Here is a 101,991-nt window from a genome sequence, read left to right on the forward strand (position 1 = left end):
GCGTGCGCCGCGCCTCGCCCTTGGCGCGGACCTGGCCCGCCATCTGGATCGCGCCCCCGAACAGCAGGAACTTCTCGGTCAGCGTGGTCTTGCCGGCGTCCGGATGCGCGATGATCGCGAAGGTCCGGCGGCGGGCGATTTCGGGCGGCAGTTGGGGGCGATTGTCCAGCATGGGCGGCATGTAACCTTCAACGCCGCGCCCCGCAACGGACCGAACCGCCCGAAAGCCACATGACTCTTCGGACGGTTCTCAAATATCCCGGGCTTCCGAGCGCCCGGAGGACAGTCCAGTGGACTGTTTTCAGCAAGGAAGGCCATGGCAGTGGCGAGCGGGGCAGCGCCCCGGCCCAGCGGTCAGGCCCGCACCAGCGCCTCGTAGCTTTCGGCGATCTTCCGCGTCGTCGGCCCCACCTGGAAATGCCAGTTCTCGCCGATCTGGGCGACAGGCGTGACCTCTGCGGCCGAGCCGGTCAGAAAGCATTCCTGAAAGCTCTCCACTTCTTCGGGCAGGATGTGGCGCTCGTGCACGGCCATCCCCTGATCCTTGCACATCTGGATCACGGTCTGCCGCGTGATGCCGTTCAGAAAGGCGTCGGCCAGCGGCGTGTGGATCTCCCCATCACGCACGAAGAAGACGTTGGCCCCGGTCGCCTCGGCCACATAGCCGCGATAGTCCATGAACAGCGAATCCGAGCAGCCCTTCTTCTCGGCCGCGTGCTTGGACATGGTGCAGATCATGTAAAGCCCCGCCGCCTTGGCCGCCGCCGGGATCGTCTCGGGGCTCGGCCGCTTCCACTTCGAGATGTCGAGCTTCGCGCCCTGCCACTTGGCGTCGCCGTAATAGCTGCCCCATTCCCAGGTGCAGATGGCCAGCCGCACCGGGTTATGGCTGGCGGCCACCCCCATGTCGGGCCCGGCGCCGCGGAAGGCCAGCGCCCGGACATAGGCGTTGGTGAAGCCGTTGGCCTCAAGCACCGCGCGCTTGGCCTCGCAGATCTGCTCGGGCGTCCAGGGGATGTCCATGTCGATCAACTCGCCCGACTTCAGCAGGCGCTCGGAATGCTGTCGCGACTTGAAGATCTTGCCGTCATAGCAGCGCTCGCCCTCGAAGACGGCGCTGGCATAGTGCAGCGCATGGGTCAGGACATGGACCTTGGCATCGCGCCAGTCGACCAGTTCTCCGTCCATCCAGATCTTGCCGTCGCGGTCTTCGTAGCTGCCTGCCATGATCCCCATGAGCCTCGTGATTTGCGAATGTTTCGCGCGACCCTGCCGCGAAGGGCAAAAAGTTGCGTCAGATGCAAGGGGTAGAGATTGATTCTTGGAAAGTCAACAACACTGCCCTATCCTTGGCCCAACCCTCGGCAACAAGGATGCGGCAACCCGGAATGAGAAGCGACCCCCATCCCATTCCCGGCGGCGAAAGCCTGCTGTTCCTGACCGACGACCAGATCCGGCGTGGCATCGAGGCGATGTATTTCGCCTATCGCGCCTTCACCTCGGACCCCGACCTGATCCTTGAAGAAATCGGCTATGGCCGCGCCCACCATAGGGCGCTGCACTTCATTACCCGCGATCCGGGCCTGACCGTTACCTCGCTGCTGGCAGTGCTGGGCGTGACCAAGCAATCCCTGAACCGCGTGCTGCGGACGCTGATCGAGGACGGGCTGGTGGACAGCCGCATCGGCCGCCGCGACCGGCGCGAGCGCCAGCTTTACCTGACCGAGAAGGGCACGGCGCTGGAACGGCGGCTCTCCGAGGCGCAGCGCGCCCGCGTCCGCGCCGCCTATCGCGCCGCCGGGCCGCAGGCGGTCGCCGGTTTCCGGCAGGTGCTGGAGGCGATGATGGACGGCGAGATGCTGGGCCAGTTCCGCGCCTTGCGCGAAGCGCCGGAACAGCGCCTCGTTCCCCGCCGCACGGGGGCCACGGGATGAGCAATCCCGACGCTCACCTTCTGATCGTCGATGACGACGAACGCATCCGCACGCTGCTGCGCCGCTTCCTCGTGCGCAACGGCTATTACGTCACGACTGCCAAGGACGCCGCACAGGCCCGCCGCCTGCTGGCAGGGCTGGAGTTCGACCTGATCGTGCTGGACGTGATGATGCCGGGCGAGGACGGGATCACGCTCACCCGATCGCTGCGCCGCCACAGCCAGACCCCGGTCCTGCTGCTGACCGCCAAGGGCGACACCGACGACCGGATCGCGGGACTGGAATCCGGGGCGGACGACTACCTGCCCAAGCCCTTCGAGCCGCGCGAGCTTCTGCTGCGGATCGCCGCCATCCTGCGCCGGATGCCTGCGGTCGAGAACCGGGGTCCCAAGTTCCTGACGCTCGGCCCCATGCGCTTCGACACCGCCAAGGGCGAGTTGTGGAGCGGCGACACGCCCATCCACCTGACCGGCAGCGAGCAGACCCTGATGCGGCGTCTGGCCGAAACGCCGGGCGAGGCCGTGGACCGCCCCACGCTGATCGAGGAACTGGGCCGCGAGCCGGACGACGCGGGCGAGAACTCGGACCGCGCCATCGACGTGCAGATCACCCGCCTGCGCCGCAAGATCGAGCCTGACCCGCGCGAGCCGCGCTACCTGCAGACCGTGCGCGGCGCGGGCTACATGCTGGTGCCGGATTGAACCCGGATGCCTGCGTCGCCGTCGCAGCGGGGGGGGATTCCTTCCCCCGGGCTGTGCCCCCGGCTTGCTGAAAACAGTCCATCGGACCCATCAGGCGGAAAAACAGCCATGATGGCTGTTTTCTGATCCGCTGTTGTCCGGGCGCTGGCCAGCCCCGGATGATGTTCAGGCAAAGACGAAAGCCAAGCACAGGCCGTCACGCCAGCGGCACCTGGTCCAGCAGCCTTGCCAGATACATTCCGTAATCGGTCTTCCCGAACTTCTGCGCCTGGGTGCGCAGTTGCACGTCGCTGATCCAGCCCTGCTGGTAGGCGGCCTCGTCGGGGCTGCCCGACTGCATCCCCTGGCGCTCTTCCAGTGTGCGGACAAAGTTGCCGGCGTCCAGCAGGCTGCTGTGGGTGCCGGTGTCGAGCCAGGCGAAACCGCGGCCCATGCGCTCGACGGTCAGCCGGCCCTCGTGCAGGTAGGTTTCCAGCAGGGTGGCAATCTCCAGTTCGCCACGTTCCGAGGGCGTCACGTCGCGCGCCCGGCGCGAGGCATCGGCGTCGAGGAAGTAAAGCCCGGTGACCGCATAGTTCGAGGGCGGCACCGCGGGCTTCTCGATGATCTGCACGGCCCGGCCCCTGTCGTCGAAAGCCACGACGCCGTAGCGTTCGGGATCGGCCACGTGATAGCCGAAGACCGTCGCCTCCTGCCGTGCGTCGGCCTGCGCCAGCATCTCGGTCAGCCCGTGGCCGTGGAAGATGTTGTCGCCCAGCACCATCGCCGAGGGCGCCCCGGCAAGGAACTCCTCGGCCAGGACATAGGCTTGCGCCAGCCCCTCGGGCCGGGGCTGCACGATCCAGGTCAGTTCGATCCCCCACTGTCGGCCGTCGCCCAGCAGCCGCTGGAACTGCGCCTGGTCGTCGGGGGTGGTGATGATCGCAATCTCGCGGATGCCGGTCAGCATCAGCACCGACAGGGGATAATAGATCATCGGCTTGTCATAGACCGGCAGAAGCTGCTTCGAGACGCCCAGCGTGATCGGGTAAAGGCGGGTGCCCGAACCCCCGGCCAGGATGATGCCCTTGCGGCGGCTCATGCGGAAAGCTCCTGAATGACGCGATCGAGCCCTGCCCGCCAGTCCGGGCGCGCGATGCCGAAGGCGCGGGTGATGGCGCCGCAGTCAAGGCGCGAGTTCAACGGCCGCCGCGCCGGGGTGGGATAGGCGCTGGTCGGGATGTCCACGACCTGCGGCGCGAGACCCGAGCGGGCGAAGATCTCGCGGGCGAAATCAGCCCAGCTCACGTCGGGCGCGCCCGCGAAGTGATAGAGGCCGCCCTTGGCCGGATCGGCCACCATCGCCCGTGCCATCGTCAGAAGGGCACCCGCGATGTCACCCGCGGGCGTCGGCCCGCCGACCTGGTCGGATACGATGGTCAGCCGCTCGCGCTCGGCCCCCAGCCGCCGCATGGTCCTGACGAAATTCGTGCCATGCGCCGAGAAGACCCAGCTTGTCCGCAGCACCGCCCATTGCCCGCCGGCGGCAGCGATGGCGCGCTCGCCATCGAGCTTGGTCTGTCCATAGGCCCCAAGCGGGCCGGTTGGCGCCTCCTCGCGGCGCAGCGCCTCTCCCGAGCCGTCAAAGACATAATCCGTCGAGACATGAAGAAACGGGATGCCCGCCTCGGCACAGGCGGCGGCCATGGCACCCGGCGCCCGGGCATTGACCAGCCGGGCAAGCTCCGGCTCCGTCTCGGCCCGGTCCACCGCGGTATAGGCCGCAGCGTTGATGACACAGGCGGGGCGGACCTCTCGGATCAGCGCGGCGCAGGCGGCCGGATCGGCCAGGTCGGCCTCGTCGCGGCCGACGAAGCGCGCCTCGGGCGCAAGCCGCGCGAGTTCCCGCGCCACCTGCCCCGTGCGGCCGAAGATCATCAGACCGTCCATCGTGGATTCTCCCTCAGGGGCTTCATCCTGGCCCAAATACCCATGCGCTCGCGCAACCTCAGCCCGCCCCCAGCCGCCTGCCCACGCCCTGTCGGGCCAGCAGCGGGCGCCACCAGTCCTCGTTCTCGAGATACCAGGCGACGGTGCGCTTCAGCCCTTCCTCGACCGTGACCGAGGGGCGCCAGTCCAGTTCGGTGCGGATGCGAGTCGGGTCGATCGCATAGCGCCGGTCATGGCCCGGGCGGTCAGTCACGAAGCGGATCAGGCGGTCATGCGGGCCGCCTTCGGGCCGCATATCGTCCAGATGCGCGCAGATGGTGCGCACGAGGTCGATGTTGCGGGCCTCGTTCTCGCCGCCGATGTTGTAGCTGCGGCCGACCGCGCCCTGTTCGAGGCACAGCAGCAGCGCATCGGCGTGGTCCTCGACATACAGCCAGTCGCGCACATTGCCGCCATCGCCATAGACCGGGATCTCGCGCCCGTGCAGGGCATTGAGGATCACCACCGGCACCAGCTTCTCGGGGAAGTGGAAGGGGCCGTAGTTGTTGGAACAGTTCGTCAGCACCACCGGCAACCCGTAGGTCTCGTGCCAGGCGCGCACCAGATGGTCGGATGCCGCCTTGGACGCCGAATAGGGCGAGCGCGGGTCGTAGGGCGTAGCTTCCGTGAACTGCCCTGTCTCGCCGAGCGATCCGAAGACCTCGTCGGTTGAGATGTGATGAAAGCGGAAGCCCTCGGGCCTGCCCTCGCGCGTCCACCAAGCCCGCGCCGCTTCCAGCAGGTTACAGGTGCCGGTCACATTGGTCTCGATGAAGGCGCCGGGGCCGTCGATCGAGCGGTCCACGTGGCTTTCCGCGGCGAGATGCATCACCGCATCCGGCCGGTGCGTCGCGAAGACGCGATCCAGCGCCGTGCGGTCGCGGATGTCGGCCTGCTCGAAGGCGTAGCGCGGGCTTCCCGCCACCGAGGCCACGTTCTCAAGGTTCGCCGCATAGGTCAGCGCGTCGAGGTTCACGACCTCATGCCCGCGCCCGACCGCCAGCCGCACCACCGCCGAGCCGATGAAGCCCGCACCGCCCGTCACGAGGATCTTCATGCCGCCCCCTCGAAGGGTGATTGCCAGTCGACGAAGGGCACCGCGGCCCGGTCCTTCTCGGACAGGATCGGCCGGGCCACGCCCCAGTCGATGCCGAGGCTGTCCCAGCGCACCGCCCCATCCGCCGCACGGTCGTAATGGCCCGTGCACTTGTAGACGACCTCGGTGTCGTCCTCGCGCGTGACGAAGCCATGCAGGAAGCCCGGCGGCACCCAGAGCTGGCGGCCGTTCTGAAAGCTCAGCTCGACCCCCACCCATTGCCCATAGGTTTCGCTGCCGCGCCGCCCGTCCACCGCCACGTCGTAAAGGGCGCCCCGCCCGCAGCGCACCAGCTTGCCCTGCGCAGAGGGGGGCGCCTGGTAATGCAGCCCGCGCAGCGTGCCCGCCTTGGCCGAGAGCGAGTGGTTATCCTGCACGAACGGGGGCAGATGCACCCCCGCCTCCTCCAGCGTCCGTCGGTTCCAGCTTTCCGAAAAGAAGCCCCGGTGGTCGCCGAACCGCGCAGGCGTCAGCACCAGAACCCCCGACAGGGCCGTCTCCTCGATCCGCATCCCAACCTCTCGATCCCAGTCGAACGGCGCTTGCCATTTTTCCCGCAAAAGGGAAAGCCGCGTGCAACCAGGACGGTCATGCGGACCGCCGGATAGGGAGAGCTGTCCATGCGAATCGTCGGCGGCCGCCTGCGCGGGCTGAAACTGGCCGAAGTCGGCGCGGGCGATCCCGCCGCGCATCTGCGCCCCACCAGCGATCGGGTGCGCGAGGCGATCTTCAACCTCGTCCTCAACAGCCACGGCTTCCCGATCGAGGGCGCGCAGGTGCTGGACCTCTTCGCCGGAACCGGGGCGCTGGGCCTCGAGGCGCTGTCGCGCGGCGCGGCCCGGGTTGCCTTCGTGGACGAGGGCGCGAGCGCCCGCGCCCTCTTGCGGGCGAATGTGGAAAAAGCCCGGGCCATGGGCGCGACCGATATCTGGCGGCGCGATGCCACCAATCTCGGGCCGAACCGGGGCGCGGGCTATGACCTCGTCTTCCTCGACCCTCCCTATGGCCAGCGGCTGGGCGAGGCCGCGCTTTCCTCGGCGCTGGCGGGCAACTGGCTGGCCCCCGAGGCGCTGGTGGTGTGGGAGGAGGACACCGCCCCCCTGCCCCCCGAGGGCCTGACCCGGATCGACCAGCGCCGCTACGGCGACACGCTCGTCACCCTGTTGCGTGCGGCCTGACCCGCTTCGCTCACTTAGGGTCTTTCTCCATCGCACGAATATCCCGGTGGTGCGGGGGCTGTCCCACGGTCCGGCGCCCCGGTCCGCTCAGACCTTCGGCCGGAACGCCACGATCCGCGCCGGGTCTGTCTCGATCCGGGCGGCGCCGATCAGGTCCAGGCAGTAGGGCACGGCCGCGAAGACCGCGTCCAGGCAGGTGGCGATGGCGGCGGGCTTGCCGGGCAGAAGGATCATCAGGCAGGCGTCACGGATGCCTGCCGTCTGCCGCGACAGGATGGCGGTCGGCACCCCTTCGGCCAGGCTCGCGCGGCGCATCTCCTCGCCGAAGCCTGCCAGTTCCTTTTCGATCACCTCGGCCAGCGCCTCGGGCGTCTCGTCGCGGGGGGCGGGGCCGGTGCCGCCGGAAATCAGGATCAGGTCGGCGCCCTCGCCTTCCGACAGCCGCCGCAGGGTCGCCGCCACCCCCTCGCGTCCGTCAGGAATGACATGGCGGGCGATGTCGGCGGGCGAGGTCACGACCTCGCGCAGCCAGGCCTCGACGGCCGGGCCGCTGCGGTCCTCGTATTCGCCGCGGCTGGCACGGTCGGACACGGTCACGATGGCAATGCGGGCGGTCTGGCGCTGGGTCACGTCGGGGCTCCGGCAGGGTGGGGTGCGCGCATCCTGCCCCCTTCGCGCGCCGATTGAAACGGCGTTTCCGCGGCAGGGTGGCGATGGGGCGGCGTTGCCCCGGCCCCGCAATCGTGCCAGAGAATGGGGAAAAGCACAGCCGGATGGCCGCGATGACAGATTTCCAGGAACGCCGCACGACAATGGTGGACACCCAGGTGCGCACGAATGACGTGACCAAATACAACGTGATCGCGGCGATGCTCGAGGTCCCGAGAGAGCAGTTCGTCCCCGACAGCCGCCGCGACGTCGCCTATATCGGCGAGAACGTGGACCTGGTCCGCGGCCGCGTGCTGCTGGAACCCCGGACGATCGCCAAGATGATCGACGCGCTGGACATCCAGCCGACCCAGCTCGTGCTGGATGTGGGGGCGGGCTTCGGCTACTCGGCCGCGGTGGTGGGGCGGCTGGCGCAGGCCGTCGTGGCGCTCGAGGAAGACGCCGAGATGGCGGCCGAGGCGACGCGGCGGCTGGCCGCGGCGGGTGGCGACAACGTCGCGGTGGTTGCCGGGCCGCTGGCCGCGGGCCACCCGGCCGAGGCGCCCTATGACGCCATTTTCGTCGAAGGCGGCATCGAGGAGATGCCCGCCGATCTTGCCGCGCAACTTGCAGAAGGAGGTCGCATCATGGCGCTGTTCCGCGAAGGCGCGCTCGGGGTGGTGCGCCTCGGCATCAAGCTGGATGGCGTGATCACCTGGCGCTACGCCTTCAACGCCAGCGCTCCCGTCCTGCCGGGCTTCGCCCGCCGGGCGGAGTTCTCGCTGTGAGGGGGCGGCGTCTTCTGGCCGCGGCACTGGCGCTGGGCACCGCCTTGTCGTCGCTGCCGGCTTGGGCCGAATCGCTGGCCGATACCATGGTGGGGGCTTATCGCCACTCGGCCCTGCTGGAACAGAACCGCGCCCTGCTGCGGGCGGCGGACGAGGACGTGGCGCAAAGCATGGCCGCGCTGCGCCCGGTCGTGCAATGGGCCGCCTCGCATAATTTCCAGCAGGTGGACGGGATCGAGGCCGTCGCGACCACGCTGGAACTGGTGGGGCAGATGACGCTGTATGACTGGGGCCGCGGGCAACTGGCGATCGACATCGCCAAGGAACAGGTCCTCGCCACCCGCGAATCGCTGATCTCGGTGGAACAGGACATATTGCTGACCGCCGTGCAGGCCTATCTGGACATCCGCAGCGCCGAACAGCAGGTGGCGCTGCAGAACAACTCGGTCGGGCTGCTGACGCGCGAACGGCAGGCGGCGCAGGACCGCTTCGACGTGGGCGAGATCACCACCACCGACGTGGCCCTTGCCGAGGCGCAGCTTGCCGCAACCCGCGCGAGCCTTGCCTCCGCTCAGGGCCAGCTTCAGATCGCAGGCGAGAACTACCGCAACGCCGTGGGACGCGAGCCGGGCGATCTCGATCCGCCGCCGCCCCTGCCTGCGCGCCCCGCCTCGGTCGAGATCGCGCGGGATACCGCGCGCCGCACCCATCCGGCGATCCGGCAGGCGCAGCGCGCCGTCGCCGCCGCCGAACTGGGCGTCGCCGCGGCCGCGGCCGAACGCCGCCCGCAGCTCACGGGCTCGGTGGGGCTTGGCACGACGCGGGCACCGGGTCGGACGCTGCTCGGCACGGGCGACCAGGATAACACGACGACGCTCAGCGCCGGGGTGCAGGCCAGCCAGACCATCTACTCGGGCGGGCGGCTTCCCGCCGCGCATCGCCGGGCCATGGCGCAGCGTGATTCGGCCCGCTCGGCGCTGCTGGACACCGTGCGGCAGGTCGAGCTGGTGCTGGGTACCGCCTGGGCCAACATCGACGTCGCCCGCGCCCAGATCGGTTCCATCGAGGAACAGATCTCGGCCGCCGAACAGGCCTATGAAGGCGTGCGCGAGGAAGCCACCCTTGGCGCGCGCACCACGCTGGACGTGCTGGACGCCGAACAGGACCTGCTGGAAGCGCGGGCCGACCGGATCACGGCGGAAGCCAACCTGCAGTTAGCACATTATCAACTTCTGGCCGCTATGGGTCTGCTGACGGTAGAGCACCTTCAGCTTGGGATCCCCACCTATGACCCATCGGCCTATTACAACGCGGTGCGCGACGCCCCCTACACCAGCACGCAGGGCCAGAACCTCGACCGCGTGCTGCGCGCGATCGGCAAGCAGTAAGGCGGCGCGGGCGACCGACGCCACCCTTGCCGGGGGCGTCGTGGCATGAGCGTTCCTCGCCCCAGGATCGAACGTCCCGATGACATGGGCGACGTTCTGGCCGAGATCCGCCGGCTGGTCGCACGCGGCGGCCCCGCCTCCCAGCTTGACCAAGGGCCGATGGTGGTGACCGCCCGCGTCACCGCCGGCACCGGGGACGAGCGGCAGCGGAACCCGGCGCAGTCCCTTGCCCTGTCGGTGGAACTGCCGATGTCGGGATCGGCGCAACCGGCCTCGGCCAGCAGGACATTCCCGGCGGACTCGACCAGCGTCATTGTCAAGGATGGCAGGCAAGCGCCCGCCCCCGGTCCGGTTGCCGGCGACAAGGTTGCGCCCTTCCGACTTGACCCGGATGCGATGGTTCCTGCGGCCGGGCAGGGAGGCCCGCTGCGCCTGACCCCCAGACCGGCCGCAAAGGACGATGCCGGTGCTGACGCGGATGCGGATCATCCCCCCATGTCCGCGATTCCGGCACCGCCGGCCAGCCCCGTCCACAGCATCTTTCTGCCTCCCGCCGACACGCAACCGGCGCGGCCCGCCGTGGGACCCTTGATGCCGCCAGCCGCCGAAAGGCCGTGGCCTGCCGGCTCGGACATCGCGCCGGAACCGCAGCCGCCGCTACCCGCCCCGGATGGCACGGCGCCGACAACATCCGGTCCGCGCACAGGCGAGCCGGCCGACACCCTTCTTTCAAACGGAAAGCCTGACATGCAAGCCCATGCGAACAGCCCCGCCGCCTCGATGCACGCCGACCCTGTTTCCGGCCGCTTCCCCCAGGGCGTGGGCGAGGGCCTGCCCGGCGACGAGGAAAACCCCCTTCGCGCCCTGCTGCGCGAGGTCGTGCGCGAGGAGTTCGCGGGCGAGTTGACGCGCAGTCTCGACGACAACCTCCGCCGCATGGTCCGGGCCGAGATCGCAGCCGCCCTGACCGAGGCGCTGGTGCGCCCCCCGCGCGGCTGATCGTGCCGCGGCATCGCGCCTTGTCAGCATTTGCAAGGCGCTGACAACAAGACGCGGCGGGATCGACAACGGATTCCGCTGCCACCCAGCCGCCCAATTGCACAAAGCCATATCGGGCCGGCACCGGGCTACTGCATCCCATCGGCGTCTCCAACGGCGCTGGAGCCAGCGGGGAAAAAAGCCGCCGGTGCTTCAAAGGTAGTCCTCGGGGTCCACGCTGTCGAAGCCGTTGCGGACCTCGAAATGCAGAAGCCCGCTGCTGCGTGCCGCGCCGATGGTCTGGCCGCGGCTGACCGAATCGCCCTTGTTCACCGACAGCTTGTCCACGCCGGCATAGACCGTCATCAGCCCGTCGTCATGGCGGACCACCACGATCGGTATTCCGTCCGTGTCGCGGGTCACGGCCGCGACCGTGCCGCTGCCTGCCGCCTTGATGGGTGAACCGGGCGCGGCCGCGATGTCGATGCCCTCGTTCGTGCCCTTCCTGTAGGCGCGGGCGATCGAGCCGCTGGCCGGCATGGCGAACTTGCCGCTGCCCGAGGCCGCGGTGCGGGTGCTGCCCAGATCCGGGGCGGGCGCCCTGGGCGCCGGGGCGCTTGCGGGGCGGGTCTCCTCGCCCGGCAGGGGCTGCGCAGAGGACGGCGGGCGGGGTGTGGCCGAGCCGACGCCGGGGGCGGTCACGACATTGGCCGTGGTCACCGCGCCGCTGGCGGGGATGGCCAGGCGCTGGCCCACGCGCAGGCTCATCGTCTCGGGCAGCCCGTTGGCGCGGGCGAGGTCCTGGACCGGGACTCCGTAGCGCCGGGCGATGGACCATGCGGTTTCGCCCGCCACCACCGTATGCAACCGTGCGCTTGCCACGGCACCCCCGCCCGATGGGGCCGCGGATGTCGTGGGCGCGCCTGCGCCCTGAACCGCGGGCTGGCGGACGCCCTGACCGGCGAAGGGGTCCGAGACCTGCGCCGTTCCACTGCCCGCAGCCGCAGTCGTCCCCGCAGCCGCAGCGCCGCGCGGCCATTGGATCTGCGGCATCTGCAGCCGGCCGAGGCCGGCCACGGTCATGGAAGGGCCGGCGCCCGCCGCGCCGGGGGCGGAGGCCGCACCGGGAACGGGCGCCGCGCCGGGGGTCGCCCCCGGCGGCTGCGTGCATCCTGCCAGCGCCAGCGCCAGCGCCAGCGCACAGACCCCGGCGCGCCCGGCAAGGAAACCCAAACCCGCGCGGTCCTGCCCCCGCGCCGCGACTGAAATGGTCATCTGCCCGTCCTCATCGTCTTCTTGCGGGGGTCATGTCTGTCCCAACCCCTCGACCAGCGGCACGAACCGCACCTGCCGCAGCTCGTCATAGGCATAGCCCGTTTCCGTCCGCGTGACGCGGATCAGGGTCTGCACCGCGTCCGACTGCCCGACCGGCACCACCATGATACCGCCCACCTTCAGTTGCGACAACAGCGGGCCGGGGGGGTCCTCGGCCGCGGCCGTCACCATGATGCGGTCGAAGGGCGCCTGCTCGGGCAGCCCGAAGGAGCCGTCTGCGACCCGCGCCGTGATGTTGGTCAGCCCGACGCGGCGGAAGACCTCCTCGGCCTCGACCACCAGCCGGCGGTGGCGGTCCACCGTCATCACCCGGCGGCACAGGACCGACAGCACCGCCGCCTGGTAGCCCGAGCCTGTCCCGATCTCGAGCACCATGTCGCGCGGCCCCACGTTCAGCGCCTGCGTCATCAGCGCCACGACCGAGGGCTGGCTGATCGTCTGCCCGCAGGCGATGGGCAGGGGCGTGTCCTCGTAGGCGCGATCCTCGAAATGGCCGCGCACAAAGGCGCCGCGGTCGATCCGCTCCATCGCGGCCAGCACGCGGGGGTCGGTCACGCCGCGCGAGCGCAGGGCATACAGGAAGCGCATCTGCCGCTCGGCCGGGCCTTCTTCATCGCCGGGAGGGTCGGCCATCATGGCTCAGCCCTCGTCCAGCACTGCCGCAAGGCGGTCGAGCGTTCTGTGACAGGTCAGGTCGGGACGCATCGGCGTCACCGCGATATGGTCCGCCAGCAGCGCCTCGACATCGCTGCCCTTTCCTGCCCGCGCCATCTGCGGGCCGCCTGCGATCCACAGGAAGCGCCGCCCGTTCGGCGCGACCTGCGCCTCGACCCCGAAGCGGACATCGGCGCGGCGGCCCTGCGGCGTCACGCGGATGCCCTGAACCTCGGCGGCCGAACAGGGCGGGAAGTTGACGTTGTAGAACAGGGGGTAATCCTCGCCCTCGCCCCAGTCGGCCCGGTCCAGCAGCGCCCGGATCACGCGGGCGCCATGGGTGCGGGCGCCCTCGAAGGGATCGTCCAGCCGGGCCGTGCGAGGGCCGAGATACTGCGACAGGGCGATCGAGCGGACGCCCTGCAGAGCGCCTTCCATCGCCCCGCCGACCGTGCCCGAATACATCGCGTTCTCGCCCGCGTTGTTGCCGCGGTTCACGCCCGACAGCACGAGGTCCGGCCTGCGGTCCGACATGATGTCCCACAGGCCCGCCAGCACGCAGTCGGCCGGACTGCCCTCGGCCGCCCAGCGGCGGGGCGCGAGTTCCGCGATCAGGGTGGGGTGCGAATAGCTGATGCAGTGGCCGACGCCCGACTGCTCGAAGGCGGGGGCGACGGTCCAGACCTCGCCGTCGGGTCCGGCGAGTTCCGCCGCGATTTCGGCCAGCGCCTGCAGTCCCGGCGCGTTGATGCCGTCGTCGTTGGTGATCAGAATCCGCATCGCTGTCCCCGCTGCGGCACGCGGGCCGCGGTTCCGGCCCGCCCTTTCGCGCCGCACCCTGATTAGCCTTGTGCAGCCTTGGCGTGCAAGCCGCGCGAATCGCTGTTTGACGCCCACGCCGCAGGGTATCAGGATGGCCGAAAAGCCGGGCAGCCATGCAGATATTCCTTCCCATCGCCGATGTCTCGGTGAATGCCTTCACGCTGATCGCCCTTGGCGGCATCGTCGGGCTGATGAGCGGCCTGTTCGGCGTCGGCGGCGGCTTCCTGATCACGCCGCTGCTGTTCTTCATCGGCATCCCGCCCGCGATCGCGGTCGCGACCGGCGCGAACCAGGTTGTGGCCTCAAGCTTTTCCGGGGTGCTGGCGCATCTGCGGCGCAAGACGGTGGATATCCGCATGGGGGTGGTGCTGCTGGTGGGCGGCATCATCGGGTCTGCGCTGGGGGTCGGCGTCTTCAACCTGCTGCAGCGCCTGGGCCAGGTCGAGCTTGTGGTGCAGCTCAGCTATGTCGCGTTTCTGGGCGTCGTCGGCCTGACGATGCTGCGCGAAAGCCTGGGGGCGCTGTTCGCGTCGAAATCCCCCGGCGGCCCGGCCCGGCGTCGGCTGCACGAACACAGCTGGGTCCACCGCATGCCCTGGAAGATGAAGTTCCGCGCATCCGGGCTTTACATCAGCGTCATCCCGCCCCTGCTGGTCGGGCTGGCCGTGGGGGTGCTGGCGGCGATCATGGGGGTCGGCGGCGGGATCATCATGGTGCCCGCGATGATCTACCTGCTAGGGATGCCGACAAAGGTCGTGATCGGCACCTCGCTGTTCCAGATCGCGGCGGTCAGCGCCTTCACCACGCTGATGCACGCGGTCAGTTCCAACACCGTGGACATCATGCTGGCGGTGCTGCTGATCGTGGGCGGCGTCGTCGGCGCGCAGGTCGGGACGCATTGGGGCGCCAGGCTGAGGGCCGAGCAGTTGCGGGTGCTGCTGGCCCTGCTGGTGCTGGGGGTCTGCGGCCGGCTGGCCTATGACCTGGTGGTGCGGCCGGCGGACCTTTACTCCATCGCGGCGGGCTAGGGCGATGTGGCGGCGGGTCATGGCGGCGTTGCTGGTGGCGGCATGGCCCTTGGCGGTGGCGGCGCAGGAAGGCGCCCCTCCGGCGACCTTGCCGCTGGAACGCGCCCCCGCCGTGCCCGCGCCCGAGGCGCCCCCGTCCGAGCGGCTGGTCAGCGGGCTGTCGCAGGACGAGGTGGCGATCAACGCCACCTTCACCGGGTCCGAGATCCTGATCTACGGCGCGATCCGCCGGGACCTTCCCAAGGCGCGGGATGAATCGCCCGGCATCATCGTCACCGTGGAAGGCCCGTCGCAATCCGTCACCGTCCGGCGCAAGGAACGCGTCGGCCCGATCTGGGTCAACACCCAGGGCGTGCGGATAGGCGCCGCCCCCGACTTCTACGCCGTGGCCAGCAGCGGCCCGCTGGACCGGATGCTCGACCCCGCCGAGGACGTACGCTTCCGCATCTCGCCGCCGCTTGCCATGCGGGCCCTGTCGGCAGGGGTCGAGGTCGAGGACCCCACCCCCTTCACCGCGGCGCTGCTGCGCATCCGCGCCGAGTCGGGCCGCTATTTCGTCGACGAGGGCGCGGTGCAGATCGTGGACGACACGCTGTTCCGCGCCGACATCCGCCTGCCCGCGAACCTGATCGAGGGCGATTATCGCGCCCGCATCTTCCTGATCCGCGACGGGCAGGTGATCGACAGCGACACGGTGCCGATCCGGGTGCAGAAGGTGGGGCTGGAACGCTGGCTCTACCGGCTGTCGATCCATCAGCCCTTCTGGTACGGGCTGATGTCGCTGGCCATCGCCATGGCGGCGGGGCTGATCGCCTCGGCGGCCTTCCGGGCGCTGCGCCGGGGCTGATCCTTTCGGGCGCCCGCGCGTTGGGGTGCGACCTGACCAGAGGAACCCGCCATGACCCGCAACCTCCGCCTGACCCTGATCGGCAGCGCCGCCGCCCTGCTGGCCCTGCCCGCGCTGGCCCAGACCCCGGCGCCTGCGACCGAGGCCCCGGCCGCGCAGGGCACGCCCGCGAACGCCGCCGAGGCAAATCGCGCGGCGATGCAGAAGATGCATGCCGAGATGATGATCGAGCCTACCGGCGACGCCGACGTGGATTTCATCCGCGGCATGATCCCGCATCATCAGGGCGCGATCGACATGGCCCGGATCGAGCTTCAGTTCGGAGACGACCCCGAGGCCCGCCGGATGGCCCAGGAAATCATCGCCGCGCAAGAGGCCGAGATCGCTGCCATGCAGGACTGGCTGCAACGGAACGCCCCGGAACCCGCGGCGGCCGGTGCGGCTGCGCCCGAGGCGCCTGCGCCGAAGCCGGCCCTTGAGGCCGTCCCCGCCCCGCGGCCTGCCGCGGACGGCACGCCCGAGCCCAAGCCCGCGACCTGAGCCTCAGCCCGACGCGCCGCTGCGCTTGGCGATCTCGGCCGCGGCGGCCGCGGCCCCTCCGCCGGCATGAGGCAGGCCGAGGGCGACCAGCCCCGCCTCGATGGTCGCCAGCGTGCCGAGGTGCATCTGCGCGCTGACATGGCCCATATGCGCGATCCGCAGCGCGTCGGCGGGTTCCGGCGTGCCAAGGCCGATGCCCAGCGTCAGCCCGGCCACCTCCTCGGTCCATGCCCGCAGACGGTCCGCCCCCGGCAGGGTGGCGGCCGTGACGGACCGCGCCCGCGCCGCCGGGTCGCGCACCATGGCGCGCGGTCCCGCGCCGCCCGCGCCCCAGGCATCCAGCGCGGCCCAGGTCGCGGCAGCCAGCGCCTCGTGCCGGGACCAGGCGGCCTCAAGCCCTTCCTCGTCCAGCAGCATCGCCAGTGCCTCGGCCAGCCCGTAGATATGCTGGACCGGCGGCGTCCCGCCCCAATGGCGCCACAACTCCTCGGCACCGCTGCGAGGGCGCCAGTCCCAATAGGGGGTGGCCGCGCCCCGGCCCGCCGCGATCCGGTCCGAATACCAGACAAAGGCCAGCCCCGGCGGCACCATCAGCCCCTTCTGGCTGGCGGACACCAGCAGGTCCACGCCCCAGTCGTCCATCCGCATCGGCTCGCACCCCAAGGACGCGATCGCATCCACCGCCAGCGCCGCCGGATGATCCCCCATTGCGTCCCGGATCGCAGGGATGTCGAGGCGCACCGAACTGGCCGTGTCCACCTGGCAGGCCAGCACCGCCCGGATCTCGCCCGCCCTGTCGGCCGCCAGCCTGTCGCGCAGCCGCTGCGGGTCCACTGCGGCGAAAGGCTCGGCCTCGATCCGCTCGACCCGCACGCCCATCGCCTCGGCCGTCACCGCCCAGCCGCGGCCGAAATGCCCCGTCACCAGCACCAGCGCCAAGTCGCCGGGGGCCAGCAGGTTCATGTTCGCGGCCTCCCAGCCCGCATGGCCATTGCCGATATAGGCCGCGACGTTCTGCGCCGTCCCGGCCAGCCGCTTCAGTTCTCCCATCACTTTCAGGTTCAACTCGGTCAACTCGGGCCCGTAGATGTCGGGCGAGGGCCGGTGCATCGCCCGCAGCACCCGGTCTGGCACCGGCGAGGGACCGGGAATGGCAAGCATATGGCGGCCGGCGGCAAAGCTCATGGGAACACCTCGGGGGAAAGCAGCCGCATGACTAGAACCCCTGCTCTGCCGCGTCCATCCCGTCCCCTGGCCCCAGGTTGCTTCTTTCTGGCCCAACTGCCCAAGGGCAAAGCCCCTTTCCGCCGCTGCTTGTCCCCCCATCCTGTCCCCGCTATCCCCGGAACCGACCCGCAGGAGAGCCCGGATGCCGTCACGCGCCGAACGACAACGCGGCCTCTTCGGAAGGCTCTGGCAGGATTACCTGCGCCGCTACTGGCCGCGCATGGGTGTGGCCACGGTGCTGATGGTGATCGAGGGCTCGACACTGGCCTTTCTCAGCTGGATGCTGAAGCCGCTGTTCGACCGCGTCTTCGTGGGGCAGGACGAAAGCGCGATCTGGTGGGTCGGCGGCGTCATCTTCAGCCTTTTCCTGATCCGCGCCGCCACCTATGTCATCACCCGCGCCATCCTGACCTCGGTCCAGCAGGGCGTGGCCTCGCGAATGCAGACGGACCTGCTGGCGCATATCATGACGCTGGACGGGGACTTCTTCCAGACCAACCCACCCGGCGCCCTGATCGAAAGGGTGCAGGGCGACACGATGGCGATCCGGTCCATCTGGACCACCTTCATCACCGGGGCGGGGCGCGACGCGATCTCGCTGGTGGCGCTGTTCGGGGTGGCGGTGGCGACCGACCCGATGTGGACGGCCGCCGCGCTGGTGGGCGCGCCGCTGCTGATCCTGCCCACGGCCTATGCCCAGCGCTACATCCGCCGCAAGACGCGGCAGAACCGCGCCCGCGCCTCGGTCCGCGCCACAAGGCTGGACGAGGTGCTGCACGGCATCACCGCCGTCCGCCTTTACCGGATGGAGGATTACCAGGCCGAAAGCTTCCGCCGCATCGTCGGCGACATCCGCGAATCCGAAACCAAGATGAGCGCGGTCAACGCTGTGGTCCCCGCGATGATCGACATCGTGACGGGCCTGGGCTTCCTCGGCGTCCTGATCCTCGGCGGGGCGCAGGTCACCAGCGGCGAGCGGACGGTGGGCGACTTCATGTCCTTCTTCACCGCGCTGGCGCTGGCCTTCCAGCCGCTGCGCCGGCTTGGGGGGCTTGCCGGCGGATGGCAGACGGCGGCGGCCTCGCTGGAACGGATCTATGCGGTCTTCGACACCCGGCCGACGATCCGTTCCGGTCCCCGGACCGAGCCGCCCCCCGACACCACGATCCGGCTTGAGGAGGTGCATCTCGCCTACGGCGCCCACAAGGTGCTGCACGGGCTGTCCTTTACCGCCGAGGCGGGGCAAACGACGGCGCTGGTCGGCCCTTCCGGCGCGGGCAAGTCCACGGTCTTCAACCTGCTGACCCGGATGGTGGACGCCGATGCGGGCGCCGTCACGCTGGGCGGCGTGCCGGTCGCCGACTTCACCCTGCCCATCCTGCGCGACCAGTTCTCGACGGTCAGCCAGGACGCGGCGCTGTTCGACGAGACGCTGCGCGAGAACATCACCCTGGGGCATGGGGTCCCCGAGGACCGCCTGCGCGCCGCCGTGGTCGCCGCCCGCGTGGCCGATTTCGCCGACGCCCTGCCCATGGGACTGGACACCCGCGTCGGCCCCCGCGGTTCGGCCCTGTCGGGCGGCCAGCGCCAGCGCGTCGCCATCGCCCGCGCGCTGCTGCGCGACGCGCCCGTTCTGCTGCTGGACGAGGCCACCAGCGCGCTTGACGCCGCATCCGAGCGGCTGGTCCAGCAGGCGTTGGACGAACTGAGCCAGGGGCGCACGACGCTGGTGATCGCCCACCGCCTGTCCACCATCCGCGCCGCCCACCGCATCGTGGTGATCGAGGCGGGACGGGTTGTGGAACAGGGGACGCATGACCAGCTTATGGAAGCGAATGGCGCCTATGCGGCGCTGGTGAAACTGCAGTTCGGGGGCGAGTGATGCGGCAGATCCTGCGCGTCGGCGGAGCGGATCGGGTTGAGTTCCTGCAGGGGCTGGTAACGAATGACGTCACCCGCGCGCCTGTCTGGACGGCGCTGCTGACGGCGCAGGGCAAGTATCTGGCGGATTTCCTGATCGTGCCGGAGGGGGATTCGCTGCTGATCGACGTGGACGCGCGGCTTGCCGGTGACCTCGTACGGCGGCTGTCGATGTACAAGCTGCGCTCGGCGGTCGAATTGACCGAAACCGGCCTCAAGGTGTCGCGCGGCACCGGCGAGGCCCCTGCCGGAGCCATCGTCGACCCCCGCCATCCGGCGCTGGGCTGGCGGCTTTACGGCGAAACCGACAGCGACGACGGCATCGACTGGGACGCCATCCGCGTGACCCATACCATCCCCAAGTCGCTGGTCGAACTGATCCCGAACGAAACCTTCATCCTCGAAGCCGGGTTCGAGCGCCTGCACGGAGTCGATTTCCGCAAGGGCTGCTATGTCGGGCAGGAGGTCACCGCCCGCATGAAACACAAGACCGAATTGCGGAAAGGCCTTGTCACCGTCGCGGTGGACGGCGAGGTTCCGGTCGGCACGCCCATCCTGATGGCGGACGGGCGCGAGGCGGGAACCCTGTTCACCCAGTCAGGCGGACGCGGCATCGCCCATCTGCGCTTCGACCGCATCGGCGAGGGGCTGACCGCCGGGGGCATGGCGGTCCTTGCGGCCGATGGGCAGGTGCAAGCCGACCCGTAGGGTGCGTGGTTTCCACGCACCATGGTCTGCGGCCGGCGCAGGGAACCCACCCGTTCCGCGGACTTCACCGCCGGACGGGGGCTGTCTGCCCCCGCGAGGCCTGCGGCCTCTTCCCCTGAGGATATTTGAGAACCGTCCGAAAGCGAAAGGACGCGCCGGCTGGAGGGTGGGAACGCGCATCCTCAGGAGCCTGCCGCGCCGCAGGGTGCGTGCTCGGAACGCGCCATGTCCTGCGGGCGGTGCGTGGAAACCACGCATCCTGCGCCCGAAACGTCGTGGCTTCGCGCCATGATCCCTGACGCGCCCGGGCGCATCCGCCGCATCGTCCATATCGACATGGACGCCTTTTTTGCCAGCGTGGAACAGCGCGACAACCCGGACCTGCGCGGCAAGCCTGTGGCGGTCGGCGGCTCGTCCCTGCGTGGCGTCGTGGCGGCGGCCAGCTACGAGGCGCGGCCCTATGGCGTGCGCTCGGCCATGCCCTCGGTCCGGGCGAAGCGGCTCTGCCCCGAGCTCATCTTCGTCAAGGGCCGGTTCGAGGTCTATCGCGCCGTCAGCAACCAGATCCGCGAGATCTTCGCCCGCTTCACTCCTCTGATCGAACCCTTGTCGCTGGACGAGGCCTATCTGGACCTGACCGACTACCTTGAAGGCCGCACCGCCACCGCCATCGCGCAGGAGATCCGCGCGCTGATCCGGCTTGAGACCGGGCTGACCGCCTCGGCCGGGGTCAGCTACAACAAGTTTCTGGCCAAGCTCGCCTCGGACCAGCGCAAGCCCGATGGCCTTTACGTCATCCCGCCCGAGGCTGGGCCGGGCTTCGTCCTGACCCTGCCCATCGCCCGCTTTCACGGCATCGGTCCCGCCACGGCGGCCAGGATGGAACGCCACGGCATCCGCACCGGCGCCGACCTGCACCGCCAGAGCCTCGAGTTCCTGACGACACGCTTCGGCAAGGCGGGCCGCTATTACTGGAACATCGCCCGCGGCATCGACGACCGCGAGGTGCGCCCGAACCGCGAGCGCAAGTCCATCGGCGCAGAGACCACCTTCTTCACCGACATCCACGACCTCGCCGCCGCCGCCGGGGCGCTGGAGCCGCTGGCCGAGAAGGTCTGGCGCCATGCCGGCCCCCGCGAAGTCTCGGGACGAACGGTGACGCTCAAGGCGAAATACACCGATTTCCAGATCGTCACCCGCGCCCATAGCCAGCCTGCGCCCGTCATGTCGCAGGCGGAACTGCTGGCGCAGGCCACGGCCCTGCTGCCGCAGGTGCTGCCCGATCCGCGCGGGGTGCGGCTTCTGGGGATCACGCTGTCCAGCCTCTGCCCCCTGCCGCAGGGCCCGCAGCCCGAACAACTGGACCTGTTCGGCTGAGGCTTGCGGCGGCCGCATGGATCGGCTCCATTGCGGCGATTTTCACGAAAGGGCGGCGGATGCAGGGGGGCGATCGCGGGCTGGTCCTGCTGGTGCCGGTGCTGTGGGGACTGAACTTCCCGGCCACCGCGCTGATGCTGGACCATTACCCGCCGTTTCTGGCGGCCACCCTGCGCTTTGTCCTGATGGCGATCCCGGCGATCCTGTTCGTCCCCTTCCCGCAGGTCAGGCTTCGCTGGTTGATCGGCACGGGGCTGGGGCTGGGCGTCATGCAATTCTCGTTCCTTTACCTGGGAATGGCGACGGGGATGCCGGCTGGGCTTGCCTCGCTGGTGCTGCAGGCCTCGGCGCCCTTCACCATCCTTCTGGCGGCCGCTTTCCTGGGCGAGCGGCTGACGCCCTTGCGGCTGGCGGGCATCGGCCTTGCCGTGCTGGGGCTGGCGATCATCGGCGCCGCCCGCGCGCAATCGGCGGCGCTGCTACCGATGATGCTGACGCTGTTAGCCGCGCTGGGCTGGGCCGTCGGCAACATCTGCTCGCGGCTGGCGCGTGCGCCAAAGCCCCTGCACCTGACGATGTGGATGTCGATCGTCCCGCCCATTCCCCTGTACCTGTTGTCGCTGCTGATGGAAGGCCCGCGAATCGCCCCCGCGCTAGGCGGCGCCTTCACGGCCGCGGCCATGCCCGCCAACCTCGGGCTGCTTTACATCGTCGTCTTCGCCACGGTCCTGGGCTACGGCATCTGGAACACGCTGATGTCGCGCTATCCCGCCAGCGAGGTCGCGCCCTGGTCGATGCTGGTGCCCATCGTGGGCTTTTCGTCCGCCTGGGTGATGCTGGGCGAAAGGCCCCGCCTTCTGGAACTGGCGGCCGGGATGCTGGTCATCGCGGGGGTGGTTCTCGCCAGTCGGACGGCGGCACGGCAGTAAACCCTTTTTAGTCAAGCTGCAGGCAACTTTTGACAAGGCTGGGGGTTGTCAAGCGTCGTTGATGCCCCAAGTGCCATCAAATCGTCGCGAAAAATGCAGTATAGGTGGATCGCTGTGGGTTTGCGTGGGATGCATGGCGGGGTTGCGGGCAAGGGTATAACGAATCGGTGGTGCGACAGGGTAATCCTTCGCGACACCCTTCAGGGCAAAGAACACTCGGGGCGGGCGACCCCGCTCCTCGCGTTGGCGGGGTGAGAAAGACGGGAAACTTCATGCGTGATTTCGTGGACGGCTCGGCATTCAATTTCGAACAGGGGCAGCGGGCCCGCAAGCTTTTCGCCGCCGTTGTTCTGGCGGCGCTGGACGATGCCATTGCGGATGACAAGAAATACGGCAACGGGGCCGAACAGATCGCCCGGTGGGCGCGGTCGCGCGACGGGCGCGAGGTTCTCAGCTGCGCCGGCATCGACCCGAACGAGCGGGTGGTGAAGGGGCTGGTCGAGTTCGTGTCCAAGGGTGTGCGCACCTCGGTCGCGCTGTCGCGCGAGGAAAGCGAACGCCGCATGGCCGCCGAGGCCGAGGAAGCCGAGGCCGCGTAAGCTGCGGGTTCATCGCATCACAGGCCGCCCCATCCGGGCGGCCTTTTTCGTTTCAGCCGAAGAACCGCAGCGCCAGCGGCGCGATGATCGCGGTCAGCACGGCGTTCAGCCCCATGCCGATCCCGGCGAATGCCCCGGCCGTGGGGTTCACCTGGAACGCCCGCGCCGTCCCGATCCCATGCGCGGCGGTCCCGACCGCAAGCCCCCGCGCCCGCCAGTCGCGAAAGCCCAGCGCGTCGAACAGCGGCGTCACGATGATCGCACCGAGGATGCCCGTCAGCAGCACCAGCACCGCGGTCAGCGTGGGCTGCCCGCCCAGCCTCTCGGCGATGCCGATGGCGACGGGCGCCGTGGTAGACTTGGGGGCGAGCGAGGCCATGACCTCGGCCCCCAGCCCGAAGGCCCGCGCGATCGCAAGGGCCGAGACGACCGCCACTACCGAGGCCGCCACCAGCCCCGCGAGGATCGGCAGCGCCGCCGCCCGCATTTGCGGCAGGTTGTCGTGCATCGGCAGCGCAAGGCAGACCGTCGCGGGGCCAAGCATGAAATGGACGAACTGCGCGCCCTCGAAATAGGTGGCATAGGGTGTGCCGGTCACCGTCAGCAGCAGCCCAAGCAGGATGACGGCGATCAGCACCGGGTTGGCCCAGCTTTGGCGTCCTGCGGCGCGGAAAGCCGCCTCGCCCAGCGCATATCCCATCAGTGTCGCCGTCAGCCACAGCAGCGGCCCTTGGGAAAGATAGGCCCAGATCAAGGCGGGGTCGGCGTTCATCGCTCCTCCTGTCCGGTGAGGCGGGCGACGAAGATAAAGGCCCCGGACCCCGCGACCAGCGCCAGCACGGTTGAGACGACGATCGCCACCAGCAGCGCCAGCCCGTGTTCGCGCAAAAGTGGCAGATGCGCGACGATGCCGACGCCAGCGGGCACGAAGAACAGCGACAGATGCGCCAGCACCCCCTCCCCCACCGGCCGCAGCCAGCCGGCAAGGCCGGGCCGCAGCCGCATCGCGCCCAGCAGCAGCACCAGCCCCACGACCGGACCCGGCAGGGGCAGGTCCAGCCCGCGGGAGATGACCTCCCCGACAAGCTGGAAGCACAGGATGGTGACAAGCGCCGGGACCATGCCGCATGGTTAGCACGGGCCGGGCCGATTGGAAGCACCCGGCTTTTCGCCTTTCGGAAAACCGCGGCCCGCGTTGACTTGCCCGCGCGCACAGGTTGAATCGCCGCGGATCAAAGGAAACCCGCTTGCAGTTCGACCGCCTTCGCCTTTCCGGCTTCAAAAGCTTCGTGGACCCGACCGAACTGGTCATCCTCCAGGGGCTGACCGGCGTCGTCGGCCCCAATGGCTGCGGCAAGTCGAACCTGCTGGAAGCCCTGCGCTGGGTCATGGGCGAAAGCCGCCCGACCGCCATGCGCGGCGACGGGATGGAGGACGTGATCTTCGCCGGCACCACCCGCCGCCCCGCCAAGGGTCGGGCCGAGGTGACGCTGGCCCTCGACAACCGCGCCCGGCTTGCCCCCGTCGGCTTCAACGACGCCGACACGCTGGACGTGACGCGGCGGATCACCCGCGATGCCGGCTCGGCCTATCGCATCAACGGGCGCGAGGTGCGGGCGCGGGACGTGCAGATGCTGTTCGCGGATGCCTCGACCGGGGCGCAGTCGCCCGCGCTGGTGCGGCAGGGGCAGATTTCCGAGCTGATCAACGCCCGCCCCAAGGCGCGGCGCCGGGTGCTGGAGGAAGCGGCGGGCATCGGCGGGCTCTACCAGCGCCGGCACGAGGCCGAGTTGCGGCTGAACGGGGCCGAGCAGAACCTGACCCGCGTGGACGACACGCTGGAACAGTTGGCCGCGCAGGCGGCGGCGCTGGCGCGGCAGGCGCGGACGGCGGCGCGCTACCGCGAGATCGGCGCGGCCCTGCGCCGGGCTGAGGGCGCGCTGGTTTACCGACGCTGGTCCGAAGCGCAGGCCGCGCTGACGGCGGCACTCACGGCCTTCGCCGAAGCCCGCGCAACCGCCGCGCAGGCCGAGGCCGCTGCCCGCGCAGCCACCACCGCGCGAGCGCAGGCCGAGGCCGCCCTGCCCGCCCTCCGCGATGAGGACAGCATCGCCGCCGCGATCCAGGCCCGGGCCGCCGCCGAGGCCGAGGCGCTGGACGACGCCGAGGCCCGCGCCCGTGACACGCTTGCCACTCTGACCGCCCGCCTTGCCCAACTCGACCGCGACAGTGAGCGCGAGTCCGCGTTGAACCGCGACGCGGGCGAGGTTCTGGCACGGCTGACACACGAACGCGAGGAACTGGAGCAGGCCGATGCCGGCCATGAAGACCGGCTTGCTGCAGCCCAGATCGCCGCCGAGGATGCTGCCACTGCCCTGCGCGGGATCGAGGCGCGGCTTGGTGAACTCACCGACGAAGCGGCCCGCCTCGCCGCCCGCCACCAGTCCGCCGAGCGGCTGGTCGCGGACCTGCGCGTCATGCGCGAGCGAGCCGAGCGCGCCCAGACCGAGGCAGAAGCTGCTGTCACCCGCGCCGAAGCTGCAGGCCGCGAGGCCGAAGCCACCCTGGCGCAGGCGCAGGCCGCGCAGGAAGCCACCCGCGCCGCCGCAACGCAAGCCGAGGCCCGCCTTTCTGCCGCCGAGACCGACCGCGCCGCCGCAAGCGATGCCGAAACCGCCGCCCGCGCGACCCGCGCCCATGCCGAGGGCGAGGCCGCCGCGCTTGAGGCCGAGCGCAGCGCCCTATCCCGCCTCCTCGCCCGTGGCCGGGCCGAGGCGGGCGCGCTGCTGGACGCCCTCACCGTTGCGCCGGGCTTCGAGGTTGCGCTGGGCGCGGCGCTCGGCGACGACCTGCGGCTGCCCGTGACCGACGAAGGCCTCGGCTGGCGGACCCTGTCCATCCCCGACGACGACCCGGCCCTGCCCGAAGGCGCGGCCCCGCTTGGCGCGCAGGTTCAAGGCGCCCCTGCCCTTTCCCGCCGCTTGGCCCAGATCGGCCTTGTCGCGGATGCCGCAAGCGCCGCCCGGATGCAGCCGCACCTTCGCCCCGGCCAACGGCTTGTCACACGCGCGGGCGACCTCTTCCGCTGGGACGGGCTGGCGCTGCCGGCAGGAGAGGCGACATCCGCCGCCGCCCTGCATCTGCAGCAGGTGAACCGGCTGAAGGACACCATCGCGCAGGCTGAATCCGCGCGCACCCGCGCCGATGCCGCCATCGCCATCCATGAAACCGCCCGCGCCGCGTTGAAGGACGCAACGGGTGCCGAAACCTCGGCCCGCGAGGCCAGCCGGGCCGCCGAGCGGGCGCTTTCGGACAGCCTTCGCGCCGCCACCCGCGCCGATTCGGACCTGTCGCTTGCCCAGGGCCGCGCCGAGGCCGCGCGGGCCGAGCGCGCCCGTCATGCAGGCGATGCCGCCGACGCCGCCCGCAGGCTGGCCGAGGCGCGGGCCGCCCTGTCGGCCCTGCCCGACCGCAGCGCAGCGGCGACAGCTGTCGATCAGGCAAAAACCGCCGTCGAGGCCGCGCGCATCGCCACCCTTTCCCGGCACGGCGCGCTGGACGAGTTGCGGCGCGAGGGCGAGGGGCGGCTGAAGCGGCTGGAGGCGATCGCCAAGGACGCCTCCGGCTGGCGCCAGCGGCTCGATCAGGCCGGAACCCGCGCGGCCGAACTGCAGGCGCGGCGGGATGTCACGGCGGCGGAACTGGCGGGAGCCGAGGTCCAGCCCGCCATTCTTGCCCAGCGCCGCGCCGCGCTGTCGCAGCGCGTGGCGGAGGCCGAAGTCCGCCTGGCCCGTGCCCGCGCGGCCCTTGCGGCGGGGGATGCCGCCCTGCTGGCCGCCGCCGGTGCCGAGCGGGACGCCGAGCGCGCTGCGAGCGCCGGGCGCGAGGCCCGCGCGACCCGCGAAGCACGCGCGGATGCCGCCCGCGAGGCCGAAGCTCAGGCCCGCGCCCGCATCGCCGAGGACACGGACGGCACCCCCCCCGAGACGCTGGCGCAAACCCTGGGCGATACCGACGCGCCCCCGCCCTCCGCCCAGCTTGAATCCGACATTTCGCGGCTGCGGACCCAGCGGGACGTCCTCGGCCCCGTGAACCTCCGCGCCGAGGAGGACAAGCGCGTGCTGGAGGAGGAGCGTGCCCGGCTTGCCGCCGAGAAGGACGACCTGACCGCGGCCATCGCCCGGCTGCGCGCCGGCATCGGCAGCCTGAACCGCGAAGGGCGCGAGCGGCTGCTGGCCGCCTTCGACACGGTGAACGCCAGCTTCGGGGCGCTGTTCACCCATCTCTTCGGCGGCGGCGAGGCCCGGCTGGTGCTGGTCGAATCCGACGACCCGCTGGAGGCCGGGCTGGAGATCCTCGCCCAGCCACCGGGCAAGAAGCTTGCGACCCTCAGCCTGCTGTCGGGGGGCGAGCAGACGTTGACGGCGCTGGCGCTGATCTTCGCGGTCTTCCTGGCCACCCCCGCCCCGATCTGCGTGCTGGACGAGGTGGACGCGCCGCTGGACGATGCCAATGTCACCCGCTTCTGCGACCTGCTGGACGAGATGACGCGGCGCACCGACACGCGCTTCCTGATCATCACCCATCATGCGGTGACGATGGCCCGCATGGACCGGCTGTTCGGCGTCACGATGGTGGAACCGGGGGTGAGCCAGCTTGTCAGCGTGGACCTGCGGCTGGCCGAGGCGCTGGTGGCATGAAGATGGGGGGCTGCCCCCGCTTTCGGCTCCCCCGGGATATTTGGGTCCGGCCCGACGGGCGCGGGGTGGCGCAGCCGAGCGGGGACGGATAGCCTCGGCGCGACCACATGACCGGAGGTTTCCATGTCCCACGACGCTCGCCTGCGCCAGTTGAACATCATCCTGCCCGACGCGCCGATGCCGGCGGCGAACTACGTGCCCTTCGTGCAAAGCGGCAAGCTGCTGTTCGTCTCGGGCCAGATCGCCGCCGGCTCCGAGGGGTTGATCCGCGGCAGGCTGGGCGAGGACATGGATGTCGCGCAGGGTGCCGCCGCCGCGCGGGCCTGCGGCCTTGCACTGATCGCGCAGGCGCGGGCGGCGCTGGGCTCGCTCGACGGGATCGCGCGGGTGGTGAAGCTGACGGGCTTCGTCAACTCGACGCCCGAGTTCACCGACCAGCCCGAGGTCATCAACGGCTGCTCGGACCTGATGGTCGAGGTCTTCGGCGAGGCCGGCCGCCACGCCCGGGCCGCCGTCAGCGCCGCGGCCCTGCCTCGTGGCGTCGCGGTGGAAATCGAGGCCATCTTCGAACTCGCCTGAAGCCGTTCTTCTTCGTGGAAATATCCCGGGATCGCGTTGTATACGACGATGGGGGCTGGCCCCCGGTCCTGCGCCATCCGCCAGAGCATCCCTCCATGCTGCATCCCGATTTCCTGTCTCGCCCCCTTGCCCATCGCGGGTTGCACGGGCCGGGTGTCCCCGAGAACTCGATGGCCGCCTTCCGCGCGGCGATGGAGCGCGGCTATGGCATCGAGCTTGACGTGCAGCCCGCAGCGGACGGAACGCCGCTGGTGTTCCATGACGAGGAGTTGTTCCGGTTGACCGGAACAGACGGGCGAGTGGCCGCGCTGTCCGTGGCCGAGGCGGCGGCACGGCGACTTCTGGGGACGGATCAGACGATCTCGACGCTCGCGCAGGTGCTGGAGATCGTCGCGGGCCGGGTGCCGGTGCTGATCGAGATCAAGGATCAGGACGGCGCCCTCGGTCCGGGAATGGGCGACCTGCCGGCGCGGGTGGCGGAGGCCGTTTGCCCCCATGCCGCCAAGGGGCATCCGGTCGCGGTCATGTCCTTCAATCCCTGCGCCGTCCGTGCGCTGCGCGAGGGCGACCCGGCCCTGACCGTCGGGCTGACCAGTTGCGCCTTTCCCAAGCGCTCTTGGCCAGGCGTCCCGCAGAAGCGCCGGGCCGCCCTGGCGCGGCTGGAGGACTTCGAGGAGATCGGCGCAACCTTCGTCTCGCACGATCACCGGGATCTCGGGAATCCGGCCGTTGGGCGGTTGGCGGCGCGGGGCGTGCCGGTGCTCTGCTGGACGATCCGCTCGCCGCTGGAAGAAGCCGCCGCCCGACGCGTCGCCCGCAACATCACATTCGAGGGATACCTGCCATGAGAACGCTCATTACCGGCGGCACCCGCGGCATCGGTCGGGCGACGGCGACTGGCTGCGCCGAGCGCGGCTGACCCACCATGATGGGCTACAGCCGCAACGAGGCCGCCGCGCGGGAAACGCTGGCCGCCATCCGCGCCGCCGGAGGGACGGCGAGCGCCCATGCCGCCGACGTGGGCGATCCTGCGCAGGTAGCAGGGCTGTTCGACGCGGCAGAGGCGGCGATGGGCGGGCTGGACGCGGTGGTGATCAACGCAGGCATCGTGGCGCCGGTGATGCCGCTGGCTGAGATGACGCCCGAAAGGCTTGACCGCATGGTGCGGATCAACCTGACCGGGACGCTTTACTGCGCGCGCGAGGTGGCGCGGCGGCTGGGGGACGGCGGCGCGATCGTGCTGGTCTCCTCGGTCGCCGCCAGGCTGGGCTCGCCCGGCAAATACGTCGATTACGCGGCGACCAAGGGCGGGATCGACACGCTGGTGATCGGGCTTGCGGCGGAACTCGCCCCGCGCCGGGTCCGCGTCAACGGCGTGCGCCCGGGAATCATCGCGACCGACATCCACGCGGACGGGGGAGAGCCGGATCGCATCGCGACCGTCGGCCCGCAGCTTCCCTGGGGGCGCGTTGGCCGCCCCGAGGAAGTCGCGGCGGCGATCCTGTGGCTGATCTCGGACGCCGCGAGCTATACCTCGGGCGCCATCATCGACGTGGCAGGCGCACGCTAGACCGTCGAGAGGTCCTGCGCCGCAGCCAGCACCGCGTGCAGCGCCACCGGGTCGTCGTTGGCGCGCAGCTTCGTGCGCATGTCGCCGTCGCGCAGGGTGCGGCTGACCAGCGCCAGCGCCTTCAGATGCTCGACGCCCGGCGTGTCGGGCGCCAGCAGGGCGAAGACCAGGTCCACCGGCTGGCGATCCACGGCGTCGAAGTCCATCGGCTTTTCCAGCCGCAGGAACAGCCCCGCCACGCGGTCGAGGCCGGGAATGCGGGCGTGGGGCAGCGCGACCCCGTGGCCCACGCCGGTCGCGCCCAGGCTTTCGCGTTCCTGCAGCGCGTCCAGCGTCGCCGCGGGGTCCAGCTTGTAGGCCTGCGCGGCCATTTCCGCGATGTCGTGGAAAAGCCGCTTCTTGGAACTGACCTGCGCCTGCGAGCGGACCGCCGCAGGGGAAAGAATGTCGCTGATGCGCATGTGCTGCTGTCCTGCCCGTCCTTGGTCCGCGGCGTAAGAGCCGGACAGGCGCGAACCTGCCCGGCTTTCATGCTAACGCTGCGGCGTCAGCTCAGGTTGCGGGGGTCGATCCAGCCCACGTTGCCGTCCTCGCGGCGGTGGACCACATTGACCCCTCCGTGTTTCTCGTTGCGGAAGACCAGCATCGGCGCGCCCGCAAGCTCCATCTGCATGACCGCGTCGCCGACCGACAGGGTCGGCACCCGGGTCTCCATCTCTGCGACGATGATGGGCTGCAGGCCCGTATCGTCCTGCGATTCCCATTCATCCTCGTTGGCGGCCAGCACATAGCTTGCGGCGGTGCCGTATACAACCGGCTCGCTACGGTCCTTGTGATGGTCCTTCAGGCGACGCTTGTAGCGGCGCACCTGCTTGTCCATCTTCTCGCGGCACTTCTCGAAGGCGGCGTAGATGTTGTCGGGGTCCTGCCCCTTGGCCTGAACCGTCAGGCCGGTGGACAGATGGACCACCGCGTCGCAGGTCAGGTTGTGGGCATCGCGCGAAAAGATCACCGTGGAGTCGGTCGGACGCTGGGCGTATTTGCCGAAGGTCGCGTCCAGTTCGGTCTCGACATGGGTGGACAGCGCCTCGCCGATATCGATCTGTCGTCCACTGATCTGATAGCGCATGATTTTTTCCTTTCCGTGAGCCGAGCCGGTGGTTGCGCCGCTGCCGGCGCAAACCGACCGGTGACAAGAGCCCGCGACCGGGCTCCTTTCTTTATTTGGGAACAGCGTGCCCCCGGTGTCAATCGGCGCAGGCCCGCAGCGACGCCGCGCCTGCATTTATGGTAAAGATCGCCGGTGCTCAGCCCAGGGTAAAGCCTTCGCCCAGGTAGACCTCGCGCACGCGCGGGTCCTCGACGATGGCGGCGGTGGTGCCCGACATCAGCACCCGGCCGTCGTGCAGGATATAGGCGCGATCCACGATCCCCAGCGTCTCGCGCACGTTGTGGTCGGTGATGAGGACGCCGATGCCCCGCGTCTTCAGATCATGGACGAGGCCCCGGATCTCGCCCACGGCGATGGGGTCGACGCCCGCGAAGGGTTCGTCCAGCAAAAGGAAGGCGGGGTCCGAGGCGAGGCAGCGGGCGATTTCCACCCGCCGCCGCTCGCCCCCCGACAGCGCCAGCGCGGGGGCGTGGCGCAGGTGGCCAATGGAAAAATCGCCCAGCAGCTCCTCCAGCCGCTCGCGGCTCTGGCGGCGCTCGCGGCCGGCGACTTCGAGGACAGCCATGATGTTCTGCTCGACCGAAAGGCCGCGGAAGATCGACATCTCCTGCGGCAGGTAGCCGATGCCCATGCGGGCGCGGCGGAACATCGGCAAGGCGCTGACATCGCGCCCGTCGATGACGATGCGGCCCGCGTCTGGCATGACCAGCCCCGCGATGCAGTAGAAGCAGGTGGTCTTGCCCGAGCCGTTCGGCCCCAGAAGCGCCACGACCTCGCCCCGGTTCAGCCGTATCGAGACGTCGCGGATCACCGGGCGGTTGCGATAGGATTTCCGCAGTCCATCGACCTGCAGGCCCGATGAGGCAGAGGCAGGCGGCATCAGTTCTGGCCCGGCTGCAGCACCGTCCGCACCCGGCCGGAAACCGAGGCGGTGCCGTCGTTCAGATCGACCTCGATCCGGTCGCCGGCCAGCACGCTTTCCCCGCGGGTGACGATGGCATCGCCGGTCAGGACCACGGTCCCGGCCTCGACGTCATAGACGGCCCCGGCGGCCTCGGCCGCGTCGGGGCCGCTGACCAGCGTGACGCCGCCTGTGGCATTGAGGGACCGGATGCGATTCTGCCCGCCCTCGGCATAAACCACGGTCACGGACTGGGCCGAGAGCCGCATCTGCCCCTGCCCGATCAGCACGTTGCCGGTGAAGACGGCCTCGCCCGTGTCCTGGTTCACCCGCAGGGCATCGGAGGTCACCTCGACCGGGGCATCGGCATCGGCCCGCATGGCGCCGAAGCCCACGGTCTGGGCGGCGGCGGCAAGCGGCAGGGCCAGCGCAAGGAGGCCGGGCAGGATCAGGGAACGCAGCATGGTCGGCTCCTTCCAGCGGCGGGGGTCAGGGGCGGTATAGCAGCCGCACGTTCCCGTTCAATTCAAGAACCGTGGTCCCGGCCGCATCGGGACCGAGCCGCATGGCGTCCCCCTGAAGTTCGCCGAAGGGCGCGGTCACGTCCACCGTCTGCGCGGCGCTGACCACGCCCGCGTCAAGCTGCGCCTGCATCTGCGGGGCGGTCAGTTCCCAGCCGGTGGACAAGGCCATGCGGGTACCCCCGTCCAGCGTCAGCAATTCGCCCTCCTTGGCGGCCTGCGGGGCGGTGACCACCATCAGCAACCCGCTGCGGGACCGCCAGTCCAGCGTCAGGTCGCGCGCCGTCCCGTCCTCGGCCTCGCCCGGCACGGCGCGGGTGGCGCGCAGGGTGACGGTGGCGCCGTCATCGGTGACGGTGGTGAATTCGGGCGCGCCGATGCCTTCGGCGCGGGACAGTTCCTCGAAGCGGCCTTGGGCATAGGGGATCGCCGCCTGGGGGTCAGGCTTGCGCGCGAGCAGGAACAGCACCGACAGCAGCGCCAGCGCCGCCAGCGGCAGGACCACCTGCAGAAGCCGGACGATGCGGGTCCGCAGCACCCTAGACCATCCCGGCCCGCAGGCAGTCGTGGATATGGAGGATGCCTTCCGGCCGGTCGTTCGTGACGGCGAAAAGGCTGGTGATCTTGCTGTCCTGCATCTGCGCCAGCGCGGCCTCGGCCAGCGCGTCAGGGGCGATGGTGCGGGGGTTCTTCGTCATCACCTCGCCCGCCGTGTGGTCCAGCAGGCCGTCCATGTGACGGCGAAGGTCGCCGTCGGTGATGATGCCGACCAGCCCGCCTTTGTTGTTCGTCACGCCGGTCACGCCGAAGCCCTTGCGGCTGATGGTCAGCAGCGCCTCGGCCATCGGCGCGTCCTCGGGGACCAGCGGCATATCCGTATGCATCAGGTCGCCCACGCGGGCCAGCCGCGCGCCCAGCTTGCCGCCGGGATGGAAGGTGCGGAAATGCTCGGGGGTGAACTTGCGATGTTCCATCAGCGCCACCGCCAGTGCATCGCCCAGCGCCAGAGTCATCGTGGTCGAGGTCGTGGGCACGATCCCCGTCCCGCAGGCTTCCGCCGCCTGCGGCAGCAGCAGCGCCACGTCGGACTGGCGCAGCAGGGTGGACCGTTCGCGACCCGCCACCCCGATCAGCGGTATGGAAAAACGCCGCGTATGGGCCACGATATCCGCAATCTCGGGCGTCTCGCCGCTGTTCGACAGCACCAGCGCCACGTCGCCTTTCGTCACCATGCCGAGGTCGCCGTGGCTGGCCTCTGCCGGGTGGACGAACTGCGCGGGCGTGCCGGTCGAGGCGAAGGTTGCCGCGATCTTGCGGCCGACATGGCCCGACTTGCCCATGCCGGACACGATCACCCGGCCCGTTGCCTCAAGGATCAGCCGCACGGCGGCATCGAAGGGTTGGGCCAGGGGGCCGTCCAGCGCGGCCTCGATCTCGGACAACCCTTGCGCCTCGCAGCGGATCACGCGACGGGCGGTCTCGACATATTCACTCATCTCCCCGACCTAGTGATGGAAGATGTCGTTGTCATCGCCCCAGCCCATCAGGTCCAGCGTCGCCCGCGCCGGCAGGAAGTCGAAGCAGGCCTGCGCCAGCGCCATCCGCCCCTCGCGTTCCAGCCGCTTTTCCAGTTCGGCCTTCAGCGCATGAAGATGCAGCACGTCTGACGCGGCATAATCCAGTTGCGCCTGCGTCAGTTCCTCGGCGCCCCAGTCGCTGGTCTGCTGCTGCTTGGACACGTCCACGCCGACGAGGTCGCTCAGCAGGTATTTCAGTCCGTGCCGGTCGGTGAAGGTCCGCACCATCTTGGACGCGATCTTGGTGCACCAGACCGGGCGCGTGACCACGCCGAAGGCGTTTTCCAGCATCGCGATGTCGAAGCGGCCGAAGTGGAACAGCTTCAGCGTGCCCTCGTCGGCCAGCATCCGGGTCAGGTTAGGCGCCTCGTGCTGGCCGCGGGCGATCTGCACCAGATGCGCGTCGCCGTCGCCCGCGCTCATCTGCACCAGGCACAGCCGGTCGCGGCGGGGGTCGAGCCCCATGGTCTCGGTGTCGATGGCCACGACCGGCCCGAGGTCCAGCCCGTCCGGCAGGTCGTGGCGGTGAAGATGGATGGTCATGCGCGGGTCCCTTCGGCTTTGGGGGCGGATGTGCCCGCCCCGCAGGATCGCGTCAATGAAAAGGCACCGTGCTTTCCGGCAAAGGCCCGCCACCTAGCCGGGGCTGCGGACGCCGCCGACGACAGGTTCCTCGGGCTGCGGGCTGAGCCAGCGATAGAGGACGCCGCCCAGTGCGCCCCCGATCAGCGGCGCCACCCAGAACAGCCATAACTGGCTCAGCGCCCAGCCGCCCACGAACAATGCGGGTCCGGTGGATCGCGCGGGATTGACCGAGGTGTTGGTGACGGGGATCGAGATCAAGTGGACCAGCGTCAGCCCCAGCCCGATGGCGATGGGGGCAAAGCCCACCGGCGCCCGCCCATGCGTGGCCCCCATGATGATGAACAGGAACATGGCCGTCAGCACCACCTCGGCCAGAAAGCCCGCGCCCATCGAATAGCCGCCCGGCGAATGTTCGCCATAGCCGTTCGCCGCAAAGCCCGAGGCCGAGGCGTCGAAGCCCGGCGCGCCATTGGCGATCAGGTAAAGCACCAGCGCGCCCAGGATCGCACCCAGGACCTGCGCCACCACATAGGGCAGGATCTGCGAGGACGGGAAACGCCCGCCCGCCGCAAGCCCGACTGTCACCGCAGGGTTCAGGTGGCAGCCCGACACATGCCCGATGGCATAGGCCATGGTCAGCACGGTCAGCCCGAAGGCCAGCGACACGCCCAGAAGGCCGATGCCCACCTCGGGGAAGGCGGCCGCCAGCACGGCCGACCCGCAGCCGCCGAAGGTCAGCCAGGATGTTCCTATAAATTCCGCCGCGTATTTCTGAGAACTCATCACCAACACCCTTGAAGGAGGCGGCCGTATGCCGACTCGTTCAAGGTCTCACATAAGCGTGAGTGCACAAAGCGGAATAAGAAGCGGTCAGCCCGTCCCGCTGCCGCCGGTCGCGCCGTAAACCTCGCCGGTGATGTAGCTGGCCTCGTCGCTGGCAAGCAGGACGTAGATCGGCGCGATCTCTACCGGCTGGCCGGCGCGGCCGAGCGGGCTGTCAGCGCCGAACTCGGGCAGGTCTTCCCTGGGCTGGCCGCCCGAGACCTGCAGCGCGGTCCAGAACGGCCCCGGCGCCACCGCATTCACGCGGATGCCCTTGGGCGCAAGCTGCTTGGCCAGCCCCTGGGCAAAGACCTTCCCGGCGCCCTTGGTCATCGCATAGTCCAGCATGTCGGGCGAGGGCGAGAAGGCGTTGATCGACGAGGTCACGATGATCGAGGCCCCCTTCTTCAGATGCGGCAGCGCCTGCTGCGCCATCCAGAAGGGCGCGTAGATGTTGGTCTTGATCGTCGCGTCGAAGGCGTCCGAGGTGATGTCGGCGATGGACTTCTGCGCCTGCTGGCGGCCCGCGTTCAGCACCAGCACCTCAAGCCCGCCCAAGCCCTTCACGGCATCGTCGATGACCTTGCGGGCGGCCTGCTCGTCGCGGATGTCGGCGGGCAGCGCGACCGCGCGGCGACCCTCGGCCTCGATCAACTTCACGACAGTCTGCGCGTCGCTTTCCTCGTCCGGGTGATAGTTGATCGCGACATCCGCGCCCTCGCGCGCATAGGCGATGGCGGCGGCGCGGCCGATGCCGCTGTCGCCCCCGGTGATCAGCGCGCGCTTGCCCTTCAGCCGGTCATGGCCCTTGTAGCTTTCCTCGCCATGGTCGGGCTGCGGGTCCATCTTCTCGGCCAGCCCCGGCCAGGGCTGCTGGTCGTCGGAATAGGGATTGAGCGGCAGGCGCGGATCCTCGATCGCGCCCGAGCGGTAGGGAGGGAGAACGGGGTCGGAGCCTTCCTTGTCGGACATGGATCATCCTTTCACAGCACGAGTTGCGAGGGGCAACGCCCCTACGCCGCGGCCGTTCCCCTGCCCTGACGCGGGCCGCTGGCGCCCGGCAGGTCCGCCGTGGTGGAATGCGGCAAGCCGCGGATAAAGAGGAAAGCGATGAACCGACTGGAATGCGACCGGATGTTCATGGCGGTGATGGAGGCGGGCAGCTTCATCGGCGGCGCCAGGCAGCTTGGCACCAGTTCGGGGCAGGCCTCGAAGCTGGTCTCGCGGCTGGAATCGGAACTGGGGGTGCGGCTGCTGAACCGCACCACCCGCTCGGTATCCCCGACCGAGGCGGGCCAAGCCTATCACGACCGTCTGCGGGTGCTGATCGAGGAGCTGGACAGGCTGGACAGCGAGATCCGCAACATCTCGCAGACCCCGCGCGGGCGGCTACGGGTGGCCGCGCCCCTGACCTTCGGCATCCGCGAGCTTGCCCCGGCGCTGAACGACTTCGCCGCCCGCTATCCCGAGATCGAACTGGACGTGAGCTTTTCGGACCGGGCCGTGAACCTCGTGGACGACGGCTTCGACCTTGCCGTGCGGGTCGGGCAGCCGGACGATTCCAGCCTCATCATCCGCAAGCTCTGCGCGGTCCGCATCGTCGTGGTGGGGGCGCAGGCCTACCTGGACCGCAACCCCGCGCCCGAAACTCCCGCTGACCTGACGCGGCACGACTGCATCATCGACACGAACTTCCGCGATCCCAGCCGCTGGCCCTCCGGCGATCCGCCGGGGGTGGCGGTCAGCGGGCGGCTGCGCTTTTCCAATGCCGAGGCCTGCCTGCAGGCCGCCGAGGCCGGGCTGGGCCTTGCCTGCGTCCCCGCCTTTGTCGCGGGCGATGCGATCCGCGGGGGCCGGGTGGTGCCACTGCTGCAGGAGTTCGAATCCGCGCCCTATGACATCTTCCTGCTTTATCCCCACAGCCGCCATCTTGCGGCCAAGGTGCGGCTGCTGGTGGACGCGCTGGTAAAACGCTACCGCGACACCCCACATTGGGAAAGGGGCTGGTAACGATCATTTCCATATAGGAAGCAATCATCTTCCCTGCAAGCTGATTATTTCCTTCGCAGATCGGCACTATCTTGGTGTCAACGCAAACGAGGAGAGACCGCCCATGCATATCGACCTGACCGACAAGACCGCCATCGTCACCGGCTCGACCGGCGGCATCGGCATGGCCATTGCTAAGGGGCTGGCCCAGGCCGGTGCCCGCGTCGTGGTCGTCGGCCGCCGCGAGGACAGCACGAATGCCGCGCGGGACGCCGTGAACGCGGCCTCGGGGCGCGATGACGCCCGCGCGGTCGTGGCCGATGCCGGGACCGCCGAGGGCTGCGCCGCGCTGATCGCGGCCGAGCCGCAGGCCGACATCCTGGTCAACAACCTCGGCATCTACGGCGCCCGCGCGTTCTTCGACATCACCGACGCCGAATGGGAGGAAATGCTGCAGGTCAACGTCCTCAGCGGCGTGCGGCTGGCCCGTCATTACGCGCAGGGAATGCGTGACCGCGGCTGGGGGCGCATCCAGTTCATCTCCAGCGAATCGGCGCTGAACATCCCCGGCGAAATGGTCCATTACGGTGCCAGCAAGGCCGCCGTGCAGGGCGTGTCCCGCGGGCTGGCCAGGGTGCTGGCGGGAACCGGCGTCACCGTCAACTCGATCCTGCCGGGACCGACGCGCACCGAAGGCTCGGTCGAGATGATGCACGACCTCGCCCGCGAGCGAGGCGTTTCCCCCGAGGAAATGGAGGCGCTGTTCCTGCGCGAAAACCGCCCCTCGAACCTGCTGGGCCGCTTCGCCACCCCCGAGGAGGTCGCGGCGATGAGCGTTTACGTCGCCTCGCCCCAAGCCAGCGCCACGACCGGCGCCGCGCTGCGCGTGGATGGCGGCACCGTGGAAAGCATCGCCTGAGATCAGAGGAGGAGAGAAGGACATGCCTACCGACACGCAAGAAGGCTACGGCCTTGTCAGCAAGACCTTTCACTGGGTGATGGCTTTCCTGGTGGGCTGGCAATTCCTGAAGTTCTTCGACCGCATCGGCGAGGGCGAGCATTGGGTCGGCCAGACGCTGGTCTCGTGGCACATCTCGATCGGCGCGCTGCTGCTGGTGATGGTCGCCGCCCGCTTTGGCTGGGCGCTCAACCAGCGGGGTCAGCGTCCCCTGAACGATCCGGCAATGGATTTCTACATCAAGGCCGGGCATGGCCTGATCTACGCCACGCTGATCCTGCTGCCGCTGACCGGCATCATGCTGATGGTCGGCGCGGGCTTCGGCGTGACCGCCTTCGGCGTCGAACTGATCGCCAAGGGCGAGAAGATCGGCTGGGCGCAAGGCCTCGGCAGCCTGCACTCGCCGCTGGCCTGGATTCTGGCGGCGCTGGTCGTCGGGCATATCGCGATGGCGCTGTTCCACCAGTTCGTCAGGCGCGACGGGACGCTGGACCGGATGCTGTGACGCACCGGCCGTCCCCTTCCCTTTCACAAGACAGGAGATTTCTTCATGGAAAAGCGTGAACTCGGCAAATCGGGCATCGCCATTGCCCCCCTTGTTTTCGGCGGCAACGTCTTCGGCTGGACCACCGACCGGCAGCAGTCCTTCACCCTGCTGGATCGCTTCACCGGGCAAGGCTTCAACGCCATCGACACCGCGGATGTCTATTCCAGCTGGGCGCCCGGCCTGTCGGGCGGGGAATCGGAAACCGTCATCGGCGAATGGCTGGCCCAGGGGGGCCGCCGCGACGACGTGGTGCTGATGACCAAGGTCGGCATGTGGGAGAGCCGCAAGGGCCTCTCTGCCGCCAATATCGAGGCCGCGCTGGACGATTCGCTGCGTCGCCTGCAGACCGACCATGTGGACGTCTATTTCGCCCATGTGGACGACGAGAGCGTGCCTTTCGAGGAAACGCTGGGCGCCTTTTCCCGGCTGATCGAGGCCGGCAAGGTCCGCGTCATCGGCGCCTCGAACCACTCGGCCGACCGCCTGCAGGCCGCGCTGGATGCGGCAAAAGCCGCCGGGCTGCCGCGCTACGAGATGGTCCAGCCCGCCTACAACCTTCATGACCGCAAGGACTTCGAGCAGTCGCTGCTGCCGGTCATCCAGTCCGAAAGGCTTGGCGCGGTCAGCTATTTCTCGCTGGCGAGCGGCTTCCTGTCCGGGAAATACCGCACGAAGGCCGATCTTGAGGGCAGCAGCCGCAAGGGCTTCCTCGAAGGCTATTTCGACGACCGCGGCGCGCGTATCCTGACCGCGCTGCGCGAGGTGGCCGAAGGTGTAGGCGCCCCGCAGGCGCAGGTCGCGCTGGCCTGGCTGATGTCGCGCCCCGGCCTGACCGCGCCCATCGCCAGCGCCACCAGCGTTCAGCAACTGGACGAGATCATGGGCGCCGTGGCCCTCGACCTGCCCACTGAGGCCCGCGAGCGGCTGGACGCGGCGAGCCGCTGAACGAACGCCCGGCGCGGGTCGCGCGCCGGGACCAGCCCGAAAGGAGACACCGATGCTTGTGCAAGGAAAATGGGTGGCCGACTGGCAGCCGGTGCAGGCCAAGGACGAAAAGGGCGGCTTCGTCCGCCAGACATCGGGCTTCCGCAACTGGATCACCCCCGACGGCAGCCCCGGCCCCAGTGGCGAGGGCGGCTTTGCCGCCGAACCCGGCCGCTATCATCTTTACGTCGCGCTGATCTGCCCCTGGGCCTCGCGCACGCTGATCGGGCGCAGGCTGAAGAAGCTGGAGGACGTGATCTCGGTTTCGGTAGTCGAGCCGGAACTGGGCGACCAGGGCTGGCGCTTTGCCGTGCCCGACCCGCTGACCGGCGCCGACCACCTGCACCAGATCTACAGCGGGGCCGATCCGCAGGTCTCGGGCCGGGCCACGGTGCCGGTCCTCTGGGACAAGCGGCAGCGCACCATCGTCAACAACGAATCCGCCGAGATCCTGCGGATGATGACCACCGGCTTCGGCGATCTGGCCGACCCGACCTTCGACCTCTACCCCGCCGATCTGCAGGACGAGATCGAGGCGCTGAACGCCCGCATCTATCCACGCCTGAACAACGGGGTCTATCGCGCAGGCTTCGCCACCACGCAGGAAGCCTATGACGAGGCCTTCCACGATGTCTTCGCCATGCTGGACGAACTGGAAGGGCGCTTCTCGGATGGACGCGCCTTCCTGTCGGGCGATCGGGTGACGGAAGCCGACATCCGCCTGTTCGTGACGCTGGTGCGCTTCGACGCGGCCTATCACGGACTGTTCAAGTGCAACCTGCGCCGGCTGGCCGACTATCCGGCGCTCAGCGCCTATCTGGAACGCTTCCTCGCCCTGCCAGGCGTGCGCGACACGGTCAGCATCGACCACATCAAGCGCGGCTATTATTCCATAAAGGCGCTGAACCCGACCGGCATCGTGCCGCTGGGTCCCAGGCTGGAATGGGACCGCCAGCCGCTCTGACCCGCGGCGCGGGGAAGACGGCGGCAGGTCTGGACGCAAGCCCCGGATCGCCTCATCCTCAACTCCGGGCGCCGGGGGTATCCAGTGCGCGGCAATCGACTGCGAGGGAGGGGATCATGGGGCAACTGGGATCAAGGCGGCTTTGTTTCGTGGGGGCACTATGGCTTGGGACAGGCGCGGCCTTTGCCGCATCCCCTGTCCCGGTCGAAGGGCAAAACGGCATGGTGGTGACGGCGCAGCATCTTGCCTCGCAGGTCGGCGTCGATATGCTGAAGGCCGGCGGCAATGCGGTCGATGCCGCCGTGGCGGTCGGCTATGCGCTGGCGGTGGTTTATCCGACCGCGGGCAACCTCGGCGGCGGCGGCTTCATGACGATCCGGCTTGCTGATGGGACCACGACATTCCTCGACTTCCGCGAGCGCGCGCCCTTGGCCGCGACCAGCACCATGTATCTGGACCCCGAGGGCAACCCGATCCCCGGCGCCAGCACCGACGGCTATCTGGCCGTGGGCACGCCGGGGTCCGTCGCGGGCTTCGAGATGGCGCGCGAGAAATACGGCACGAAACCGCGCGAGGAGCTGCTGGCGCCTGCGATCCGGCTGGCAACGGAAGGCTTTGTGCTGGAACAGGGCGACATCGCCTCGTTCGCAGATGGCAATGACCGGCTGGCCCAGGACCCTGCGGCCGCAAGGATCTTCCTGAAGGACGGCCAGCCCTATCGGATCGGGGACCGGCTGGTGCAGGCGGACCTTGCCGGGTCGCTGCGGCAGATTTCCGACGGCGGGGCGGAGGCCTTCTACAACGGCGGCATCGCCGACCTGATCGTGCAGGCGAGCGAGGCCAATGGCGGCATCCTCGCGAAAGAGGATTTCCAGCAATACCAGGTCCGCGAGATGGCGCCCGTGACCTGCAGCTATCGCGGCTATGACATCGCCTCGGCGCCGCCGCCCTCGTCCGGCGGGCTGATCATCTGCGAGATCCTGAACGTGCTGGAAGGCTATCCGATTTCCTATCTGGGCCATGGCTCGGCGGAAACCACGCGGCTGATGGTCGAGGCGATGCGCCACGCCTATGTGGACCGCAACACCGCGCTGGGCGATCCCGATTTCGTGCAGAACCCGGTCGAAAGGCTGACCAGCAAGGCCTATGCCGACGAGATCCGGTCGCGCATCGACGCCTTCCGCGCCGGCGTCAGCGCCGAGTTGAAGATCGATGTCGCGCCCGAGTCCCCGGAAACGACGCATTATTCGATCATCGACAAGGACGGGAACGCCGTCGCCGTCACCTATACGCTGAACGGCTCGTTCGGGACGGCCAAGGTGGCCGAGGGCACCGGTATCCTTCTGAACAACGAGATGGACGACTTCACCGTCAAGCCGGGGGTGCCCAACCTTTACGGGCTGGTGCAGGGCGAGGCCAACGCCATCGAACCGCGCAAGTCGCCCCTGTCCTCGATGAGCCCGACCATCGTTTCCAGGGACGGCGAGCCCTTCATGGTGATCGGCAGCCCCGGCGGGGCGCGCATCATCACCATCACCCTGCAGGCGATCATGAACGTGATCGACCACGGCATGGACCTTCAGGAAGCCATCGACGCCCCGCGCATCCATCACCAGTGGCTGCCCGACCGGGTCTTCGTCGAGCCGCGCGGCCTGTCCCCGGACACCATGCGCCTGCTGGTCGGGATGGGATACGACATCGGCACCGATCCGAACTGGCCGGTCTGGGGCGAGGCGGCGGGCATCCTTGTCGGCGGCAAGAGCCTGCGGGACATCGAGGACGGCGACGGCGGGGGCTATCACGGCGCGATCGACAGCCGAGCGAGTGCCGGGGCCGCGATCGGTTACTAGCCCTTAGCCTTGAGCGGGGCTGATCATGAATCAACCCGCGCAGCAGAGCTGCGCGGGTCTTTTTGAGCATCACGAACCGGTAACAGAAACAACTCGTAACAAGCGATGCCTTGCAAGACGGCCGTCTTGAGACCTGTTGACCACATGGAACGCCCGCGTTCAATTTGTCCAAATGGACATGTTCCGACGCAGGCGGAAAGCGGCTGTTCCTACAAGCGCACCGAGGCCTGGTCGTCCTTGTAATCCATCTTGGGATCAACCCCGAGCAGCGACTTGACCCCCGCCAGCAGGCTGGAGCCGTCCAGCCAGATCTCGGCCTGGTCCGCGTCAAGGCGCAGCAGCCGCAGCTTGGGGTCGTCCTTGCCCTTCTCGTACCAGGCGGCGACCTGCGGGTTCCACAACTTGTCGATCATGGCGCGGTCCTGCGACAGGCTGAGGCTGCCCTGGATCGAGGCGTAAAGCTCTCCCTTGGCGGAAAAGGTGGCGATGGCGCGGCGGCCTTCGGTCAGCTTGCCCACGATGTGGTTGTCGCTTGAGGTGAAGAACCACAGGGGCGAGCGTTCCGCGTCGATCTGGACGTACATCGGGCGGGCGAAGCCGTCCTCGACCCCGTCCACCCCCAGCATCATCACGCGTTCCGCGGCAAGCGCCTTCCAGAAGCGGGCCTCGATCTTGGCGTCGTCGGTCATCATGCGTTCTCCTGTGGATCAAGGGCGATCTGTGTGTGCTGGACCACGGTCCAGTCGTCATGGCCGCGGCGGCGGTAGACCGAGGTGCAGGCGGCGGCGAAGCGCGTCCCCTCCCGGCTGGCGACCACGCAATAGGCAATGGCGATCAGTCCTTCCTGCGGCCGGCGCACGTCCTGCTGCGAAAAGGCGACCTCGTCCCATGCGGGCGTGTGGCTGACCGCCTCAATCGCGGCATCGCCCGTGAACAGCCAGGGCGCCCGGCTCAGGGCCATCACGCAGTCGGGGTCCACCCGCTCGTGATAGCGTTCCTCGCTTGCCCGCCACAGGCTTTCCTCGAATTCCCAGACCCGCTTGTCGTCCATAGGCTCCTCCCCGGATGCATGTTGAACAACACCGGAACGGCGCAGGCGTTCCGCAGGGGCAGAGCCTTCCCGCCGGGGTTGTCCTCTGCGGTCCCGCCCTCTAGATTCTGCCGGATGGACCAGAACTCCTCGCGCGAGATGTCCGGGGCTGCGCCCGTGCCTGCCGGGCTGCCCGACAGGGTGGATGGCCTTGCCCTGTTCCTGGACATCGACGGCACGCTTCTGGACATCGCGGACACCCCGGACGGAATCGTGGTGCCGCCGGGGCTGGCCGGGGCGCTGGAACGGCTGACCGCAAGGCTGGGCGGCGCGATGGCGCTGGTCACGGGTCGGTCGCTTGCCACCGTGGACCGGCTGTTTCCCGGCCTTTCCGCCACGGTCAACGGGCTGCACGGGGCGGAATGGCGCGACGGGTCCGGGCGGGTCTTCGCCCCCGACACCACCGACGCCTTTTCGGGCGCCAAGCAGCGGCTGCGCGAACAGGCCGCCCGCTGGCCCGGCGTCGTGTTCGAGGACAAGGGCCCGGCATTCGCCGCCCATTACCGCCTTGCCCCGGCCAGCGAATCGCAGGTGCGGCGGCTGATGCAGGCGCTTGCGGAAACCGTTGGCGACAGGTGGAAACTGCAGGAAGGAAAGGCGGTTGTGGAGTTGCGGCCGCACGGCCGGGACAAGGGAGACGCATTGATGCAGACGATGGGGCAAAAGGCTTTCGCAGGGCGCCGGCCATTGGCGATCGGGGACGACGTGACGGACGAGGCGATGTTCGCGGCCGCGAACCGACTTGGCGGCCTGTCGGTCCGGGTCGGAACCGATGGGCGCGAAACCCTCGCGCGGGGCCGCCTCGCCTCGCCGGCCGAACTGCGCGGCTGGATCGAGCGGGTGTCGCGATGAACGCGCCCCTCGAGGCCCTTGCCCCCGCCGGAACGGCCAGCCTTCCAAGCCATTCGCTCGACCTCGGCGTCATCGGCAATGCCGCGGCGGCCGCGCTGGTGGACCGCAACGGCTCGATTGTCTGGATGTGCGCGCCGCGCATGGACGGCGACCCGGTCTTCTGCCGCCTCTTGGCCGGCACGCAGGCCGAGGGCGGCGACTGGTCGATCACCATCGAGGATTTCGCCCACAGCGAACAGCGCTACCTGCGCAACACGGCGATCCTGGAAACGATCCTGACCGACGGCGCGGGCAACCGGCTCCGCATCCTTGATTTCGCACCGCGCTTCAAGGAGTTGGGCAGGATCTTCCGCCCCCTGGGCATCGTGCGGATGATCGAACCGCTGGAGGGCACGCCGCGCGCCCGCGTCCTGATGCGCCCGCGCCACGGCTACGGCGCCCATGTCCCCGAGACCACGCGCGGCACCAACCACATCCGCTTCCTGTTGGGCGAGCAGGTGCTGCGCCTGACCACCAACGCGCCCATAGACTACATCGAGCATGGCAGGGCCTTCCTGATCGACCGCCCCTATGCCTTCGTCTTCGGCGCCGACGAACGTCTGTCCGAGGCCCCGCTGCAGATGGCGCGCGGCTTCCTCGACAAGACCGCCGATTACTGGCGGAACTGGGTCCGCTACCTGTCGGTGCCGCTGGACTATCAGGACGTGGTGATCCGCTCGGCCATCACGCTGAAGCTTTGCGCGCATGAGGAAACCGGGGGCATCGTCGCGGCGCTGACGACCTCGATCCCCGAATACGGGGAAAGCGGGCGGACCTGGGACTATCGCTTCTGCTGGCTCAGGGATTCCTATTTCACCGTCAGCGCGCTGAACCTGCTTGGCGCGACCCGGACGATGGAGGAATACCTGTCCTATGTCTCGAACATCGCGGCAGGCTCGCCCGACGGCTACCTGCAGCCGCTGTTCGGGCTGGGGCTGGAACGGCAGGTGGACGAAGAGATGGTGCCCACCCTGCCCGGCTATCGCAGCCTCGGCCCCGTGCGGCGCGGCAACGCCGCCTATACGCAGGTGCAGAACGACGGCTACGGCTCGGTGATCCTGTCGATCACGCAGGCCTTCTTCGACGAACGCCTGCCCACCATGGGCGGCGAGGCGCTGTTCACCCGGCTGGAACGACTGGGCCGGCAGGCGGCCATGCGCTGGAACCAACCCGACGCGGGGTTGTGGGAATTCCGCACCCGCGGCGCGGTCCACACCCATTCCGCCGTGATGTGCTGGGCCGCTTGCGACCGGCTGGCCAAGATCGCCGCCCGGCTGGCCCTGTCCGAACGCGAGGCGCAGTGGCGGGCCGAGGCCGACCTGATCCGCGAGGGCATTCTCGAACAAGGCTGGAACAAGGAACTGCAGAGCTTCGTGTCCAGCTTCGGCGGCCGCGACCTCGACGCGAGCCTGCTGCTGATGCCGCAGATCGGCATCATCCCGGCGCATGACCCCCGCTTCCTGTCCACGCTGGAGGCCTGCGAGAAGCACCTGCGCTTTGGCAACCACCTTTACCGCTATCGCGCCCCTGACGATTTCGGAGAGCCGGAGACCGCCTTCACCGCCTGCACCTTCTGGCTGATCGACGCGCTTGTCCGTGTTGGCCGCCGCGAGGACGCGCGCCAGATCTTCGCCGAGATCCTGCGCACCCGGAACCACCTTGGCCTGCTCTCCGAAGGGGTCCATGTCGAGACGGGCGAGCTTTGGGGCAACTTCCCGCAGACCTATTCGATGGTCGGGCTTGTCCATGCCGCCATGCACCTGTCCCGACGATGGGAGGACGTGCTGTGAGCCGGCTGATCGTCGTCTCGAACCGCGTGCCCGACCCGACCAAGGGGGCGCCCGCCGGCGGTCTGGCCGTCGCATTGCATTCCGCGCTGGAAAAGGCGGGCGGCGTCTGGATGGGTTGGTCCGGCAAGTCCAGCGGCGTGAAGGAACCGGGGCCGCTGCAGTTCGTGGAACGCGGCAACATCACCTATGCCCTGACCGACCTGTCGCGGCGCGACCTGTCCGAATATTACGCGGGCTTTGCCAACAGCGTGCTGTGGCCCTTGTGCCATTACCGGCTGGACCTGACGGAATACGCCCGCAAGGACATGGCGGGCTATTTCCGGGTGAACCGCTTTTTCGCGGAACGGCTGCGGCCCCTGATCCAGCCCGACGACCTGATCTGGATTCACGACTATCACCTGATCCCGATGGCCGCCGAGCTGCGCCAGATGGGGGTGGAAAACCGCATCGGCTTCTTCATGCACATCCCCTGGCCCTCGCCGGATGTGTTCTTCACCCTGCCGGTGCATGAGGCGATCATCGGCGGCCTGACGGCCTATGACGTGGTGGGCTTCCAGACCGAATACGACGTCGAGAACTTCGCCCTCGGCCTCAGGCGCGAGGGGATCGGGCGCGACCTCGGCCAAGGCTGGATGACCGCCCATGGCCGCCGCTTCCGCGCCTGCGCCTTTCCCATCGGCATCAACGTTGCCGAATTCGCCATGATGGCGAAACGGGCGGTGCGGAACACGGCGGTCAAGCGCACCGCCGTCAGCTTCAACGGCCGCGACCTGATCATCGGGGTGGACCGGCTGGATTACTCCAAGGGCCTGACCCACCGCATCGACGGGTTCGAGCGGTTCCTGATCGCCAACCCCGACTGGCGCGGGCGCACGACGCTGCTGCAGGTCACGCCGAAATCCCGCAGCGACGTGCCGGGCTATTCCGACATGCAGCGGCAGGTGGCCGAGCATGCTGGCCGGGTCAATGGCGCGATGGGCACGATGGACTGGACGCCCATCCGCTATATCAACCAGTCCGTCGGGCGCAGCACGCTTGCGGGCCTTTACCGCGTCGCCCGCGTTGGACTGGTGACGCCCCTGCGCGACGGCATGAACCTGGTCGCCAAGGAATTCGTCGCCGCCCAGAACCCCGCCGATCCCGGCGTCCTTGTCCTGTCCCGCTTTGCCGGCGCGGCGCGGGAACTGGACGCCGCGGTGCTGGTCAACCCTTACGACATCGAGGCCGTCGGCAACGCCATCGCCCGCGCCCTGTCCATGCCGCTCGAGGAACGGATCGAGCGGTTCACCGCGATGATGGCCCGGCTGGAACAGAACGACATCTCGAAATGGTGCGCGGATTTCCTGGCCGCGCTGGGGCCCGAGGGCGCCGCGCCGCAGGCTGCGGCCTAAAGGCGCTGCGCCTCGAACCGGGCGACCATCCGGCGCAGCCGCCGTTCGCTTGCGCCGATGGTGGCCTCGTAGCGGCGGTTCGAGAAGCCGAAAAGCGTCGATTGCGCCGAGGCGTCATGGCCGACGAGGAAGGGCAGCGTCGTGACGACCCGCAGCCCCTCCATCCGGCCCAGCCAGCGGTCGATCGTGTTGTCCTGCACGTCCTCGTCGCGGTCGTTCCATTGCGTGATCCGCTCCAGCGCGCGGCGGTTGTAGAGGTTCAGCACCGTCCCCACCGTCCGGTCCAGATGCACAAAGGTCATGCCGTCCCGCCGTTCGACCCGCCGGATCGTGCAATCGTCGGGCAGGTCGCTGAGCAGGCCGGAAAAGACGTCCCATTCGACGCCTTCCAGGTATCGCCGGATGCCGTTCAGCCGCGCCTCGAAATCCGCGGGGAAGATCGCGTCATCCTCGCAGGCCAGCAGGGGGACGGCATCCTGCGCCAGCGCCGCGCGGGCAATGGCGACATAGCTGAGGCCGCAGCCGCGCCAGGCGGGATGAAAGCGCAGGCCGTCGAAGACGCGCAGGCCTCTTATCTTCTGCGCGGCAAGAAGCTGGCGGCGCTGCGGCGTCTCGGGCAGGCTGAGGCAGAGCCGGTCGTCTGCGGCCAAGCCGCGCAGGGCGGGAAAGATCCGCGGATCGACCTGCCGCGCTTCCAGCGCCCCGGCGGCGATCAGCCAGCGCGCAAGCTCGGCCGCGATGTCGCCGGTGGGCGGCGCGCCGGTTGCGACCCCGGCCGCCAGCCGCGAAAGGTCGGGCGCGACAAAGACGCGGCCGTGCGGAATCCCGGCGCCGGTCAGCGCCGTCACGCCCGCGCCGTCAGGAACCAGATGGACGGCGGCCCCCGCGCTGCCCTTCGGCGCATGACGTTCCAGGAACCGGGCAACCGCAGCGGCATCGGGCAGGATCAGCCCGGTCCCCGGCAGCGGGGCATCGTCCTCCGTTTGCAGCAGCAGGCCCGGTCCTTGCGGATCGGTGGCGATGCCTGCCTCATCCTTTCGCCCCAGCAGGGTCATCGCGGCACGCAGCGGGGCTTCCAGATGTCGCAGGTCGCTGCCCAGCCGCAGCGGCAGGACGGCGCGCGGCGTCGCGCTGTCGCTGCGCTTGGGATGGCGGATGCGCGTCAGAAGGCCGGGGAGCCCTTCGCGGCGCAACACGCGGCCGACGTTGCCGAACTGCGTCATGAAGCGACGGGCCTCGTTCCGGTCACAGGACAACCCGATGCTCGGCCTGCCCGCGCAGTCCGGTGGCGACGGTGAAGGTCATTCCGGCCTGCGGATGGGCCTCCAGCGCTGCGGCGCCCAGCCCTTCGCAGGCGGTGGTGGCGTAAAGCGTGCCGAACCCCTCGCCGCCGAAGGCGGGGCAGGAGACATGGGGCGAGGGCAGCGCCAGCCGCTCGCGCCGCTGGCCGTCCGGGCCGAAGCCCGTGATCGAGCCGTCGCCCCACAGCGCCACCCACAGCGTGCCCTCGGCATCCATGACAGCGCCATCGGGGTTCAGTCCCGCGGGGCCGAGATCGACGAAGGGCTGCGGGTCGCCCGCAGGCCAGCCATCCGCCTCAGCCAGCGCCACGCGCCAGATCATCCGCCTGCGGGTGTCGGCGAAACAGGCATGGCTGCCGTCGGGGGCAAAGCTGATCGCGTTGCTGATGGTGATGCCGCTGAACATCCGCCGCAGCTCGCCCCGGTGATAGCGCCAGATCGCGCCAAGGCCCGGTTCCGCCTGCCGGCCCATGGTGCCGATCCAGAACCCGCCCCAGGGGTCCGCCCGCCCGTCGTTCGAACGCGTGCGCGGATCGTCCGCCTCAAGCGCCACGACTGGCTCGGTGCTGCCGTCCTTGATCGAGAAACGCAGCAGCGCCCTGTCCGAGGCGACCAGCAGATGCCCTTCGTCCAGCCAGCCTGCGGCCGAGACGGGACCCCCGAAGTCCCAGGACAGCGGCCCCTCGTCATTGCGCGACAGAAGCTGGCCGCGGTTGATGTCGAACCAGAATAGCTGCCCGCGGCCCGGGTGCCACAGCGGCCCCTCGCCCAGATCGCAGCGGCGGTCGTCCAGAACGCTGGCTTGTGCGGTCATGGCAGCCCCTACCCCGTCGTCACCACGCCGCCGTCGATGACCAGCGCCTGCCCGGTCATCATCCGGCTTGCTTCCGATGCAAGAAACAGCGTCCCCCCGACGATGTCCTGGGGTTCGAGCGGGGTCTTGAGGCATTGCCGTTCCAGATGCCCCTCCAGCGCCTCGGGCGTGACCCACAGCTCGCGCTGGCGCTGGGTCATGACCCAGCCGGGCATCAGCGCGTTGCAGCGGATGCGGTCGGGGCCGAACTCGCGCGCGAGCGCCCGGGTCAGTCCGGTGATCCCCGCATTCGCCGCCGCATAGCCGGGATAGCCCGCGTTCCCCATCATGTAGGAGATCGACGAGAAGTTGACGACCGATCCGCCCCCCAGTTCCCGCATCCCCGCGATCACCGCCTGCATGGCGAAGAAAACGGCATCGAGGTTCACGGCCATGATCCGGTTCCACGACTCGGGCGTGATCTCCAGCGTGTCATGGCGGGCGTCACTGGCGGCGTTGTTGACCAGCACGCCCGCCGGGCCATGGGCGGCGGCGGCTTCCGCCACTGCGGCGCGCAGGGCGGCGGTGTCGGTGATGTCGCAGCGGATGAACAGGGGACGGCGGCCGGTCAGCCGCTCCATCTCGTCGCAGAAGGGGGTGGCGTCCGATCGCTGGACAAAGGCCACGCGGCTGCCCTGGCGCAGGAAGCCCTCGGTCAGCGCGGCTCCGATCCCGGCGCCGCCGCCGGTGATGAAGACCGCCCGGTCCGCAAGGTCAGGATGGATGGCGTGGTCGGGCATCGGGCGGAACCTCCTGGACGCCCGGGCGGCGTCATGGCTGCAAAGCGCCGCCTGCATACGGCAGCGGCAAGGCAGTTTCCAGCGGCCCCGGCACGGTTGTTGCGCCGCTGTCTTCCCGCGTGAAAGGGTCTGTCCCGCCTAAAGGGGCGAGAAGTTCCGCTGGTAGTATTCGCCCGCCCTCCGGGCCAGCCGGTGCAGACGCGGCCAGCGCGCCGAGGCGCGATAAGCCTGTTCAAGCCGCTCGTGCAGCGCCACCCGCCCCCGCCAGGCCAGTCTGGCCCGCGACCTGCGGCCCCTGCGACCAATGCCGGCTTCCGCCTTGCCCCCCACAGCGGCCTGTGCCCCGGACTGTACATCTGCATCGGCCAGTGCCGCGACCAGCCTTTCAGGCGGCATGTCGGCCTCGGCCAGCGCGGCCATGCGGGCCACGGCGGTTGCGGGATCGTCGAAGATCATCTCGCGTCGCGTCAGCGCCTCGGTCTGCTGGTCGATGATCCGCAGGTTGCGGCGAAAGCGGGCAAGCGTTTCGGCGTCAGGGGGCGGACCCATGGCCGCGCGCAGGCCCTCGGCGATGGCCGCGCCGCTGTCGATGTCCCCGTGGCCGGCATGATGGTCAAGGAATGCATCCGCCCGCGCCAGCGCGGCTTCGCGCCAGTCGCCAAGCGTCGTCAGGTGGCCCGCGAGCGCCTCGCCGGTCACGGCAACGGGATAGGCGCCCATCGGGTCGCTGGAGAACTTGTCCACCCGTTCACCGTGCGGGTTGAAGTAGATCACCGGCACGCCCGCTGCCAGCGACTCGAGGATGCCCGATGCAAAGCGCTGGATCGAGGCGCAGCAGGATTCGAGCGTCTCGTAGAAGCTGGCCTGCGTGACCAGTTCGGGAAACAGCGTGCCCTTGTCTTCGGGATGGCGGCTGATCACCGGCTCGAGTCCCGCGTGGCGCACGGCGGCAACCGCCTGGGTCAGCCATGCGTCGCGCCGCTCGGTCAGGACATTGTGCGAGAAGTTCGAGTTGATCAGCACCCGGCGCGACCCCGCCTGCCGCGCCCTATCGGCAGGCGGGCGATCCGCGGCCTGCCCCCGCAGCAACTGGATGCGCGGGATGCCGGCGACGGCCAGCGACTGCCCGCCCCCTGCCGGGAAGTAGCGCCGGTCGAAGTCGCCCGGCAGCAGCACCGTCCGGGCGGTCCGGTAAGCGTGGCGCGTCTGTCCGGTGTCAACGTCCCCGTAGTCCTGGATGCCCTCGACGATGGCGGCGGTCGGGATGCCCGCCTGCTCGGCAGCGACAAGGATCGGCCGGGTCACGAAATCCCAGTCGTTGAAGGCCACCACCAGCCGCGGCGCAAAGGCGCCCAGCGCCAGCTCGCCATAGCGGATCAGCGGCAGGGCCATCTCGGCGGCCTTGGCCGCGACCCCGCCTTCGCGCCACTGGGCCGAGATGTCGATGATGGCAAAGCGCATTCCGGCCGCACGCAGCGCCGGGGCGGCGAGGCCGATGGTCCAGGTGTGGTAATCCTTGTGCGGCAGGAACAGGAGGTCGATTTCCGCCTGCCGCTCCGGCTGCCACAGCCGGTCGCGATCCGCATCGCCAAAGGGACCGGACAGAAGGGGCGGCCCGTTGCCGTCAGCCGGGGCCTTGGCGTCATGACGCCGCCCGGCCACGGATTTCAGCAGCGCGGCGACGCGCTTCTCGTCCTGCCCGGACAGAGGCCGGGTCGTCTGCCGCGTGATCCCGGCGCCCAGCAGCCTGGCGGCCGGTGTCGTGGGTGGCAGCACGTCCGGCAGGTCCGGCAGGTGCCGCGCGATCACCGTCGCGATGTCGTCAAGCGGGCGGGCGTCGTCCGAGCCCAGTTCCATCCCGCAGAACTGCAGGATGCGCCCGGCCTTTGTCGCCTGATGGGCATAATGCCCGTGCGGCCGCACCAGCCGACCGGGCGAGCGCGACAGGACCCCCGGCCCCAGCGCCCGCTCACCCCCATCATGCAGCGCAAGCGAGGCCTCCAGATGCCGCGAGGGGGCCTTGCGGACGGCGCTGCCCGCGCGGGCGCGATAGGTCACGGCGACCTGCGGCGAGGGCGCGAACCAGTAGCCCGCGCGCAGGATGCGCGACCACAGGTCGTAATCCTCAGCCTGCGACATGGTCTCGTTGAAGCCGCCCATTTCCAGCAGGACGTCGCGCCGGATCATCGGCTGGTTGGCGTTGAAGGGGCAGCGCCCCCCCATTGTCGCGAAGCCGACCGGAAGGAGGTCGATCGGGCGGGACCGGGGCGGCTGCATCAGGCTTTCGGGAATCGTCTCACTGCCGCAGTAGCTTCCGGCGATGCGCTCGGCGGTCTCGGGTCCTGCCGCGCGGCTCGCCCGCTGCCAGGCCAGCAGCCGCAGGCGCAGGCTGTCGCGCATCAGCAGGTCGTCGGCATCCAGAAAGGCGCAAAGCGCCCCCCGCGCCGCCCGAAGCCCGGCGTTACGCGCCGCCGAGACGCCTGAACGGGCACGCTGGGTCACGATGCGGATACGCTGGTCACGGGCGCGCCAGCGCTTGGCGATGGACAGCGTGCCGTCGCTGGAAAAATCGTCAACGACGAGGCACTCGAAATCCGCCAGATCCTGCTGGCTGACCGATCGGAGAGTCGCGTCAAGGAAATCGGCCGCGTCGAATGCGGGGATGATGAGACTTACGGCGGTCATGGCATCCCGCTCCGCTATCGAAACCGGACGGGTATCCCTTGCCGCATCGCGGATGTCAATGTCGCGGACCAAACCGCAGCATATGCGCAAGGTTGAAAAAAAAGGATGCAGCACAAGGGAAAATGGCATAGGAGCGCACCGGAGGGATCAGTTTCAGGACACGCGCATCATGGCCGAGACGAACATGCAGCAGGAGACCGGCGGGCGCTTTGCTTCCCCCCTCCACGGTGTCGAGCACCCGGCCCATCGCGCCGCGCCGCCGAACGTGACGCTTGCGCCTATCGCCGGCGACAGGCCGGCCGCAAGCACCGCCGGGATCGCCCTGACGCTTGTTCTGCCGCCGGGAAACGGCCCGGTTTCCGCACAGGATTTCGCCGCGTTCATCGCGCAGGCGCTGCCGGCCGCCCGGCTGAACGTCCGCTCCGGTCCCGAGTGGGCACAGATGTTACCGGGGCCGGTCGTCGTCCTGACCGCCGATCCGGTCCGGTCGCTTGCCTGGCGCATCCAGCAGGGCATGGCCCCGGACCGCGCCCTTGCCGAATGGAAGGAACCGGCAGAAGCGCTGCTGGGCCTGCACCGCCGGGACCGGCGGCGGATCATTCCTGTCGATCCCGCCATCCTTGATCCCGACATGGCGCCGGCCCGGGAATTGTTGACCGCGCGGCTGCTGAAGCTTCCGACGGCACCGGCCCTCGTGCCCCCTTCCGGGACCGGACTGCCGGACGAGGCCGGGACGCCTGCCACGACCGCCATCGACCCGGAAGCCACCACCCTCGCACTCGTGATGCTCGACGACCCCGCAGTCGCTGAGCTTGCGGAAGAACTGAGGGCGGTGACCCTTGGCATCGGCAAAGGATGCGACCGGCAGGGACTTGCCCTTGCCGCCTGGAAACGCGCCGCCGTCACCCGCACCCGGGCCAGCCTGCTGGGAGACCAAGTCAGGCTGCAGATCGAGAGAGGCGAAGGCGAGTTGCAGAAGCTTCAGGAGCGGGCAGAGGAGCTTGAGGCCGCCCTTACGGCGGAACAGGCGCGCGGCAGGCGCGAGCGTGAACAACTGACGGCGCAAAAGGCGGCGCTGGAACTGCGCCGAGCCCATGCGCAGCGGCGCATCGAGGCAGTGCTGGCATCGCGGTCCTGGCGCCTGACAAAGCCGGTCCGTGCCATCGCCCGGCTTGTGCCGGGCCGTGGGTGATCCCGCTGCCTCCCTGCGGCCTGCCAGATTCGGGGAGGCCACCTTGGTCACTCGGCTGGTGACCTGTCCTGCAATCCCGGCACACCGATGAAATCGCATCCATGACCGTCCATTCCATCACCCCTGCTCCGAAAGCCGGCCAACCCGTATCGGTGGCCGTGGTCGCTGCCGGCCCGCAGCGCCTTGCGTCCCTGCTGGAACCGCATCTTCCCGCATCTGCGGGCCGTCTGGTGATCTTCGACGCAGCCGGAACGGCCGGAACCACGCCCCCGGTGCCCGGAGCCGAGGTCGAACTGATTGCCGCGGCGATCGGGGATGCCGAGGGCGAAACCGAACTGATCCGCCACTCGCTGCCCGGATTTTTCAGCCTGCACCGGGCGGCAGAGACGCTGCACGAAATCTTCCCCGGATTGCATGAAACGGCCCGGCGCAGCGTTCCCGTGGTGCCTGTCACGGCGATAGCGGGGCGATTGGGCGCAGCAGCCTTCACGCTGATCCTCGACCTGCCGGGAGAGGAACTGGCGTTGCTCTCGCGACTGGAAAGACACGGGTTGCTGGAGCGCGTTCAGAAGCTGACCCTGCGCTGCGGCGCAGAGCGCTTCTTCGAAGAAGCCATGACGGCTGGCGAGCTGCAGGAATGGCTTGCGGAACGCGGCTTCAACCTGACGCAAAGAGATGAACGGGATTCGGCCTGGCCGGTGCTTCATTTCACGGCCGATCACCTGCGCCGCCGGGTGACGGCGCTGGAACGCGACCTTTTCGAGCGTGATGCGGCGCTCGACAAAGCCGAGGCCGAGGCTGCCGAAATGGCCAAGCGCCTGCAGACGACCGAGGGCCAGCTGCAGGCCGTGCAGACCACCACAGAAACGGCACAAAAGAGCTTGGCTGAGCGTGATGCCGCGCTTGGAAAAGCCAGGTTCGAGGCTGTCGGAATGGCTAGCCGCCTGCAGGCGGTCGAGGCGGAACTGCAAACCGCAAGGACCACCGCCGAAACGGCGCAGAAGACCATAGCCGACCGTGACGCCGCGCTTGGAAAGGCCGAGGCCGATGCGGCCGGAACGGCCAAGCGCCTGCAGGCGCTGGCTGACGAAACACGACGGCTGCGTCTTGCCTTGCGCAACAGCGAGGAACTGGCCCAACGCGCGCGGGCCGGCTTTGACGAGATGCGCGCCGATCACGGGATGCTGCTGTCGATATTGCAGGCAAGGACCGACGAACTGGCAGCGCTGCAGGTCAGCCATCAGCGGCTCTCGGATGACAAGCGGGCAGTGGAGGAATTGCTTGGCAAGCTGACCCCCCGCTTGCAGGAAGCCGCCGCGCAGTTGGGATCGCTTGCGCTGCTGCCGGGCGACCCCCCGGCCGAGGCTTCGGCAGAGCAGGGCAGGCGCGAATGGCCGCGCAAGCTGAGGGGCCGGGACCAGTGACCCGCGGCGGCAATCCGGACAAGGCGCGCCAGCGCGCGGAACGCAGGGCCGCCCGGTCCGCGCAACGCCTGACGGGCAACGATCACATCGCACAGGACAGCCGCACGGAAGGCCGGGACGACCGCAGGCCCGAGGAACGTCACCCCTCTGGCCTGCAAAAGGCCGGGAGGGGACGCCGGGCAGAGGGCACGGCGTTGGGAGACCGCTGCAGGCTGACTGAAGAAACCGTGCTGAACGCAGCCGACACAGACAGATCCGTCGGCCACATCGACCTGATCCGGGCTGCCCATCTGTTCGAGCAGATGATCGACATGGTCGAGACCCGCAACGTCCCCGCGCCAGCTCTTCCCGGCGAGGCGCTTTCGAGCCTCTTGCGCCAATGCGAAGCGATCTCGGCAGGTGCGGGGAAGGCCGAGGTGCCGCTGCTGATCGCGCTGCCCGGTCTGCCGATGCTGGAACCCGCCTGGTGGCAGGGCGCGGCGGGATGGGGCGTGGCCCCCCTGCCCGACCCCCGCGCCGCGGGCGACCCGCTTCTACAGCCAGACCAGTTGGAGGCAATGCGCGCGGCACGGGCGCGGTCGGGGCAGCGGCTGCTCATGGTCGCAGCGGCGGATGCGGTGCCTGCGGAATTGCCCGCCAGCCTGCGGCCTCGGGCGCTGCTGACCTGCCATCCCTGGCCTGCCTTTGTGGCGGCAGGCACCGGCTGCCTCGATGCATTCAGCGCGCGGCTGCTGGATCTTCTGGAACGTCACCCGGATCTGCCGCTTTACCCGGTCCATGCAGTCGATACGGCGGACCGGGCCACCTGCCGCAAGAAATTGCTGCATCTGGCAGAGGGCGGTGCCGAAGCCATCCCGCCCGACCGGACAGAAGCAGGTGCCGGGCTGCCGAACGACTATCTGGGCGGCGCCCCCGCCTACGAGGCGCTGTGCCGTCGGCTGGGCCATGATCCTGCGCGCGTGCCGGAAAGCGCTACGATGACGGCCCCTTTTCCGGCCCAGCCGGTGCCGGCAGATTGGACGCTGCCCCCCCACGGGGCATCCGTCGCGGCGGTGTCCTGGTTCCTCGAGCGTCTTGCCGCCCTGCCCGCCGGGGCGTCCGCAGCCGCACGGATGCGCGTGCTGATCCCGTCCCTTGACACCTGCCTGTCCGCGCCGGCTTTCCCCGAAGCGCTTGACCGGGCCGCCGGCCTGCTGCGTCCCGGTGACGCCGCGCTGTTGCGGCTGCTGGCGGCGGCGCATTTCCAGCGCCGCGAGGATGCGCTGCAATCCATGGGCCTTGTTGCCGAGGCGCTGGAGGATGCGCCAGCCGACCTGCCGGTGCTGCATCAGGCCGGCGCGCTGCTTTATCTCGAACTGAACCGTCCGCTGCAGGCACTCGAGGCGCTGGCCGCGCCGATTGCAGCGCTGGATGAAGCCACCGCATCTGCCTTGCAGAAGGCGATCCACAAGGATGCGCCGCCCGATGCCGGCCAGCATGGCCAGGCGCTGCTGCTGACGGAGCTGACGCAGAACCCGCCCCTGCCCCTTGCCGATGGCCGGCGGCGGATCATGATCGAGATCGGCACCACGCGCGAAACGGTGCCGGGCCAGGGATCGACCCGCCAGCTTGCGCTGCTTTGCGCCGAACTGGGGATCGACTTCGTCACGGTGGACATGGACCCCGCCAACAGCCGCCGCGCCGCGCGGATGTTCCGGCGGCTGGGGCTGCCCTTCACCGCCGTCACCGCCAAGGGCGAGGACTATCTGGCGGGTTTCGAGGGGAGGATCGATTACGTCTTTCTCGATGCCTATGACTTCGACCACGGCAAGCATTCCGAACTGCGGCAGGCGCGCTACGAGCAGTTTCTGGGCAGCCGCATCAACGACGCCGACTGCCACCGGATGCATCTGGACTGCGCCCGGACGCTGACCGGGAAACTGGCACCGGACGGGCTGATCTGCTTCGACGACACCTGGACCGACGAGGCCGGAGCCTGGACCGCGAAGGGCAAGACTGCCATGCCCTTCCTGCTGGAGAACGGCTTTGCCTTGGTCGAAGCCCGCAACCGCGCCGCCCTTCTGCGGCGCAAGGGCTGACGCCGCCGCAAGGTGCGGCGGCGTCAGCTGTTCATCCGGCTTCGGCAAACTCGCGCACCCGCTGGAAGTGCTGCCGCACCGGACTGTCCTCAGGCAGCGCGGCGAGGGCGCGGGTCACGGCATCCGCCTCGTCCTGCAGGCGCGCGCGGCCAGTATCGGGGTCCAGCAGCAGTTGTGCGGCAAGTGCGGGGAGGTCAAAGGCAGGACCGCTCGCGACATCGGCTTCAGGTGCTTGCGAGACCGGGATCATCGGGAGGCTCGCAGGGCGCTTGAAGGCGTAACGCTCTTCCGGCGATTTCACGATTTCCGCGATGGCACGGGCGGCCAGCAGGTCGGGATCGGTGCTGTCGCCGGTATTGCAATGGAAATGCAGGAACAGCGCGGCCCGTTTGCGGATATCGCCCCCGTCGTCCAGGAAGGCCAATTCGCGCTCGAGCGCATGCTTGAGCGAGTCCTTGCTGTCGGTGACGGGATAGGCACCCAGGGGAACCTTGAACTTGGGGACGCGCTCATCGATCGGATTATGATAGATCGCGGGGCGTCCCATCGCCAGCGCCTCGAGGATCGTGGTGCTGAAGCGGCTGATGAGGATCGTCCCCTCCTCGAGCAGCGAATAGACGCTGTCCTTGCCGACATTGTAGCGCGACAGGTCGCCCTTGTCGGCGGGATGCTGGGTGATGACGTAATCCAGCCCCAGTTCGTTGCAGGCCGCGACCGCGCTTTCCACGTAAGCGTCGCGCCGATCCTCCAGCACGCCGTAGGTGAAGTTCACATTGATGATGGCCCGCCGCTTCGTCGGCGCCACATAGGGCTGCGCCAGGCGAGACCTGACATTGGGAAGCCCCACCACGCGGGTTTCGCGATCCGCATAGAAGCCCTGCTGGTAGATGCCCGGCAGCAGAAGGTAATCGACGCTGCGATAGGGTCGGCGTGGCGCCTTGCGGTCCAAGTTCCAATCGTCGTTGATCCCCTCGTAGAAGCCGATAGTCGGGACACCGAAGCCGAAGTTCTCGAGGATGAGTTCCTTGGTATAGGTCAGGTCGTTCATGAAGACGAAGGCCGCGCCCTCGGTCGAGAAGGGCTTTTCCACCGCCACGTTAAATTGCCGGATGTCGAGATCGGCATAAAGCGGCAATTCGTGATCCGGCAGCGGACGATTGGTCGAAAAGCTCGTCGAGCGGGAGGCATCCACGATGATCGACTGCAGGCCCATCTTTTCAAGCTGGCGCACGATCGGAGCCGCGCTGCGGATATGGTAATCGACCTCGCAGAAGAAGATGACTTTGTCGGCAAATTCGCTTTCGAATAAGCCACCCCACGGCGAGGACGAGGTCCTTATGCCTGTGTCAGCAGGCGGAATGGCTGATTGCTGCGGCGACCCGGCTGCGATGCGCGTAAGCTCTTTGGCGGCAGCTTCGCCGATATGCCGTTGAACGCCCGCCTTCTGGACTTCGGCGACAAGGAACTCCCCCAGCCGCCGCCGATCCTCAAGCGTCTCTCCGCCATCGCGGACACGCGAAGCCTGCAGGCGAAGCCATGAGGTGGCAGTCTTGACGAATACCTTGACCAGATCTGGCCGATTCCTGATCAGCTCAAAGATGCCAGCCATTGCGCTGGCGGAATCGGCCAGCTTCTTCTCGTTCATCGAGCTGACCGTCGATCCGTCGCGCTGAACGTAATAGTAGAGCTTGTCGTTGATGATCCGGCAAGTATCACAGCCAAGAAAAAGACGGATGCAAAAATCTATATCTTCGAAATACACGCCTTCGCGGAAACGGATGCTATGGCGTTTGATTATTTCGGATCGGATGAGCAAGCAAACCGGAAACCAACCCAAGACGCTTGTCAGGGCGGACACATCCTTGCCTTCAGGCATCCTGCGGAAGGCAGGTTTCGGTGAATAATACTGGTCATATCGAACCCGGAGCAATTGCCCCACTACGACATCGGAACCATCCTCCGAAGCCGCAAGCAGAGTTTCAAGAGCATCAGGGCGCAGGAAATCATCCGAGTCGACAAAGATAATAAACTCACCTCTCGCCGCATCGAGGCCCGTGTTCCGGGCGGCGCCCTGCTTGCGGTTTTCGGTATGGCGGATGACGCGCAGATTGCTCAGCCGCCGCTCCCATTCTGCCAGCACCGCAACCGTATCGTCCGTCGAGCAGTCATCGATGCAGATGATCTCGAAGGCATCCAAAGGCAGCGTTTGCTGTGCGAGAGATTCAAGACAGGGGCGGATAAACTCCGCACTATTGTAGCAGGGAATGATGACGGAAATGAGGCAAGTCCTGTCAGTCATTGGCCGTGCAGACTGCGCGATTTCGTGACTGAGCATCAGAAAAGATTTATCAAACATTTCAGCCTCAAAAAGTTTTTTTGGATTTGCGCCAGCGTTTGAGCCGCCGGCGCTCTGCGCTGTGGTGATCCGCCAAGTTGGATCGTCAGGCCAAAAAACCAGCCAAATGATCGATCGCCGCGTGGCTGGCGCGGATCACGCCGTCGATGGTGTTCGAGCCGTTGTGGGTGCCCAGGATCACCCGCTCCATGTCACGCAGGGGGCTGTCGGCGGGCAGCGGCTCGACCTCGAAGACGTCCAGCGCGGCGGAATGGACGCGGCCCGATTGCAGCGCAGCGATCAGGGCCGCCTCGTCGATCAGGGGGCCGCGGGCCACGTTCACGATCCGCACGCCCTCCTTGCAGCGGCCAAGCACCTCGGCGTTCAGCATGTGGTGGTTGTGGCGGTTCAGGGCGCAGGTGAAGACGATGAAATCCTGATCCTCGACCCCCTCGGGCCAGGCGGCGCGGACGAGGCCGGGGATGCCGGCGTCGCCCTCGACCCCCGGATCATAGGCGGTCACGGTCAGGCCCAGGGCCTGCAGCCGGGTGACGGTGTTGCGGCCGATGTCGCCCAGGCCCACCACCGCCGCGCGGCGCCCGGTCAGGCTGATGCCGGCGGGCTTGGGCCAGCCGCCCGCGCGCACGCCGCGGTCGATCAGGAAAAGCTGGCGGGCCAGCCCGATGGTGAAGGCGGTCGCGACATCGGCTACCTCGGCCCCGAACATCTGGGGCGTGTTGGTGATCGGAATGCCAAGCTCGCGGCAGGCGTCGAAATCGACATTGTCCACGCCGATCCCCCATTTGACCGCCGCCCGCAGCCGCCCCCCGCGGGCGGCCTGAAAGACCGTGCGGTTGGCCGGGTCGTCGCCGATGATCCAGCCGTCATAGCCCGGAAGCAGCGCGACCAGTTCCTCGACGGACAACGTCTGCGTCACCTGCGCGGGGTGCAGCCGCAGTCCGCATCCGGCCGCGTAATCCATGAAACGGTCGATCTGCCCCAGCATCGGGGGGCAGGTCACGAGAACGTCCTTCATCAATGCTTCCTTTCAGGCGACCGCAGGGGCAGTGTTGTGGCGCATGGCCGCCACCGCCTCGGTCAGTGCCCAGTCCTCGGGCGTGTCGATATCCAGCGATTCCAGCTTGTCCATCACGAACAGCCGCGGCTTGCGCCCGATCCGGGCATTGGTGCGGGCGAAGCTGTCGCGCGAGAAGATGTAAAGGTTCGAGTTCTCCTCGAACCACGGCTCCAGATCCTGCGTCTGGATCAGGTTGTCGGGGTCGTGGTTCACCGGGCTCGCATCCTCGCGGTAGAAGCGGGTCTGGATCTTGTTCACGGTGAAAAGGGAATCCGCCTCTCCCGATGCGACGCCCGCACGGTAATCGGCCAGCGCGGCGCGGACCGTTTCGGGACGCAGCATGGGATTGGTCGTGTGCGTCATCAGGTAGCTGTCCGCCTGGACCGCACCCACGTCATCGGCCAGGATCAGGTTCATGGACACCGTATCGCCGCAAAGCTCGGGCTTGCGGTCGCGGATGCGGACGCGCCCGCCTTCGACCAGGCCGTTCTCGGCCAGGATGTGGCGGGCGTCGGTGTTGATCACGACCTCGTCGATCTCATCGACCGCCAGCAGGGTGTCGAGGATCCAGGAAAACAGCGGCTTGCCGTGCAGCAGGCGGAAGTTCTTGCCTTTCACCCTCTGGCTGTTAGCCTTCATGGGCAGAAGGGCGACGCACCGGTTTGAGCCACTCATCTTGATCCGTTTTCTGTGACGTTTCGGGGAAGAAATATTTCTGCTTGGCTTGCCGCGAAAGCAGCCTGTGTTCGTGGTTGCCGACATAGGAACCCACATACTGGTTCCAGCGGTAGCGCAGCATGTCCAGCTTCGATGTCGAGGTGATGCCGTTGCGCCGGGCCGAGCGCCAGTCCCCCCGCGCGCTGTCCAAGACGCAGCGCAGCACGTCCAGCCGCGACAGATGCACCTCGGGCATGATCGAGCGCAGCGCGATCGCCTCGCGCTCGAACCGGCGGCGGACCTGCGGCCAGTCTTCCTTGTGATGGTGGAAGACGGGCGCCTCGGCGACATAGGCGATGCGATGGCCTGCCGCGACAAGGCGCTTGGCAAGCTCCATGTCCTCCAGCCCGGTCAGCTCCTCGTCAAAGGGATGCGCGGCCCAGGTGCTGCGCAGCAACGCCGAGTTGGCGTTGTTGCAGAAGAATCCCTGCTGCGGGATCTGCGACACGGCGGGGTAGTACTTGGCGAAGATGCGCCGTTCGCTGTAGTTGCTGTCGTCGTCGCCGATCTGGCGGCCGTAGCTGTAGCTGGCCTGCCCGTCGATCAGCGGCTGGCACAGGTTCTGCAGCCAGCGGTCGTCCACCGGAACGCAATGGCCCGAGACCAGCACGAGGATGTCGCCGGTCGCAAAGCTGCAGCCCCGGTTCAGCGAGCGTCCGAACGAGAATTCGGCCTTGGTGATCGTCGTGACCCGCGCCCCCCGCGCAAGGGCGATCTCGACCGTGCCGTCGGTCGAGCCTGAATCGATCAGGACGGTCTCGATCTCGATTCCATCCGTCCGCTGGCGCGCGATCATCTGCAACAGGTCGCCCAGATGGCGCGCTTCGTTCAGGGTGCGAATGACGATGCTTGCACGCATACGCGCCTTCCTTCCTGTGGCCTGTCCTTTTGTACAGCCTGATACTGCAGGAGACCAAGTCCTCACAACCCACATATCCGCAGAGTGTTGCCGATCCGTCAGCGATTGCGTCCGCTGCAGCGCGCCGAGCCTGTCAGAGCCTCAGGACGGCCGGACCTGCGAGGCAGGTCAGGGTCCGTTGCCGTGTCCTGCACCGCCAAGCCGTCTATGGTCAGGTCTGGCGAAAGTTCCGCATGGTCGTGACCGTAAGGGTGCCCCGGCACGGCGCGGGCCATGCCAGCCATTCGCCATCCCGGCGATCACTTGCCCGAGGCGGCACAGACACCTGGCCGGTGGATCCGGCCGGAGCAACTGCAGACGGCAGGTGCCGCGGCATCAATCCTTCTGTCAGGCGGCCGTGGAAACCCTCAGCCCATCACCCGCAAGGGGAGATCGGCGATCAGGACCAAGCCGATATAGGTTCCGAACATCACGTAGATCGCGACGATCACGATCTTCCAGCCTGATATGCGCGCGGTGCGGAACTCCTGCGCGGTCAGGGCCAGGCCGCCACAGGCCAGCGCCGGCGCCGCCAAGGCCAGGAAGTTCAGCCTGCCGACGGCCTCGGCCACCCAGGCCGCGCCGGGGACGCCCGGAATGGTGACCAGAACCGCCAGCAGCGACACCCAGGCCACCGCCGGCAACCCGATCCGGATGGTGCGGGCCAGCACGAGACCGGCGGCCGAGGCAGCCAGCAGGACCGGCATCTCCGGCAGCGCCTCAAGGGGCGAGCTTCCCGTCGCCACCCAGTTCGCGGCCAGCCCCGCCACGGCAGCGACCAGCAGCATGGACATCTTGTCGCCGGTGCCCGGGCTGGACGGTTCCTCATCGGCAACAGCCTCGGCCAGATCCTGCAGGTCGGTGGCGCGGATCATGCCTTCTCTCCCTTCGGCGGATTGGCCGAGTTCGTCCGCCGCCATGCCGAGGCGACCGTGCGCATCCCGGTGGGGATGCCGCTGGACCGCACGGCCCTGATGGCTCCGATCAACAACCTGCGCCAGTCCAAGAAGGTGCGGGCCATGGTCCGCCGCGCCGTGGACGAGGGCGGGCGGATCGTGACCGGCGGCGGCAGGCCGCAGGCCTTCCCGCGCGGCTATTTCCACGCCCCCACCGTCATCGACGACCTGCGCCCCGACATGGAGATCGCCACCGAAGAAGTCTTCGGTCCCGTAATCGGCGCCCTCCCCTTCGGGGACGAGGACGAGGCGGTCGCGCTGGCCAATGCCACCCCTATGTCCTCGCGGACGCTGTCTGGACGCGGGATGTCGGCCACGCCCACCGGGTCGCGGCCAGGGTGCGGGCCGGAACGTTCTGGATCAGTTCCTGCAAGACCATCAACGTGATGTCGCCCTTCGGAGGCTTCCGCGAAAGCGGCTACGGTCGGTTCTCGGGGCGCGAGGCGCTGGCGGCCTGTTCGGTGACGAAAAGCGTCTGGGTCGAGACATCCGCCACCCCCGCGATGACCTTCGGCTATTCGCCGGAGTGACGACAGCAGGTCCCCTGCCAAATGGCCGCTGATGCGAGGTGCGGTTTCGGACCGGGGAAATGTTGCCCTGATGGCGCCTGTCGGGACGCCCCCCGCATCGAGATGCCGCAGGTGCAATGACGAGGCTTTCTCTCGCGCCTCTGCCGCCGGCAGGTCCGGCAGGATCAGGGCGTCCGCGCGATCCCGGATTTCACCCGCCGGATCGGGATCGAGCTTTCGATGTTCGACACGCCCGGCACCCTGGTCAGCCGGGCGGTCAGGAAGGTCTCGTAGGTGGCCAGGCTCTCGGTCACGATCCGCAGCAGATAGTCGCGGCTGCCGGTCATCAGCCAGCAGTCCACGACCTCGGGGAAGCTGCGGATGGCGGATTCGAACTGTTCCAGCGCCCGGTCGATCTGCCGGTCGAGCTGCACCGACACGAAGACCGTGATGCCGTAGCCAAGCGCCGCCTCGTCGATCAGCGCGGTATAGCCGGTGATGACGCCGCGGCTTTCCAGCGCCCGGATGCGGCGCGCGACCGGGGTGGGGCTTAGGCCCACGCGCTCGCTGATGTCCTGCACCGGCATGCGCCCGTTTTCCCGCAGCAGGCGGAGGATTCTGATCTCGAATGAATCAAGTTGAGCGGATGTCACTCGAAAACTATTCCTTGCCGCGCGTTTCCCCCCGCAATCCAGCGCATGACGGCTGAAATCGCAAGGTTCCTCTCGCCCGCCTGCGCTATGCTGCGCCAAAGCGGAGGCGAACCATGACCAACCCCCATCTGAAGACCGTCGAGCAGCGCCTGTTGTGGCTGTCCCACTGGATGATCCACAACGCCAACCACATCCGGCCCAAGGCGGACGGGATCAAGGTGGGCGGGCACCAGGCGTCCTCGGCGTCCATGGTGTCGATCCTGACGGCGCTGTATTTCACCGCGCTACGGCCGCAGGACCGGGTGGCGGTCAAGCCCCATGCCTCGCCCATCTTCCATGCGATGCAATACCTGATGGGCAACCTCGACCGCGAGCGGATGGAGAATTTCCGTGGATACGGCGGGGTGCAGTCCTATCCGTCACGGACCAAGGACGTGGACGACGTGGATTTCTCGACCGGCTCGGTGGGCTTGGGGGTGGCGGTCACGGCCTTCGCTTCGCTGATCCAGGATTACGTCGCCGCCAAGCCATGGGCGGGCGACCAGCCGATGGGCCGGATGATCGCGCTGATGGGCGACGCGGAACTGGATGAGGGCAACATCTACGAATGCCTGCAGGAAGGCTGGAAGCACGACCTGCGCAACTGCTGGTGGGTGATCGACTACAACCGCCAGTCGCTGGATGGGGTGGTGCGCGAAGGATTGTGGAGCCGGATCGAGGCGATCTTCGGCGCCTTCGGCTGGGACGTGGTGCGGGTGAAATACGGCGCCCTGCAGCGCGCGGCCTTTGCCGAGCCGGGGGGCGAGGCGCTGCGCCACTGGATCGACGCCTGCCCCAACCAGCTTTATTCGGCGCTGACCTATCAGGGCGGCGCGGTCTGGCGGGCGCGGCTGATGGACGACCTGGGCGACCAGGGCGAGGTCTCGGCGCTGATCGGGCGGCGGGACGACGCCGAACTCGCCGCGCTGATGGAGAACCTGGGCGGCAACTGCGTGGACACGATGGCCGAGGTCTTCGCCTCGATCGACCACGACCGGCCGACCTGCTTCCTTGCCTATACGGTCAAGGGCTGGGGCACGCCGATCGCGGGCCACAAGGACAACCACGGCGGGCTGATGACCAAGGCGCAGATGGCTGGGTGGCAGGCGCAGATGGGCGTGGCGCAGGGGCAGGAATGGGACCGCTTCGCCACCGTCCAGGACGTGGAGGGCCTTCAGGCCTACCTCGACCGCGTGCCCTTCTTCGCCAAGGGGACGCGGCGGCTTCATGACGACACCATCGCCGTGCCGGGGATCGAGGTTGCGGTGGACCGCGAGATCTCGACCCAGACCGCCTTCGGCAAGATCCTCGACCAGTTGGCGCGCGGCGACAGCACACTGGCCGAGCGGCTGGTGACGACCTCGCCTGACGTGACCGGCACCACGGGCCTGGGGCCTTTCGTCAACCGGCGCAAGCTCTTCGCCCGCAACCCGCTGGCCGACACCTTCCAGGCCGAGAAGATCCCGTCCACCGCGAAATGGGATTTCACCCCCGAGGGCCAGCATATCGAACTCGGCATTGCCGAGATGAACCTGTTCCTGCTGCTGGCCGCCGCGGGGCTCTCGCATTCGCTGTTCGGGCGGCGGCTGATCCCGGTGGGGACGCTTTATGATCCCTTCGTCAACCGGGGGTTGGATGCGCTGAACTATGCCTGCTACCAGGATGCCCGCTTCATCGTCGCGGGCACGCCCTCGGGCGTGACGCTGGCGCCGGAAGGGGGGGCGCACCAATCGGTCGGCACGCCGCTGATCGGGATGAGCCAGGACGGGCTGGCGGCCTTCGAGCCCGCCTTTGCCGACGAACTGGCCGTCATCATGGAATGGGCCTTCGACTATCTGCAGCGCGACGGGGAAGGTGATCCGGACGAACGAACCTGGCTGCGCGACCAGACCGGCGGCTCGGTCTACCTGCGGCTTTCGACAAACCCCATCGAGCAGCCCGGCCGCCGCCATGACGAGGCGTTTCGTCAGGGCGCCATCGACGGCGCCTACTGGCTGCGCCCGCCGGGGCCGAACTGCGACGTGGTGATCGCCTATCAGGGTGCCGTCGCGCCCGAGGCTATCCGCGCCGCCGGCATGATCGGCGAGGGGCGGCGCGACGTGGGCGTGCTGGCCGTGACCTCGGCCGACCGGCTGAACGCGGGCTGGACCGCCGCCCAGCGGGCGCGGGCGCGCGGCAATGCCGCCGCGCTGTCCCATGCCGAGGCGCTGCTGCAGCCCCTGCCCCGCGACTGCACGCTGGTCACGGTGATCGACGGGCATCCGGCGACGCTATCCTGGCTGGGGGCGGTCGCGGGCCACCGGACGGTCCCCTTGGGGGTGGAACATTTCGGCCAGACCGGCAGCATCGGCGACCTCTACCGCCATTTCGGCATCGACGCCGAGACCATCGCCCGCCGGATCGCCGGCCTGACCGCCGGCCGGCCCATCCCCGGCCGCGCGGCCTGAGCGCTCTGCCCGTCAGCAACCACGCGATTGCGCCTCATCAGCGGATCGCGTGGTTCTTTCCGGTCCGTGGCCCCGTCTTCCACCGCAAAGAACCCGCCAACCGGGACCGCGAGGGTCATGCCGCGCGAAAGCCTTGTCGCGGAAGTGCGGGCAAAGGACCGCTCCGATGAACTCCTGACCGAAGCGTGCGAAGACCACGAACGACGCCAAGGTGAGCGCGGGCCAATGCGCGGCCTTTGCGCATCTTCATGCCGTGCATGGAACTGGTGACTTGGCAGGCTTCGGGATCGCTGGCACGATGCCTTTGCCCCTTCCCTTCTCTCAGGATCATCCGGGATGCCAACCTACTTCCTGTCCAACGACCGGCGGAGCGTGCAGGAAGATCCCTATCTGCTGCAGTTGAAGAACGGCGTCCTTGTGACGCTCTGGACCGATCTGAATCTGGAATCCTCATTCGGCGTCTACATGCGGTTTCAGAACGGGGACCTGAGCGCGGGAAGCCCGGCCCCCGCCCGCGTCAACAACCTGACCGCCGACATCCAGCGCGGACCGGCCGCCACTGCCTTCAACGACGGCAGCTTCGCGGTCATCTTTGAAAGCCGGGGGGCTTCGGCGGTCAACGGGCACGAGGACGCCTTCTATGACAGCTATATCCGCTTCTATGACGCCGACGGATCGCCCAGGGGGGCGGCGCGGCAACTGACGCCGAATGTCAGCAAGGACCATTACGCTTCGGACATCACCACCCTGTCCAACGGCCAGTCGGTCACGCTGGTCGTAAGGGACGAAGGCGGCGGCCGCTATGATCTTCTTGCCTATCGCCACGGACCCACAGGCGCGCAGGTGGGCAACCCGACGCTGCTGGTGGACAATGCCCCCGTTTATGTGAACTCGTGGCGGGGCGCGGATTATCTTGCCCCGTCCATCGCCGCCGGCGCCAACGGGACCTATGCGGTCAGTTGGCACCAGCGCACGGCGCAGGATGGGCAGAACGGCTATGCGATCTGGACCCAGGTTTATCGCCCCGATGGCTCGGCCCTTGGTCCCGCGCGCGTCGTGGCGCCCGTCGTCCCCCACAGCCAAGAGCAGTTCGGCCTGGACCAGAGCTATTCGGAACTCGCGGGCCTGAGCACCGGGCGCTGGGCCGCCGCCTGGCATCGCGACGAGCCGAACAACGTCCATGCCGATGACGTCTATTTCCGGCTGCTGAACGCCAACGGCACCGGGGCCACGAATCCGGTGATGGTGAACTCGGACCGCCAAGCCGGCAACCAGAGCCTGCAGGATGTCGTGGACCTCGGGGCCGGGCGGGTGCTCGTGACCTATTTCCACTATATCAGGGACGCGATCGGCGGGCTGTTCGACGGCGGTCTGCTGATGGGAAGGGTATTCGGGACCGGAGGGCAGGCGATCACGGGGTCCTTCCAGCTCAGCGAAGGGAACCCTTATTTCGAGATGACCGGCGGCAATGCCCTCGTCAACGGAGCCGGCCAGATCGTCGCCTCCTTCAGCGCCGAGCTTTCCCAGGCGAACAGCACCGATGTTCTGGGCGTGGTCCGCCCGCTGACCCTGCCCGCGGTGAACGGGGGCGCGGGCAACGACCGTATCGCGGGCACTTATGTCAATGACGTGATCCGCGGCAACGCTGGCAACGATGTCCTGCAGGGGAACCGCGGCAACGATTCGCTTTACGGCGGGGCAGGCAACGACACGCTTCATGGCGGCGATGGCAATGACCGGCTGGAAGGCGGGGCCGGCCAGGACCTGCTGTGGGGTGACGCAGGAAACGATCTGCTCGACGGCGGGGACGGCCATAACATCATCAACGCCGGCACCGGGAATGACACGGTACGAAGCGGTGCGGGATCGGACACGGTCAACGCGGGCGCCGGCAACGACAGCGTGGGCTCGGGTGCCGGGGGCGACCGGGTCTATGGCTTGGAGGGCAACGACACCATCGATTCCGGCGCCGGGCATGACATCATCATCGGCGGCGCCGGCAACGACCTGCTGCGCGGCGGCACGGGCAACGACGACCTCGCGGCCGAGGCGGGCAGCGACACGCTTGACGGCGGCGCCGGCAATGACATGCTGCGGGGTGGTCCGGGCGCCGACCTGTTCATCTTCAACGACGGTCTGGACACCATCCGCAACTTCGATCCCACGCAGGACCGGATCGACCTGCGCAGCTTTGCGGGGCTGGACAACTGGGCCGATGTGCGCGGCCATCTGCGGCAGGAAGGCGGCCATGTCACCTTCCGCCACGGCGATGACGCGCTCAGGATCGACTGGACCCGGCTTGTGGCCCTGGGGTCGGACGATTTCATCTGGTGATCTGCCGCTGCTGACCGATCAGGCGCCGAAATGCCCATTCCAGAGGCGTAGCGCTGCAAGGGCACGATCTTCGCCGGGACAAACCTGATTCAGAGGCGGATCCCGGAAACCTCCTGCAGAACTCGGGACAGATGCAATCCGAACTTCTTGCCTTGGCTGTCGGGCTTGAACGAGACCATCAGCACCAGCGTGTGCCGCAGTCATGCGGGCCTTGCGGCCATTGCGCGCGCTACCGACCCCGGCATGATTTTCCCTTCGCACCAGGTTGCGGATCAGCCACTCACATCCTCATACCCGCGCCACCATCGTGCCGGGTCGGATCGGCTTGTTGGTGACTTGCGCCAGCCAGCTTACCGCGTGCAGCCTGATGCTTCTAGCCGTGATGATGGGGCTCACAGCCCCATGACCAAGGCAGAATTGCGGCATCAGTCACCAGAGACAGCCCGCCCGACCAAGTGAACGCAACCACAACTTGGGGGACAAGGCCACAATGCAATTCCTGCGCACAGGCAGTCGCATCAGTGGCAGTGAACCTCGCCCGCCTTCTTGTCCATATGGCAGCACTGGCCCGGCGGGGACGACTTTTGGCACCCGCCACCGTGGGCCGTCGCGGCCGAAGCAGTGAAGGCCATAGCAGCGTCCAGCGCCGCGCAGAGAATCAGTAATCGAGACATGGAAACCGGCATCTGGATAGCCTGCTCTGGATAGGCCGACAGGGGCGAACCCTGAACCTGTCCAAGCGGACAAGAGCCCACAATATTTCCGTGCCGCCTGTGTGCATGTCACGTGAATACGCAAGACACGCGAAAGTAGCCGCTTGGCCAAACCAGTAGATTTTAAAGATGAAATGGTGCCCGGAGACGGATTTGAACCGCCGACACGCGGATTTTCAATCCGCTGCTCTACCAACTGAGCTATCCGGGCCCTTGCCGGGCGTCCTGCCCGCGGGTGCAGCGTTCCTAGACAAGCCGGGATCGGCTGTCCAGAGCGAAAATCAATCCTCGTTCCCCGGGCGTGGGATGTCGCCCGCAGGCTCGCCGGGGATGGCATAGTCGCCGCGCAGCCAGCGTGCGAGATCCACATCCGCGCAGCGCTTGGAACAGAAGGGGCGATAGTCCGGCACCGCGGGCTTGCCGCAGATGGGGCAGGTCATTCGTCTTCTCCCGCAAGGGCGACGGCGACCAGGGGAACACGGTCGCGCTTGCGGTTCAACTCGTAAAGACCCATCGCGGTCCATCCGACCAGCGTGGTTTCCGTGCCCTCGGCCTTGAAGGCGGCGCGCAGCACCTGTTCCAGCGTGCCGCGGTCGCGTTTCGGCATGGGGGCGAAGTCGATCACCACTTGCCCGCCCAGGCCCCGCAGCCGCAACTGCCGCGGCAGGTCGCGGGCCAGCGCGATATTGGCCTTGAGCGCCGCGGCCGGCGAGGTGTCGCGGCCGGTGTTCACGTCCACGGCGACCAGCGCCCGGGTCGCCTCGATCACCGCGAAGCCGCCGCCGGGCAGGTCAAGCTCCGGGTCCAGCAGGGCGTCGATCGCGGCAGTGACGCCATGACTGTCAAAGGCGTCGTCGCTGTCGTCCACATCGTCGGGCGGGGGATCGGCCCAGTCGATCCAGGCGGCGCGCCAGGGCAGTTCGGCATCGACCAGCAGTTCGGGACGGCCCTGGGTGTCGCTCATCACCGCGGTCGCCAGCGTGACAATCTGGGACAGCTCGTCGGCGATTTCCTCGTCCTCGGCACCGGCAGCAGCGCTTCGCATCACGAGGCCCAGGCTTTCCGCTCCCCCCTCCAGCGCCGCAGAGCCAAGCGCCACCAGCCGGGCCCGTCGTTCCTCGTCACGGATGCGGCGCGAGACATTCACGCCCGGCGCACCCGGAGTCGCGATGGCCGTCTGGCCGCGGAACAGGACGCGCTGGCTGACCGGGATGGCCTTGCCGTCGTCGGGCGCCCCCGTCACCTGCACGATCAGCACCTGCCCTTCGGACAGGCCGCGCGCATCGCGCAGAAAGCCGCGCTCGCCTTCCGGCAGGCGGACGAAGACGCCGCCCTGCCCCTTGACCAGCCGGTCCACCACAGCGCGGCAGATCGCGCCCGGCGGCAGGGTGGTCAGGGCGGAAAGGTCGAACAGCAGATCCTCGACCCGGCCATCGACCATCAGGGCGGCGGCCTCGCGGCCCCATTGCTGGCCCAGAACGACCTGGCGTCCCTTCATCTGGCAACTCCATCGGGGGCGTGGCCCGGAACGATCCCGCAGGCCGCAAGCAGCATGGCGGTTTCCGACAGCGGCAGGCCGACGACAGCAGTGAACGAGCCCTGCATCCACGGCACGAAGGCGCCGGCAGGCCCCTGGATGCCGTAGCCCCCGGCCTTGCCGCGCCAGTCGCCGCCGGCGACGTAATCCGCGATCTCGGCGGCGGAAAGCTGGCGCATCCGCAGGGTGGCTTCCACCAGCCGGTGCCGGGCGCGGCCCCCGGCCTCTACGGTGACGGCGGTCAGCACCCGGTGGCGGCGGCCGGACAGCAGCCGCAGGAAGGCCGTGGCCTCGTCCTCGTCGGCGGGCTTGCCGAGGATGCGGCGGCCGGCGACCACGGTGGTGTCGGCGGCCAGCACCACGCCATCCTCGACCGCCGAAACGGCGGCGGCCTTCTCGGCGGCCATGCGGGCCACATAGGCGCGCGGCGTCTCGTCCTTCCGGGGCGTCTCGTCGATGTCGGCGGGGATGATGGCATCGGGCGCGATGCCGATCTGCGCCAGCAGTTCCAGCCGGCGCGGGCTGGCCGAGGCCAGAACGAATCGCGGAACGGCCTTACTTGAAGCGGTAATTGATCCGCCCCTTGGTCAGGTCATAGGTGTTCATTTCCACCTGCACCTTGTCGCCGGCCAGAACCCGGATGCGGTTCTTCCGCATCTTGCCTGCCATATGCGCGATGATCTCATGGCCGTTTTCGAGCTCGACCTTGAACGTCGCATTGGGCAGGAGTTCCTTCACGACGCCGGGGAATTCGAGCATCTCTTCCTTGGCCATGTTCTCTCCTGTAGGAAGACCGCGCAAAGCGGACCCCGGCGATATGCCGTCAAGTCCCGCTGTTTTCAAGAGGAAAGCCGTGTGAATCGGGCCGCATGCGGCTTGATGCCGCCTTGCCGCCGTTCACGCGGCGTTCACGTCCCTTTGGCCGGTGTCACGCAGACGTGGGGGGAACGCAACCGGAGTTTTGCGGTTCACTGCAGGACGACCCGCGCAAGGCGGGCAGCATTGCGCGGCGATGCCGCGCCCGATGAAGGACCTGACATGCCGCGTAGAACCCTCCGCAACACGACCGCACTGGCGCTGGGGCTGAGCGTCGCCCTGCCCCATTTCACCGTCGCGCAGACGGCGCTGATCGAGGAGAAGCCGGCCTCGCTGGTCATGGCGCAAGCCGAAACGGGCAACCCGCCGGAGGTGCCGTCAGAGGCCCCTGAGGGCGCGGGCGCATCCGGGGAGGCCGTTGAAGCGGCAGAGGAAACCGCCCAGACGGAAGCCGAGGCAGCCTCTGCGGAAGCGCCTGCCGGGGAGGCCGAGGAGACTGCGGCAGAGGCCGAAGCCGCGGCTGAGCCCGCAGCCGAGGAGACCGGCGATGCGATGATGGCACCCGAGGCCGTTGTGCCGGAAGCCCAGCCGGAAGCGGAGGCCCGGCCAGAGCCGGTCGAGGCCGCCGAGCCGGAGACCGAACCTGCGCCGGAACCTGCCGCTGACGCCCAACCCGACGCAGCCTCGGCCGAGCCCGAGGCTGAACCAGCCGCACCGCAAGCCGAACCCGCGGCAGAGCCTCAGGCCGAAGCGGCACCGGAACCCGTCCCCGAGGCGCCTGCGCCGGTCGCAGTGGAAACGACAACCGAGCCGGAAGCGCAGACGACCGATGAACCCGAGGCCTCGGCCAATGATGCTGCAGAGGCCACCGTTGACACGGAAGCCGCGGAGGCCACGACAGACGGCGGGATGCCGGGCGAAGCGGACCTTGCGCGTGCGCTGGCCGAGGAAGGCGAGTCCGAAGCCGACGCAGCCGGGACCGCATCCGACGCCAGCGCCCCCGCAACCGGCGACAACGCAGCGGATGCGACAACCGCCATCGCTGCGCCGGGTGACAGCGAGGCGGATTCCAATACGGGCGAGCCTTCCCCGGAAGGTGAGCTTGTCGAAGCGCGCGAGGTGCCCGAGGCCGAGGCCCCCACGACCGACATCTCGCGTGAGGCCGCGGCTGGCGGCACGCCCCCCGCGGCGGCGGCCCTTGCTGAATCGGCGGCACCGGTCACGTCCAGCGAGACGCGCGAGGTGACGGACGAAACCTCCCGCAGCGCCACCGAGGACTTCCAGACGGACCTGCGCGGCGAGTTGCGGGCAAGCGGGGCTCCAGTTGTCGGCGGCGCGGCGCAGCAGGACGCCGCGCAGCAAGGCACCTCGGCAGAGGCTGGGGCTGATCAGGACACCCGGTCCGCCGCCGCTGCACGGGACGGGGATGACGATGACGACCGCAGCAATCTGGAACAGGTGCTGCGGCAGGCGGTTCTTCCGGCGCTGGCGGGGCTTGCCGTGGGCCAGCTTCTGTCGAACGACCGGCAGGTGGCGCTGAACACCGGCGACCGCGTCGTGGTGACGCGCCCCGATGGCAGCCAGGAGATCCTCAAGGACGACAACGCCCTGCTGCTGCGCCCCGGCTCGACCGTGCAGACCGAGGAATACGCCGACGGCTCGACCCGCACCATCGTCAGCCGCGAGGATGGCAGCCAGGTGGTGACGATCCGCGATGCCGACCTGCGCGTGCTGCGCCGGACGCTGGTGCAGCCCGACGGCACCACCACCGCGCTGATCGACGAAACCGCCGCCGTCGCGCCGGTGGACGTAGCCAACCTGCCGCCGCCCGCCCGCCCGATCACGGTCGCGCCCGGCCAGCAGTTGTCCGAGGATGCGCTGCGCGAGGCGCTGCGGCGTGAAACGCAGGTTGGCCGGACCTTCACCCTGGGCCAGATCCGCAACATCCCCGAGGTGCGGGCGCTGGTCGCGCCGGTCGAGGTGCAGGCGATCACCTTTGACACCGGTTCGGCCGCGATCAAGCCGGACCAGGCGCAGGCCCTCTCCACCCTGGGGCGCGTCATCGCCGAAAGCATCCGCCGCAACCCGGCCGAGATCTACATGATCGAAGGGCACACCGACACCGTCGGCGCCGACGCGATGAACCTTGCCTTGTCCGACCGCCGGGCGGAATCCGTCGCGCTGGCCCTGACCGAGTTCTTTGGCGTCCCGCCGGAAAACATGGTCGTGCAGGGCTATGGCGAGCAGTTCCTGAAGGTGCCGCAGGAAGGCGACATCCGCGCCAACCGCCGCGCCGCCGTCCGCCGGATCACCGACTTGCTGGCGCGGAACTGAGGGGGGTTGCCTCCCCGCCCACAAGCCTGAAACCAGAGGCCGGGGAAGTTCCCCGGCCTCTTTCCATGTGTCAGTCGGGCCGCTGCCATACAGTGCGGAAGGCGTCGTTTGCCGCCAGCGCCGCCGAGGCGGCGCTGAGGTCAAACCCCGGCAGCGCGGCGAAGGCATCGGCAAGCGCCGCCGCACCTGCCGCCTTGATCGGGATTAGCAGCGCCTCTCCGGTGCGGGTTTTCAGCCGCCAATGCGCGTGGCCCTCAAGCCGGATCAGGCGGATCTGGCTCAGATCGCGCAGCGCAACCTCTCCGCCCAGCGCCCTTGCGCCATAGTAGCGGATCGCGCCCTCCTCGATCTCGACCAGACCGGGCGCGGCGATCTCGACCGCGAAGCGGCGGCGGCGCCAGGCGCCCCAACCCCAGAGAATCGCGAAAGCCAGGATCGCGCCCCCGAGCGGCTGCAGCAGCAGCCCGCCCAGCGAAAAGATCCAGATCCCGGCAAGGCCGGTCAGCACCGCTGCTGCCACCTCGCGCCATGGCTTGAAGCGGGCGACCAGTTCGGGGCGGATCACAGCGTCAGGCTCATGTCCCGGTGGGGGATGCCGGCGTCGTCGTATTCGGGGCCGTAAGCCGCGAAGCCCAGCTTTTCGTAGAAGCCAATGGCGTAGGTCTGCGCCCCCAGCTTCGCCGTCCTGACGCCCCGCGCGCGGAGTTCATCCAGCGCCGCGCGCATCAGCGCCGCCCCTGCGCCGGTTCCACGCGCCTCGGGCAGCAGCGCCACCCGGCCGATCTTGGCCGTCCCGCCGTCGATCAGCAGGCGGGCAGTTCCCACAGGCCGCTCGTCCTGCGTCGCCAGCAGATGCACGGCAGTGGCGTCATGTTCGTCCAGTTCGATCTCTTCGGGGACGTTCTGCTCCTCGATGAAGACGCGGCGCCGGATGGCGAAGCAGGCGGGGATATCGTCGGTGACACAGATCTTCATTCGAAATACCGCTGCAGGATGGACTGGTAGATGGCCTTGAGCTGGTGGACCTGCTCCACCGGGACGCGCTCGTCCACCTGATGCATGAAGGCGCCGACAAGGCCGAACTCGACCACGGGACAGTGGTCCTTGATGAAGCGCGCGTCCGAGGTGCCGCCCGAGGTGGACAGCACCGGGACGCGCCCCGTATGCCCGGTGACGACGCCCGCCACCAGATCGACGAAGGGGCCGGGCTTGGTCACGAAGGACTCGCCGCTGACCGTGACCTCGATGCCCATGCGGACGCCGGTTTCGGCCTCCACCGCCGTCGCGCGTTCGCGCAGCATGGCGGTCAGGCTGTCGCCGGAATGGGCGTCGTTGAAGCGGATGTTGACGGTCGCAGTGGCCCGTTCGGGGATGACGTTCGAGGCCGGGTTGCCGCAGTCGATGGTTGTGACCTGCAGCCCCGAGGGGTCGAAATGCGCGGTCCCCCGATCCAGCGGATGCGCCGTCAGTTCCCCCAGCAGCCGCACCAGCGCATGCAGCGGGTTCAGCGCACGATGCGGATAGGCCGCGTGGCCCTGCCGCCCCACAGCGGTGAGATGCGCGGTCAGGCTGCCGCGGCGGCCGATCTTGATCATCTCGCCCATCGCCTCGGGGTTCGAGGGCTCGCCCACGATGCAGACATCCATGCGCTCGCCGGCATCGCGCATCCAGTCCAGGATCGCGCGGGTGCCGTCGCGGGACGGACCTTCCTCGTCGCCGGTGACGGTCAGGATCACCGCGCCGTCGGGGGGCGTCCCGGTCACGAAATCCATCGCCGCCGCGACGAAGGCCGCGACCCCCGACTTCATGTCGGTCGCGCCCCGGCCCCAGATCATGCCGTCCACCAGCGCGCCGGAAAACGGCGGATGCGTCCAGCTTGCCGGATCGCCGGGCGGCACCACGTCCACATGGCCGTTGAAGCCGAAGCTGCGGGCGTCCTTCGCCCCCCAGCGGGAAAACAGGTTCGGGACGCCGTTCCGGTCGATCCGGTGGCACTCGAAGCCCGCAGTCTCCAGCACCGATTGCAGCAGGTCCAGCGCCGGTCCCGCGTCGGGCGTGACCGAGGGGCGGCGGATCAGGCGGGCGGTCAGCAGGGCGGCGTCGGTCATCCCATCACCTCAATGCCGCGGCGGATCAGGTTCAGCGAGGTCAGCGCCAGCAGCAGCAGCGTCCAGCGGCGGAACTGCGCCAGATCCAGCCGGTCCTGCAGCCAGAAGCCCATCTGCATCCCGATCACCGCCGGCACCACCATCAGCGCCGACAGCGGCAGCGTCTGCGCGTTCAGCACGCCCGAACCCAGATGCGCCAGCGCCAGCGCGACCGCGCCGACCAGGAAGACCACCCCCTGCACCCGGATCTGGTCCAGCTTGGACACCCCGATGGACAGCAGATAGACGATCAGCGGCGGCCCCCAGATGCCCGAGATTCCGCCGTAAAGTCCGCCGACGACCCCGCTGAGGATCTCGGCCCGGCGGTGGTGATGGACGGGCAGCGCCATGGGGCGACCGGAAAGCTGCCACAGCGCGAAGCCCAGGATCGGGACTCCCAGCGCCAGATACATGACGGGCTGCGGCAGGATGCGGGCGAAGGGCGCCGAGACGAAGATGAACAGCACCAGCGCCCCGATATGCCAGCGGAAGGCGCGGACGGATGTCATCGCCGCGCCGATGCCCTGCCGCGTCGCTTGCTGCACGTTCGTCACCAGCATCGGCAGGATCGACAGCGCCAGCGCCACGGGCGCAGGCAGGAACGATCCCAGCGCCGACATCAGGATCATCGGCATGGCGAATCCGATCGCCCCCTTGACAAGGCCCGCCACCAGCGTGGCCGTTGCCGCAAGAAGGACGAGATGGGGATCGAGGCCGAACATGGCGGCGAAACTGCCCGCATGGCCGGACGGCGGCAAGGGGGCACGGGCTGGACCTGCCGTCGCCATGGTCAAGGCCGTTAAACGGGGGAAACTATGCTGCGCCAAGCCATGCTTCTGCGCAGCATAGTTGCGCTGCAACTGCGAAAGGGTTAGCAGCAAGGCAAGCTCCATTCTTGCAGGAACAGCCCCATGCTCGACGCCCGCGCCGCCCTGACCCCTGCCGACGCGCAGGCCATCCTTCCCGAACTGGACGCGCTTCTTTCCCGTGCGACCGAGTCGCTGCGGGCGCGCGTTGGAGGCGGCAAGATCGACGCGGCCGCCTTGGAAACCGAACAGCACGCGGCGCACGCGCTGTCATGGCTCGCGACCTATGTGGAATCGCTGAGGCAGCTTTCCGCCTGGGCCGAGCGGCTGGGCGAAAGCTTCGGAGAGATCGAGGCCCTGATCCTGCAGGTCGGCTTCGGCGAATACCTGACGCAGATCACCGGCGGCATTCCGATGAGCCAGACAGAGTTCGCCCGGCTTTCGGACCTCGGCGTCGAATGGCAGCCCTCGGACGCGGCCCGCGCGGCGATGGGCGGCAACAGCCCTCAGGCCCGCGCCCGGCTGGTCGCCCTGATGCGGGACAACGCCGGCCGCGCGACGGTCGGGGCCACCGGCCTTGACGAGGATCTGGAAATGATCCGCGACCAGTTCCGCCGCTATGCCGAGGACCGGGTGATCCCCAACGCCCACGGCTGGCACCTGCGCGACGAACTGATCCCCATGGAGATCATCGAGGAACTGGCCGAACTCGGCGTCTTCGGCCTGACCATCCCCGAGGAGTTCGGCGGCCTCGGCCTCTCGAAAGCCTCGATGGTCGTCGTCTCGGAAGAACTCTCGCGCGGCTATATCGGCGTGGGTTCGCTGGGCACGCGTTCAGAGATTGCGGCCGAACTGATCCTCGTCGGCGGCACGCCCGAGCAGAAGGAACAATGGCTGCCCAAGATCGCCAGCGGGGAAATCCTGCCCACCGCCGTCTTCACCGAGCCCAACACCGGCTCGGACCTTGGGTCTTTGCGCACCCGCGCCACCCGCACCGGGGACGGCTGGGAGATCACCGGCAACAAGACCTGGATCACCCATGCCGCCCGCACCCATGTGATGACGCTGCTGGCGCGGACCGAGCCCGACACCACCGACTGGCGCGGCCTCTCGATGTTCTTGGCCGAGAAGACCCCCGGCACCGACGAGAACCCCTTCCCCACCCCCGGCATGACCGGCGGCGAGATCGAGGTGCTGGGCTACCGCGGAATGAAGGAATACGAACTCGGCTTCGACGGCTTCAAGGTCAAGGCCGACAACCTGCTGGGCGGCCAGCCGGGCCAGGGCTTCAAGCAGCTCATGCAGACCTTCGAATCCGCCCGGATCCAGACAGCGGCCCGCGCCATCGGCGTGGCGCAGTCGGCGCTGGAACTTGGGATGCAATATGCCATCGACCGCAAGCAGTTCGGCAAGGCCCTGATCGAGTTCCCCCGTGTCGCCGACAAGCTGGCCCTGACCGCCGTGGAAATCATGATCGCGCGGCAACTCACCTATCATTCCGCCTGGCAGAAGGACCACGACAAGCGCTGCGACCTTGAGGCCGGGATGGCCAAGCTGCTGGGCGCCCGCGTCGCCTGGGCCGCCGCCGACAATGCGCTGCAGATCCACGGCGGCAACGGCTTTGCGCTGGAATACACGATCAGCCGGGTTCTCTGCGACGCCCGCATCCTCAACATCTTCGAGGGCGCAGCCGAGATCCAGGCGCAGGTCATCGCCCGGCGCCTGCTGGGGTAAGCCGCCGTTGCGCGAATGGCACGGGCGCGGGTGCTCGCGCGCCCGTGCATGGACTTTGCGGCAACCCGGTGGCAGGGCCGTGCGGTATTCTCGTGAACTCAAATGCCTGATCCCCGGGGGAAGCCTGCCATGATCTCCGCCCTTCGCCTTGCCGCCGTCTCCGCGGCCCTCGCCACGCTGGCCGCCTGCGGCCCCGCCCCCCTGCCGTCCGACGGCACCGGGTTCGAAGGCGGCATCCCCTATGGCACCTACACCATGGTCGGCTTCGGGCAGGAGGCCGTGCCCACGCGCGATTCCCGCATCCGCCTGACGCCGGGCCAGATCACCGGCAACGGTCCGTGCAACAACTTTGCCGCGACCAACGCCGCAAACCTGCCGCAGATCAACGTCACCGTGATGAACTGGACGGACAACCCCTGCGGCCACAAGGGCTTCGAGGGCCGCTTCCTCGAAGCGGTCACCCAAGCCTCCGAGGCCGAATGGACCGGCGGCGTTCTCAAGATCAAGAGTCCGCTCGGCTGGATGACGCTGGAACGCTCGGGGAACTGATCGCGCGAAGGCAGCCCGTCGGGGGGTCCTTTTCCCGGCACCGCACCAGACTGCGGGCAAGGTTGGTCCCTTTCATGTCACATGCGCGACCTGAAGGGACTGGCGCTGGTTCCCGCCGTCATCAGGGGTCCTGTGGAATGCGGCCTTTCTCGCCAGCCGTCAGCCGCGCCACAAGCCTTGCGCGGGCGGCAGGCAAGGGCCGCCCCACCTGCGCCTCGGCCAGCCTCGCGTTCAGAAAATGCCCGGTCAGCGCGAAACCTGCAGCAAGGTCGTCCGGCCGTTCCGGCCCGCCCAGAATGCCCGGCAGCGGCAGCAGACGCAGCGCCCATTCGCTTGCCGCCTCGACCGTGACGGCATGGCCCGTCTTGGGCGAGACGTAAGCCAGCGCCTCCCGCGCGCCACTCACGGCACAGCGGTCCAGCGACAGGCCGAAGCCCAACTCGTCCAGAAGAAGCAACTCCCAGCGCAAGTAGAGTTCGGCCCAACCCGGCTTTCGTTCTTCATCGCCCAAATATCCTCGGGGGGCGCGGGGGGCAGACAGCCCCCCGGCTCCGGCAATTCCGTCAGAGCCGCCTGAACTGCCCGCCTCCATCGCGTCCAGCAATCCTTCGGTCGCATCCGTCAATCGCGGATGCGGGTCTCTCTCCGGCAATGCCCAGCCGATCAGCGCCGTCACTGCATTCAGCCCCGCCAGCGCATCCGCATCCGCCATCAACCCCGCGCGCGTCCGCCCCGGCTCGACGGTGAAGCTGCCAAGCTGGTCATGCAGCCGCGCCCGCCAGCGCAGGGCCAGCCGGTTGCCGGGCTGCAGCATGGCCGCGCGCTTGACGCTCGCGCCCCCCGGCACGACGCCCGAGACAAGCCCAAGCTCGCGGGTCAGCGCGGTCAGGATCACCGCGTTCTCGCCATGCTTGCGCCGCGCGATCGCGGTCGCCTCGCCCTGCCATTCCATCCGGCTTCCTTTCCCGCGCAGGCTGCCGCAAGCTGGCGCGATTGAACAGACAAGGCGAGGGAAAGATGCTGAAACCGTGGATCGAGGCTCAGGCGCGGCTGGTCGAGGTCGCAGCAGGGCGCGCGCCCGCCGACACCGTGATCCGCGGCGGTCAATGGGTCAACGTCCACACGCGCGAGGTGCTTCCCGGCCACGACATCGCCATCGCCGACGGCCGCGTGGCCTGCGTCCTGCCCGACGCATCCGCCAACATCGGCCCCGAGACGCAGGTGATCGAGGCCGAGGGCCGCTACATGGTCCCCGGCCTGATCGACGCCCACATGCATGTGGAATCGGGGATGCTGACTCCGGCCGGCTTCGCTGCCGCGGTGATCCCCCACGGCACGACCACGATCCTGCACGACCCGCACGAGATCGCCAATGTCATGGGACTCGAGGGCGTGCGGCTCATGCGCGATGAAAGCCTGATCCAGCCGATCACGATGCTGACGCAGATGCCCTCCTGCGCCCCTTCCGCGCCGGGGCTGGAAACTACCGGTTGTCCGATTACCGCCGGAGAGGTCGCGCAGGCCATGGGCTGGGACGGCGTCGTGGGCCTGGGCGAGATGATGAACTTCCCTGCCGTTTCCGCAGGCGACCCGGCGATGCTGTCCGAGATCGCCGCGACCCGCGCCGCCGGCAAGACGGTCGGCGGACATTACGCCAGTCCCGACCTCGGCCGCGCCTTCTCGGCCTATGTCGCAGGCGGTGCGGCAGATGACCACGAGACGGTGGCCGAGGCGCAGGCCGTGGCCCGCGTCCGGCAGGGGATGGGCGCGATGCTGCGGCTGGGGTCCGCCTGGCATGACGTGCAGGCGCAGATCACGGCGATCACGCAGCGGGGGCTGGACCCCTCGGGCTTCATGCTCTGCACCGACGATTCCCACGCGGGGACGCTGGTGCATGACGGGCACATGGACCGCGTGGTGCGCCATGCCGTGGACTGTGGCTGCGATCCACTGGTAGCGATCCAGATGGCGACGATCAACACCGCCCGGCATTTCGGGCTGGAACGGGAGTTGGGGTCCATCACCCCGGGACGCAGGGCCGACGTGATGCTGACTTCGGACCTGCGGGCGCTGCCGGTCGAGATGGTGGTGGCCCAAGGCCGCCTGGTGGCGGAAGACGGGCGGCTTCTGGTGGACTGCCCGCTGATCGACTGGCCGGATGCGGCGCGCAACTCTGTCCACCTCGGCCGGGCGCTGACAGCCGCCGACTTCCGCGTTCCTGCCGAGGGCACCGAGGCGGACGTCCGCGTGATCGGCGTCATCGAGAACCAGGCCCCCACCCGGGCGCTGACCGCCACCCTGCCCGTCCGCGACGGCGAGGTGATCCCCGAAGGCGTCGAGCGCATCGCGCTGGTGGAACGCCACAAGGGCACCGGCGGCGTGGTCAACGGCTTCGTGCAGGGCTTCGGCTATCGGGGGCGCATGGCCGTCGCCTCGACCATCGCGCATGACAGCCATCACATGATCGTCGTCGGCACCTGCGGAGCGAACATGGCTGCCGCCTCGGCCCGGCTGGCGGAACTTGGCGGGGGCGTTACCGTCTTCCGGGACGGAGCCGAGCTGGCCCATGTCGCCCTGCCCATCGCCGGGCTGATGTCGGAGCGCCCCGCCGCCGAGGTCGCCGAGGCCGTCGAGGCCATCAATCACGCCATCCGCGACTGCGGCTGCACGCTGAACAACGCGATCATGCAGCATGTCCTGCTGGCGCTGGTGGTGATTCCCGAGTTGCGGATCTCGGATCTGGGACTGGTGGACGTGACCCGGTTCCAGATCGGCGACGTGGTGACCGCGTCGCGGTAGCAATGGGTATTTGGGTCAGAAAGAAGCTCAGGGGAGTGTCAGTGACCCATCTTCGGCCAGCGGCCAGAACGGGTTGTGGGCAATCTCCCACACATGGCCGTCAGGGTCAGCGAGGTAGCCCGAAGTGCCGCCCCAAGCCGCCTTTTCGGGGCGCTTGAGGCAGGTGGCGCGGGCATCGAGGGCGGACTGGAAGATGGCATCGACCTCATCCGCATCGCCGCAGTTCTGGGCGAGGGTCACCGCCCCGGTGCCGAGTTCGGCCACAGGGCGGCGCTGGTCCTCGGCCAGTTCATCCAGCGCGAAGAGCGCCAGGGCGAGGCCGGGCATCTGGAACAGCGCGAGGCCCTCGGGCGCGTTCGGATGCGGGGTCCAGCCCCAGTCGAGATAGAAGCGCCGGGCACGCTCAAGGTCGGCTACGCCAAGCGTCACCAGGCTGATGCGGTTGCGTGGCAGCGTCATGTCAGCCCTCGTCAATCCAGGTGGAGGCGCTGGCTTTGCATCCCCGCCTCGCAAGGTTTGTGCGGTTGCGGGGCCGGATATGAGATCCTCGGCCATCGAGGCCAGCGGTCGGCCCTTGGCCTTCCGGGGTCGCAAGACTGGCGTTGTTGCGGGATAGCGTCACATCATCCCTCGTCGGTCAGAGTCGAGGCATCTTCGTCCCGCGCAACGTGGAGGAAGCGGGCGCGGTCGTCCAGAGCGGCGAAAAGTTCGCGCCCCGTGCCGGTCAGGAAACTTTGCGCGGGCAGCGCGGCGATCTCGTCATAAAGCGCCCTGCGGCGGGGTTCGTCCAGATGCGCGGCGACCTCGTCCAGCAGCACGACGGGACGTTCCGGCGCAAGCGCGCGGGCGTTGGCGAGGATCAGCGACAGCAGCAGGGCCTTCTGCTCTCCGGTGGAACTCAGCGCGGCGGGCATGTCCTGCGGTCCCCAGCTTGCGCCAAGGTCGGCGCGGTGCGGGCCGGTCAGGGTGCGGCCCGCCGCCATGTCACGGCGGCGCATTGTGGCCAGACGGGCGGCAATGCTGGCCGGGTCCGCATCATCGGCTTCGCCGTCACCCGCCAGCAGCACCAGCCGGGCCGAGGGGAAGCTGGTCTCGGCCCCCGCCTGCGCCTGCATGATCCGGGCCACGGCCTCCTGCCGGTTGCGGGTGATCGCGGAACCAGCCTCGGCCATGCGGGTTTCCAGCGCGCGATACCAGCGGTCGTCGCGGATGTCGTCCCGCAGCAGGCGGTTGCGGTCGCGCATGGCCTTCTCGTAGGCCAGCGCGTCATCCGCATGGCCCGGCGCGAAGCTGAGCGTCAGGCGGTCGAGGAATCGCCGCCGCACCTCGGGCGCGTCGGTCCAGAGCCGGTCCATTGCCGGCGTCAGCCAGATCACGCGGGCCAGCGCCCCCAAAGCCACCTGCGGCGCGGTCTTGTCATCGATGGTGACGTGGCGACCCTCGCCGGGGGCCGCACCGGTTTCGACCGGACGATCGTCGATGGTCGCCCGGATGCGCCAGCCCGCCTCGGGGCCACGCCGCGCCTGATCGGCGGGGGCGGCGCTGCGCAAGCCCCGCCCCGGCGACAACATTGAGAGTGCTTCGAGGATATTGGTCTTGCCCGCACCGTTCGGGCCGAAGATGGCGACCGGGCGGGCGTCCAGTTCCAGCGCCAGCCGCGGCCAGGACCGGAACTGCGCCAGACCCAGGCGGGAAAGCGTCACACGCGCATCGGCATGACGACATAAACGGCAGAGTCGTCCCCGCCCTCGCGGATCAGCGCCGCGTCGCCCGAGCCGTTGAACAGGAAGACCGCATTCTCGCGGTCGATCTGGGAGGCGATCTCCTGCAGGTATTTGGCGTTGAAGCCGATTTCCAGCGGCTCGTCGTTATAGGCGACAGCCAGTTCCTCGTCGGCGGCACCCGCATCCGGCGCGTTCACCGACAGGATCAGCCTGTCCTCGTCCAAGGCCAGCTTCACAGCCCGTGAGCGTTCCGAACTGACCGTCGCCACGCGGTCCACGGCGCGGGCGAAATCAGCCGCGTCCACTTCCAGCCGCCGCGTGTTCCCGCGCGGGATCACGCGGGTATAATCCGGGAAAGTGCCGTCGATGACCTTGGAGGTCAGGGTAATCGTGGGCGTGGCGAAACGCACCTTGGTCTCGCCCACAGACACGGCAATGACAGCCTCGTCGTCGTCCAGAAGCTTCTTGAGTTCCGCCACGGTCTTGCGCGGGACGATCACGCCCGGCATCGCCTCGGCCCCTTCCGGCAGCGGCGCATCGACGCGGGCCAGCCGGTGGCCGTCCGTCGCCACGCAGCGCAGGGTCCGGCCGCCCTCGCCATCGGCCACATGCATGTAGACGCCGTTGAGGTAATAGCGGGTTTCTTCCGTCGAAATCGCAAAGCGCGACTTGTCGAAGAGCCGCCGCAGGACCGGCGCGGGGGCGCTGAAGTTCGCCGCGTATTCCGTCGAGGCCATGATCGGGAAGTCCTCGCGCGGCAGGGTCGCCAGCACGAAATTGGCGCGGCCCGCCTGCACCGTCAGCCGGGCGGAATCGCCATCGACCGAGATATTGACCAGCGCCCCGTCAGGCAGCTTGCGGGCGATGTCGTTCAGCAGCGCGGCGCTGACGGTGGTGGCGCCGGGGCGTTCGACCGTGGCCGGCGCGCGGTCCACGACCTCGGTATCAAGGTCGGTGGCGCGGAAGCTGACGCCCTCGGGCGCCGCCTCGATCAGCACGTTCGCAAGGATCGGGATGGTGTTGCGGCGTTCCACGACCGACTGGGCCTGCGACACGGCCTTGTTCAGAACCGCCTTTTCGATCGAGAATTTCATGGCGCCTTGCCCTTTTGGTCGCGAAAGCCGCCCCGAGGGGCGGCGTGCGCTCAGTTTCCTCAATGTTCGCCCGTGGTCAAGCGCCCGTGAAGCCTCAGGCTTCCAGCGAGCGGCGCAGCAGGTCGATGTCTTCGGCAAGGCTGCGGTCTTCGGTCCGCAGTTCCTCGATCTTGCGGACGCCGTGCATGATCGTGGTGTGATCGCGCCCGCCGAAGCGGCGGCCGATTTCCGGCAGGCTGCGGCTGGTCATCTGCTTGGCCAGATACATGGCGATCTGCCGGGGCCGGGCCAGCGTCCGCACCCGCTTGGGGCCGACGAGGTCCGACAGGCGGATGTTGTAATGCTCGGCCACCTTGCGCTGGATCTCCTCGACCGTGACCTTGCGGTCGGATGCCCGCAGGATGTCGGCCAGACATTCCTGGGTCATGTCGAGGTCGATCTCGCGCCCCATCAGGCTGGCGAAGGCAAAGAGCCGCTGCAGCGCGCCTTCCAGCACGCGCACGTTCGAGGTAATGCGGTGGGCGAGGAATTCCAGCACCCCCTGCCCCAGCCGCAGGCCCGGATAGGTCAGGCGGAACTGCTCGGTCTTGGACTGCAGGATCGACAGGCGCAGTTCGTAGTCGGTCGGGTGCAGGTCCACGATCAACCCGCAGGAGAGGCGCGACTTGATCCGCTCCTCCATGTCCTTGATCTCGCCCGGCGCGCGATCGGCCGAGATGACGATCTGCTTGCCCTGATCGACCAGCGCATTGAATGTGTGGAAGAATTCCTCTTGCGTGGAATCCTTGCCGGCGATGAACTGGACGTCGTCCACCATCAGCAGGTCCACGGTGCGGAACAGTTCCTTGAAGTCCATGACGGTGCGCTCGCGCAGCGCCTGAACGAAGCGGTACATGAACTGCTCGGCGGACAGGTAGAGGATGCGGGCCTGCGGGTCGCGGGCCTGACGTTCGCGGGCAATGGCGTGCATCAGGTGCGTCTTGCCGAGGCCCACGCCGCCGTAAAGGAACAGCGGGTTGAAGGTGACATGGCCGCCCTCGGCCACGCGCTTGGCGGCGGCATGGGCCAACTCGTTCGGCTTGCCGACCACGAAATTGTCGAAGGTGAAACGGGCGTCCAAGGGCGCCGTCATCTCCTCGTCGCGCAGGGGGCCGCGAGGGGTGACGCGATGGGCGGGATCGGGGCGCAGCTCCGCCGGGGCAGCGGCCACCGGGGCCTCGGCCAGACGGGCCTCTGCAGGACGGGGCGCGGCGACGGTGAAGTTCACCCGCTCGACCTCGGCCCCCTGATGGACCAGCGCGTCGATGATGGGGCGCGCGTAATGGCGCGACACCCAGTCCGACAGGAAGCGCGTCGGACAGGCGATGTCGGCCGCGCCGCCATCGATGGCGCGCAGGCTCAGCGGCGCAAGCCAGGTGACGTAGTTGTGCGTCCCTACCCGCGCCTCAAGCTCGGATCGCGCACCCGCCCAGAGATCGTTCATCCTGTCGTTCCTTCTGTCCCCGTTCCCCGCCGCGAACGCCGGCGGGACATCAGCCATCACAGGCCACGACGCAGGGACGAACAGGACAGCCACGCCGCGGAAACCCTTGGCGCGCGGGGCCACGAGGCCCTTTCCATCTGTTCCGGGTCGGCCCGTTTCCGGTGGCAGCCGAAGCAAGGCCCACGCGCGCCACGGCCTGACCCGTGGCAGCGGGCTTCAGCCCTGGTCTGCGCCTGCCCGGACCCTGCTGGCAGCTGGCGGTCCGGGCATCATCCCCTGTCGCGACGTGAATCGCACCGACCAAGCTAGCGGCAAGCCCGAGGGTGCCGCAACCGAACTATCGGCTTGACAGGTGCTTTGGTCCGCGAATCTGTGGCAGGGATGCATCTCTTTTATGAACTCAATGAAATCAATATCTTATCAGGAATCGTGACGCTGCGGTGCAGAATGACAAAGGGCGCCCCGAAAGCCGGAGCGCCCTTGCAGAGCCATGCGGTTCGTGCCTGATCAGACGGCCGACAGCGCCTTCACCCGCGCCGCCAGGCGCGACACCTTGCGCGCCGCGGTGTTCTTGTGGACGACGCCCTTGGTGACGCCGCGCATCAGTTCCGGCTGGGCTGCCTTCAGCGCCTCGGCCGCGACCTGCGGATCGCCGCCAGCGATCGCTTCCTCGACCTTCCGCAGATAGGTGCGGATGCGCGAGCGGCGGGCTTTGTTGATGGCAGTGCGGCGCTCGGTCTGGCGGGCGCGTTTCTGGGACTGGGGCGTGTTGGCCATGTGTGTTTGTCTCTATCGGTCAGTTGCGTTCATGTCGTCGCGCAAAAGACCCAAGACAGCCGATCCCCGGAAGGATCGGTCCTGATTCTTGCCTAAGCGGGCCCACGCGCATGTAACCGTGGGCCTATAGAGGCAAAGAACAGAAAGGGGAAGCCCCGATCAGCGGTCGCGGAACTGCGCCTCGCGCTTTTCGGCGAATGCGCTCATGCCTTCCTTCTGGTCCTCGGTCGCGAACAGCGCATGGAAGGCGCGGCGTTCATAGAGCAAGCCTTCCCGCAGTGTCGTCTCGTAGCTGCGGTTCACGGCCTCTTTCGCGACCATCGTGGCGACGGCGGATTTCGAGGCGATCTTTTTCGCCGCGCCCATCGCCTCGTCGATCAGCTTGTCGGCAGGCACCACCCGGCTGACGAGGCCCGAGCGTTCCGCCTCGGCCGCGTCCATGAAGCGGCCGGTCAGGTTCATGTCCATCGCTTTCGACTTGCCCACGAAGCGCGTGAGCCTTTGCGTCCCCCCGATGCCCGCGATGACGCCCAGGTTGATCTCGGGCTGGCCGAACTTGGCGTTCTCGGCGCAGATGATGAAGTCGCACATCATCGCAAGCTCGCAGCCCCCGCCCAGCGCATAGCCCGCGACGGCGGCGATCACCGGCTTTCGGATGCGCTGGATGGCTTCGATCTCGGGGCCGAACAGGTCGTCCGTCAGCACGTCCACATAGGATTTCGACGCCATCTCCTTGATGTCGGCGCCGGCGGCAAAGGCCTTCTCGCTGCCGGTCAGCACGATGCAGCGGACGTTGTCGTCCTTGTCCGCCGCGGTCATCGCCGCGGCGAGTTCCGAGACCAGCTCGCCGCTGAGCGCGTTCAGCGCCTCGGGGCGGTTGAGGCGAATCAGCGCGACATGGTCGGCGATTTCGACGATCAGGGTCTTGTAGGCCATGTGAGCATGCTCCGCGCAGCGATTGCGATTTCACAATGGCTTAGCAAAGCGGCGGCCCCGGTTCCAGCGTCACCGCTGGCAGTCAGGGCAATACCAGGTGGATCGCCCCGATTGCACGATCCGCCGCACCGTTCCGCCGCAGCCATCGCGCAGACAGGGCTGCCCCTCGCGCCCATAGACGCGGAAACTGTGCTGGAAATAGCCAAGCTCGCCCGAGGTCTGGCGGTGATCGCGCAGCGATGAGCCGCCCGCCTCGATGGCGAGCAACAGCACCTCGCGGATCGCGACATGCAGCCGGGCGATGCGCTCGGGTCCGATGCGGCCCGAGGCCCGTGTCGGGTGGATACCCGCCCGGAACAGCGCCTCGCAGACATAGATGTTGCCCAGACCTGCCACGATCCGCTGATCCAGCAGCGCCGCCTTGATGGGCGCCTTCTTACCGGCAAGCGCCGACATCAGCCGCGCCGGCGTGAAATCCTCGTCGAAAGGTTCGGGGCCCAGTGCCGCCAGCAGCCGGTGGCTGCCCTCGCGCACAAGGTCCACCGCGCCGAAGCGGCGGGCGTCGTTCAGGGTGATTGTGGTGCCATCCTCGGTCGTCAGCACCAGGTGATCGTGCCGCGTCAGGATCGAGGGGTCATGGTGGAAGCGGCCCAAGGCCTCGCCCTCGATCCTGATCCGCCCTGACATCCCCAGATGCAGCAGCAGGCTCGCGTCGCGGTCCAGATCGGCGAGGATATATTTCGACCGCCGCCGCAGGTCCGTCACAAGCGCCCCCGTCAGCACCTGCACGAGGTCCGGCGGCATCGGCCAGCGCAGGTCGGGGCGGCGCTGGTCCACCCGCACGATGCGGCGGCCCACCAGATGCGGCGCAAGACCGCGACGTACCGTTTCCACCTCTGGCAGTTCTGGCATTTCCCGCCCATCCGCTGCATGGTGCCGCCCTGACCGGCGACTGGATGCTCAGCTATGATCGACACCCCCCCGAAGCAAACCCATTTCGGCTTCCGCGACGTGCCCGAGGGCGAAAAGGCGGGGATGGTTCACGGCGTCTTCTCACGCGTGGCGTCCAAATACGACGTGATGAACGACCTGATGAGCGTGGGCGTCCACCGCCTCTGGAAGAACGCCATGATGGACTGGCTCGCGCCCCGCGACGGCCAGCACCTGCTGGACGTGGCGGGCGGGACCGGCGACATCGCCTTCCGCTTCCTTCAGCGGGCGCCGGGCGCGCGGGTGACGGTCTGCGACATGACGGAATCGATGCTGGTCGAGGGCCGCAAGCGCGCCGAGGCTGACCGTCTGGCCGACCGCCTGTCGTGGGTGACGGGCGATGCCATGGCCCTGCCCTTCGCGGACGCCAGCTTCGACCGCTACACGATCAGCTTCGGCATCCGCAACGTCACCCGCATCCCTGATGCCTTAGCCGAGGCCTTCCGGGTCCTGAAACCCGGTGGCCGCCTGATGGTGCTGGAGTTTTCCCAGCTTCCCGTGCCCATGCTGCAATGGGCCTATGACCGCTATTCCTTCAATGTGATCCCGCCCTTGGGGCAACTGGTCGCGGGCGACCGCGACAGCTACCAGTATCTCGTGGAATCCATCCGCCGCTTTCCCGACCAGGACAGCTTCGCCGGAATGATCCAAGACGCGGGCTTCGAGCGGGTTCAGTATCGCAACCTCTCGATGGGCATCGCCGCGCTGCATTCGGGCTGGAAGATCTGAGATGCGCGGCCCCCACAACATCTGGCGCCTGATCCGCACCGGCGCGACCTTCCAGCGCACCGGCGCCATGGGCGCGGCGCTGGACGCCATGAACGCCCCGCCCCGGCTGCGGGTGGCCGCGCGGCTGCTGGGCTGGCCCTTCGCCTGGCTGGGCTACAAGGGCGACCCCGCGCTGCCGCCGGTGACGCGGGCGATCACCGCGCTCGGCCCTGCCTATATCAAGTTCGGCCAGATCCTCTCGACCCGTCCCGACGTCGTGGGCGCCGAGATGGCGGGCCACCTGCGGATACTGCAGGACAGCCTGCCGCCCTTTCCCACCGAGTACGCCCGCCAGCAGATCGAGGAGGACCTCGGCGCTCCGGTCGAGACGCTCTTCACCGACTTCTCGCCCCCCGTAGCCGCGGCCTCGATCGCGCAGGTCCACAAGGCCCGCCGCGCCGATACCGGCGCTGAGGTCGCGGTCAAGGTCCTGCGCCCCGGCATCGCCGCCGCCTTCCGCCGCGACATCGACGCCTTCCACTTCGCCGCCGGCCTGATCGAGCGCCTGTCCCCCGCCAGCCGCCGCCTGCGCCCCCGCGACGTGATCGGCCATTTCGAATCCACCGTCATGGGGGAACTGGACCTGCGGCTGGAAGCCGCCTCGGCTTCCGAATTTGCAGAGAACACCCGCGAGGACGCGGGCTTCTCGGTCCCCCTGCCGCACTGGGATCTCAGCGGACGGCGGGTGATGACCAGCGACTGGGCCGAGGGCATCCCCATGGCCGACGTGCCCGCGATCCGCGCCGCCGGACACGACACCGCCCGCATCGCGGAACGGATGCTGCAGATCTTCCTCAGCCACGCGCTGCGCGACGGCTTCTTCCACGCCGACATGCACCAGGGGAACCTGCGCGTCGCCCCGAACGGCGACATCGTCGCCTTCGATTTCGGCATCATGGGGCAGATCGACGAATACACCCGCCGCGTCTATGCCGAGATCATCTACGGCTTCATCCAGCGCGACTACGCCCGTGTCGCCCGCGTCCATTTCGAGGCGGGCTACGTGCCGCCTGACCGCGACATGGCCCAGTTCTCGCGCGCCCTGCGCGCGGTGGGCGAGCCGATCTTCGGCGCCGACGCCAGCCGCATCTCGATGGCGAACCTGCTCGCCTATCTCTTCGAGGTGACGGAACGCTTCGGCATGGCGACCCGGACCGAACTGATCCTGCTGCAGCGCACCATGGTCGTGGTCGAGGGCGTGACCCGCACGCTCGATCCCCAGATCAACATCTGGGCCGCTGCCCGCCCGGCGGTCGAGCTTTACATCCGCGACAACCTCGGCCCCCGCGCGGCGATCCGCGACGGGCTGAAGGTGGTGCAGGCGCTCGGCCGCCACGCCCCCCTGCTGCCCGAGGTCGTGGACCGCCAGTTCGACCGCCTGTCCCGCCCCCAGGCGACAACGATCATCGTCGAGCCGACAAGCCCGCGCTGGCCGCTTGCGGTCGCCCTGCTTGCAGCAGGCGCGGTTCTGGGTGCGCTGCTGTCATGACCGCACCGGCCATCGGTGCGGACCGCAAAGGCCACGTTGCTCCGCAGCGAACCCGAGCCGCAGCCCTGCAGCCGCCATCACCCTGACCGGCAGCCACGGCGCCGACAACCGGTTCCCGACCGCCGCGTCGTCCTCCCGGCGGCAGCACCGGCGCGTCCAGTGCTTGCAATCCGAGGTGCCCCGCAAGGAAGCGTGAAGCGCTAACCTCTCGTGACCACCATCAGAGCATGACTGGCAGTCGCTAACGCCGACAGCCGGTTCTCGCCTGCAGCGTCGTCCTTCCCGAAGGCGCAGGTGCGTGAGATGCTTGCCTGGTGAAGTGCCCGGAAAGAACCAGAAAGGAGACGTGAAGCACTGCCGTCCCGCGGCCACCAGCAGAATCTGACCGGCGGTTCCTAACGCCGACAACCGGTTCCCGCCCGCAGCGTCGTCTTCCCCGAAGGCGCCGACGCTTGTGTTGTGAGGTGCCCTGAGAGGAGCCGTGAAGCGCCGCGTCATCTCTGCCTCGGGCTTGGGGAAGCGCAGCAATCCGATCCGCCCAAGCCCCCCCTCCGGCAACATCCAGCCCCCATGTCAGCCCTCCTCGGCCACTGACGCCAATCCCCGCCGATCTGACCCACCCCGCGGCATCGATGCGGCGAGACGGCTCGTTCACCTCCCGCTCGACAGCAGCACCAGCGCCGCGTTGTATGAGGATTGCGCCGGGCTGATAGCCTGCGCCCGGACCAGGAACCGCTGGATCAGCTTTTCCACGTTGGAGGCTTCGGCGAAGACCGAGGGCGAGTCGGACCCGAACAGCTTGCCGCTTCGTGTCTTCATCTCGGCAAGTTGCCGGTCGATCGGCAGCTTGCCGAAATCCGCTCCAAGCCCCAGCCCGCCTTCGACCACCTTCCGCAGCGGCGCCGAGCCAAGGATGTTGTACCATCGGGTGTTGTCAGATGATGCCGACGCCCCCAGGGCCTTCAGCTCGCGCTCGGCGCTCATCGCCAGGCGCAGGTTTCCGTCGATCGTGCCGACCCTGCGTTCCAGCTCGGCCGAAACATGGCGTCCGACGATCTCGCCGGCAAGATTGGCCGAAGGGCTGCCGCCCGAGCCGAAGCGGAATGCCTCGGCCATGGCGCGATAGCGCTTGTCGCTCAGCCGGTTGGCCAGGCTTTTCGGATCGCTCAGGTCCGATTCCAAGACCTTGCGGATGAAGAAGCGGTTGTTCGCATCCCCTTCCAGCCCGAAGGCGCTGAGAGAGGTCCGCAGCAGGCGGAAATCCGACACCAGCTCCTCGGCGTTACCGACTTCGCCAAGCTTCGCGCGGACATGCGCGGTGTCTCGCGCCACCCGCGGATCGCGGGCGACCAGCGCCCCTTGCGCCTCGCCAGTCCGGGCGAGAAGCCGCCAGCCCGCATAGCCGCCCTGCCCGACGACCGGCTGGAAGCTCATGCGATCTGCGCGAAGATCCGCGCCTCTCGGGGCAACAGGCTGCGAAGCTGGCGCAGCGCGCGATAGACATTGCCGCCGATCACATCGGCCGTTGCGCCGTCCAGCGCGGCCCGGCTGTCGCGATCGTCGAAGACCCGGGACAACTGCTCGATCCCGCGCAGCAGGTCGCGCCGCCCCTGCGCGGGATCGGCATCGCCCGACAGCAGAAGCTGCGCGTCGTAACAGACCCGCGCGACGGGGGTCGCCACGTCGTCAGGATGGATGGCGTCCTTGAGCCGCAGGATGCTCGCGTTCGGGGTCTTGATCGCGATCCTGCAACGCCGGTCGCCGTTTTCGATGACCGCGCCGTTGATCAGCACGCGCTCGCCGGGTGCGAGCTTGAGGATGAGTCCGGTCATGGGATAGCCCTGCTGGAGCCGCTGCCGGCGGCCTGATTGCGGAGGTCTGTCAGGCGGGTTTTTTGGGAAAGCTGCGTCAGCCGGGCGGCTGTTCGAACAGCCCGCGGGCGACAGCGCGGTTGATCTCGACCAGCGCGGCGGCACTCGTCTCTCCGGCGAGGATGCGGGAGGTTTCCTTTTCAACAAAGCCGGCGATCGACAGAAGTTGTGCCCGCAGCGGCACCGGAAGGCTGTTGCCTTCGCTCGTAAGATCTTCAGCGGCTATGCGCCAGAACCTGCGGTTCTCGTGCACGGCGGCGGGCATGGCGGCAAAGCTGCTGCCGGGCTCCGAGGCGCGGATCATGCCGGCGGCCAGTTTCGAGAGGATGAGGGCCTCGGCCCGGCGGGGGTCGGCCTCGACCGAGGCGGCAGTGCCATAGCCGTATGGAACCTGTGCGTTCACGAACGCTCCTTTCCAGATCGCGTGAGGTCAGTCGGAAGGTTGAACCGGGGCCTTGCAGCCCCGGTCCGTGTCATCAGCCGCGGAACAGCGACAGCAGCGACTGCGGCGCCTGGTTGGCGATCGACAGCGACTGGGTGGCCAGCTGCTGCTGGACCTGCAGGGCCTGCAGGCGGGCCGAGGTCTCCTCCATGTCGGCATCGACCATCGAGCCGATGCCGGATTTAAGCGAGTCCGCCAACTGGCCGACAAACTCGGATTGCCCCGTGATCCGCTTGCCCGCAGAACCCAGCGATGCCGCGCCTTCGACCGCAGTGTTGATCAGTGCCTCGATCTGGCCGATCGCCGTTTGCGCGGATGCCTTGTCGGTGATTGCAGCGACTGTGCCACCGACGATGTCAGCCTCGAAATCGACAGAGGTCACATCGATCATCCTGGCCGTCGTCGTCGCGGCGGTGCCGCGGTCAAGCGATGCCAGGACCGAGAAGGTGGGGCCGCCATTCCCGATATCGGTTTTCAGCAGGTTGATCCCGTTGAACTGCGAGGCATTGACGATGGACTCGATCTCGGCCCGTTTTCCGAGGATGTCGGTGTTCACCTTGCCATGGTCTGCCGTGTCGTTGGACGCCGAGGCCGCCAGGTCGCGCATCTCGCCCAGCAGCTTGGTGATCTTCTCGGCGCCTGCGCGGCCCGTGGCGACCGTCGACTCGGCGACGTTCAACTGGCTGCGGATGGCCTTGAAGGACGATTCGTCGGTTTCCATGATCTTGGCCGTGGCCCAGATCGCGGCATTATCCTTGGCATTGGCGACCGACTTGCCGGTTGAGATCTCGCTTTGGGTCTTGGCCATGTTCGAGTTGATCCCCTTCAGGGTCTGCAACGCGACCATTGCGCCATTGTTGGTCAGAATGCTGGACATTTTATCCTCTGGTGTTTCGGGACGGATCATTCCGTCCCGCGTTTCAGATATTCCGGCCTTCTGACCAGCGGGCTATTCCCGGCGTCCTCTTGACGCGATCACCTTCCTAATCGGCAACGTCTAAGGAATAGTGAACGCGGCCCCGCCCGGCAAAACGACAATCGGCAGCATTTTACTAAAACCGGTGCGTGCGGGCGGAGAGATCGGTTCCGACCCGGTGCCGCCCCGCGCGGTCGTAAACGTCCAGCCCGCCCAGCACCGCCGACAGGTCGCGCATCCAGTTGCGCGCCTGATCCAGCCCTTCAAGCGCGGACTGCGCCAGCTCGCGCAGATGCGAAAGCTGGCGTTCGCAGGCCGCGCGAAGCGCATCATCGGGCGGGTTCGCGGCGATTTCCTTGTGGAAGATGTCCAGCATGGCCTGGCAGGCCTCGGGTTCGCCGCGAATCATGGCGCGGCAGGCATCCCGCAGGATCGCTTCGGGATCACGCATGGTCGGCCAGCCGGGTCACGAGGTTCAGGTCCAGACGCGAGGCCATGGCGGCCGCGTGCCGCTCGGTCAGGAAAGAGGCGAACTGCGACTCTCCGATCCCGCCGCCGAATGCGTCCCCGCCGCCGTCCGGCATTGCGATCTTCAGCATTTCGGCCAGAAAGGCCGCTTCAAGCTTGTCGGCGCTGCGTGAAAGATCAGTTCGAAGGGGTGGATGCAGGCGCGCTCCCTCGACGTTCACGATCATCTCCATTTTGACCCATTTTTTCTCGTATATCGGCTGGCGGTAAATATTCGGTAACCGGATGCGCCTATCCCGAAGAAGGTGATTCCGAAGGTTCATGTCGATGCAGGTTCAATCGCACAACTGGCCGGTGGCCTGCCCCCCGGCTCTCGCATCGGGCGGGGGAAAGCCCGCTGCTGCAGAGGGCGGGCTGTTCGAGGCGGTCCTTGACGCGCCCGACTGCGAGCCGCCACCGCCCGGCACGACCCCAAAGGAACCTGCAACCGAGCCTTCGTCAGCCGCCGGGAACGAGGAACCGGCCGAGGACGAGCCGGATGTCCCCGCCGGGTCCGAGGCATGCGGGATGACGCTTCCTCCTGCCGTGAACGAAGCCTTGCCGCGCGGGCGCGCAGCGGATGCCGCGCAGGCGGCCCTGTCCGAAGAAGGCGCTTCGCCGGGCAGCGTGTCCGGCCTGCCCGCCCCCGGTCCGGTGCCGCAGCAGGACCGGGCGCCGCCTTCGCAATTCGATTCGGACCGGCAGAAGCAGGGGGCGGCCAGCTTCGACGAGGCCAGCCGACCGCAGACTGTTGAACGCTTGGAAACGCAGGTGCAGCCGGGTGCAAGGCGGCCGCGGCCGGCTGATGTCGGGCCACGGGCAGTCTTCTCCCCCGCCGAGGGCATCGGCCCTGACAACGCGCCCGAAGGAACGGCATCGCCGGTCCCTTCCGCATCCCCTCGTCCGCCCGGCGCGGAAGCGCCGCCGCCTGCCCCTTCCCCGGATGCCATCACGCTGCCACCGGAAACCCTGCAGCCCAGCGACACCCGACTGCCCGAGGCGCTGGTCCCGCCCGCCGAGATCCGCGAGGCTCCGCTGCGCATCGCCGAGGCCCCCGCCCTGCACCGTCCCCCGCCTGCCGAGCCGCACCGTCAGATCGCCGATGCCATTGTCCGCACGCGCGACGGACAGGTCGAACTCATCCTGAACCCGGTCGAGCTTGGCCGCGTCACCGTTCTTCTGGGGACCGAGGGGAACCCCGGCCATCTGGCGATGTTCGTCGAGCGGCCCGAGACGCTGGACCTCATCCGCCGCCACGGCGAGCAACTGCTGCGCGAGTTGCGCGATGGCGGGATGTCCGATCCCAGTCTCGACATCCTGCAGCAGGACAGCCACGATTCTCCCCAAGACAGGAACCGGCGCAGCGGAGAGAACCGGGCCGCCGCCGGCCTGCGCATCCCCGAGGGCCTGCAAGAGGCCGCACCCTGCGCCGTCCCGCTTTCCCGCCTCGACATCCGGCTTTAGGAGCATCCCTTGACCAGCATCGCCCCGACCGCCGCCGCCACCGCTCCCTCCCCCGGTCCGGCGCCTGCCGCCGCGGCCTCCTTCGCCGGCGGCGATTTCGAGACCTTTCTCAAGATGCTGACGACGCAGATCAGGAACCAGGACCCGCTGAACCCGATGGAGGGGTCAGATTTCGCCGTGCAGCTTGCGACCTTCTCGGGGGTCGAGCAGCAGGTGCGGACGAACCAGTTGCTCGAACAGCTTGCGGGCGGGCAGCTTGGGGGCCTGGGGCAGCTTGCCGACTGGATCGGGAAGGATGTCCGCACCACCGCCCCGGTCGCCTTTGACGGCCAGCCGATCACGCTGGACATCCGGCCCGAGAACGGTGCGGACAAGGTCGAGTTGGTGGCGCTGGACCGGAACGGACGCGAGGTGCTGCGCGAAAGCATCGGCCTTGGGGCGGGCGAGGTCGACTGGGCAGGCCGGACGGCCGAGGGGCCGCTCGCCCACGGCATCTACAGCTTCAAGCTGGTCAGCCACCGCGGAGAGGAGGTGCTTTCGACGACAGCCGTGGGCGCCTTTGCCCGCGTCACGGGGGCCGAACTGACCGCCGAGGGCGTCAGGCTGTCGCTGCCAAGCGGGGCAAGCGCGTTGGAAAGCGAGGTGACGGCGCTGCGCGAATCGCGCTGAGTTCACGCCGCGTCCGGCCCGCGCGCCCTTGCGGAAGCGCCGTCGCTGTCTATAACCCCCGACGATTTGCACGCCGACAATCGCCCGGGGGAAAGCCATGCCGAAAAGAACCGATATCTCCTCGATCCTCATCATCGGCGCCGGACCCATCGTCATCGGCCAGGCCTGCGAGTTCGACTATTCCGGCGCCCAGGCCTGCAAGGCGCTGCGCGAGGAAGGCTACCGGGTCATCCTGGTGAACTCGAACCCTGCCACGATCATGACCGATCCCGGCATGGCGGATGCCACCTATATCGAGCCGATCACCCCCGAGATTGTCGAGAAGATCATCGCCGCCGAGCGTCCCGACGCGCTGCTGCCCACCATGGGCGGGCAGACCGCGCTGAACACGGCCTTGGCGCTGGCCGACATGGGCGTGCTGGAAAAATACAACGTCGAGCTGATCGGCGCCCAGCGCGCCGCCATCGAGATGGCCGAGGACCGCAAGCTGTTCCGCGAGGCGATGGACCGGATCGGGCTGGAGAACCCCCGCGCCACCATCGTCGCCGCGCCGAAGCTGGCGAACGGCAAATACGACATCGCCGCAGGCATCGCCCAGGCGATGGAAGCGCTGGAGGACATCGGCCTGCCCGCCATCATCCGCCCCGCCTATACGCTGGGCGGGACCGGGGGCGGCGTCGCCTACAACCGCGACGACTACGAGGCCATCGTGCGATCCGGCCTCGACGCCAGCCCCGTCGCGCAGGTGCTGGTGGACGAAAGCCTGCTCGGCTGGAAGGAATACGAGATGGAGGTGGTCCGCGACCGCGCCGACAACGCCATCATCGTCTGCTCGATCGAGAACGTGGACCCGATGGGCGTCCACACCGGCGATTCGATCACCGTGGCGCCCGCGCTGACGCTGACCGACCGCGAATACCAGCGGATGCGCTCGGCCTCGATCGCGGTCCTGCGCGAGATCGGGGTGGAAACCGGCGGTTCGAACGTCCAGTGGGCCGTGAATCCCGCCGACGGCCGCATGGTCGTGATCGAGATGAACCCGCGCGTGTCGCGCTCCTCGGCACTGGCGTCCAAGGCCACCGGCTTCCCCATCGCCAAGATCGCGGCGAAACTCGCCGTCGGCTACACGCTGGACGAACTCGACAACGACATCACCAAGGTCACGCCGGCCAGCTTCGAGCCGTCCATCGACTATGTGGTCACGAAGATCCCCCGCTTCGCCTTCGAGAAATTCCCCGGCGCCAAGCCCGACCTGACCACCGCGATGAAGTCGGTGGGCGAGGTCATGGCCATCGGCCGCACCTTCCACGAATCGCTGCAAAAGGCGCTGGCCTCGATGGAAACCGGTCTTTCCGGCCTCGACGAGATCGCCATCGAGGGCGCGGCCGAGGAAGGCAAACCCGCCTTCATCAAGGCCCTGTCGCGCCAGACCCCCGACCGCATCCGCGTCATCGCCGAGTCCATGCGCGCCGGCCTGTCGGACGATGAGATCCACCGCGTCACTAGCTTCGACCCCTGGTTCCTCGCCCGCATCCGCGAGATCGTCGAGGCCGAGCACGAGATCCGCCACCACGGGCTGCCCTCGGACGCCCATGGCCTCAGCCGAGTCAAGATGATGGGCTTCACCGACGCCCGACTTGCCCACCTGACCGGCCAGACGGAAACCGCCATCCGCCGCGCCCGCCGCGGCATGGGCGTCCTGCCCGTCTTCAAGCGCATCGACACCTGCGCGGCCGAGTTCGAGGCCCAGACCCCCTACATGTATTCGACCTACGAGACCCCCGCGATGGGCGACGTGGAAGACGAGGCCCGCCCCTCGGACCGCAAGAAGGTCGTTATCCTCGGCGGCGGCCCCAACCGCATCGGCCAGGGGATCGAGTTCGACTACTGCTGCTGCCACGCCTGCTTCGCCCTGACCGACGCGGGCTATGAGACCATCATGGTCAACTGCAACCCCGAGACCGTCTCGACCGACTACGACACCTCGGACCGCCTGTATTTCGAGCCGCTGACGCTGGAGCACGTCCTGGAAATCCTGCGCGTCGAACAGGAAAACGGCACCCTCCACGGCGTCATCGTCCAGTTCGGCGGCCAGACGCCCCTGAAGCTGGCGCAGGCGCTCAAGGACGAGGGCATCCCGATCCTCGGCACCACCCCCGACGCCATCGACCTGGCCGAGGACCGCGAACGCTTCCAGAAGCTGCTGAACGACCTGCGGCTAAAGCAGCCCGTCAACGGCATCGCGCGCAGCGTCGACGAGGCCCGCGAGATCGCGCAGCGCGTGGGCTTCCCGCTGGTCATCCGCCCCTCCTACGTCCTCGGCGGCCGCGCGATGGAGATCGTGCGCGACACCGACCACCTCAACCGCTACATCACGACCGCCGTGCAGGTCTCCGGCAAGAACCCCGTGCTGCTCGACAGCTACCTGTCCGGCGCCATCGAGGTGGACGTGGACGCGCTGTCCGACGGCCACACCGTCCATGTCGCCGGCATCATGGAGCATATCGAGGAAGCCGGCGTCCATTCGGGCGACTCGGCCTGCTCGCTGCCGCCCCACACGCTGGACGCGGCCACCATTCAGGAACTCAAGGTCCAGACCACCGCCATGGCCCTGGCGCTGAACGTCGTCGGCCTGATGAACGTGCAGTTCGCCATCAAGGACGGCGAGATCTTCGTGCTTGAGGTCAACCCCCGCGCCTCGCGCACCGTGCCCTTCGTCGCCAAGGCCACCGACAGCGCCATCGCCTCGATCGCCGCGCGGCTGATGGCGGGCGAGCCGATGGCGAACTTCCCCCTCCGCCCTGCCTATCCCGCGGGCGTCGGCCCCGACACGCCCCTTCCTTACGCCGACCCGATGACGCTGGCCGATCCGGTCACACCCTGGTTCTCGGTCAAGGAGGCCGTTCTGCCCTTCGCCCGCTTCCCCGGCGTGGACACGCTGCTGGGGCCGGAGATGCGGTCCACCGGCGAGGTCATGGGCTGGGACCGCAACTTCCCCCGCGCCTTCCTCAAGGCGCAGATGGGTGCGGGCACGCATCTGCCGGAAGGGGGCCGCGTCTTCGTCTCGGTCAAGGACGCCGACAAGACGCCCGAGATGGCCGCCGCCATGCGCGACCTTTCCGCCATGGGCTTCACCCTGATCGCCACCCGCGGCACGGGCGATTTCCTGCGCGGCGCCGAGGTCCGGGCCGAGCTGGTCAACAAGGTCTACGAAGGCCGCCCGAACATCGTGGACCGCCTGAAGAACGGCGACATCGCGATGGTCCTGAACACGACAGAAGGCGCGCAGGCCATCGCCGATTCCCGCGACATCCGCTCGGTCGCGCTCTACGACAAGATCCCCTATTTCACGACCGCGGCGGGAGCGATCGCCGCCGTGGCGGCGATCAAGTCACGCGAGGAGGGGGACGTGGGGGTCAGGACGTTGCAGGGGTGAGAAAATTTCGCCTTTTGCACTTGCAACCTCATCCTGCAGCCTTAACTCAACTCTGCCCGACGCGCGAGGCGTCGGTGAGTAGGTCCTGTTGACAAAAGGGATTCTCATGGCGCGCTGATCGTGATTCAAGCCGGTATCTGCGATGGAGACCAGCTTGGCACGAGACCTGATGTCGGACGAGGAATGGGCGTTCCATGAGCCCTTCA

97 protein-coding genes, 1 tRNA gene and 1 pseudogene (1 of these 99 running past the window's edge) are annotated in these 101,991 nt (G+C 68.5%); 42 read left to right on the forward strand and 57 right to left on the reverse strand.

Annotated features, from left to right (window positions below; all coding sequences use genetic code 11):
- Nucleotides 1-172, reverse strand: partial view of a peptide chain release factor 3 gene (locus tag H5395_RS08805; protein ID WP_182792201.1) — the start only. Its footprint begins 1,427 nt before the window's first position; the window shows 172 of its 1,599 coding nt (coding positions 1-172); its start codon is at nucleotides 170-172; its stop codon lies off the left edge, out of view.
- Between the two features lie 182 nt (nucleotides 173-354).
- Entirely contained in the window at nucleotides 355-1,227 is an 873-nt protein-coding gene (locus H5395_RS08810; protein WP_182792292.1) for a branched-chain amino acid aminotransferase, read from the reverse strand.
- 161 nt (nucleotides 1,228-1,388) lie between these two features.
- Between H5395_RS08810 and H5395_RS08815 the strand changes: the two genes are divergently transcribed.
- Together H5395_RS08815 and H5395_RS08820 are read left to right on the forward strand one after the other, a co-directional pair.
- The gene (locus H5395_RS08815) at nucleotides 1,389-1,934 is read left to right on the forward strand and encodes a MarR family winged helix-turn-helix transcriptional regulator (RefSeq protein ID WP_182792202.1); all 546 of its coding nucleotides are present in this window, start codon (nucleotides 1,389-1,391) and stop codon (nucleotides 1,932-1,934) included.
- Nucleotides 1,931-2,635, forward strand: coding sequence for a response regulator (locus H5395_RS08820; protein WP_182792203.1), 705 nt, complete (start codon nucleotides 1,931-1,933; stop codon nucleotides 2,633-2,635). The genes H5395_RS08815 and H5395_RS08820 overlap by 4 nt, the downstream gene beginning before the upstream one ends.
- A 196-nt stretch (nucleotides 2,636-2,831) precedes the next feature.
- Here H5395_RS08820 and rfbA read toward each other — a convergent pair whose 3' ends face one another.
- Genes rfbA through rfbC form a run of 4 tightly spaced genes read right to left on the reverse strand, consistent with a single transcriptional unit; the run spans nucleotide 2,832 to nucleotide 6,211 of the window.
- Nucleotides 2,832-3,716, reverse strand: a complete 885-nt coding sequence (rfbA, locus tag H5395_RS08825; protein WP_182792204.1) for a glucose-1-phosphate thymidylyltransferase RfbA — start codon at nucleotides 3,714-3,716, stop codon at nucleotides 2,832-2,834.
- Nucleotides 3,713-4,564, reverse strand: a complete 852-nt coding sequence (gene rfbD / locus H5395_RS08830) for a dTDP-4-dehydrorhamnose reductase (RefSeq protein WP_182792205.1) — start codon at nucleotides 4,562-4,564, stop codon at nucleotides 3,713-3,715. The genes rfbA and rfbD overlap by 4 nt, the downstream gene beginning before the upstream one ends.
- A gap of 58 nt (nucleotides 4,565-4,622) precedes the next feature.
- Entirely contained in the window at nucleotides 4,623-5,660 is a 1,038-nt protein-coding gene (gene rfbB, locus H5395_RS08835) for a dTDP-glucose 4,6-dehydratase (RefSeq protein ID WP_182792206.1), read from the reverse strand.
- Nucleotides 5,657-6,211 (reverse strand): dTDP-4-dehydrorhamnose 3,5-epimerase, encoded by a 555-nt coding sequence (gene rfbC / locus H5395_RS08840; RefSeq protein WP_182792207.1) that lies wholly within the window; start codon nucleotides 6,209-6,211, stop codon nucleotides 5,657-5,659. Before rfbC ends, rfbB begins: the two co-directional genes overlap by 4 nt.
- Before the next feature lie 108 nt (nucleotides 6,212-6,319).
- Here rfbC and rsmD point away from each other — a divergent pair, with 108 nt between their 5' ends.
- Nucleotides 6,320-6,877, forward strand: coding sequence for a 16S rRNA (guanine(966)-N(2))-methyltransferase RsmD (gene rsmD / locus H5395_RS08845; protein ID WP_182792208.1), 558 nt, complete (start codon nucleotides 6,320-6,322; stop codon nucleotides 6,875-6,877).
- A gap of 87 nt (nucleotides 6,878-6,964) precedes the next feature.
- On the opposite strand, the gene mog is transcribed toward rsmD, so the two are convergent.
- Complete coding sequence (gene mog / locus H5395_RS08850; protein ID WP_182792209.1) at nucleotides 6,965-7,507, reverse strand: molybdopterin adenylyltransferase; 543 nt, start codon at nucleotides 7,505-7,507, stop codon at nucleotides 6,965-6,967.
- Between the two features lie 152 nt (nucleotides 7,508-7,659).
- Between mog and H5395_RS08855 the strand changes: the two genes are divergently transcribed.
- The 3 genes from H5395_RS08855 to H5395_RS08865 are packed head-to-tail and all read left to right on the forward strand — an operon-like array spanning nucleotide 7,660 to nucleotide 10,700.
- On the forward strand, nucleotides 7,660-8,313 hold the full coding sequence (locus H5395_RS08855) for a protein-L-isoaspartate O-methyltransferase (protein ID WP_182792293.1): 654 nt from the start codon (nucleotides 7,660-7,662) through the stop codon (nucleotides 8,311-8,313).
- Complete coding sequence (locus H5395_RS08860; protein ID WP_234450794.1) at nucleotides 8,310-9,701, forward strand: TolC family outer membrane protein; 1,392 nt, start codon at nucleotides 8,310-8,312, stop codon at nucleotides 9,699-9,701. Before H5395_RS08855 ends, H5395_RS08860 begins: the two co-directional genes overlap by 4 nt.
- A 45-nt stretch (nucleotides 9,702-9,746) precedes the next feature.
- On the forward strand, nucleotides 9,747-10,700 hold the full coding sequence (locus H5395_RS08865; RefSeq protein ID WP_182792210.1) for a hypothetical protein: 954 nt from the start codon (nucleotides 9,747-9,749) through the stop codon (nucleotides 10,698-10,700).
- Nucleotides 10,701-10,892: 192 nt separating this feature from the next.
- Here the strand turns inward: H5395_RS08865 and H5395_RS08870 are convergent, their stop codons facing one another.
- From H5395_RS08870 to surE, 3 genes are read right to left on the reverse strand one after another with little or no spacing between them, the layout of a single operon-like run.
- Nucleotides 10,893-11,954 (reverse strand): M23 family metallopeptidase, encoded by a 1,062-nt coding sequence (locus H5395_RS08870; RefSeq protein WP_200559376.1) that lies wholly within the window; start codon nucleotides 11,952-11,954, stop codon nucleotides 10,893-10,895.
- A 30-nt stretch (nucleotides 11,955-11,984) separates the two neighbouring features.
- Nucleotides 11,985-12,647 (reverse strand): protein-L-isoaspartate(D-aspartate) O-methyltransferase, encoded by a 663-nt coding sequence (locus H5395_RS08875; protein ID WP_182792296.1) that lies wholly within the window; start codon nucleotides 12,645-12,647, stop codon nucleotides 11,985-11,987.
- Nucleotides 12,648-12,653: 6 nt separating this feature from the next.
- Nucleotides 12,654-13,448 carry a 5'/3'-nucleotidase SurE gene (surE, locus tag H5395_RS08880; RefSeq protein WP_182792211.1) on the reverse strand — a complete coding sequence of 265 codons (795 nt, stop codon included), beginning with the start codon at nucleotides 13,446-13,448 and terminating at the stop codon, nucleotides 12,654-12,656.
- Nucleotides 13,449-13,603: 155 nt separating this feature from the next.
- Here surE and H5395_RS08885 point away from each other — a divergent pair, with 155 nt between their 5' ends.
- The 3 genes from H5395_RS08885 to H5395_RS08895 are packed head-to-tail and all read left to right on the forward strand — an operon-like array spanning nucleotide 13,604 to nucleotide 15,905.
- On the forward strand, nucleotides 13,604-14,518 hold the full coding sequence (locus tag H5395_RS08885) for a sulfite exporter TauE/SafE family protein (protein WP_182792212.1): 915 nt from the start codon (nucleotides 13,604-13,606) through the stop codon (nucleotides 14,516-14,518).
- Nucleotides 14,519-14,522: 4 nt separating this feature from the next.
- On the forward strand, nucleotides 14,523-15,365 hold the full coding sequence (locus H5395_RS08890) for a TIGR02186 family protein (RefSeq protein ID WP_182792213.1): 843 nt from the start codon (nucleotides 14,523-14,525) through the stop codon (nucleotides 15,363-15,365).
- A gap of 51 nt (nucleotides 15,366-15,416) precedes the next feature.
- Entirely contained in the window at nucleotides 15,417-15,905 is a 489-nt protein-coding gene (locus tag H5395_RS08895) for a DUF305 domain-containing protein (RefSeq protein WP_182792214.1), read from the forward strand.
- A gap of 3 nt (nucleotides 15,906-15,908) precedes the next feature.
- On the opposite strand, the gene H5395_RS08900 is transcribed toward H5395_RS08895, so the two are convergent.
- Nucleotides 15,909-17,090: an alanine--glyoxylate aminotransferase family protein gene (locus H5395_RS08900; RefSeq protein ID WP_182792215.1), complete on the reverse strand. Its 1,182-nt coding sequence runs from the start codon at nucleotides 17,088-17,090 to the stop codon at nucleotides 15,909-15,911.
- A 184-nt stretch (nucleotides 17,091-17,274) separates the two neighbouring features.
- Here H5395_RS08900 and H5395_RS08905 point away from each other — a divergent pair, with 184 nt between their 5' ends.
- The 5 genes from H5395_RS08905 to H5395_RS08925 all read left to right on the forward strand — a co-directional run bounded on the left by H5395_RS08905 (nucleotide 17,275) and on the right by H5395_RS08925 (nucleotide 22,665).
- Nucleotides 17,275-19,014: an ABC transporter ATP-binding protein gene (locus H5395_RS08905; protein WP_182792216.1), complete on the forward strand. Its 1,740-nt coding sequence runs from the start codon at nucleotides 17,275-17,277 to the stop codon at nucleotides 19,012-19,014.
- A complete protein-coding gene (locus tag H5395_RS08910; RefSeq protein ID WP_182792217.1) occupies nucleotides 19,014-19,760 on the forward strand; it encodes a folate-binding protein YgfZ in 747 nt (248 codons plus the stop codon). Before H5395_RS08905 ends, H5395_RS08910 begins: the two co-directional genes overlap by 1 nt.
- A gap of 288 nt (nucleotides 19,761-20,048) precedes the next feature.
- Nucleotides 20,049-21,137, forward strand: coding sequence for a DNA polymerase IV (gene dinB, locus H5395_RS08915; RefSeq protein WP_182792218.1), 1,089 nt, complete (start codon nucleotides 20,049-20,051; stop codon nucleotides 21,135-21,137).
- 59 nt (nucleotides 21,138-21,196) lie between these two features.
- Nucleotides 21,197-22,066 (forward strand): EamA family transporter, encoded by an 870-nt coding sequence (locus tag H5395_RS08920; RefSeq protein WP_182792219.1) that lies wholly within the window; start codon nucleotides 21,197-21,199, stop codon nucleotides 22,064-22,066.
- Between the two features lie 272 nt (nucleotides 22,067-22,338).
- Nucleotides 22,339-22,665 (forward strand): DUF6280 family protein, encoded by a 327-nt coding sequence (locus tag H5395_RS08925; RefSeq protein ID WP_036704285.1) that lies wholly within the window; start codon nucleotides 22,339-22,341, stop codon nucleotides 22,663-22,665.
- Nucleotides 22,666-22,717: 52 nt separating this feature from the next.
- On the opposite strand, the gene H5395_RS08930 is transcribed toward H5395_RS08925, so the two are convergent.
- Nucleotides 22,718-23,437 (reverse strand): LrgB family protein, encoded by a 720-nt coding sequence (locus H5395_RS08930; protein ID WP_182792220.1) that lies wholly within the window; start codon nucleotides 23,435-23,437, stop codon nucleotides 22,718-22,720.
- Nucleotides 23,434-23,787, reverse strand: a complete 354-nt coding sequence (locus H5395_RS08935) for a CidA/LrgA family protein (protein ID WP_182792221.1) — start codon at nucleotides 23,785-23,787, stop codon at nucleotides 23,434-23,436. The genes H5395_RS08930 and H5395_RS08935 overlap by 4 nt, the downstream gene beginning before the upstream one ends.
- A 125-nt stretch (nucleotides 23,788-23,912) precedes the next feature.
- On the opposite strand from H5395_RS08935, the gene H5395_RS08940 reads away from it, so the two are divergent.
- The 4 genes from H5395_RS08940 (at nucleotide 23,913) to H5395_RS08955 (ending at nucleotide 29,514) form a co-directional block, all read left to right on the forward strand.
- On the forward strand, nucleotides 23,913-27,365 hold the full coding sequence (locus tag H5395_RS08940; RefSeq protein WP_182792222.1) for a chromosome segregation SMC family protein: 3,453 nt from the start codon (nucleotides 23,913-23,915) through the stop codon (nucleotides 27,363-27,365).
- Nucleotides 27,366-27,488: 123 nt separating this feature from the next.
- A complete protein-coding gene (locus tag H5395_RS08945; protein WP_182792223.1) occupies nucleotides 27,489-27,944 on the forward strand; it encodes a RidA family protein in 456 nt (151 codons plus the stop codon).
- Nucleotides 27,945-28,039: 95 nt separating this feature from the next.
- A complete protein-coding gene (locus H5395_RS08950) occupies nucleotides 28,040-28,792 on the forward strand; it encodes a glycerophosphodiester phosphodiesterase family protein (protein ID WP_182792224.1) in 753 nt (250 codons plus the stop codon).
- 77 nt (nucleotides 28,793-28,869) lie between these two features.
- Nucleotides 28,870-29,514, forward strand: coding sequence for an SDR family oxidoreductase (locus tag H5395_RS08955; protein WP_220494926.1), 645 nt, complete (start codon nucleotides 28,870-28,872; stop codon nucleotides 29,512-29,514).
- Here H5395_RS08955 and H5395_RS08960 read toward each other — a convergent pair.
- The 9 genes from H5395_RS08960 to H5395_RS09000 all read right to left on the reverse strand — a co-directional run bounded on the left by H5395_RS08960 (nucleotide 29,511) and on the right by H5395_RS09000 (nucleotide 36,063).
- Nucleotides 29,511-29,975, reverse strand: a complete 465-nt coding sequence (locus H5395_RS08960; protein WP_182792225.1) for a PTS sugar transporter subunit IIA — start codon at nucleotides 29,973-29,975, stop codon at nucleotides 29,511-29,513. The genes H5395_RS08955 and H5395_RS08960 overlap by 4 nt on opposite strands.
- Before the next feature lie 86 nt (nucleotides 29,976-30,061).
- Entirely contained in the window at nucleotides 30,062-30,643 is a 582-nt protein-coding gene (hpf, locus tag H5395_RS08965; RefSeq protein ID WP_182792226.1) for a ribosome hibernation-promoting factor, HPF/YfiA family, read from the reverse strand.
- Between the two features lie 178 nt (nucleotides 30,644-30,821).
- Nucleotides 30,822-31,565 (reverse strand): LPS export ABC transporter ATP-binding protein, encoded by a 744-nt coding sequence (gene lptB / locus H5395_RS08970; RefSeq protein ID WP_182792227.1) that lies wholly within the window; start codon nucleotides 31,563-31,565, stop codon nucleotides 30,822-30,824.
- A complete protein-coding gene (gene lptA, locus H5395_RS08975) occupies nucleotides 31,565-32,050 on the reverse strand; it encodes a lipopolysaccharide transport periplasmic protein LptA (protein WP_182792228.1) in 486 nt (161 codons plus the stop codon). Before lptA ends, lptB begins: the two co-directional genes overlap by 1 nt.
- A 25-nt stretch (nucleotides 32,051-32,075) precedes the next feature.
- Nucleotides 32,076-32,645, reverse strand: a complete 570-nt coding sequence (locus tag H5395_RS08980; protein WP_182792229.1) for a hypothetical protein — start codon at nucleotides 32,643-32,645, stop codon at nucleotides 32,076-32,078.
- Between the two features lies 1 nt (nucleotide 32,646).
- A complete protein-coding gene (locus tag H5395_RS08985) occupies nucleotides 32,647-33,603 on the reverse strand; it encodes an SIS domain-containing protein (protein WP_182792230.1) in 957 nt (318 codons plus the stop codon).
- Nucleotides 33,604-33,612: 9 nt separating this feature from the next.
- Nucleotides 33,613-34,227: a ribonuclease D gene (locus tag H5395_RS08990; RefSeq protein ID WP_182792231.1), complete on the reverse strand. Its 615-nt coding sequence runs from the start codon at nucleotides 34,225-34,227 to the stop codon at nucleotides 33,613-33,615.
- Nucleotides 34,228-34,320: 93 nt separating this feature from the next.
- Entirely contained in the window at nucleotides 34,321-35,052 is a 732-nt protein-coding gene (gene aqpZ, locus H5395_RS08995) for an aquaporin Z (protein ID WP_182792232.1), read from the reverse strand.
- A gap of 87 nt (nucleotides 35,053-35,139) precedes the next feature.
- Nucleotides 35,140-36,063, reverse strand: a complete 924-nt coding sequence (locus H5395_RS09000; protein WP_182792233.1) for an SDR family oxidoreductase — start codon at nucleotides 36,061-36,063, stop codon at nucleotides 35,140-35,142.
- Nucleotides 36,064-36,201: 138 nt separating this feature from the next.
- On the opposite strand from H5395_RS09000, the gene H5395_RS09005 reads away from it, so the two are divergent.
- The 6 genes from H5395_RS09005 to ggt all read left to right on the forward strand — a co-directional run bounded on the left by H5395_RS09005 (nucleotide 36,202) and on the right by ggt (nucleotide 42,383).
- Nucleotides 36,202-37,101, forward strand: a complete 900-nt coding sequence (locus tag H5395_RS09005) for a LysR family transcriptional regulator (protein WP_182792234.1) — start codon at nucleotides 36,202-36,204, stop codon at nucleotides 37,099-37,101.
- 103 nt (nucleotides 37,102-37,204) lie between these two features.
- A complete protein-coding gene (locus tag H5395_RS09010) occupies nucleotides 37,205-37,999 on the forward strand; it encodes an SDR family NAD(P)-dependent oxidoreductase (protein ID WP_182792235.1) in 795 nt (264 codons plus the stop codon).
- Nucleotides 38,000-38,021: 22 nt separating this feature from the next.
- The gene (locus H5395_RS09015) at nucleotides 38,022-38,543 is read left to right on the forward strand and encodes a cytochrome b (protein WP_182792236.1); all 522 of its coding nucleotides are present in this window, start codon (nucleotides 38,022-38,024) and stop codon (nucleotides 38,541-38,543) included.
- A 45-nt stretch (nucleotides 38,544-38,588) separates the two neighbouring features.
- Nucleotides 38,589-39,530: an aldo/keto reductase gene (locus tag H5395_RS09020; RefSeq protein ID WP_182792237.1), complete on the forward strand. Its 942-nt coding sequence runs from the start codon at nucleotides 38,589-38,591 to the stop codon at nucleotides 39,528-39,530.
- Between the two features lie 52 nt (nucleotides 39,531-39,582).
- On the forward strand, nucleotides 39,583-40,533 hold the full coding sequence (locus H5395_RS09025) for a glutathione S-transferase family protein (RefSeq protein WP_182792238.1): 951 nt from the start codon (nucleotides 39,583-39,585) through the stop codon (nucleotides 40,531-40,533).
- 116 nt (nucleotides 40,534-40,649) lie between these two features.
- Nucleotides 40,650-42,383 carry a gamma-glutamyltransferase gene (gene ggt / locus H5395_RS09030; RefSeq protein ID WP_182792239.1) on the forward strand — a complete coding sequence of 578 codons (1,734 nt, stop codon included), beginning with the start codon at nucleotides 40,650-40,652 and terminating at the stop codon, nucleotides 42,381-42,383.
- A gap of 209 nt (nucleotides 42,384-42,592) precedes the next feature.
- On the opposite strand, the gene H5395_RS09035 is transcribed toward ggt, so the two are convergent.
- On the reverse strand, nucleotides 42,593-43,075 hold the full coding sequence (locus H5395_RS09035) for a pyridoxamine 5'-phosphate oxidase family protein (protein ID WP_200559375.1): 483 nt from the start codon (nucleotides 43,073-43,075) through the stop codon (nucleotides 42,593-42,595).
- Nucleotides 43,072-43,434, reverse strand: a complete 363-nt coding sequence (locus H5395_RS09040; RefSeq protein WP_182792240.1) for a DUF4440 domain-containing protein — start codon at nucleotides 43,432-43,434, stop codon at nucleotides 43,072-43,074. The genes H5395_RS09035 and H5395_RS09040 overlap by 4 nt, the downstream gene beginning before the upstream one ends.
- Before the next feature lie 114 nt (nucleotides 43,435-43,548).
- Here H5395_RS09040 and otsB point away from each other — a divergent pair, with 114 nt between their 5' ends.
- Genes otsB through otsA form a run of 3 tightly spaced genes read left to right on the forward strand, consistent with a single transcriptional unit; the run spans nucleotide 43,549 to nucleotide 47,545 of the window.
- Nucleotides 43,549-44,325: a trehalose-phosphatase gene (gene otsB / locus H5395_RS09045; RefSeq protein ID WP_182792241.1), complete on the forward strand. Its 777-nt coding sequence runs from the start codon at nucleotides 43,549-43,551 to the stop codon at nucleotides 44,323-44,325.
- On the forward strand, nucleotides 44,322-46,154 hold the full coding sequence (locus tag H5395_RS09050; protein WP_182792242.1) for a glycoside hydrolase family 15 protein: 1,833 nt from the start codon (nucleotides 44,322-44,324) through the stop codon (nucleotides 46,152-46,154). The genes otsB and H5395_RS09050 overlap by 4 nt, the downstream gene beginning before the upstream one ends.
- Nucleotides 46,151-47,545: an alpha,alpha-trehalose-phosphate synthase (UDP-forming) gene (gene otsA / locus H5395_RS09055; RefSeq protein ID WP_182792243.1), complete on the forward strand. Its 1,395-nt coding sequence runs from the start codon at nucleotides 46,151-46,153 to the stop codon at nucleotides 47,543-47,545. Before H5395_RS09050 ends, otsA begins: the two co-directional genes overlap by 4 nt.
- On the opposite strand, the gene H5395_RS09060 is transcribed toward otsA, so the two are convergent.
- The 4 genes from H5395_RS09060 to H5395_RS09075 all read right to left on the reverse strand — a co-directional run bounded on the left by H5395_RS09060 (nucleotide 47,542) and on the right by H5395_RS09075 (nucleotide 53,124).
- The gene (locus H5395_RS09060) at nucleotides 47,542-48,768 is read right to left on the reverse strand and encodes a hypothetical protein (protein ID WP_182792244.1); all 1,227 of its coding nucleotides are present in this window, start codon (nucleotides 48,766-48,768) and stop codon (nucleotides 47,542-47,544) included. The two genes, otsA and H5395_RS09060, sit on opposite strands and share 4 nt — an antisense overlap.
- Nucleotides 48,769-48,790: 22 nt before the next feature.
- Nucleotides 48,791-49,660, reverse strand: a complete 870-nt coding sequence (locus H5395_RS09065; protein ID WP_182792245.1) for an SMP-30/gluconolactonase/LRE family protein — start codon at nucleotides 49,658-49,660, stop codon at nucleotides 48,791-48,793.
- 8 nt (nucleotides 49,661-49,668) lie between these two features.
- A complete protein-coding gene (locus tag H5395_RS09070) occupies nucleotides 49,669-50,439 on the reverse strand; it encodes an SDR family NAD(P)-dependent oxidoreductase (protein ID WP_182792246.1) in 771 nt (256 codons plus the stop codon).
- A gap of 138 nt (nucleotides 50,440-50,577) precedes the next feature.
- On the reverse strand, nucleotides 50,578-53,124 hold the full coding sequence (locus tag H5395_RS09075; protein WP_182792247.1) for a glycosyltransferase family 2 protein: 2,547 nt from the start codon (nucleotides 53,122-53,124) through the stop codon (nucleotides 50,578-50,580).
- 169 nt (nucleotides 53,125-53,293) lie between these two features.
- Here H5395_RS09075 and H5395_RS09080 point away from each other — a divergent pair, with 169 nt between their 5' ends.
- From H5395_RS09080 to H5395_RS09090, 3 genes are all read left to right on the forward strand, one after another.
- Nucleotides 53,294-54,316 carry a hypothetical protein gene (locus H5395_RS09080; RefSeq protein WP_182792248.1) on the forward strand — a complete coding sequence of 341 codons (1,023 nt, stop codon included), beginning with the start codon at nucleotides 53,294-53,296 and terminating at the stop codon, nucleotides 54,314-54,316.
- Nucleotides 54,317-54,417: 101 nt separating this feature from the next.
- Nucleotides 54,418-55,740, forward strand: a complete 1,323-nt coding sequence (locus H5395_RS09085) for a hypothetical protein (protein ID WP_182792249.1) — start codon at nucleotides 54,418-54,420, stop codon at nucleotides 55,738-55,740.
- Nucleotides 55,707-57,818 (forward strand): hypothetical protein, encoded by a 2,112-nt coding sequence (locus H5395_RS09090; protein WP_182792250.1) that lies wholly within the window; start codon nucleotides 55,707-55,709, stop codon nucleotides 57,816-57,818. Before H5395_RS09085 ends, H5395_RS09090 begins: the two co-directional genes overlap by 34 nt.
- Before the next feature lie 31 nt (nucleotides 57,819-57,849).
- Here H5395_RS09090 and H5395_RS09095 read toward each other — a convergent pair whose 3' ends face one another.
- From H5395_RS09095 to H5395_RS09115, 5 genes are all read right to left on the reverse strand, one after another.
- Nucleotides 57,850-60,174 carry a glycosyltransferase family 2 protein gene (locus tag H5395_RS09095; RefSeq protein WP_182792251.1) on the reverse strand — a complete coding sequence of 775 codons (2,325 nt, stop codon included), beginning with the start codon at nucleotides 60,172-60,174 and terminating at the stop codon, nucleotides 57,850-57,852.
- Between the two features lie 85 nt (nucleotides 60,175-60,259).
- Nucleotides 60,260-61,189 carry a phosphoglycerate dehydrogenase gene (locus H5395_RS09100; RefSeq protein WP_182792252.1) on the reverse strand — a complete coding sequence of 310 codons (930 nt, stop codon included), beginning with the start codon at nucleotides 61,187-61,189 and terminating at the stop codon, nucleotides 60,260-60,262.
- A gap of 12 nt (nucleotides 61,190-61,201) precedes the next feature.
- Nucleotides 61,202-61,849 (reverse strand): acylneuraminate cytidylyltransferase family protein, encoded by a 648-nt coding sequence (locus H5395_RS09105; RefSeq protein WP_370576419.1) that lies wholly within the window; start codon nucleotides 61,847-61,849, stop codon nucleotides 61,202-61,204.
- Between the two features lie 10 nt (nucleotides 61,850-61,859).
- Entirely contained in the window at nucleotides 61,860-62,807 is a 948-nt protein-coding gene (locus tag H5395_RS09110) for a glycosyltransferase (RefSeq protein WP_182792253.1), read from the reverse strand.
- Nucleotides 62,808-63,214: 407 nt separating this feature from the next.
- Nucleotides 63,215-63,721, reverse strand: a complete 507-nt coding sequence (locus H5395_RS09115) for a hypothetical protein (protein WP_182792254.1) — start codon at nucleotides 63,719-63,721, stop codon at nucleotides 63,215-63,217.
- A 75-nt stretch (nucleotides 63,722-63,796) separates the two neighbouring features.
- Here H5395_RS09115 and H5395_RS09120 point away from each other — a divergent pair.
- A pseudogene (locus H5395_RS09120) lies at nucleotides 63,797-64,332 on the forward strand (aldehyde dehydrogenase family protein).
- A 164-nt stretch (nucleotides 64,333-64,496) separates the two neighbouring features.
- Here the strand turns inward: H5395_RS09120 and H5395_RS09125 are convergent.
- On the reverse strand, nucleotides 64,497-64,964 hold the full coding sequence (locus tag H5395_RS09125; RefSeq protein ID WP_182792255.1) for an Lrp/AsnC family transcriptional regulator: 468 nt from the start codon (nucleotides 64,962-64,964) through the stop codon (nucleotides 64,497-64,499).
- Between the two features lie 113 nt (nucleotides 64,965-65,077).
- Between H5395_RS09125 and H5395_RS09130 the strand changes: the two genes are divergently transcribed.
- Both H5395_RS09130 and H5395_RS19335 read left to right on the forward strand, forming a co-directional pair.
- Nucleotides 65,078-67,450: a transketolase gene (locus H5395_RS09130; RefSeq protein WP_182792256.1), complete on the forward strand. Its 2,373-nt coding sequence runs from the start codon at nucleotides 65,078-65,080 to the stop codon at nucleotides 67,448-67,450.
- Between the two features lie 336 nt (nucleotides 67,451-67,786).
- Entirely contained in the window at nucleotides 67,787-69,784 is a 1,998-nt protein-coding gene (locus tag H5395_RS19335; RefSeq protein ID WP_182792257.1) for a calcium-binding protein, read from the forward strand.
- Nucleotides 69,785-70,632: 848 nt separating this feature from the next.
- Here H5395_RS19335 and H5395_RS09140 read toward each other — a convergent pair.
- The 5 genes from H5395_RS09140 to infA all read right to left on the reverse strand — a co-directional run bounded on the left by H5395_RS09140 (nucleotide 70,633) and on the right by infA (nucleotide 72,808).
- A tRNA-Phe gene (locus H5395_RS09140) sits at nucleotides 70,633-70,708 on the reverse strand.
- Between the two features lie 70 nt (nucleotides 70,709-70,778).
- Nucleotides 70,779-70,937, reverse strand: a complete 159-nt coding sequence (locus H5395_RS09145; protein ID WP_182792258.1) for a DNA gyrase inhibitor YacG — start codon at nucleotides 70,935-70,937, stop codon at nucleotides 70,779-70,781.
- Nucleotides 70,934-71,995, reverse strand: a complete 1,062-nt coding sequence (locus H5395_RS09150) for a ribonuclease E/G (protein WP_182792259.1) — start codon at nucleotides 71,993-71,995, stop codon at nucleotides 70,934-70,936. Before H5395_RS09150 ends, H5395_RS09145 begins: the two co-directional genes overlap by 4 nt.
- Entirely contained in the window at nucleotides 71,992-72,606 is a 615-nt protein-coding gene (locus tag H5395_RS09155) for a nucleoside triphosphate pyrophosphatase (protein ID WP_182792299.1), read from the reverse strand. The genes H5395_RS09150 and H5395_RS09155 overlap by 4 nt, the downstream gene beginning before the upstream one ends.
- Nucleotides 72,590-72,808, reverse strand: a complete 219-nt coding sequence (gene infA, locus H5395_RS09160; RefSeq protein WP_036716789.1) for a translation initiation factor IF-1 — start codon at nucleotides 72,806-72,808, stop codon at nucleotides 72,590-72,592. Before infA ends, H5395_RS09155 begins: the two co-directional genes overlap by 17 nt.
- 264 nt (nucleotides 72,809-73,072) lie before the next feature.
- Between infA and H5395_RS09165 the strand changes: the two genes are divergently transcribed.
- The gene (locus H5395_RS09165; protein WP_182792260.1) at nucleotides 73,073-75,184 is read left to right on the forward strand and encodes an OmpA family protein; all 2,112 of its coding nucleotides are present in this window, start codon (nucleotides 73,073-73,075) and stop codon (nucleotides 75,182-75,184) included.
- Nucleotides 75,185-75,254: 70 nt separating this feature from the next.
- Here H5395_RS09165 and H5395_RS09170 read toward each other — a convergent pair whose 3' ends face one another.
- Genes H5395_RS09170 through H5395_RS09185 form a run of 4 tightly spaced genes read right to left on the reverse strand, consistent with a single transcriptional unit; the run spans nucleotide 75,255 to nucleotide 78,119 of the window.
- On the reverse strand, nucleotides 75,255-75,749 hold the full coding sequence (locus H5395_RS09170) for a hypothetical protein (RefSeq protein ID WP_182792261.1): 495 nt from the start codon (nucleotides 75,747-75,749) through the stop codon (nucleotides 75,255-75,257).
- Complete coding sequence (locus tag H5395_RS09175; RefSeq protein WP_182792262.1) at nucleotides 75,746-76,159, reverse strand: GNAT family N-acetyltransferase; 414 nt, start codon at nucleotides 76,157-76,159, stop codon at nucleotides 75,746-75,748. The genes H5395_RS09170 and H5395_RS09175 overlap by 4 nt, the downstream gene beginning before the upstream one ends.
- Nucleotides 76,156-77,292: a succinyl-diaminopimelate desuccinylase gene (dapE, locus tag H5395_RS09180; protein WP_182792263.1), complete on the reverse strand. Its 1,137-nt coding sequence runs from the start codon at nucleotides 77,290-77,292 to the stop codon at nucleotides 76,156-76,158. The genes H5395_RS09175 and dapE overlap by 4 nt, the downstream gene beginning before the upstream one ends.
- Nucleotides 77,289-78,119, reverse strand: coding sequence for a sulfite exporter TauE/SafE family protein (locus H5395_RS09185; RefSeq protein WP_370576420.1), 831 nt, complete (start codon nucleotides 78,117-78,119; stop codon nucleotides 77,289-77,291). The genes dapE and H5395_RS09185 overlap by 4 nt, the downstream gene beginning before the upstream one ends.
- 123 nt (nucleotides 78,120-78,242) lie before the next feature.
- Between H5395_RS09185 and H5395_RS09190 the strand changes: the two genes are divergently transcribed.
- On the forward strand, nucleotides 78,243-79,871 hold the full coding sequence (locus H5395_RS09190) for an acyl-CoA dehydrogenase family protein (protein ID WP_182792264.1): 1,629 nt from the start codon (nucleotides 78,243-78,245) through the stop codon (nucleotides 79,869-79,871).
- A 129-nt stretch (nucleotides 79,872-80,000) separates the two neighbouring features.
- Complete coding sequence (locus H5395_RS09195) at nucleotides 80,001-80,420, forward strand: META domain-containing protein (protein WP_182792265.1); 420 nt, start codon at nucleotides 80,001-80,003, stop codon at nucleotides 80,418-80,420.
- A 121-nt stretch (nucleotides 80,421-80,541) separates the two neighbouring features.
- Here the strand turns inward: H5395_RS09195 and H5395_RS09200 are convergent, their stop codons facing one another.
- On the reverse strand, nucleotides 80,542-81,372 hold the full coding sequence (locus H5395_RS09200; protein ID WP_182792266.1) for a DNA repair protein RecO: 831 nt from the start codon (nucleotides 81,370-81,372) through the stop codon (nucleotides 80,542-80,544).
- Nucleotides 81,373-81,437: 65 nt separating this feature from the next.
- On the opposite strand from H5395_RS09200, the gene H5395_RS09205 reads away from it, so the two are divergent.
- Nucleotides 81,438-83,219, forward strand: coding sequence for an adenine deaminase (locus H5395_RS09205; RefSeq protein WP_182792267.1), 1,782 nt, complete (start codon nucleotides 81,438-81,440; stop codon nucleotides 83,217-83,219).
- Nucleotides 83,220-83,246: 27 nt separating this feature from the next.
- Here the strand turns inward: H5395_RS09205 and H5395_RS09210 are convergent, their stop codons facing one another.
- The 7 genes from H5395_RS09210 to mutM form a co-directional block, all read right to left on the reverse strand.
- Entirely contained in the window at nucleotides 83,247-83,672 is a 426-nt protein-coding gene (locus tag H5395_RS09210) for a VOC family protein (RefSeq protein ID WP_182792301.1), read from the reverse strand.
- 170 nt (nucleotides 83,673-83,842) lie between these two features.
- Nucleotides 83,843-84,922, reverse strand: coding sequence for a DNA replication/repair protein RecF (gene recF, locus H5395_RS09215; RefSeq protein WP_182792268.1), 1,080 nt, complete (start codon nucleotides 84,920-84,922; stop codon nucleotides 83,843-83,845).
- On the reverse strand, nucleotides 84,919-86,037 hold the full coding sequence (gene dnaN / locus H5395_RS09220) for a DNA polymerase III subunit beta (protein WP_182792269.1): 1,119 nt from the start codon (nucleotides 86,035-86,037) through the stop codon (nucleotides 84,919-84,921). Before dnaN ends, recF begins: the two co-directional genes overlap by 4 nt.
- A 94-nt stretch (nucleotides 86,038-86,131) precedes the next feature.
- Nucleotides 86,132-87,520 carry a chromosomal replication initiator protein DnaA gene (gene dnaA / locus H5395_RS09225; protein WP_182792270.1) on the reverse strand — a complete coding sequence of 463 codons (1,389 nt, stop codon included), beginning with the start codon at nucleotides 87,518-87,520 and terminating at the stop codon, nucleotides 86,132-86,134.
- Between the two features lie 507 nt (nucleotides 87,521-88,027).
- Nucleotides 88,028-88,297, reverse strand: coding sequence for a 30S ribosomal protein S20 (rpsT, locus tag H5395_RS09230; RefSeq protein WP_182792271.1), 270 nt, complete (start codon nucleotides 88,295-88,297; stop codon nucleotides 88,028-88,030).
- Nucleotides 88,298-88,456: 159 nt separating this feature from the next.
- Nucleotides 88,457-89,233 (reverse strand): enoyl-CoA hydratase, encoded by a 777-nt coding sequence (locus tag H5395_RS09235; protein ID WP_182792272.1) that lies wholly within the window; start codon nucleotides 89,231-89,233, stop codon nucleotides 88,457-88,459.
- Nucleotides 89,234-89,302: 69 nt separating this feature from the next.
- Nucleotides 89,303-90,145 carry a bifunctional DNA-formamidopyrimidine glycosylase/DNA-(apurinic or apyrimidinic site) lyase gene (mutM, locus tag H5395_RS09240; RefSeq protein ID WP_182792273.1) on the reverse strand — a complete coding sequence of 281 codons (843 nt, stop codon included), beginning with the start codon at nucleotides 90,143-90,145 and terminating at the stop codon, nucleotides 89,303-89,305.
- Between the two features lie 54 nt (nucleotides 90,146-90,199).
- On the opposite strand from mutM, the gene ubiE reads away from it, so the two are divergent.
- Complete coding sequence (gene ubiE / locus H5395_RS09245; protein ID WP_182792274.1) at nucleotides 90,200-90,952, forward strand: bifunctional demethylmenaquinone methyltransferase/2-methoxy-6-polyprenyl-1,4-benzoquinol methylase UbiE; 753 nt, start codon at nucleotides 90,200-90,202, stop codon at nucleotides 90,950-90,952.
- 1 nt (nucleotide 90,953) lies between these two features.
- The gene (gene ubiB, locus H5395_RS09250) at nucleotides 90,954-92,480 is read left to right on the forward strand and encodes a 2-polyprenylphenol 6-hydroxylase (RefSeq protein ID WP_182792275.1); all 1,527 of its coding nucleotides are present in this window, start codon (nucleotides 90,954-90,956) and stop codon (nucleotides 92,478-92,480) included.
- A gap of 651 nt (nucleotides 92,481-93,131) precedes the next feature.
- Here the strand turns inward: ubiB and H5395_RS09255 are convergent.
- The 6 genes from H5395_RS09255 to H5395_RS18895 form a co-directional block, all read right to left on the reverse strand.
- The gene (locus H5395_RS09255; protein WP_182792276.1) at nucleotides 93,132-93,914 is read right to left on the reverse strand and encodes a DUF1217 domain-containing protein; all 783 of its coding nucleotides are present in this window, start codon (nucleotides 93,912-93,914) and stop codon (nucleotides 93,132-93,134) included.
- Nucleotides 93,911-94,312 (reverse strand): flagellar biosynthesis repressor FlbT, encoded by a 402-nt coding sequence (gene flbT, locus H5395_RS09260; RefSeq protein WP_182792277.1) that lies wholly within the window; start codon nucleotides 94,310-94,312, stop codon nucleotides 93,911-93,913. Before flbT ends, H5395_RS09255 begins: the two co-directional genes overlap by 4 nt.
- A gap of 76 nt (nucleotides 94,313-94,388) precedes the next feature.
- On the reverse strand, nucleotides 94,389-94,754 hold the full coding sequence (locus H5395_RS09265) for a flagellar biosynthesis regulator FlaF (protein ID WP_182792278.1): 366 nt from the start codon (nucleotides 94,752-94,754) through the stop codon (nucleotides 94,389-94,391).
- 73 nt (nucleotides 94,755-94,827) lie between these two features.
- Complete coding sequence (locus H5395_RS09270) at nucleotides 94,828-95,670, reverse strand: flagellin (RefSeq protein ID WP_182792279.1); 843 nt, start codon at nucleotides 95,668-95,670, stop codon at nucleotides 94,828-94,830.
- 175 nt (nucleotides 95,671-95,845) lie between these two features.
- Nucleotides 95,846-96,160: a hypothetical protein gene (locus tag H5395_RS09275; protein ID WP_182792280.1), complete on the reverse strand. Its 315-nt coding sequence runs from the start codon at nucleotides 96,158-96,160 to the stop codon at nucleotides 95,846-95,848.
- Nucleotides 96,153-96,410 (reverse strand): chemotaxis protein chel, encoded by a 258-nt coding sequence (locus H5395_RS18895; protein WP_234450791.1) that lies wholly within the window; start codon nucleotides 96,408-96,410, stop codon nucleotides 96,153-96,155. Before H5395_RS18895 ends, H5395_RS09275 begins: the two co-directional genes overlap by 8 nt.
- A gap of 94 nt (nucleotides 96,411-96,504) precedes the next feature.
- On the opposite strand from H5395_RS18895, the gene H5395_RS09285 reads away from it, so the two are divergent.
- From H5395_RS09285 to carB, 3 genes are all read left to right on the forward strand, one after another.
- Nucleotides 96,505-97,680, forward strand: coding sequence for a flagellar hook-length control protein FliK (locus tag H5395_RS09285; protein ID WP_182792281.1), 1,176 nt, complete (start codon nucleotides 96,505-96,507; stop codon nucleotides 97,678-97,680).
- Between the two features lie 9 nt (nucleotides 97,681-97,689).
- Nucleotides 97,690-98,349 carry a flagellar hook capping FlgD N-terminal domain-containing protein gene (locus H5395_RS09290; RefSeq protein WP_182792282.1) on the forward strand — a complete coding sequence of 220 codons (660 nt, stop codon included), beginning with the start codon at nucleotides 97,690-97,692 and terminating at the stop codon, nucleotides 98,347-98,349.
- 97 nt (nucleotides 98,350-98,446) lie between these two features.
- Nucleotides 98,447-101,785 (forward strand): carbamoyl-phosphate synthase large subunit, encoded by a 3,339-nt coding sequence (gene carB / locus H5395_RS09295; protein WP_182792283.1) that lies wholly within the window; start codon nucleotides 98,447-98,449, stop codon nucleotides 101,783-101,785.
- The last annotated feature ends 206 nt before the right edge of the window (nucleotides 101,786-101,991 follow it).

The organism is Paracoccus sp. MC1854, assembly GCF_014164635.1.
Taxonomy (GTDB): Bacteria; Pseudomonadota; Alphaproteobacteria; order Rhodobacterales; family Rhodobacteraceae; genus Paracoccus.

What these genes read in the sequence shown, in the direction of transcription:
- H5395_RS08810 (WP_182792292.1), bottom strand. Translation starts at nt 1,227, where the DNA reads ATGGCAGGCAGCTACGAAGACCGCGACGGCAAGATCTGGATGGACGGA.
- H5395_RS08815 (WP_182792202.1), top strand. Translation starts at nt 1,389, where the DNA reads ATGAGAAGCGACCCCCATCCCATTCCCGGCGGCGAAAGCCTGCTGTTC.
- H5395_RS08820 (WP_182792203.1), top strand. Translation starts at nt 1,931, where the DNA reads ATGAGCAATCCCGACGCTCACCTTCTGATCGTCGATGACGACGAACGC.
- rfbA (WP_182792204.1), bottom strand. Translation starts at nt 3,716, where the DNA reads ATGAGCCGCCGCAAGGGCATCATCCTGGCCGGGGGTTCGGGCACCCGC.
- rfbD (WP_182792205.1), bottom strand. Translation starts at nt 4,564, where the DNA reads ATGGACGGTCTGATGATCTTCGGCCGCACGGGGCAGGTGGCGCGGGAA.
- rfbB (WP_182792206.1), bottom strand. Translation starts at nt 5,660, where the DNA reads ATGAAGATCCTCGTGACGGGCGGTGCGGGCTTCATCGGCTCGGCGGTG.
- rfbC (WP_182792207.1), bottom strand. Translation starts at nt 6,211, where the DNA reads ATGCGGATCGAGGAGACGGCCCTGTCGGGGGTTCTGGTGCTGACGCCT.
- rsmD (WP_182792208.1), top strand. Translation starts at nt 6,320, where the DNA reads ATGCGAATCGTCGGCGGCCGCCTGCGCGGGCTGAAACTGGCCGAAGTC.
- H5395_RS08855 (WP_182792293.1), top strand. Translation starts at nt 7,660, where the DNA reads ATGACAGATTTCCAGGAACGCCGCACGACAATGGTGGACACCCAGGTG.
- H5395_RS08865 (WP_182792210.1), top strand. Translation starts at nt 9,747, where the DNA reads ATGAGCGTTCCTCGCCCCAGGATCGAACGTCCCGATGACATGGGCGAC.
- H5395_RS08870 (WP_200559376.1), bottom strand. Translation starts at nt 11,954, where the DNA reads ATGACCATTTCAGTCGCGGCGCGGGGGCAGGACCGCGCGGGTTTGGGT.
- H5395_RS08875 (WP_182792296.1), bottom strand. Translation starts at nt 12,647, where the DNA reads ATGGCCGACCCTCCCGGCGATGAAGAAGGCCCGGCCGAGCGGCAGATG.
- surE (WP_182792211.1), bottom strand. Translation starts at nt 13,448, where the DNA reads ATGCGGATTCTGATCACCAACGACGACGGCATCAACGCGCCGGGACTG.
- H5395_RS08885 (WP_182792212.1), top strand. Translation starts at nt 13,604, where the DNA reads ATGCAGATATTCCTTCCCATCGCCGATGTCTCGGTGAATGCCTTCACG.
- H5395_RS08890 (WP_182792213.1), top strand. Translation starts at nt 14,523, where the DNA reads ATGTGGCGGCGGGTCATGGCGGCGTTGCTGGTGGCGGCATGGCCCTTG.
- H5395_RS08895 (WP_182792214.1), top strand. Translation starts at nt 15,417, where the DNA reads ATGACCCGCAACCTCCGCCTGACCCTGATCGGCAGCGCCGCCGCCCTG.
- H5395_RS08900 (WP_182792215.1), bottom strand. Translation starts at nt 17,090, where the DNA reads ATGAGCTTTGCCGCCGGCCGCCATATGCTTGCCATTCCCGGTCCCTCG.
- H5395_RS08905 (WP_182792216.1), top strand. Translation starts at nt 17,275, where the DNA reads ATGCCGTCACGCGCCGAACGACAACGCGGCCTCTTCGGAAGGCTCTGG.
- H5395_RS08910 (WP_182792217.1), top strand. Translation starts at nt 19,014, where the DNA reads ATGCGGCAGATCCTGCGCGTCGGCGGAGCGGATCGGGTTGAGTTCCTG.
- dinB (WP_182792218.1), top strand. Translation starts at nt 20,049, where the DNA reads ATGATCCCTGACGCGCCCGGGCGCATCCGCCGCATCGTCCATATCGAC.
- H5395_RS08920 (WP_182792219.1), top strand. Translation starts at nt 21,197, where the DNA reads ATGCAGGGGGGCGATCGCGGGCTGGTCCTGCTGGTGCCGGTGCTGTGG.
- H5395_RS08925 (WP_036704285.1), top strand. Translation starts at nt 22,339, where the DNA reads ATGCGTGATTTCGTGGACGGCTCGGCATTCAATTTCGAACAGGGGCAG.
- H5395_RS08930 (WP_182792220.1), bottom strand. Translation starts at nt 23,437, where the DNA reads ATGAACGCCGACCCCGCCTTGATCTGGGCCTATCTTTCCCAAGGGCCG.
- H5395_RS08935 (WP_182792221.1), bottom strand. Translation starts at nt 23,787, where the DNA reads ATGGTCCCGGCGCTTGTCACCATCCTGTGCTTCCAGCTTGTCGGGGAG.
- H5395_RS08945 (WP_182792223.1), top strand. Translation starts at nt 27,489, where the DNA reads ATGTCCCACGACGCTCGCCTGCGCCAGTTGAACATCATCCTGCCCGAC.
- H5395_RS08950 (WP_182792224.1), top strand. Translation starts at nt 28,040, where the DNA reads ATGCTGCATCCCGATTTCCTGTCTCGCCCCCTTGCCCATCGCGGGTTG.
- H5395_RS08955 (WP_220494926.1), top strand. Translation starts at nt 28,870, where the DNA reads ATGATGGGCTACAGCCGCAACGAGGCCGCCGCGCGGGAAACGCTGGCC.
- H5395_RS08960 (WP_182792225.1), bottom strand. Translation starts at nt 29,975, where the DNA reads ATGCGCATCAGCGACATTCTTTCCCCTGCGGCGGTCCGCTCGCAGGCG.
- hpf (WP_182792226.1), bottom strand. Translation starts at nt 30,643, where the DNA reads ATGCGCTATCAGATCAGTGGACGACAGATCGATATCGGCGAGGCGCTG.
- lptB (WP_182792227.1), bottom strand. Translation starts at nt 31,565, where the DNA reads ATGCCGCCTGCCTCTGCCTCATCGGGCCTGCAGGTCGATGGACTGCGG.
- lptA (WP_182792228.1), bottom strand. Translation starts at nt 32,050, where the DNA reads ATGCTGCGTTCCCTGATCCTGCCCGGCCTCCTTGCGCTGGCCCTGCCG.
- H5395_RS08985 (WP_182792230.1), bottom strand. Translation starts at nt 33,603, where the DNA reads ATGAGTGAATATGTCGAGACCGCCCGTCGCGTGATCCGCTGCGAGGCG.
- H5395_RS08990 (WP_182792231.1), bottom strand. Translation starts at nt 34,227, where the DNA reads ATGACCATCCATCTTCACCGCCACGACCTGCCGGACGGGCTGGACCTC.
- aqpZ (WP_182792232.1), bottom strand. Translation starts at nt 35,052, where the DNA reads ATGAGTTCTCAGAAATACGCGGCGGAATTTATAGGAACATCCTGGCTG.
- H5395_RS09000 (WP_182792233.1), bottom strand. Translation starts at nt 36,063, where the DNA reads ATGTCCGACAAGGAAGGCTCCGACCCCGTTCTCCCTCCCTACCGCTCG.
- H5395_RS09005 (WP_182792234.1), top strand. Translation starts at nt 36,202, where the DNA reads ATGAACCGACTGGAATGCGACCGGATGTTCATGGCGGTGATGGAGGCG.
- H5395_RS09010 (WP_182792235.1), top strand. Translation starts at nt 37,205, where the DNA reads ATGCATATCGACCTGACCGACAAGACCGCCATCGTCACCGGCTCGACC.
- H5395_RS09015 (WP_182792236.1), top strand. Translation starts at nt 38,022, where the DNA reads ATGCCTACCGACACGCAAGAAGGCTACGGCCTTGTCAGCAAGACCTTT.
- H5395_RS09020 (WP_182792237.1), top strand. Translation starts at nt 38,589, where the DNA reads ATGGAAAAGCGTGAACTCGGCAAATCGGGCATCGCCATTGCCCCCCTT.
- H5395_RS09025 (WP_182792238.1), top strand. Translation starts at nt 39,583, where the DNA reads ATGCTTGTGCAAGGAAAATGGGTGGCCGACTGGCAGCCGGTGCAGGCC.
- ggt (WP_182792239.1), top strand. Translation starts at nt 40,650, where the DNA reads ATGGGGCAACTGGGATCAAGGCGGCTTTGTTTCGTGGGGGCACTATGG.
- H5395_RS09035 (WP_200559375.1), bottom strand. Translation starts at nt 43,075, where the DNA reads ATGATGACCGACGACGCCAAGATCGAGGCCCGCTTCTGGAAGGCGCTT.
- H5395_RS09040 (WP_182792240.1), bottom strand. Translation starts at nt 43,434, where the DNA reads ATGGACGACAAGCGGGTCTGGGAATTCGAGGAAAGCCTGTGGCGGGCA.
- otsB (WP_182792241.1), top strand. Translation starts at nt 43,549, where the DNA reads ATGGACCAGAACTCCTCGCGCGAGATGTCCGGGGCTGCGCCCGTGCCT.
- H5395_RS09050 (WP_182792242.1), top strand. Translation starts at nt 44,322, where the DNA reads ATGAACGCGCCCCTCGAGGCCCTTGCCCCCGCCGGAACGGCCAGCCTT.
- H5395_RS09060 (WP_182792244.1), bottom strand. Translation starts at nt 48,768, where the DNA reads ATGACGCAGTTCGGCAACGTCGGCCGCGTGTTGCGCCGCGAAGGGCTC.
- H5395_RS09065 (WP_182792245.1), bottom strand. Translation starts at nt 49,660, where the DNA reads ATGACCGCACAAGCCAGCGTTCTGGACGACCGCCGCTGCGATCTGGGC.
- H5395_RS09070 (WP_182792246.1), bottom strand. Translation starts at nt 50,439, where the DNA reads ATGCCCGACCACGCCATCCATCCTGACCTTGCGGACCGGGCGGTCTTC.
- H5395_RS09075 (WP_182792247.1), bottom strand. Translation starts at nt 53,124, where the DNA reads ATGACCGCCGTAAGTCTCATCATCCCCGCATTCGACGCGGCCGATTTC.
- H5395_RS09080 (WP_182792248.1), top strand. Translation starts at nt 53,294, where the DNA reads ATGGCCGAGACGAACATGCAGCAGGAGACCGGCGGGCGCTTTGCTTCC.
- H5395_RS09085 (WP_182792249.1), top strand. Translation starts at nt 54,418, where the DNA reads ATGACCGTCCATTCCATCACCCCTGCTCCGAAAGCCGGCCAACCCGTA.
- H5395_RS09090 (WP_182792250.1), top strand. Translation starts at nt 55,707, where the DNA reads ATGGCCGCGCAAGCTGAGGGGCCGGGACCAGTGACCCGCGGCGGCAAT.
- H5395_RS09095 (WP_182792251.1), bottom strand. Translation starts at nt 60,174, where the DNA reads ATGTTTGATAAATCTTTTCTGATGCTCAGTCACGAAATCGCGCAGTCT.
- H5395_RS09100 (WP_182792252.1), bottom strand. Translation starts at nt 61,189, where the DNA reads ATGAAGGACGTTCTCGTGACCTGCCCCCCGATGCTGGGGCAGATCGAC.
- H5395_RS09110 (WP_182792253.1), bottom strand. Translation starts at nt 62,807, where the DNA reads ATGCGTGCAAGCATCGTCATTCGCACCCTGAACGAAGCGCGCCATCTG.
- H5395_RS09115 (WP_182792254.1), bottom strand. Translation starts at nt 63,721, where the DNA reads ATGATCCGCGCCACCGACCTGCAGGATCTGGCCGAGGCTGTTGCCGAT.
- H5395_RS09130 (WP_182792256.1), top strand. Translation starts at nt 65,078, where the DNA reads ATGACCAACCCCCATCTGAAGACCGTCGAGCAGCGCCTGTTGTGGCTG.
- H5395_RS19335 (WP_182792257.1), top strand. Translation starts at nt 67,787, where the DNA reads ATGCCAACCTACTTCCTGTCCAACGACCGGCGGAGCGTGCAGGAAGAT.
- H5395_RS09145 (WP_182792258.1), bottom strand. Translation starts at nt 70,937, where the DNA reads ATGACCTGCCCCATCTGCGGCAAGCCCGCGGTGCCGGACTATCGCCCC.
- H5395_RS09150 (WP_182792259.1), bottom strand. Translation starts at nt 71,995, where the DNA reads ATGAAGGGACGCCAGGTCGTTCTGGGCCAGCAATGGGGCCGCGAGGCC.
- infA (WP_036716789.1), bottom strand. Translation starts at nt 72,808, where the DNA reads ATGGCCAAGGAAGAGATGCTCGAATTCCCCGGCGTCGTGAAGGAACTC.
- H5395_RS09165 (WP_182792260.1), top strand. Translation starts at nt 73,073, where the DNA reads ATGCCGCGTAGAACCCTCCGCAACACGACCGCACTGGCGCTGGGGCTG.
- H5395_RS09175 (WP_182792262.1), bottom strand. Translation starts at nt 76,159, where the DNA reads ATGAAGATCTGTGTCACCGACGATATCCCCGCCTGCTTCGCCATCCGG.
- dapE (WP_182792263.1), bottom strand. Translation starts at nt 77,292, where the DNA reads ATGACCGACGCCGCCCTGCTGACCGCCCGCCTGATCCGCCGCCCCTCG.
- H5395_RS09185 (WP_370576420.1), bottom strand. Translation starts at nt 78,119, where the DNA reads ATGGCGACGGCAGGTCCAGCCCGTGCCCCCTTGCCGCCGTCCGGCCAT.
- H5395_RS09190 (WP_182792264.1), top strand. Translation starts at nt 78,243, where the DNA reads ATGCTCGACGCCCGCGCCGCCCTGACCCCTGCCGACGCGCAGGCCATC.
- H5395_RS09195 (WP_182792265.1), top strand. Translation starts at nt 80,001, where the DNA reads ATGATCTCCGCCCTTCGCCTTGCCGCCGTCTCCGCGGCCCTCGCCACG.
- H5395_RS09200 (WP_182792266.1), bottom strand. Translation starts at nt 81,372, where the DNA reads ATGGAATGGCAGGGCGAGGCGACCGCGATCGCGCGGCGCAAGCATGGC.
- H5395_RS09205 (WP_182792267.1), top strand. Translation starts at nt 81,438, where the DNA reads ATGCTGAAACCGTGGATCGAGGCTCAGGCGCGGCTGGTCGAGGTCGCA.
- dnaN (WP_182792269.1), bottom strand. Translation starts at nt 86,037, where the DNA reads ATGAAATTCTCGATCGAAAAGGCGGTTCTGAACAAGGCCGTGTCGCAG.
- dnaA (WP_182792270.1), bottom strand. Translation starts at nt 87,520, where the DNA reads ATGAACGATCTCTGGGCGGGTGCGCGATCCGAGCTTGAGGCGCGGGTA.
- rpsT (WP_182792271.1), bottom strand. Translation starts at nt 88,297, where the DNA reads ATGGCCAACACGCCCCAGTCCCAGAAACGCGCCCGCCAGACCGAGCGC.
- H5395_RS09235 (WP_182792272.1), bottom strand. Translation starts at nt 89,233, where the DNA reads ATGGCCTACAAGACCCTGATCGTCGAAATCGCCGACCATGTCGCGCTG.
- mutM (WP_182792273.1), bottom strand. Translation starts at nt 90,145, where the DNA reads ATGCCAGAACTGCCAGAGGTGGAAACGGTACGTCGCGGTCTTGCGCCG.
- ubiE (WP_182792274.1), top strand. Translation starts at nt 90,200, where the DNA reads ATGATCGACACCCCCCCGAAGCAAACCCATTTCGGCTTCCGCGACGTG.
- ubiB (WP_182792275.1), top strand. Translation starts at nt 90,954, where the DNA reads ATGCGCGGCCCCCACAACATCTGGCGCCTGATCCGCACCGGCGCGACC.
- H5395_RS09255 (WP_182792276.1), bottom strand. Translation starts at nt 93,914, where the DNA reads ATGAGCTTCCAGCCGGTCGTCGGGCAGGGCGGCTATGCGGGCTGGCGG.
- flbT (WP_182792277.1), bottom strand. Translation starts at nt 94,312, where the DNA reads ATGACCGGACTCATCCTCAAGCTCGCACCCGGCGAGCGCGTGCTGATC.
- H5395_RS09270 (WP_182792279.1), bottom strand. Translation starts at nt 95,670, where the DNA reads ATGTCCAGCATTCTGACCAACAATGGCGCAATGGTCGCGTTGCAGACC.
- H5395_RS09275 (WP_182792280.1), bottom strand. Translation starts at nt 96,160, where the DNA reads ATGCGTGATCCCGAAGCGATCCTGCGGGATGCCTGCCGCGCCATGATT.
- H5395_RS18895 (WP_234450791.1), bottom strand. Translation starts at nt 96,410, where the DNA reads ATGGAGATGATCGTGAACGTCGAGGGAGCGCGCCTGCATCCACCCCTT.
- H5395_RS09285 (WP_182792281.1), top strand. Translation starts at nt 96,505, where the DNA reads ATGCAGGTTCAATCGCACAACTGGCCGGTGGCCTGCCCCCCGGCTCTC.
- carB (WP_182792283.1), top strand. Translation starts at nt 98,447, where the DNA reads ATGCCGAAAAGAACCGATATCTCCTCGATCCTCATCATCGGCGCCGGA.